Source organism: Altererythrobacter aquiaggeris, from assembly GCF_037154015.1.
Lineage (GTDB): Bacteria > Pseudomonadota > Alphaproteobacteria > Sphingomonadales > Sphingomonadaceae > Aestuarierythrobacter > Aestuarierythrobacter aquiaggeris.
On record NZ_JBANRL010000001.1, the window covers coordinates 1,026,110 to 1,140,108 of the forward strand.

The 113,999-nt window shown below is 57.6% G+C and carries 111 protein-coding genes, 1 tRNA gene and 1 riboswitch (2 of these 113 running past the window's edge); of the genes, 66 read left to right on the forward strand and 46 right to left on the reverse strand.

The features are described 5' to 3' along the window. The 40 genes from WFP06_RS04990 to WFP06_RS05185 form a co-directional block, all read left to right on the forward strand. Positions 1-706, forward strand: partial view of a DUF2868 domain-containing protein gene (locus WFP06_RS04990; RefSeq protein WP_336986135.1) — the final stretch only. The gene continues 788 nt to the left of window position 1, outside the view; only the last 706 of its 1,494 coding nucleotides appear in the window; its start codon lies off the left edge, out of view; it ends in the stop codon at positions 704-706. Next, positions 706-2,226, forward strand: coding sequence for a GTPase domain-containing protein (locus WFP06_RS04995; RefSeq protein WP_336986136.1), 1,521 nt, complete (start codon positions 706-708; stop codon positions 2,224-2,226). The genes WFP06_RS04990 and WFP06_RS04995 overlap by 1 nt, the downstream gene beginning before the upstream one ends. 46 nt (positions 2,227-2,272) lie before the next feature. Beyond that, positions 2,273-3,064: a LysR family transcriptional regulator gene (locus WFP06_RS05000; protein WP_336986137.1), complete on the forward strand. Its 792-nt coding sequence runs from the start codon at positions 2,273-2,275 to the stop codon at positions 3,062-3,064. Positions 3,065-3,066: 2 nt separating this feature from the next. Then, a complete protein-coding gene (locus tag WFP06_RS05005) occupies positions 3,067-3,588 on the forward strand; it encodes a GNAT family N-acetyltransferase (protein WP_336986138.1) in 522 nt (173 codons plus the stop codon). Between the two features lie 247 nt (positions 3,589-3,835). Next, positions 3,836-6,370, forward strand: coding sequence for a TonB-dependent receptor plug domain-containing protein (locus tag WFP06_RS05010; protein WP_336986139.1), 2,535 nt, complete (start codon positions 3,836-3,838; stop codon positions 6,368-6,370). Positions 6,371-6,852: 482 nt separating this feature from the next. Beyond that, positions 6,853-7,224: a 30S ribosomal protein S12 gene (gene rpsL / locus WFP06_RS05015; RefSeq protein ID WP_336987632.1), complete on the forward strand. Its 372-nt coding sequence runs from the start codon at positions 6,853-6,855 to the stop codon at positions 7,222-7,224. 73 nt (positions 7,225-7,297) lie between these two features. Continuing rightward, a complete protein-coding gene (gene rpsG / locus WFP06_RS05020; protein WP_336986140.1) occupies positions 7,298-7,768 on the forward strand; it encodes a 30S ribosomal protein S7 in 471 nt (156 codons plus the stop codon). A gap of 69 nt (positions 7,769-7,837) precedes the next feature. Next, positions 7,838-9,931 (forward strand): elongation factor G, encoded by a 2,094-nt coding sequence (fusA, locus tag WFP06_RS05025; RefSeq protein ID WP_336986141.1) that lies wholly within the window; start codon positions 7,838-7,840, stop codon positions 9,929-9,931. A 93-nt stretch (positions 9,932-10,024) separates the two neighbouring features. Beyond that, on the forward strand, positions 10,025-11,215 hold the full coding sequence (gene tuf, locus WFP06_RS05030) for an elongation factor Tu (protein ID WP_336986142.1): 1,191 nt from the start codon (positions 10,025-10,027) through the stop codon (positions 11,213-11,215). Between the two features lie 167 nt (positions 11,216-11,382). Further along, complete coding sequence (gene rpsJ / locus WFP06_RS05035) at positions 11,383-11,694, forward strand: 30S ribosomal protein S10 (protein WP_086436159.1); 312 nt, start codon at positions 11,383-11,385, stop codon at positions 11,692-11,694. 182 nt (positions 11,695-11,876) lie between these two features. Beyond that, positions 11,877-12,755, forward strand: coding sequence for a 50S ribosomal protein L3 (gene rplC, locus WFP06_RS05040; RefSeq protein WP_336987633.1), 879 nt, complete (start codon positions 11,877-11,879; stop codon positions 12,753-12,755). A 2-nt stretch (positions 12,756-12,757) separates the two neighbouring features. Beyond that, a complete protein-coding gene (gene rplD / locus WFP06_RS05045) occupies positions 12,758-13,375 on the forward strand; it encodes a 50S ribosomal protein L4 (protein ID WP_336986143.1) in 618 nt (205 codons plus the stop codon). Then, positions 13,368-13,676 carry a 50S ribosomal protein L23 gene (locus tag WFP06_RS05050; protein ID WP_114520278.1) on the forward strand — a complete coding sequence of 103 codons (309 nt, stop codon included), beginning with the start codon at positions 13,368-13,370 and terminating at the stop codon, positions 13,674-13,676. Before rplD ends, WFP06_RS05050 begins: the two co-directional genes overlap by 8 nt. Positions 13,677-13,699: 23 nt before the next feature. Next, positions 13,700-14,536 carry a 50S ribosomal protein L2 gene (rplB, locus tag WFP06_RS05055; RefSeq protein WP_336986144.1) on the forward strand — a complete coding sequence of 279 codons (837 nt, stop codon included), beginning with the start codon at positions 13,700-13,702 and terminating at the stop codon, positions 14,534-14,536. Positions 14,537-14,541: 5 nt separating this feature from the next. Then, positions 14,542-14,817: a 30S ribosomal protein S19 gene (rpsS, locus tag WFP06_RS05060; protein ID WP_114520276.1), complete on the forward strand. Its 276-nt coding sequence runs from the start codon at positions 14,542-14,544 to the stop codon at positions 14,815-14,817. Beyond that, positions 14,817-15,200 carry a 50S ribosomal protein L22 gene (gene rplV / locus WFP06_RS05065; protein WP_336986145.1) on the forward strand — a complete coding sequence of 128 codons (384 nt, stop codon included), beginning with the start codon at positions 14,817-14,819 and terminating at the stop codon, positions 15,198-15,200. Before rpsS ends, rplV begins: the two co-directional genes overlap by 1 nt. Before the next feature lie 3 nt (positions 15,201-15,203). Further along, positions 15,204-15,899, forward strand: coding sequence for a 30S ribosomal protein S3 (gene rpsC, locus WFP06_RS05070; protein WP_336986146.1), 696 nt, complete (start codon positions 15,204-15,206; stop codon positions 15,897-15,899). Between the two features lie 21 nt (positions 15,900-15,920). Continuing rightward, the gene (gene rplP / locus WFP06_RS05075) at positions 15,921-16,352 is read left to right on the forward strand and encodes a 50S ribosomal protein L16 (protein ID WP_336986147.1); all 432 of its coding nucleotides are present in this window, start codon (positions 15,921-15,923) and stop codon (positions 16,350-16,352) included. A gap of 2 nt (positions 16,353-16,354) precedes the next feature. Next, entirely contained in the window at positions 16,355-16,564 is a 210-nt protein-coding gene (gene rpmC / locus WFP06_RS05080) for a 50S ribosomal protein L29 (protein ID WP_336987634.1), read from the forward strand. Between the two features lie 10 nt (positions 16,565-16,574). Continuing rightward, positions 16,575-16,874: a 30S ribosomal protein S17 gene (rpsQ, locus tag WFP06_RS05085; RefSeq protein WP_336986148.1), complete on the forward strand. Its 300-nt coding sequence runs from the start codon at positions 16,575-16,577 to the stop codon at positions 16,872-16,874. A gap of 67 nt (positions 16,875-16,941) precedes the next feature. After that, positions 16,942-17,310: a 50S ribosomal protein L14 gene (gene rplN, locus WFP06_RS05090; RefSeq protein WP_114520271.1), complete on the forward strand. Its 369-nt coding sequence runs from the start codon at positions 16,942-16,944 to the stop codon at positions 17,308-17,310. Further along, complete coding sequence (rplX, locus tag WFP06_RS05095) at positions 17,310-17,630, forward strand: 50S ribosomal protein L24 (protein ID WP_336986149.1); 321 nt, start codon at positions 17,310-17,312, stop codon at positions 17,628-17,630. Before rplN ends, rplX begins: the two co-directional genes overlap by 1 nt. After that, on the forward strand, positions 17,623-18,210 hold the full coding sequence (rplE, locus tag WFP06_RS05100) for a 50S ribosomal protein L5 (RefSeq protein ID WP_336986150.1): 588 nt from the start codon (positions 17,623-17,625) through the stop codon (positions 18,208-18,210). The genes rplX and rplE overlap by 8 nt, the downstream gene beginning before the upstream one ends. A 26-nt stretch (positions 18,211-18,236) precedes the next feature. Further along, entirely contained in the window at positions 18,237-18,542 is a 306-nt protein-coding gene (gene rpsN / locus WFP06_RS05105; RefSeq protein WP_336986151.1) for a 30S ribosomal protein S14, read from the forward strand. Between the two features lie 10 nt (positions 18,543-18,552). Further along, on the forward strand, positions 18,553-18,948 hold the full coding sequence (gene rpsH / locus WFP06_RS05110; protein WP_336986152.1) for a 30S ribosomal protein S8: 396 nt from the start codon (positions 18,553-18,555) through the stop codon (positions 18,946-18,948). Continuing rightward, the gene (gene rplF / locus WFP06_RS05115; RefSeq protein ID WP_336986153.1) at positions 18,948-19,481 is read left to right on the forward strand and encodes a 50S ribosomal protein L6; all 534 of its coding nucleotides are present in this window, start codon (positions 18,948-18,950) and stop codon (positions 19,479-19,481) included. The genes rpsH and rplF overlap by 1 nt, the downstream gene beginning before the upstream one ends. Before the next feature lies 1 nt (position 19,482). Then, on the forward strand, positions 19,483-19,827 hold the full coding sequence (gene rplR / locus WFP06_RS05120) for a 50S ribosomal protein L18 (RefSeq protein WP_336986154.1): 345 nt from the start codon (positions 19,483-19,485) through the stop codon (positions 19,825-19,827). Next, positions 19,827-20,693, forward strand: coding sequence for a 30S ribosomal protein S5 (rpsE, locus tag WFP06_RS05125; protein ID WP_336987635.1), 867 nt, complete (start codon positions 19,827-19,829; stop codon positions 20,691-20,693). The genes rplR and rpsE overlap by 1 nt, the downstream gene beginning before the upstream one ends. A gap of 5 nt (positions 20,694-20,698) precedes the next feature. After that, complete coding sequence (rpmD, locus tag WFP06_RS05130; RefSeq protein ID WP_336986155.1) at positions 20,699-20,884, forward strand: 50S ribosomal protein L30; 186 nt, start codon at positions 20,699-20,701, stop codon at positions 20,882-20,884. A gap of 121 nt (positions 20,885-21,005) precedes the next feature. Continuing rightward, positions 21,006-21,542: a 50S ribosomal protein L15 gene (rplO, locus tag WFP06_RS05135; RefSeq protein ID WP_336986156.1), complete on the forward strand. Its 537-nt coding sequence runs from the start codon at positions 21,006-21,008 to the stop codon at positions 21,540-21,542. 191 nt (positions 21,543-21,733) lie between these two features. Then, positions 21,734-23,098 carry a preprotein translocase subunit SecY gene (gene secY / locus WFP06_RS05140; protein ID WP_336986157.1) on the forward strand — a complete coding sequence of 455 codons (1,365 nt, stop codon included), beginning with the start codon at positions 21,734-21,736 and terminating at the stop codon, positions 23,096-23,098. A 27-nt stretch (positions 23,099-23,125) separates the two neighbouring features. Continuing rightward, complete coding sequence (locus WFP06_RS05145) at positions 23,126-23,770, forward strand: adenylate kinase (RefSeq protein ID WP_336986158.1); 645 nt, start codon at positions 23,126-23,128, stop codon at positions 23,768-23,770. Between the two features lie 66 nt (positions 23,771-23,836). After that, a complete protein-coding gene (locus WFP06_RS05150) occupies positions 23,837-24,520 on the forward strand; it encodes an SRPBCC family protein (protein WP_336986159.1) in 684 nt (227 codons plus the stop codon). Between the two features lie 304 nt (positions 24,521-24,824). Further along, positions 24,825-25,193, forward strand: a complete 369-nt coding sequence (gene rpsM / locus WFP06_RS05155; RefSeq protein ID WP_336986160.1) for a 30S ribosomal protein S13 — start codon at positions 24,825-24,827, stop codon at positions 25,191-25,193. A 51-nt stretch (positions 25,194-25,244) separates the two neighbouring features. Then, positions 25,245-25,634 carry a 30S ribosomal protein S11 gene (rpsK, locus tag WFP06_RS05160; RefSeq protein WP_336986161.1) on the forward strand — a complete coding sequence of 130 codons (390 nt, stop codon included), beginning with the start codon at positions 25,245-25,247 and terminating at the stop codon, positions 25,632-25,634. A gap of 95 nt (positions 25,635-25,729) precedes the next feature. After that, on the forward strand, positions 25,730-26,785 hold the full coding sequence (locus WFP06_RS05165; protein ID WP_336986162.1) for a DNA-directed RNA polymerase subunit alpha: 1,056 nt from the start codon (positions 25,730-25,732) through the stop codon (positions 26,783-26,785). Positions 26,786-26,873: 88 nt separating this feature from the next. Beyond that, the gene (gene rplQ, locus WFP06_RS05170) at positions 26,874-27,299 is read left to right on the forward strand and encodes a 50S ribosomal protein L17 (protein WP_336986163.1); all 426 of its coding nucleotides are present in this window, start codon (positions 26,874-26,876) and stop codon (positions 27,297-27,299) included. Positions 27,300-27,380: 81 nt separating this feature from the next. Further along, positions 27,381-29,531 (forward strand): prolyl oligopeptidase family serine peptidase, encoded by a 2,151-nt coding sequence (locus WFP06_RS05175; RefSeq protein ID WP_336986164.1) that lies wholly within the window; start codon positions 27,381-27,383, stop codon positions 29,529-29,531. Positions 29,532-29,667: 136 nt separating this feature from the next. Then, a complete protein-coding gene (locus WFP06_RS05180; RefSeq protein WP_336986165.1) occupies positions 29,668-30,234 on the forward strand; it encodes a hypothetical protein in 567 nt (188 codons plus the stop codon). Between the two features lie 111 nt (positions 30,235-30,345). Further along, positions 30,346-31,125: a hypothetical protein gene (locus WFP06_RS05185; protein ID WP_336986166.1), complete on the forward strand. Its 780-nt coding sequence runs from the start codon at positions 30,346-30,348 to the stop codon at positions 31,123-31,125. A 3-nt stretch (positions 31,126-31,128) separates the two neighbouring features. Here WFP06_RS05185 and WFP06_RS05190 read toward each other — a convergent pair whose 3' ends face one another. From WFP06_RS05190 to WFP06_RS05235, 10 genes are all read right to left on the reverse strand, one after another. Beyond that, on the reverse strand, positions 31,129-31,794 hold the full coding sequence (locus WFP06_RS05190) for a trimeric intracellular cation channel family protein (RefSeq protein ID WP_336986167.1): 666 nt from the start codon (positions 31,792-31,794) through the stop codon (positions 31,129-31,131). A gap of 3 nt (positions 31,795-31,797) precedes the next feature. Further along, positions 31,798-33,201, reverse strand: coding sequence for a dihydrolipoyl dehydrogenase (gene lpdA, locus WFP06_RS05195; protein WP_336986168.1), 1,404 nt, complete (start codon positions 33,199-33,201; stop codon positions 31,798-31,800). 10 nt (positions 33,202-33,211) lie between these two features. Continuing rightward, entirely contained in the window at positions 33,212-34,486 is a 1,275-nt protein-coding gene (gene odhB / locus WFP06_RS05200) for a 2-oxoglutarate dehydrogenase complex dihydrolipoyllysine-residue succinyltransferase (protein WP_336986169.1), read from the reverse strand. Between the two features lie 20 nt (positions 34,487-34,506). Next, complete coding sequence (locus WFP06_RS05205) at positions 34,507-37,341, reverse strand: 2-oxoglutarate dehydrogenase E1 component (RefSeq protein WP_336986170.1); 2,835 nt, start codon at positions 37,339-37,341, stop codon at positions 34,507-34,509. Between the two features lie 66 nt (positions 37,342-37,407). Next, positions 37,408-38,298, reverse strand: coding sequence for a succinate--CoA ligase subunit alpha (gene sucD / locus WFP06_RS05210; protein ID WP_336986171.1), 891 nt, complete (start codon positions 38,296-38,298; stop codon positions 37,408-37,410). Between the two features lie 18 nt (positions 38,299-38,316). Continuing rightward, entirely contained in the window at positions 38,317-38,784 is a 468-nt protein-coding gene (locus tag WFP06_RS05215; protein ID WP_336986172.1) for a hypothetical protein, read from the reverse strand. 4 nt (positions 38,785-38,788) lie between these two features. Continuing rightward, on the reverse strand, positions 38,789-39,766 hold the full coding sequence (gene mdh, locus WFP06_RS05220; protein WP_336986173.1) for a malate dehydrogenase: 978 nt from the start codon (positions 39,764-39,766) through the stop codon (positions 38,789-38,791). A gap of 255 nt (positions 39,767-40,021) precedes the next feature. Continuing rightward, positions 40,022-41,947, reverse strand: a complete 1,926-nt coding sequence (locus WFP06_RS05225; RefSeq protein WP_336986174.1) for a putative bifunctional diguanylate cyclase/phosphodiesterase — start codon at positions 41,945-41,947, stop codon at positions 40,022-40,024. 172 nt (positions 41,948-42,119) lie between these two features. Further along, the gene (locus tag WFP06_RS05230; protein WP_336986175.1) at positions 42,120-42,449 is read right to left on the reverse strand and encodes a hypothetical protein; all 330 of its coding nucleotides are present in this window, start codon (positions 42,447-42,449) and stop codon (positions 42,120-42,122) included. 129 nt (positions 42,450-42,578) lie between these two features. Beyond that, the gene (locus tag WFP06_RS05235; protein WP_336986176.1) at positions 42,579-43,775 is read right to left on the reverse strand and encodes a cell wall hydrolase; all 1,197 of its coding nucleotides are present in this window, start codon (positions 43,773-43,775) and stop codon (positions 42,579-42,581) included. A 96-nt stretch (positions 43,776-43,871) separates the two neighbouring features. Continuing rightward, a riboswitch (cobalamin riboswitch) is annotated at positions 43,872-44,088 on the forward strand. Positions 44,089-44,294: 206 nt separating this feature from the next. Here WFP06_RS05235 and WFP06_RS05240 point away from each other — a divergent pair. The 4 genes from WFP06_RS05240 to WFP06_RS05255 are packed head-to-tail and all read left to right on the forward strand — an operon-like array spanning position 44,295 to position 48,629. Further along, positions 44,295-46,115 (forward strand): TonB-dependent receptor plug domain-containing protein, encoded by a 1,821-nt coding sequence (locus tag WFP06_RS05240; RefSeq protein WP_336986177.1) that lies wholly within the window; start codon positions 44,295-44,297, stop codon positions 46,113-46,115. Next, on the forward strand, positions 46,112-46,942 hold the full coding sequence (locus WFP06_RS05245) for an ABC transporter substrate-binding protein (protein WP_336986178.1): 831 nt from the start codon (positions 46,112-46,114) through the stop codon (positions 46,940-46,942). Before WFP06_RS05240 ends, WFP06_RS05245 begins: the two co-directional genes overlap by 4 nt. After that, entirely contained in the window at positions 46,942-47,892 is a 951-nt protein-coding gene (locus WFP06_RS05250; RefSeq protein WP_336986179.1) for a FecCD family ABC transporter permease, read from the forward strand. Before WFP06_RS05245 ends, WFP06_RS05250 begins: the two co-directional genes overlap by 1 nt. After that, positions 47,889-48,629: an ABC transporter ATP-binding protein gene (locus WFP06_RS05255; RefSeq protein ID WP_336987636.1), complete on the forward strand. Its 741-nt coding sequence runs from the start codon at positions 47,889-47,891 to the stop codon at positions 48,627-48,629. Before WFP06_RS05250 ends, WFP06_RS05255 begins: the two co-directional genes overlap by 4 nt. Positions 48,630-48,684: 55 nt before the next feature. Here WFP06_RS05255 and WFP06_RS05260 read toward each other — a convergent pair whose 3' ends face one another. After that, entirely contained in the window at positions 48,685-50,838 is a 2,154-nt protein-coding gene (locus WFP06_RS05260) for a M3 family metallopeptidase (protein WP_336986180.1), read from the reverse strand. 113 nt (positions 50,839-50,951) lie between these two features. Beyond that, complete coding sequence (locus WFP06_RS05265; RefSeq protein WP_336986181.1) at positions 50,952-51,635, reverse strand: lysozyme; 684 nt, start codon at positions 51,633-51,635, stop codon at positions 50,952-50,954. Positions 51,636-51,904: 269 nt separating this feature from the next. Here WFP06_RS05265 and nhaA point away from each other — a divergent pair, with 269 nt between their 5' ends. Then, the gene (gene nhaA, locus WFP06_RS05270; RefSeq protein ID WP_336986182.1) at positions 51,905-53,095 is read left to right on the forward strand and encodes a Na+/H+ antiporter NhaA; all 1,191 of its coding nucleotides are present in this window, start codon (positions 51,905-51,907) and stop codon (positions 53,093-53,095) included. Positions 53,096-53,112: 17 nt separating this feature from the next. On the opposite strand, the gene WFP06_RS05275 is transcribed toward nhaA, so the two are convergent. Continuing rightward, positions 53,113-54,063, reverse strand: coding sequence for an META domain-containing protein (locus WFP06_RS05275; RefSeq protein ID WP_336986183.1), 951 nt, complete (start codon positions 54,061-54,063; stop codon positions 53,113-53,115). 151 nt (positions 54,064-54,214) lie between these two features. On the opposite strand from WFP06_RS05275, the gene uvrA reads away from it, so the two are divergent. Further along, positions 54,215-57,142, forward strand: coding sequence for an excinuclease ABC subunit UvrA (gene uvrA, locus WFP06_RS05280; RefSeq protein WP_336986184.1), 2,928 nt, complete (start codon positions 54,215-54,217; stop codon positions 57,140-57,142). 24 nt (positions 57,143-57,166) lie between these two features. On the opposite strand, the gene WFP06_RS05285 is transcribed toward uvrA, so the two are convergent. The 4 genes from WFP06_RS05285 to WFP06_RS05300 are packed head-to-tail and all read right to left on the reverse strand — an operon-like array spanning position 57,167 to position 60,494. After that, the gene (locus tag WFP06_RS05285) at positions 57,167-58,252 is read right to left on the reverse strand and encodes a uracil-DNA glycosylase family protein (protein ID WP_336986185.1); all 1,086 of its coding nucleotides are present in this window, start codon (positions 58,250-58,252) and stop codon (positions 57,167-57,169) included. Then, positions 58,230-58,970, reverse strand: coding sequence for a thymidylate synthase family protein (locus WFP06_RS05290; protein ID WP_336986186.1), 741 nt, complete (start codon positions 58,968-58,970; stop codon positions 58,230-58,232). The genes WFP06_RS05285 and WFP06_RS05290 overlap by 23 nt, the downstream gene beginning before the upstream one ends. Further along, complete coding sequence (locus WFP06_RS05295; protein WP_336987637.1) at positions 58,967-59,653, reverse strand: hypothetical protein; 687 nt, start codon at positions 59,651-59,653, stop codon at positions 58,967-58,969. Before WFP06_RS05295 ends, WFP06_RS05290 begins: the two co-directional genes overlap by 4 nt. Continuing rightward, positions 59,607-60,494: an IS1 family transposase gene (locus WFP06_RS05300; RefSeq protein WP_336986187.1), complete on the reverse strand. Its 888-nt coding sequence runs from the start codon at positions 60,492-60,494 to the stop codon at positions 59,607-59,609. The genes WFP06_RS05295 and WFP06_RS05300 overlap by 47 nt, the downstream gene beginning before the upstream one ends. 108 nt (positions 60,495-60,602) lie before the next feature. On the opposite strand from WFP06_RS05300, the gene WFP06_RS05305 reads away from it, so the two are divergent. Genes WFP06_RS05305 through WFP06_RS05315 form a run of 3 tightly spaced genes read left to right on the forward strand, consistent with a single transcriptional unit; the run spans position 60,603 to position 62,553 of the window. Continuing rightward, on the forward strand, positions 60,603-60,902 hold the full coding sequence (locus WFP06_RS05305; RefSeq protein ID WP_336986188.1) for a type II toxin-antitoxin system RelE/ParE family toxin: 300 nt from the start codon (positions 60,603-60,605) through the stop codon (positions 60,900-60,902). After that, positions 60,899-62,050: a HigA family addiction module antitoxin gene (locus tag WFP06_RS05310; RefSeq protein WP_336986189.1), complete on the forward strand. Its 1,152-nt coding sequence runs from the start codon at positions 60,899-60,901 to the stop codon at positions 62,048-62,050. Before WFP06_RS05305 ends, WFP06_RS05310 begins: the two co-directional genes overlap by 4 nt. Positions 62,051-62,061: 11 nt before the next feature. After that, on the forward strand, positions 62,062-62,553 hold the full coding sequence (locus WFP06_RS05315; RefSeq protein WP_336986190.1) for a hypothetical protein: 492 nt from the start codon (positions 62,062-62,064) through the stop codon (positions 62,551-62,553). Here WFP06_RS05315 and WFP06_RS05320 read toward each other — a convergent pair. Together WFP06_RS05320 and WFP06_RS05325 are read right to left on the reverse strand one after the other, a co-directional pair. Then, positions 62,550-62,777: a hypothetical protein gene (locus WFP06_RS05320; protein ID WP_336986191.1), complete on the reverse strand. Its 228-nt coding sequence runs from the start codon at positions 62,775-62,777 to the stop codon at positions 62,550-62,552. The genes WFP06_RS05315 and WFP06_RS05320 overlap by 4 nt on opposite strands. A 57-nt stretch (positions 62,778-62,834) precedes the next feature. Continuing rightward, a complete protein-coding gene (locus tag WFP06_RS05325; protein ID WP_336986192.1) occupies positions 62,835-63,062 on the reverse strand; it encodes a MazG nucleotide pyrophosphohydrolase domain-containing protein in 228 nt (75 codons plus the stop codon). 543 nt (positions 63,063-63,605) lie between these two features. Between WFP06_RS05325 and WFP06_RS05330 the strand changes: the two genes are divergently transcribed. After that, on the forward strand, positions 63,606-63,923 hold the full coding sequence (locus WFP06_RS05330) for a hypothetical protein (protein ID WP_336986193.1): 318 nt from the start codon (positions 63,606-63,608) through the stop codon (positions 63,921-63,923). A gap of 510 nt (positions 63,924-64,433) precedes the next feature. Here the strand turns inward: WFP06_RS05330 and WFP06_RS05335 are convergent. Both WFP06_RS05335 and WFP06_RS05340 read right to left on the reverse strand, forming a co-directional pair. Then, positions 64,434-65,000 carry a septal ring lytic transglycosylase RlpA family protein gene (locus WFP06_RS05335; RefSeq protein WP_336986194.1) on the reverse strand — a complete coding sequence of 189 codons (567 nt, stop codon included), beginning with the start codon at positions 64,998-65,000 and terminating at the stop codon, positions 64,434-64,436. Between the two features lie 989 nt (positions 65,001-65,989). After that, positions 65,990-67,213 carry an argininosuccinate synthase gene (locus tag WFP06_RS05340; RefSeq protein ID WP_336986195.1) on the reverse strand — a complete coding sequence of 408 codons (1,224 nt, stop codon included), beginning with the start codon at positions 67,211-67,213 and terminating at the stop codon, positions 65,990-65,992. 127 nt (positions 67,214-67,340) lie between these two features. Here WFP06_RS05340 and WFP06_RS05345 point away from each other — a divergent pair, with 127 nt between their 5' ends. Further along, positions 67,341-67,778: a DUF1801 domain-containing protein gene (locus WFP06_RS05345; protein ID WP_336986196.1), complete on the forward strand. Its 438-nt coding sequence runs from the start codon at positions 67,341-67,343 to the stop codon at positions 67,776-67,778. Positions 67,779-67,781: 3 nt separating this feature from the next. On the opposite strand, the gene WFP06_RS05350 is transcribed toward WFP06_RS05345, so the two are convergent. From WFP06_RS05350 to WFP06_RS05385, 8 genes are all read right to left on the reverse strand, one after another. Next, positions 67,782-68,522, reverse strand: coding sequence for a molybdopterin-binding protein (locus WFP06_RS05350; protein ID WP_336986197.1), 741 nt, complete (start codon positions 68,520-68,522; stop codon positions 67,782-67,784). Further along, positions 68,519-69,235, reverse strand: a complete 717-nt coding sequence (locus tag WFP06_RS05355; protein ID WP_336986198.1) for a cytochrome b/b6 domain-containing protein — start codon at positions 69,233-69,235, stop codon at positions 68,519-68,521. The genes WFP06_RS05350 and WFP06_RS05355 overlap by 4 nt, the downstream gene beginning before the upstream one ends. Further along, on the reverse strand, positions 69,232-69,996 hold the full coding sequence (locus WFP06_RS05360; protein WP_336986199.1) for an SDR family oxidoreductase: 765 nt from the start codon (positions 69,994-69,996) through the stop codon (positions 69,232-69,234). Before WFP06_RS05360 ends, WFP06_RS05355 begins: the two co-directional genes overlap by 4 nt. A 109-nt stretch (positions 69,997-70,105) precedes the next feature. Continuing rightward, positions 70,106-70,753 (reverse strand): class I SAM-dependent methyltransferase, encoded by a 648-nt coding sequence (locus WFP06_RS05365; RefSeq protein ID WP_336986200.1) that lies wholly within the window; start codon positions 70,751-70,753, stop codon positions 70,106-70,108. Then, on the reverse strand, positions 70,750-72,006 hold the full coding sequence (gene rlmN, locus WFP06_RS05370) for a dual-specificity RNA methyltransferase RlmN (RefSeq protein WP_336986201.1): 1,257 nt from the start codon (positions 72,004-72,006) through the stop codon (positions 70,750-70,752). The genes WFP06_RS05365 and rlmN overlap by 4 nt, the downstream gene beginning before the upstream one ends. 36 nt (positions 72,007-72,042) lie before the next feature. After that, positions 72,043-72,519: an invasion associated locus B family protein gene (locus WFP06_RS05375; RefSeq protein WP_336986202.1), complete on the reverse strand. Its 477-nt coding sequence runs from the start codon at positions 72,517-72,519 to the stop codon at positions 72,043-72,045. A gap of 35 nt (positions 72,520-72,554) precedes the next feature. After that, positions 72,555-73,058 (reverse strand): GreA/GreB family elongation factor, encoded by a 504-nt coding sequence (locus WFP06_RS05380; protein WP_336987638.1) that lies wholly within the window; start codon positions 73,056-73,058, stop codon positions 72,555-72,557. Between the two features lie 7 nt (positions 73,059-73,065). Next, the gene (locus WFP06_RS05385; RefSeq protein ID WP_336987639.1) at positions 73,066-75,030 is read right to left on the reverse strand and encodes a lytic transglycosylase domain-containing protein; all 1,965 of its coding nucleotides are present in this window, start codon (positions 75,028-75,030) and stop codon (positions 73,066-73,068) included. A 101-nt stretch (positions 75,031-75,131) separates the two neighbouring features. On the opposite strand from WFP06_RS05385, the gene dapA reads away from it, so the two are divergent. Further along, positions 75,132-76,022: a 4-hydroxy-tetrahydrodipicolinate synthase gene (gene dapA, locus WFP06_RS05390; protein ID WP_336986203.1), complete on the forward strand. Its 891-nt coding sequence runs from the start codon at positions 75,132-75,134 to the stop codon at positions 76,020-76,022. A 99-nt stretch (positions 76,023-76,121) separates the two neighbouring features. Here dapA and WFP06_RS05395 read toward each other — a convergent pair whose 3' ends face one another. Further along, complete coding sequence (locus WFP06_RS05395) at positions 76,122-77,921, reverse strand: alpha/beta hydrolase family protein (protein ID WP_336986204.1); 1,800 nt, start codon at positions 77,919-77,921, stop codon at positions 76,122-76,124. A gap of 337 nt (positions 77,922-78,258) precedes the next feature. On the opposite strand from WFP06_RS05395, the gene smpB reads away from it, so the two are divergent. The 8 genes from smpB to alaS all read left to right on the forward strand — a co-directional run bounded on the left by smpB (position 78,259) and on the right by alaS (position 89,997). Then, positions 78,259-78,741 (forward strand): SsrA-binding protein SmpB, encoded by a 483-nt coding sequence (smpB, locus tag WFP06_RS05400; RefSeq protein ID WP_336986205.1) that lies wholly within the window; start codon positions 78,259-78,261, stop codon positions 78,739-78,741. 59 nt (positions 78,742-78,800) lie between these two features. Then, positions 78,801-79,319 (forward strand): DUF2062 domain-containing protein, encoded by a 519-nt coding sequence (locus tag WFP06_RS05405; RefSeq protein ID WP_336987640.1) that lies wholly within the window; start codon positions 78,801-78,803, stop codon positions 79,317-79,319. Between the two features lie 2 nt (positions 79,320-79,321). Next, a complete protein-coding gene (locus WFP06_RS05410) occupies positions 79,322-81,778 on the forward strand; it encodes a hybrid sensor histidine kinase/response regulator (protein ID WP_336987641.1) in 2,457 nt (818 codons plus the stop codon). Positions 81,779-81,840: 62 nt separating this feature from the next. Further along, on the forward strand, positions 81,841-83,376 hold the full coding sequence (locus WFP06_RS05415; RefSeq protein ID WP_336986206.1) for a DUF4139 domain-containing protein: 1,536 nt from the start codon (positions 81,841-81,843) through the stop codon (positions 83,374-83,376). Positions 83,377-83,385: 9 nt separating this feature from the next. Further along, the gene (locus tag WFP06_RS05420; RefSeq protein ID WP_336986207.1) at positions 83,386-85,002 is read left to right on the forward strand and encodes a DUF4139 domain-containing protein; all 1,617 of its coding nucleotides are present in this window, start codon (positions 83,386-83,388) and stop codon (positions 85,000-85,002) included. Positions 85,003-85,159: 157 nt separating this feature from the next. Next, a complete protein-coding gene (gene recA, locus WFP06_RS05425; protein ID WP_336986208.1) occupies positions 85,160-86,227 on the forward strand; it encodes a recombinase RecA in 1,068 nt (355 codons plus the stop codon). A gap of 226 nt (positions 86,228-86,453) precedes the next feature. After that, complete coding sequence (locus tag WFP06_RS05430) at positions 86,454-87,275, forward strand: class I SAM-dependent methyltransferase (RefSeq protein ID WP_336986209.1); 822 nt, start codon at positions 86,454-86,456, stop codon at positions 87,273-87,275. 64 nt (positions 87,276-87,339) lie between these two features. Continuing rightward, positions 87,340-89,997 (forward strand): alanine--tRNA ligase, encoded by a 2,658-nt coding sequence (alaS, locus tag WFP06_RS05435; protein ID WP_336986210.1) that lies wholly within the window; start codon positions 87,340-87,342, stop codon positions 89,995-89,997. Here alaS and WFP06_RS05440 read toward each other — a convergent pair. The 5 genes from WFP06_RS05440 to cpdR all read right to left on the reverse strand — a co-directional run bounded on the left by WFP06_RS05440 (position 89,994) and on the right by cpdR (position 95,757). Beyond that, positions 89,994-91,757 (reverse strand): cation:proton antiporter domain-containing protein, encoded by a 1,764-nt coding sequence (locus WFP06_RS05440; RefSeq protein WP_336986211.1) that lies wholly within the window; start codon positions 91,755-91,757, stop codon positions 89,994-89,996. The genes alaS and WFP06_RS05440 overlap by 4 nt on opposite strands. 49 nt (positions 91,758-91,806) lie before the next feature. Further along, positions 91,807-93,444 carry a carbon-nitrogen hydrolase family protein gene (locus WFP06_RS05445; RefSeq protein ID WP_336986212.1) on the reverse strand — a complete coding sequence of 546 codons (1,638 nt, stop codon included), beginning with the start codon at positions 93,442-93,444 and terminating at the stop codon, positions 91,807-91,809. A 117-nt stretch (positions 93,445-93,561) separates the two neighbouring features. Then, the gene (locus WFP06_RS05450) at positions 93,562-94,782 is read right to left on the reverse strand and encodes an NADP-dependent isocitrate dehydrogenase (RefSeq protein ID WP_336986213.1); all 1,221 of its coding nucleotides are present in this window, start codon (positions 94,780-94,782) and stop codon (positions 93,562-93,564) included. A 418-nt stretch (positions 94,783-95,200) separates the two neighbouring features. Beyond that, a tRNA-Val gene (locus tag WFP06_RS05455) sits at positions 95,201-95,275 on the reverse strand. Positions 95,276-95,364: 89 nt separating this feature from the next. Next, a complete protein-coding gene (gene cpdR / locus WFP06_RS05460) occupies positions 95,365-95,757 on the reverse strand; it encodes a cell cycle two-component system response regulator CpdR (RefSeq protein WP_336986214.1) in 393 nt (130 codons plus the stop codon). A 95-nt stretch (positions 95,758-95,852) separates the two neighbouring features. Here cpdR and WFP06_RS05465 point away from each other — a divergent pair, with 95 nt between their 5' ends. Continuing rightward, the gene (locus WFP06_RS05465) at positions 95,853-96,800 is read left to right on the forward strand and encodes an N-formylglutamate amidohydrolase (RefSeq protein WP_336986215.1); all 948 of its coding nucleotides are present in this window, start codon (positions 95,853-95,855) and stop codon (positions 96,798-96,800) included. A 199-nt stretch (positions 96,801-96,999) separates the two neighbouring features. On the opposite strand, the gene WFP06_RS05470 is transcribed toward WFP06_RS05465, so the two are convergent. Both WFP06_RS05470 and WFP06_RS05475 read right to left on the reverse strand, forming a co-directional pair. Next, positions 97,000-97,776, reverse strand: coding sequence for a SapC family protein (locus WFP06_RS05470; protein WP_336986216.1), 777 nt, complete (start codon positions 97,774-97,776; stop codon positions 97,000-97,002). Positions 97,777-97,846: 70 nt separating this feature from the next. Further along, positions 97,847-99,295 carry an FAD-binding oxidoreductase gene (locus WFP06_RS05475; RefSeq protein ID WP_336986217.1) on the reverse strand — a complete coding sequence of 483 codons (1,449 nt, stop codon included), beginning with the start codon at positions 99,293-99,295 and terminating at the stop codon, positions 97,847-97,849. 210 nt (positions 99,296-99,505) lie between these two features. Here WFP06_RS05475 and WFP06_RS05480 point away from each other — a divergent pair, with 210 nt between their 5' ends. Both WFP06_RS05480 and WFP06_RS05485 read left to right on the forward strand, forming a co-directional pair. Further along, positions 99,506-100,072, forward strand: a complete 567-nt coding sequence (locus WFP06_RS05480; protein WP_336986218.1) for a hypothetical protein — start codon at positions 99,506-99,508, stop codon at positions 100,070-100,072. 130 nt (positions 100,073-100,202) lie between these two features. Continuing rightward, on the forward strand, positions 100,203-101,714 hold the full coding sequence (locus WFP06_RS05485) for a DEAD/DEAH box helicase (RefSeq protein ID WP_336986219.1): 1,512 nt from the start codon (positions 100,203-100,205) through the stop codon (positions 101,712-101,714). A gap of 23 nt (positions 101,715-101,737) precedes the next feature. Here the strand turns inward: WFP06_RS05485 and WFP06_RS05490 are convergent, their stop codons facing one another. Next, positions 101,738-104,056, reverse strand: coding sequence for an ATP-dependent helicase (locus tag WFP06_RS05490; protein WP_419716215.1), 2,319 nt, complete (start codon positions 104,054-104,056; stop codon positions 101,738-101,740). Between the two features lie 132 nt (positions 104,057-104,188). On the opposite strand from WFP06_RS05490, the gene WFP06_RS05495 reads away from it, so the two are divergent. Further along, positions 104,189-104,458, forward strand: coding sequence for a hypothetical protein (locus tag WFP06_RS05495; protein ID WP_336986220.1), 270 nt, complete (start codon positions 104,189-104,191; stop codon positions 104,456-104,458). Between the two features lie 54 nt (positions 104,459-104,512). After that, positions 104,513-104,944 (forward strand): GFA family protein, encoded by a 432-nt coding sequence (locus tag WFP06_RS05500; RefSeq protein ID WP_336986221.1) that lies wholly within the window; start codon positions 104,513-104,515, stop codon positions 104,942-104,944. A gap of 1 nt (position 104,945) precedes the next feature. Here the strand turns inward: WFP06_RS05500 and rsmD are convergent, their stop codons facing one another. From rsmD to WFP06_RS05515, 3 genes are read right to left on the reverse strand one after another with little or no spacing between them, the layout of a single operon-like run. Then, positions 104,946-105,488 carry a 16S rRNA (guanine(966)-N(2))-methyltransferase RsmD gene (gene rsmD, locus WFP06_RS05505; RefSeq protein WP_336986222.1) on the reverse strand — a complete coding sequence of 181 codons (543 nt, stop codon included), beginning with the start codon at positions 105,486-105,488 and terminating at the stop codon, positions 104,946-104,948. Beyond that, on the reverse strand, positions 105,485-106,282 hold the full coding sequence (locus tag WFP06_RS05510; protein WP_336986223.1) for a pseudouridine synthase: 798 nt from the start codon (positions 106,280-106,282) through the stop codon (positions 105,485-105,487). Before WFP06_RS05510 ends, rsmD begins: the two co-directional genes overlap by 4 nt. A gap of 32 nt (positions 106,283-106,314) precedes the next feature. Then, positions 106,315-107,424, reverse strand: a complete 1,110-nt coding sequence (locus tag WFP06_RS05515; RefSeq protein ID WP_336986224.1) for an aromatic ring-hydroxylating oxygenase subunit alpha — start codon at positions 107,422-107,424, stop codon at positions 106,315-106,317. A gap of 121 nt (positions 107,425-107,545) precedes the next feature. Between WFP06_RS05515 and WFP06_RS05520 the strand changes: the two genes are divergently transcribed. Next, complete coding sequence (locus WFP06_RS05520) at positions 107,546-109,264, forward strand: AmpG family muropeptide MFS transporter (protein WP_336986225.1); 1,719 nt, start codon at positions 107,546-107,548, stop codon at positions 109,262-109,264. Here the strand turns inward: WFP06_RS05520 and WFP06_RS05525 are convergent. From WFP06_RS05525 to WFP06_RS05545, 5 genes are all read right to left on the reverse strand, one after another. Further along, complete coding sequence (locus WFP06_RS05525) at positions 109,261-110,553, reverse strand: bifunctional folylpolyglutamate synthase/dihydrofolate synthase (protein ID WP_336986226.1); 1,293 nt, start codon at positions 110,551-110,553, stop codon at positions 109,261-109,263. The two genes, WFP06_RS05520 and WFP06_RS05525, sit on opposite strands and share 4 nt — an antisense overlap. 90 nt (positions 110,554-110,643) lie before the next feature. Then, entirely contained in the window at positions 110,644-111,492 is an 849-nt protein-coding gene (accD, locus tag WFP06_RS05530; protein WP_336986227.1) for an acetyl-CoA carboxylase, carboxyltransferase subunit beta, read from the reverse strand. Further along, positions 111,489-112,274, reverse strand: a complete 786-nt coding sequence (gene trpA, locus WFP06_RS05535) for a tryptophan synthase subunit alpha (protein WP_336986228.1) — start codon at positions 112,272-112,274, stop codon at positions 111,489-111,491. Before trpA ends, accD begins: the two co-directional genes overlap by 4 nt. A 259-nt stretch (positions 112,275-112,533) precedes the next feature. Continuing rightward, positions 112,534-113,766 (reverse strand): tryptophan synthase subunit beta, encoded by a 1,233-nt coding sequence (gene trpB / locus WFP06_RS05540; protein ID WP_336986229.1) that lies wholly within the window; start codon positions 113,764-113,766, stop codon positions 112,534-112,536. 8 nt (positions 113,767-113,774) lie between these two features. Continuing rightward, positions 113,775-113,999: the 3' portion of a phosphoribosylanthranilate isomerase gene (locus WFP06_RS05545; RefSeq protein WP_336986230.1), read on the reverse strand. The gene runs 411 nt beyond the window's last position; only the last 225 of its 636 coding nucleotides appear in the window; its start codon lies beyond the right edge, outside the window; the stop codon is at positions 113,775-113,777.

Sequence of the window (113,999 nt, forward strand, 5' to 3'; positions counted from 1 at the left end):
CTGGACGGGGGCGCCGGGCGAGGGCGCAAATGCCGGCCCGTGGATTATCCTCTACACCGCCATCGCGCTCATTTTCATCATTGTGCCGCGCCTGCTGCTTGCGGCATTCTCGGCGGCGCGAACGGGCGTTGCAGCACGCCGTATCGCAATTCCGGGGCGCGATGATTTTTACGTCCGCAAACTGATGCGCGCATTTGGCGGGGCAGCGGGCGGTGTGCGCGTGACAGCCTATGCCTATCATCCGGCGGAAGATGCCCGCCAAAAGCTGGCGGCGATTTGTACGGAGGCACTTGGCGACACTGTTCGCCTGCAGTTTGACCCGCCGGTCGATTACGGCGCGGAAGAAAGCTGGCTCGCCGATGCCGCCGCGCGCGAACAGGATGATCACCACATCATTCTGTTCACCCTGTCTGCCACACCGGAAAACGAAAATCATGGCGAGTTCGTGAAGGGGATCAGGCAATTGGCAGGCAGCGGTCAAAGTGTGACCGCAATAGTGGACGAGAGTGCGTTCCGCGCGCATTTTGCCGGTCAAACGGGGCTGGAAGATCGCATCAAAAGTCGCACCGCCGCGTGGCAGGAAGTTATCCGCAACGCCGGTGCCGCGCCGCTGCTGATAGATCTGGCGACCGCCGATCCGGCGGCGGAGCGTGAGCGGATCGAGGCGGCCATGGTGCAAAACAGCTCGCTTGCGGGGCAAGGCTGATGGACGATACCCCGCTTCAAACCGGCACAAGTACGGGCACGGGCACGGGTAGCGGCACAGGTAGCGGCACCACAATCAACCTGAGCCTCGTCTCGCACACCAATGCCGGCAAAACCACGCTGGCACGCACGCTGCTGGGCCGCGATATCGGCGAGGTCCGTGATGCCGCGCATGTTACCGATATCGCCAGTGGCCACGTGCTGGTGCAATCGGGCGATGATACGTTGATGCTGTGGGACACGCCCGGCTTTGGCGATACCGCGCGCTTGCTGTCCCGCCTGCGGATGACCGGCAATCCGATCGGCTGGATGTTGACGCAGGTGTGGGACCGTTGGCGCGAACGGCCACTCTGGTCCAGCCAGCAGGCCGTCAAAAACGCCCGCGAGCAGGCCGATGTCATCTTGTATCTGGTCAATGCAGCGGAAGACCCCGCCGCTGCGCCCTATGTCGCGCTGGAAATGGAAGTGCTGGCCTGGATTGGCAAGCCCGTCCTCCTGCTGCTCAACCAGATGGGGCCGCCCAAGGAAAATGTCGCCGCAGACCTGCGCCGCTGGGAAAGTCATGTCGGCGAATATGCGGAAGTGGCGGGCGCGTTGCCGCTTGACGCTTTTGCCCGTTGCTGGGTCCAGGAAGGCGCGTTGCTGGCGCGGGTCGCGCCTTTGCTTGCGCCGGAAAAACAGCCGGCAATGGCCGGTCTGGCCGCGCGCTGGATGGAACTGAACCGGGCGCGCTTCGAAGCATCGATGGAAGCGTTGGCCAAACCATTGGCGCAGGCGCTGGCCGACCGCGAACCCGTGCCGACCGGCGATTGGGTCGATCAACTCGGTGCAACGCTGAAGGCCGGAAAGGGTGGCAACCGCGAAGCGCGCAAGGCGATGGAGGCGTTATCGCATCGGCTTGCCGAAGGAACCGGCACCTCGACCAGCGAACTTATCCGCCTCCACGGCCTGGACGGCAGGGCTACGCGCAAAGTGCTCGAACGCCTGGGCGACGATTACAAGCAAAGCGAAAAGGCTTCGGAAGGATTTTCCGCAGTTCTGGGCGGCTTGATGTCAGGCGCGGTCACCGGACTCGCTGCAGACGTCATGGCCGGCGGCCTGACGCTGGGCGGCGGGCTGATTGTGGGCGGAATTCTCGGCGCGCTCGGCGCAGGCGGAATCGCGCACGGTATCAATTTGGCCAAGGGCGAGGAGGGATCAAGCGTCCGCTGGTCAGAAAAGTTTTTCAAAAGCCTGTATGGTGCAGCCCTGCTGCGCTATCTCGCAGTCGCGCATTTCGGGCGGGGACGCGGTGAATGGGAAGAGGGTGAGCATCCGCAATTCTGGCTCGAATTTGTCGATAGCGAGGTCGAACGACAAGGCAGCGCGCTGGCCAGCCTTTACGCCAAAGGCAAGCGCACCGAACCAGGCGAACTTGAAAGCGATCTGGTTACACTATTGAAACAGAGTGGCGAGCGTCTGCTGCAGCGGCTTTATCCCGGTGCCCTGACCGGGGTTGTAACAGCTTCGACATCAGACTGATCTCTTTGTTGCACCGCAGTTCTGCTCAGCCTAAACGCCTGCGCCTATGAAGCGCACCCATCTGCCCCTGAACGCCCTGCGTGTATTCGATGCTGCTGCCCGGCACCTCAGTTTTACGCGCGCGGCTGACGAACTGGCAGTGACGCCCGCTGCCGTAGGTCAGCAAATCCGCGCATTGGAAGATCACCTCGGGACCGTGCTGTTTCGCCGTACACCGCAAGGGCTGGAACTGACTGACGAGGGTATCGCCGGACTGGATCCGCTGCGCGAGGGGTTTCTGCGGTTTGAAGAAAGCGTGCAGAACATGCAGTCGGGTCAGGCATCCGACCGATACACAATCGCTGCGCCGCGCGAATTCTATGCCCAGTGGCTGGCCTCGCGGCTGGCGAAGTTTCAGGCGCAAAATCCGGAGGCGCGGTTCCAGCTGGTAGCTGACGATAACGCCGATTTCACCGAAGCAAACCTGGACTGCGCGTTCCGCATGGTCGATGGTCCGGGCGATCTCGAGGGGGTGGAGGTGGCCAAGGCCTGCCGGGTAACAGTGGCTGCGCCGGGCGCTCCCGAAGTGTGGATCGGATGGCCACAGGGCGAGCCGCCAGACGGCGAAAACACGGTGCTTCAAGTAGCCAACGCAGGACAGGCTCTGTCGTCTGCAATGGCAGGAATGGGCCGTGCGATATTGCCGGCTCCGCTGGTCGAGGAGGCGATCGCGGCCAGCCGTCTTGAACGGATCGCCGGACCGGAAGAATGCCGTTTGGCGTATTGGCTTGTCGCTCCGCGCCCGCAATGGCGCCAAACCAAGATCAGGGCACTGGCGGCGTTTCTTTCGGACAATTGACCATGGATACACCTGTTCTGCAGACCGAACGCCACTATTTACGCCCCATCGAAATTGGCGATGTCGAAGCATTCTGGCCAACCTTCAACAATGCAGACGCGATGCGCTGGTGGAGCCGCGCGCCATTTACCGACAAGCAGGAGCTTGCCGATTGGTTGCTGGACACGGATTGGGCGGGGCGAACGTGGGTTGCCATCCCCGCATCGGGCGGACCCGCAGTTTGCAGGGTGGTCGCTACGCTGCACGAAGAAGGCGTGAGCGAAATCGGGTATCTTACCGTTCTCGGCGCGCAGGGGCAGGGGATAGCACGCGAATGCGTCGCCGCGCTTGTTTCGCAGCTATTCACTGCCGAGAACAACCGCCGTGTCTGGGCTGACGTGGATCCCGAGAATGCCGCTTCCAACGCCTTGCTCGAGCGGCTCGGTTTTACGCACGAAGGTACGCTGCGCGCGGCGTGGAAAACGCATATCGGGATACGAGACAGCTATATCTGGGGTCTGCTGGCCACTGACTGGCGCAACTAACCCGGCTTCGTAGCCTGTCTGGTAGGACCGGATTTGTTATCCCACGCATTATGTGGCAGTTTGGTGACGGTTTCACGAGAGGAACCTAATACTTCGCAACGCAAACCCCTCTGGCCGGGGCGTAAGCTTTGGTTTCCGTAAGGGAAAAGCAGGGTCACCCTTAAAGTCGCCAGATTTGATTGCTTCCCCCGAAGTTTGGGCTGAAAAGGTCATGGGCAATATAAAAATAATAAACGGGAGGGAAAATATGAAATTTAAAACCAGAAATGTTGTTTTGCTGGGCGTGTCGGCAACTGCGCTGATGGTAATGCCGGGCGCGGCTTTTGCCCAGGCAACAGGTCAGACCGATGATGCCGCTGCGGATGCGTCCGATCAAATCGTGGTTATCGGTAGCCGCGGCAAGCCTCGCACAATTACGGATTCTCCCGTTGCTATCGATTCGGTTGGTGCCGATGCAATCGCTGCCACAGGCGCGACCGAAACCGGCCGTATCCTCCAGGAACTGGTCCCCTCCTTCAATTTCTCGAGCTCGTCGGTTTCTGACGGCACGGATTCGCTGCTTCCGGCGACATTGCGCGGTCTTGGTCCCGATCAGACACTGGTACTGGTCAATGGCAAGCGGCGTCACAAATCGGCGCTTGTGCATGTCAACACCTCGGTCGGACGCGGCACCGCCGGTACCGACATCAACGCCATTCCCGCCAGCGCACTGAAGCAGGTCGATGTGCTGCGCGATGGTGCAGCCGCGCTCTACGGCTCGGATGCAATTGCCGGCGTGATCAATTTCGAGCTGCGCGATGATCCCGAGGCCGGCCATGTGACTGCCTCGGTCGGCCAGAATTACGAAAGCGACGGGCTGACGTATCAAGCGGGCGTGAACAAGGGTTTCGCGCTTGGTGATGGTTTCATCAATCTGACATATGAATATACTAATCGCGAAAATTCCAACCGCGCCGGTCTTTCGGCACAGTGCCAATATTTGTGCACGACCGTAGGCGGGCAGATACGTGCTGCCCCATCCACCCAAGCGCGCGAGATTGCGTTCGACCGGCAGAACTTCCGCATCGGCGACAGCGATTCCGAAGGGCATAGCATTTTCGTTAACGCCGGCGTTCCGTTGGGCGATACGGCAGAAGGCTATGCTTTTGGCGGCTGGAGCACACGGCGCAACGAATCCGCAGGGTTCTACCGCCGGGCCAATCAGGGCGCCAACACACTGCTGGCACTTTACCCCGATGGATTCCTGCCGCTTATCCGCCCCAAGATCGAAGATTTCTCTGCGGCGGCTGGCGTAAAGTTCGATGTGAGCGAGAATTTCAACATCGATACCAGCGTGAATTACGGCAACAACAGCTATAATTTCCAGATCGCCAACACCAACAATGCCTCGCTTGGACCCAATTCCGGGACGGTGTTTGACGCCGGTACGCTGGAGCTGTCCGAATGGAGCGGTAACATCGACGCGGTCTATCTGATGGGCAATTACAGCGCCGCGTTCGGCGTTGGCTACCGCAGCGAAACTTACGAACTGATCGCGGGTGAACCCGATTCCTACATAAATGGCGGCTTCATTAACACCGACACGTTCAACACGCCGCCGCTGTTCGGCCCTACGGCTGGCGCAGCGGGCTCGCAGGTGTTTCCAGGGTTCAGCCCTGACAATGCGGTGGACGAAAGCCGCGACAGTTACTCGGCCTATCTCGAACTCACCGCAGATCTGGGCGAACGGGTTAATCTGCAGGGAGCGCTGCGGTACGAAAATTACGATGGTTTCGGCAGTTCGCTGACGGGTAAAGTGGCTGGTCTGTTTACCTTGACCGAGGGCGCAAAGGTGCGCGGTTCGTTCACCACAGGTTTCCGTGCGCCTTCGATGCAACAGCTTTACTTCAACGCCACCAGCACCCAGTTTGTGACTGTCGGCGGTGCTACAGTGTCGCAGGAGCGCGGCACATTCCGCAACGACAGCGCGCTGGCCCGGGGTCTCGGGATTCCTGAACTGGAAGAAGAAACCTCGGTCAGCTACGGCGGCGGCGTGGTTCTCGAACCGGCAAGCGGCCTCGTGATAACGGCCGATTATTACCACATCGAAATTGACGACCGGATCATGATTTCCGGTGCGATCAATCCGGTGACGCCAGGTATTCTGGCAGCATTCAATGCAGCCGGAGCAACGCAGGGCCAGTTCTTTATCAACGGTGTCGATACCACGACAGACGGGGTCGATGTCGTGGCGTCTTACAGGCTGCCGGGAGATATTGCCGGCGGTGTTTTGAAACTGACGTCGTCGTTCAACTACAATGATACGAAGGTAACCGAACTCCCGGCACCCGGCCTGCTTGCCGGGCTTGATCTGGTGACGGCTCAGGACGTTTCGATTATCGAGGAATGGCAGCCCAAAACGCGCTTCAATCTGGGTGCGAACTGGAATAGCGACAATTGGGGGTTCAACCTGCAGCTGAGCCAATATGGCGAATACACCGTTTGCGAAGGCGGCTGCACCGGGGTGGATACCGATACCCAGACCTTCGGTTCCAAATGGCTCACAGATATCCAGGTCGACTACACCTTCGATATGGGTCTGAAGCTGGCGATTGGCGCAAACAATCTGTTCGATGTCTATCCGGACATCAACAACATCGGACAGGCACGCGGCGGGACGCTGTATGACAGCACCGGCAATCTGATTGTGGATAGCCCTGGCGTGTTCCAGTACTCACGCCGCTCGGCGCCATTCGGATTTAATGGTGGACATTATTACCTGCGTGCAAGTTTCGACTTCTAGACAAATGTGAGCATAATTTTTGGAGGCCGGTTTGATGCGAAGTCAGACCGGCCTTCATTTGTAAAGTTATCTCGGGTCGCTATAATATGCCTTCGTAACCTCGACCCGCGCTTGACCTGTCGCCCAACCCTCGCTAGAGGGCCGCTCATCCGATGCACGCTTTTTCCACCGAGCTAGCGATGCAGAGGGCAGATAGAGCTGAACATTGGCACTATGTCGTGGGGGGCCTTGGTCGTAGGACCGGGGTCTTTTTCTATTGAGCGGTTCGCGGTTTTCCGCTGTTTCGCTTCTCGCGGCAAGTGTCAGAGTAACCCGGTGCTTTTGGCCCAGGTGGAGTGTTTTTCAGTTCGCGCACGAAGGCCGTTATTACGGCGCTTCTATTTCGCCGGGTTTCTGGTTTGCCGGAAATGCCGATGCGGGGCGCGGGTTCGACAACACATCACCTGAACCATGTGCGCCACAAATCAGGTGAAGAACACTTCATGCCGACAATTAACCAGCTGGTCCGCAAGGGCCGTGTTCCGCAGAAGGCCAAATCCAAGGTCCCTGCGATGGAAGCCAACCCGCAGAAGCGCGGCGTTTGCACACGTGTATATACAACGACCCCGAAGAAGCCGAACTCGGCCTTGCGCAAGGTTGCGAAGATCCGTCTGACCAATCAGCGCGAAGTCATCAGCTATATTCCGGGCGAGGGCCATAATCTGCAGGAACACAGCGTTGTGCTGATCCGCGGCGGCCGTGTTCGCGACCTTCCAGGTGTGCGCTATCACGTTCTGCGCGGCGTTCTCGATACCCAGGGTGTCAAGGACCGCAAGCAGTCCCGTTCGAAGTACGGCGCCAAGCGTCCGAAGTAAGCCTGTTAGGCCCAAGATTTTGGCCGCGCGCGGACATTCCCGCTGCGCCGCCTGACCAAAAGGAATTCATCCGATGTCACGTCGTCGTCGTCCCGAAAAGCGGATCATCCTGCCCGATCCCAAATTTGGTGATCAGATCCTGTCGAAGTTCATGAATAACCTCATGCTCGACGGTAAAAAATCCACTGCCGAAGGCATTGTTTATGGCGCACTCGACACCGTCGAGACCAAAGCCAAGACCGATCCGGTGCAGTTATTCCACGAAGCGCTGAACAATGTTAAGCCGCAAGTGGAAGTCCGCAGCCGCCGTGTTGGTGGTGCCACGTATCAGGTTCCGGTAGAAGTTCGTCCTGAACGCGCCCAGGCACTTGCCATTCGCTGGCTTATCAGTGCAGCGCGTGGCCGCGCCGAAACCACCATGAGCGCACGCCTTTCCGGCGAGCTGATGGATGCGGCGAACAACCGCGGCAATGCGGTCAAGAAGCGTGAAGACGCGCACCGGATGGCAGATGCCAACCGGGCGTTCTCGCACTACCGCTGGTAAGAGTTTAAACATCCGGGGAAGGGATGGCTGGTCGGCCTCCCTGATCCGCAAGCCCACTAGGAATTATCCATGGCCCGCGAATATCCGCTGGAACGCTATCGTAACATCGGCATCATGGCTCACATCGATGCTGGTAAAACGACGACTACCGAACGCATTCTTTATTACACCGGTAAATCCTACAAAATCGGCGAAGTGCATGATGGCGCTGCGACGATGGATTGGATGGAACAGGAGCAGGAGCGCGGCATCACGATCACGTCTGCTGCGACCACCACGTTCTGGCAGAACGAAGATGGCAAGGGTGAAAAGCACCGCATCAACATCATCGACACGCCCGGCCACGTGGATTTCACCATCGAAGTCGAACGTTCGCTTCGCGTACTCGATGGCGCGGTAGCCGTATTTGACGGTGTTGCCGGTGTAGAGCCGCAGTCCGAGACTGTCTGGCGTCAGGCCGACAAATACAAAGTCCCGCGCATGTGCTTCATCAACAAGCTCGATCGTACCGGTGCAGACTTTTATTACTGTGTACAGTCGATCATCGATCGCCTCGGCGCGAACCCGCTTGTGCTGTATCTCCCGATTGGCGCTGAAGGCGGGCTTCGCGGTGTCGTCGATCTGGTGAACAATCGCGGTATAGTCTGGGAAAATGACGGTCTCGGTGCCGAATTCGAATATATCGCCGTTCCTGACGATATGGCCGACAAGGCTGAAGAATATCGCGCCAAGCTGATCGAAACAGTTGTCGAGCTTGACGATGATGTGATGGAAAAGTTTTTCGACGGCGAAATGCCTGATGCGGCAACGCTCAAGAAGCTCATCCGCAAGGGCACGATGGACCAGGTTTTCGTCCCGGTTCTGTGTGGTTCGGCGTTCAAGAACAAGGGTGTTCAGCCTCTGCTTGATGCGGTTGTCGACTATATGCCTTCGCCGCTCGACGTACCCGCAATCAAGGGCGTTTTGCCAGACAGCGACAAGGAAGAAACGCGCCCGTCCAGTGACGAAGCACCGTTCTCCGCGCTTGCATTCAAGATCATGAACGATCCGTTCGTCGGCTCGCTCACCTTCACGCGCATTTATTCCGGCCATCTCGAAAAGGGTATGGTGCTCAACTCCGTGAAGGAGAAGAAGGAAAAGATCGGCCGCATGTTGCTGATGCATTCCAACAACCGCGAAGATATTGATGAGGCATTTGCCGGTGACATCGTCGCGATTGCGGGCATGAAGGACACCACTACCGGCGATACGCTGTGTGCTCTGTCGCATCCGATCATTCTCGAGCGGATGGAATTCCCCGAGCCGGTTATCGAACTGTCCGTGGAGCCAAAGACCAAGGCCGACCAGGAAAAGATGGGCGTCGCGCTCAATCGCCTTGCCGCTGAAGATCCTTCATTCCGCGTTTCGACCGATCACGAATCCGGCCAGACGATCATCAAGGGAATGGGCGAGCTTCACCTCGACATTCTGGTTGACCGTATGAAGCGCGAATTCAAGGTTGAAGCCAACGTCGGTGCGCCTCAGGTCGCGTATCGCGAATCGCTCGGCCGTGAAATCGAAGTGGATTACACCCACAAGAAACAGTCGGGTGGTTCGGGCCAGTTTGCCCGCGCCAAGGCGACTTTCATTCCGGGTGAACGTGGTCAGGGCATCGTATTCGAAGACAGCATCAAGGGCGGTAATATTCCACGCGAATATATCCCGTCGCTCGAGAAGGGTCTGCGCGAACAGGCTGAAAGCGGTTATTTGATCGGGTTCCCGATTATCGATTTCACCATCAAGGTAACTGACGGCGCCTATCACGACGTCGATTCCTCGACGGTGGCGTTTGAAATCTGCGGCCGCGGTGCAATGCGTGAAGCAGCGGAACGTGGCGGCATCAAGCTGCTCGAACCGGTGATGAAGGTTGAAGTCATCACTCCCGAGGATTACCTTGGGGATGTAATCGGCGATCTCAATTCGCGTCGGGGTCAGATCCAGGGTACAGATTCGCGCGGCAACGCCCAAGCGGTCGAAGCAATGGTTCCGCTGGCGAATATGTTCGGCTACGTGAATGAGCTCCGCTCGTTCAGCCAGGGCCGGGCAAACTACTCGATGCAGTTCTCTCATTACGAGGAAGTGCCGGCGAGTGTCGCACTTGAGGTCAAGGAGAAGCTTGCTTAACTGCAAGCTACAGTCTAGGGGCGGCGCCTGTTTCAGCGGGTGCCGTTTTCTCCCGCAGTTTTTATATATTCAAGACACTAGAGGTTAGAGAAAATGGCGAAGGCAAAATTTGAGCGGAACAAGCCGCACTGCAACATCGGCACCATCGGTCACGTTGACCACGGCAAAACCACGCTGACAGCAGCTATCACGAAAGTGATGGCTGAAGTTAACGGCGGCGCGGCGGTCGATTTCGCAAACATCGACAAGGCACCTGAAGAGCGCGAGCGTGGCATCACGATCTCGACGGCTCACGTCGAATATGAGTCGGCAGCCCGTCACTACGCCCACGTCGATTGCCCGGGACACGCCGATTATGTGAAAAACATGATTACCGGTGCTGCCCAGATGGATGGCGCGATCCTGGTGGTGAACGCCGCTGACGGACCGATGCCGCAAACCCGTGAGCACATCCTGCTCGCGAAACAGGTCGGCGTGCCTTCGATGGTCGTTTACATGAACAAGGTCGATCAGGTTGACGACGACGAAATTCTAGAACTGGTTGAAATGGAAGTTCGCGAACTTCTTTCGTCCTATGATTTCCCCGGTGACGACATCCCGATCATCAAGGGCTCGGCTCTGGCCGCGCTTGAAGGCCGTGATGATGAAATCGGCAAGAACTCGATCATCGAACTGATGAACGCCGTCGATGAGCACATCCCGCAGCCGGATCGCCCGGTTGACAAGCCGTTCCTCATGCCGATCGAAGACGTGTTCTCGATTTCCGGCCGTGGTACGGTGGTTACGGGCCGCGTCGAAACCGGCATCGTCAATGTTGGCGACGAAGTCGAAATCGTGGGCATCAGGGATACCGGCAAGACGACTGTCACAGGCGTCGAAATGTTCCGCAAGCTGCTTGATCGCGGTGAAGCCGGTGACAACATCGGTGCACTGGTTCGCGGTGTAGGCCGTGAAGATGTCGAGCGCGGCCAGGTTTTGGCCAAGCCGGGTTCGGTTAATCCGCACACCGACTTCAGCGCAGAAGTCTATGTCCTGTCCAAGGACGAAGGCGGCCGTCACACGCCATTCTTCGCGAACTACCGTCCACAGTTCTACTTCCGTACAACTGACGTAACCGGTGAAGTAATCCTCCCCGAGGGTACCGAGATGGTTATGCCAGGCGACAACGTGACGATCAACGTGAAGCTGATCGCACCAATCGCAATGGACGAAGGTCTTCGTTTCGCAATCCGTGAAGGCGGCCGCACGGTCGGTTCAGGGGTTGTCAGCAAGATTACGAAGTAATATAGGCTTCGAACCGGGTGGGTCCCTTAAGGGATTCGCCCGGTCTGGAATTTAGGGGGCCGCCCCTTCCTGCATCTTCGGAAGAAGGGCAGCGAGGCGGGGCGGTCCTTGTTTTATGGAAATTTCCCTTTGGGATGTTTCCTGGCTCTTTCGCATCGGTATAGGTAATGGAAGCTCAGAATATCCGCATTCGCCTCAAGGCGTTCGATCACCGCGTTCTCGACCAGGCAACTGGCGAAATCGCAGAAACCGCACGTCGCACAGGCGCGCTTATTCGCGGCCCCATTCCCATGCCGACGCGTATCGAGAAATTTACCGTGAACCGCGGTCCGCACATCGACAAGAAGTCGCGGGAACAGTTCGAGGTACGTACTTTCAAACGGCTGCTCGATATCGTTCAGCCTAACGCCCAGACAGTTGATGCTTTGATGAAGCTCGACCTGGCTGCCGGCGTAAATGTTGAGATCAAGCTGGCTTGATCTCCGCTGTCTGACGCAGATCAGGCCGCAGACTACGAGATACCGCCGGGTTCACCCGGGCTGCGTCTCCCGTCTCGCTCTTCGTCTGAAGAGCACCTAGCCCGGACGGGGCGACGTATGACAATTTGGGCTGGCAAGCACCTGGAAATGGTTCCGGGTGCCTCTGTTTAGGAGTTCTGGTCATGCGCACTGGCGTGATCGCTAAAAAAGTCGGAATGACCCGCCTGTTCCAGGAGGATGGCCGCCACGTGCCGGTTACAGTCCTCGCTCTGGAAGAGTGTCAGGTTGTTTCCCATCGTACTCAAGAGCGTGACGGATACGTCGCGCTCCAGGTCGGTTCCGGCGAAGCGAAACAAAAAAATGTAAACAAGCCTCAACGCGAACATTTCGCGAAGGCTGAAGTTGGTCTCAAGCGCAAGGTCGCCGAGTTCCGTCTGGATAGCGAAGATGCTTTGCTGCCCGTCGGTGCGCGGATCAGTGCTGATCACTTTATCGCCGGCCAGAAAGTTGACATCACCGGCTATACGCAGGGTAAAGGCTTTGCCGGCGCCATGAAGCGTTGGGGCTTCGGTGGTCTTCGGGCGACGCATGGTGTTTCGATCTCTCACCGTTCGCACGGTTCGACGGGTAACCGTCAGGATCCGGGCCGCGTTTTCAAGAACAAGAAGATGGCGGGCCACATGGGTGATCGCCAGCGCACGCAGCAAAACCTCGAAGTCGTCCGCACGGATGCCGATCGCGGTCTGATCTTTGTCAAAGGCTCCGTGCCCGGCACAAAGAACAGCTGGATGCTGATCCGTGATGCTGTCAAAATCGTTCACAAGGATCTTCCGTTTCCCGGCGTAATGCGCCGCAACCAGGACGAGTTTGCTTCCGAGGAAGCGACGCCTGGTCTGGTCGAAAGTGCCGCCGAGCATGAAGTAGGGCTGGAAGTTCCTGCAGCGCAGCAAGCCGAGCTCCTCAAAGAGCAGTCAGCTGGCGTTGAAGCCGACAATGGCTCTGAATCCAACAATGATGCATCCGATGCCAAGCCGGCTGACGATGCGAACAAGGAGGGCTGATCATGAAGGTCAAGCTCCAAACGCTGGAAGGCAAGGCCGGTAAGGGCGATGTCGAGCTGGACGAGGCCGTATTCGGTCTTGAGCCGCGCGCCGACATCCTGCACCGTGTCGTAGTCTGGCAGCTGGAAAATCGCCGCGGAACCGCACGTGCCGCTCGTGAGCGGTCGGACGTCAACCGCACCGGCAAGAAATACGGCAAGCAAAAAGGTGGCGGTGTTGCCCGTCACGGTGACCGCAAGGCACCGATCTTTATCGGTGGTGGTAAAGCGCACGGCCCGCGCCGTCGTGACTTCAATCAGTCGCTGAACAAGAAGATCCGCGCGCTAGGCTTGAAAATGGCGCTTTCATCGAAGGCGAAGGACGGCCTCGTGGTCGTTGACAATCTGGATATGAAGGCCGGTAAGACCAAGGCGTTGGCTGAAAGCTTCGGCTTCACGGGCAAGGTTCTGGTTATCGACGGTGACAGCGTTAACGAAACGTTCGCCCGGGCATCCGCAAACCTGATCGGGATCAACGTGATGCCGGCCCAGGGTGCGAATGTTTATGATATCCTGAAGCACGATACGCTGATCCTGACCAAGGCTGCGATCGAAAAGCTGGAGGCGCGTTTCAATGGCTAAAAAGCAAGAAGTCGACGCCCGTCACTATGACGTGATCCTTGCGCCGCACATCACCGAGAAAGCTACGCTGCTCTCCGAGCATAATGCAGTGGTTTTCAAGGTTGGTGGTGACGCGACCAAGCCGCAGATCAAGGAAGCCGTCGAGGCGATCTTTGATGTGAAGGTGACCGGTGTGAACACCATTGTCCAGAAGGGCAAAACGAAGCGCTGGAAGGGCCGTCCCTACAAGCGCACCGATCTGAAAAAGGCGATCGTGACGCTGGCCGAAGGCCAGTCAATCGACGTCACCAGCGGTATCTGAGGCCAGGGGATTAGGAACGCATAATGGCACTCAAAAGCTATAAACCAACGAGCCCGGCGCGCCGCGGCCTCGTCCTTGTCGATAAGTCCGGCCTCTGGAAGGGCAAGCCGGTAAAGTCGCTGGTCGAGGGTAAACGCAAGACGGGCGGCCGCAACAACAAAGGTCACGTGACTTCACGCGGCATTGGTGGCGGTCACAAACAAAAATATCGTTTTATCGACTTCAAACGACGGAAATTCGACGTTGAAGCCACTGTTGAGCGGATCGAATATGATCCTAACCGCACGGCCTTCATCGCTCTGTTGAAGTATGACGATGGCGAGATTGCCTATATCATTTGCCCGCAGCGTGTCGCTGTCGGTGACAAAGTGATTGCCGGCAAGAAAACCGATACCAAGCCTGGCAATGCCATGCTTCTTAGCGAAATGCCGGTTGGCACCATTTGCCACAATGTTGAAATGAAGCCGGGCAAGGGTGGTCAGATTGCGCGATCGGCGGGCACTTATGTGCAGCTGGTCGGCCGTGACCGCGGGATGGTGATCGTTCGTCTGAATTCGGGTGAACAACGCTATATTCGCGGTGATTGCATGGGCACGGTTGGCGCGGTTTCCAACCCCGACAATTCGAACCAGACACTCGCCAAGGCTGGACGCAATCGCTGGCGCGGCAAGAAACCGCTTACCCGCGGTGTCGCAAAGAACCCTGTCGATCACCCGCATGGTGGTGGCGAAGGCCGTACTTCGGGTGGTCGTCATCCGGTTACGCCTTGGGGCAAGCCTACAAAGGGTGCTCGTACCCGCAAAAACAAGCAGACGGACAAGATGATTATCCGTTCGCGTCACGCCAAGAAGAAGAGGTAACGGACATGGCACGTTCCGTATGGAAAGGTCCGTTTGTCGAACTGAGCCTGCTCAAGAAAGCAGAAGAAGCCCAGGACGCAAGCAACAGCAAGCCGATCAAAACCTGGTCGCGGCGCTCGACTGTACTTCCGCAATTCGTCGGCCTGACGTTCAGCGTCTATAATGGTCACAAGTTCATCCCGGTCTCGGTTAACGAAGACATGGTCGGTCACAAGCTCGGTGAATTCGCGCCAACGCGCACATTCCCCGGTCACGCGTCCGACAAGAAGGGCAAGCGATAATGGGCAAGGCTAAATCCCCCCGCCGTGTTGGCGAGAATGAAGCCCTGGCTGTCGGCACGCTCATCCGCGGGTCGGCCCAGAAGCTTAATCTGGTTGCGGAGTTGATCCGCGGCAAGAAGGTCGAAGATGCGCTGAACATTCTCGCGTTCTCGAAGAAATCGATGGCGCGCGATGCCACCAAGGTTCTTGCAAGTGCGATTGCCAATGCCGAGAACAATCATGATCTCGATGTTGATGCTCTGATCGTTCACGAAGCGAGCGTCGGCAAATCGATCACCATGAAGCGTTTCCACACACGCGGACGCGGTAAATCAACGCGTATACTGAAGCCGTTCAGCCGGCTGCGTATTGTTGTGCGCGAACACGAAGGCGAGGAGGCGTAAGTCATGGGTCATAAAAGTAATCCGATCGGCCTGCGCCTGCAGATCAACCGCACCTGGGACAGCCGCTGGTACGCTGAAGGGCGGAACTATGCGCAGCTGCTCAAGGAAGACATCGAAATCCGCAAGCACATCATTGATTCGCTGCCGCAGGCCGCGATTTCAAAGGTTGTGATCGAACGTCCGGCCAAGCTGTGCCGCGTGTCGATCTACGCTGCGCGGCCCGGTGTTATCATCGGCAAGAAGGGCGCGGATATCGAAAAGCTGCGCTCCAAACTTGCTGAAATGACGGACAGCGACGTCAAGCTGAACATTGTTGAAATCCGCAAGCCGGAAATTGACGCCAAGCTCGTTGCTCAAGGTATCGCGGATCAGCTGATACGCCGGATCGCCTTCCGCCGCGCGATGAAGCGCGCCATGCAGTCCGCCATGCGGCTGGGTGCCGAAGGCATCAAGATCCAGTGCGGCGGCCGCCTTGGCGGCGCTGAAATCGCCCGCGTTGAACGCTACCACGAGGGCCGCGTGCCGCTTCATACGTTGCGCGCCAATGTGGACTACGCCGAAGCCGAAGCTCTGACTGCCTATGGCATCATCGGCATCAAGGTCTGGGTCTTCAAGGGAGAAATCCTGGCGAATGATCCAACTGCACAAGACAGGCTGATGATGGAAGCACAGACTTCCGGCGTCCGTCCTGCTCGCTGATAGAATTCGAGAGTAAGCACCATGCTGCAACCGAAAAAAACAAAATACCGGAAGGCTTTCAAAGGCCGGATCAAGGGTAACGCCCGTGGCGGTACGGATTTGAACTTCGGTTCTTATGGCCTCAAGGCCATGGAGCCCGAGCGTATCACATCGCGTCAGATCGAAGCGGCTCGCCGTGCGATCACGCGTCACATCAAGCGTCAGGGACGTTTGTGGATCCGTATTTTCCCCGATGTGCCGGTTTCCAAGAAACCAGCGGAAGTCCGTCAGGGTAAAGGTAAGGGTTCGGTCGAATATTGGGCAGCCAGGGTCAAGCCAGGGCGGATCATTTTCGAACTGGATGGCGTCCCCGGTCCACTCGCAGCGGTCGCATTCGAGCGTGCTGCGATGAAACTTCCGATCAAAACCAAGGTCGTTGCCCGTCTGGGTGACACCACGCATCTGGAGGGTTGATGATGGCCAAGATCGAAGACCTGCGGACCAAGTCCGATGACGAACTGACAGTCGAACTGTCCGAACTGAAGCGCGAGCAATTCAACCTTCGTTTTCAGTCGGCTACCAACCAGTTGGAACGCCCCGCGCGAATCCAGGAAGTTCGCCGCGACATCGCCCGCATCAAAACGCTAAAGAACGAGCGGGCGGCTAGCGCCACCGCCAAGGCTTGAGGACAAACCGATGCCTAAACGTATCCTGGTCGGAACTGTAACCTCCGACAAGATGAACAAGTCCGTGACCGTGAAGGTCGAACGCAAGGTGAAGCACCCGCTTTATGGGAAGATCATCCGGCGTTCGAAGAATTATCACGCTCATGACGAAGAAAACGCTCACAAAGTGGGTGACACCGTCCGGATCGAGGAGACCAAACCGATCTCCAAGACCAAAACCTGGAGGGTGCTCGACACCCTGCAGGCGGGCAAAGGTGTTGCAGTCGATGCCGATATCGAAGTCGAAGCGGCCGCCGGCAGCAACACGTAAGTTTTTGGAACTGCCAGACTGGTTTCGGCCATCGTTCTGGCAAGCCGTGTAAGAAGGAACTGAATCCATGATTCAGATGCAGTCTAACCTCGAAGTCGCTGACAATAGCGGCGCGAAGCGCGTCCAGTGCATCAAGGTACTGGGCGGGTCAAAGCGCCGTTTTGCAAGCGTTGGCGACGTGATCGTTGTTTCCATCAAGGAAGCAGCCCCGCGCGCCAAGGTAAAGAAGGGCGATGTTCACCGCGCTGTGATCGTCCGGACCCGCAAGGATGTCCGCCGCACCGACGGCAGCGTCATCCGTTTCGACAGCAATGCCGCTGTCCTCGTCAACAAGAGCGAAGAGCCGATCGGCACACGTATCTTTGGCCCGGTCGTTCGCGAACTTCGCGGCCGCGGGTTCATGAAGATTATCTCGCTCGCACCGGAGGTGTTGTGATGGGCGCTGCTCGTATCAAGAAGGGCGACAGCGTTGTCGTGCTTTCGGGCAAAGACAAGGGCCGTACCGGCACTGTCTCCAAGGTCTCGCCAAAAGACGGCAAGGTCGTGGTCGAAGGCATCAATATCGCTGCGCGTCACCGCAAACCAACCCAGGCAAATCCGCAAGGCGGCATCGACCGGTTCGAAGCCCCGATGCATATTTGCAAGGTTGCTGTTGCCGATCCCAAGGACGGCAAACCCACCCGCGTCCGCTTTGAAGAGCATGACGGCAAGAAGGTCCGCGTGGCCGTGAAGTCGGGGGAAAAGATCGATGGCTGATAAGTATGTAGCCCGTATGCGGAAACGCTATGACGACGAGATCGTCAAAGCGATGACCGAAAAGTTCGGATATAAAAACCGGATGGAAGTCCCCTCGATTTCCAAGGTCGTGCTCAACATGGGCGTCGGCGAAGCCAGCCAGGACAAGAAAAAGGTCCAGACTGCTGCCGAAGAAATGGAACTGATTGCCGGTCAGAAGCCGGTTATCACCAAGGCGAAGAAGTCGATCGCACAGTTCAAGCTGCGCGAAGGCATGCCGATCGGTGCGAAGGTTACCCTTCGCCGCGAGCGGATGTATGAATTCCTCGACCGTCTCATCACAATCGCAATGCCCCGCATTCGAGATTTCCGCGGTGTAAACCCGAAGAGCTTCGACGGACGCGGCAATTACGCGATGGGTCTGAAGGAACAGATCGTGTTCCCCGAGATCAGCTATGACCGGATCGACCAGGTTCGCGGCATGGATGTTATTGTAACCACAACGGCGAAAACTGACGATGAAGCGCGCGAATTGCTGCGCCTGTTCGGTTTCCCGTTCCCCGCAGAAGTGCAGGGCGAAGAAGAAAAGGCGGCGGCGTAAGCCGTGCGTAGAGGAGCTTAAGTCCAATGGCGAAACTGAGTTCGATCAATAAAAACGAGAAGCGCAAGCTGCTCGTGAAAAAGTATGCTGCAAAGTATGCCAGGCTGAAGGAAACGGCGAACGACAAGTCGCTCGACGAGGGCGAACGTTTGATTGCCCGCCTGCAGATGGCTGAATTGCCGCGTAATGCAAATCCCACCCGTGTACGCAACCGCTGCACCACCACCGGCCGCCCGCGCGGCTATTATCGCAAGTTCGGCCTCAACCGGATCGAATTGCGTAATCTCGCCAACAAGGGGCTTATCCCCGGCGTGACGAAGTCGAGCTGGTAAGGATCAGAATATGTCATTGACCGATCCCGTAGGTGATATGCTCACCCGCATCCGCAACGGCCAGCGAGCCAAGAAGGATTCCGTCCTCTCGCCCGCGTCGAAGCTGCGTGCCAACGTGCTGGAAGTACTCCAGCGCGAAGGTTACATCCGCGGCTATGCCGAGGACGATACAGGTGCCCACAAGGCGCTCAAGATCGAACTCAAATATTTCGAGGGTGAGCCTGCTATTAAGCACGTCGCCCGCGTGTCCAAGCCGGGCCGCCGCGTATATTCGGGTAGCCGCGAGCTGCCTGTCATTCGCAACGGCCTTGGCATCACCATCGTCTCGACACCCAAGGGTGTGCTTTCGGACGCCGAAGCGCGCTCCGAAAACGTCGGCGGCGAAGTGCTTGCGGAGGTATACTGATGAGCCGCATCGGTAAAAAAGCCGTTGCCATTCCCTCTGGCGTAACCGCCAATATCGAGAATGGCACACTCAGCGTGAAGGGCCCCAAGGGTACGCTCACGATGGGTTTGGCAGAAGACATTGATTACAAGGTTGAAGGCGACGAGATCGTCGTCAAGCCGGCTAACGATACCAAGCGTGCGAAATCCTTTTGGGGTATGCACCGCACACTGGTTTCGAACCTGGTCGAAGGCGTAACCGACGGGTTTACCAAGGTGCTCGAAATTTCGGGTGTTGGTTATCGTGCATCGACGCAGGGCAAGAAGCTCAAGCTTCAGCTCGGCTTCAGCCACGATGTCGACCTTGATGTGCCGGAAGGCATCGAAGTAAAGACGCCGGATCAGACCACCATTGAAATCAGCGGATCCGACAAACAGGCCGTTGGCCAGTTTGCCGCCGAAGTCCGTCGCTGGAGAAAGCCTGAGCCTTACAAGGGCAAGGGTATCAAGTACCGCGGCGAATACGTCTTCCGCAAGGAAGGGAAGAAGAAGTAAGATGGCAAAGCTTTCTCTATTCGAACGGCGTCGTCGCCGCGTCCGCTCGGCACTGCGTGCCCGTGGTGGTGACCGTCCTCGCCTTTCGGTGCATCGCACCGGCCGGCATATCTATGCCCAGATCATCAATGACGGCGAAGGCCGCACCATTGCTGCTGCTTCCACGCTTGGCGTGAAAAACTCGGGCGCTAATGTTGATGCCGCTGTAAAGGTTGGCAAGGATATCGCCGCCGCCGCCAAAAAGGCCGGCGTCACGACTGTCGTGTTCGATCGCGGCGGTTTCCTTTTCCACGGCCGCGTCAAGGCGCTGGCCGATGCCGCCCGCGAAGGCGGGCTGGAGTTCTGATCATGGCTGATAAAACAACAACCGAAGACACCGCTCCCGAAGCGAAAGCTGAAGAGACCAAAGTAGAAGCCAAGGCTGAACAGCCTAAGGCCGATGCCGCACCGGTGGTCGATAATGCCGGTTCAACCCCGACACCTGTCACGACAACAACCGAAGCTGCGACCAACCAGTCTGCCGCTGCGGGTGATCCGTCTCAGCCGCGCTCCGGCCGCGGTGGGCGCGGTGGTGGTGGCCGCGATAACAATCGTGGTGGCGGCGGTGCCGGCGGCGGCGGTGGCCGCGGCCGTGGTGGCCGCGACAACAATCGCCGTGGTGGCCGCGAAGAAGAAGATGACGGCACAATCGAAAAGCTGGTGCACATCAACCGCGTGTCGAAAACTGTCAAGGGCGGTAAGCGTTTCGGTTTTGCGGCACTGGTTGTGGTTGGCGATGGCACTGGCCGCGTCGGCTTCGGAAAGGGCAAGGCACGTGAAGTGCCCGAAGCTATCAACAAGGCTACTGCTGCTGCCAAGAAGAAGATGATCCGCGTCCCGCTCAAGGAAGGTCGCACGCTCCATCATGATGCCAAAGGGCGTTTTGGTGCTGGCAAGGTCACCGTCCGTTCGGCACCAGCTGGTACCGGCATCATTGCCGGCGGCCCGATGCGTGCCGTTTTCGAAAGCCTGGGCGTTGCTGATGTTGTGACCAAATCGGTCGGCACATCGAACCCCTACAACATGATCCGCGCAACCTTCGATGCGCTGGTGAACCAGACTTCGCCGAAGTCTGTCGCACAGCGCCGCGGTAAAAAGGTTGCCGACCTGCTGGGTCGCGGTGGATCCAGCGAAGCGGAAGCTGATGCTGAAGCCGCAGCGGTTACGGAGTAAGATCAATGGCTGACAAGAAAACCATCAAGCTCAAGCAGATCGGTTCACCGATCCGCCGCCCGGCAGCCCAGCGCAAGATGTTGATCGGCCTCGGCCTCAACAAAATGCACAAGGTTGTCGAATTGACCGACACCGCCGAGGTGCGTGGCGCCATCGCCAAGCTGCCCCATATGGTACAGGTCGTCGACTGACTGTAAATCATTGACTTAGGGCGGCCCGGGCTTGTACCGGGCCGTTCCTGTTTTCGGCCCAATCCCGGGTCATTTAGCGCGAACCCTTCGGGGCCTAGTAAGCGAAAGCGAGTGCAAGACCATGAAACTTAATGAAATCCGTGACAATCCAGGTGCCCGCAAGACGCGGACCCGCGTCGGCCGTGGTATCGGATCGGGCAAGGGCAAGACCGCAGGCCGCGGCCAGAAGGGCCAGAAGAGCCGTTCAGGCGTTGCCGTAAAAGGTTTCGAAGGCGGCCAGATGCCGCTCCACATGCGGATCCCGAAGCGCGGCTTCAACAATCCGTTCGGCAAGGATTATGCCGAAGTAAACCTGGGCATGATCCAGAAATTCATCGACGAAAAGAAGCTCGACGGAACGAAAATCGTCGATCACGAAGCACTCAAGGCTGCCGGCCTTGCGCGCGGCGGCAAAGACGGTGTCCGTTTGCTCGGAAAGGGCGAATTGAAGGACAAGGTTAAATTCTCTGTCGCCGGTGCGTCCAAGGGCGCCAAGGCTGCGGTCGAAAAGGCGGGTGGTTCGGTAGAAGTTCTCAAGCCGACCAATCTGGAAGCCAAAGCAGCCAAAGAAGAAGCGAAAAAGACCCGGTTGCTCAAAAAGGCCGATCGCAAAAAGTAAGCCATGATGTCCCGGGCGTTTCGGGGCTGCTGATCAGGCTGTTTGCCTGATGAAAGCGGCCCCGTCCCGTCCCGGACACCTGTTTTTATGGGCGCGGGGTTCGACATTCGGTATAACGCACCTTATGTGACCAGCGAACGCCGGCAATTGCCGGTTCCCATTCGTCTCCAAGGTTAAGGCTCAGACACAAAATGGCATCACGCGCCGACAATATCGCGAGCAACATGAGCCTCGCCAATTTCTCGAAGGCAACCGAACTGCGCAAGCGGATCATGTTCACCATCGGTGCGCTGATTGTTTTCCGCTTTCTGAGCTTCATTCCGCTGCCGGGGGTCAATCCCAAAGCACTCGCCAGCCTGGCCGATCTTGGCCGCGGCGGTATTCTGGATCTCTTCAACACATTTTCGGGCGGCAGCCTTGAGCGGATGAGCCTCATCGCGCTCGGCGTTATGCCCTATATTACTGCTTCGATTGTGGTGCAGATGGCTTCGGCGCTTCACCCCACGCTGGCGGCAATCAAGAAAGAAGGCGCATCGGGGCGCCAGAAGCTTAATCAGTACACCCGGTACGGGACGGTATTTCTTTGCGCGATTCAGGGTTGGTTCCTGGCATCGGGGCTGGAAAGTTTCGCGGCGCAAAGCGGGCTGCAAGCTGTTGTTGATCCGGGATATGCTTTCCGCATTGGCGCGGTAATCAGTCTTGTCGGCGGCACGATGTTCCTGTTGTGGCTGGGCGAACAGATTACATCGCGCGGCATCGGTAACGGCGTATCGCTGATCATCATGGCGGGGATTGTCGCGCAGTTCCCGACCTTTACAGCCAACCTGTTCGAAGGTGGCCGTACAGGCTCGATCTCCCCCGGTATCATCATCGGTCTTGTGTTGATGGTCATCGTGCTGATCGTGTTGATCTGCTTTATGGAACGCGCGCAGCGACGGCTGCTTATCCAATATCCCAAGCGGGCTACGCAGCGCGGACAAATGCAGGCTGACCGCTCGCATCTGCCGCTCAAGCTGAACACAGCCGGTGTTATTCCGCCGATTTTTGCCAGCTCACTGTTGCTGCTGCCGCTTACGATTACCCAGTTTGCCGGAAATTCGGTGAGCACCGAAAGTACCGCCGGCAGCATCATTGTGACGCTCAACCAATATCTGGCGCACGGGCAGCCGCTTTATATGTTGCTTTATGCAATCGGGATCATCTTCTTCTGCTTTTTCTACACCGCGGTTGTCTTCAACCCCGAGGAAACAGCTGACAATCTCAAGAAGAATGGCGGCTTTATCCCGGGTATCCGTCCGGGGAAGAATACGGCAGCCTATTTGGATTATGTGTTGACCCGTATCACCGTGGTCGGCGCAATTTACCTGACGCTGGTCTGCGTTCTGCCCGAGTACATGATTGCCCAGACAGGCGTACCGTTGTTTCTCGGCGGTACGAGCCTGCTGATTGTGGTCAATGTGACTGTGGATACCATCAGTCAGGTGCAGTCACATTTGCTGGCGCATCAGTATGGTGACCTTATCAAGAAGGCTAAACTCAAAGGCCGTATGCGCTAGGCGCGGTTCATCGGGGGTTCTGGGTACGTGAATATCATTCTGCTTGGTCCGCCCGGCGCGGGTAAAGGCACACAGTCGCAACGCCTGGTCGAACATTACGGCATGCGGCAGCTTTCCACAGGTGATATGCTTCGGGCATCAGTGAAGGCCGGGACGCCTATCGGGCTCAAAGCCAAGGCTATTATGGAGCGCGGCGAGTTTGTCTCCGACGAAATAGTCTCTGCATTGATCGACGCGGAACTGGGCGCCATGGGCGACGGTGTCGGCGCCATTTTTGATGGCTATCCGCGCACCGGAGCGCAAGCGGAAGCACTCGATGAAATTTTGGCCAGACACGGCCGCAAGCTCGATCATGTAATTGAACTCGATGTCGATGAAGATGCGCTGGTGGCGCGGATCACGGGTCGCTTCACCTGCGCGAATTGCGGCAAGGGCTATCACGACACCTTCGAAATCCCGCGCCAGCAGGGCGTCTGCGACAAATGCGGATCGCGCGAATTCAAACGCCGGCCCGATGATAACGAAGCGACCGTTCGCAAGCGGATGGGTGAATATCGCGACAAGACCGCGCCGATTCTCGAGCCTTACGATGCCCGCGGCATTGTGACCCGCGTCGATGGCATGGCCCCGATCGACGATGTTACCGCAGCTATCGACGCAATATTGCGCTAACGTCTTTACCCTCGCATTGAAGCAGTCACGGCGCTATGCTGCTGTAACCTTGAGGGAGGGACCACTTTGAAACGTCTGTTTGTTTCCGCAGCGCTTTGCATTGCTGCTCTATCCGTTCATCCGGCCGCTGCTGAAGTCGTCGAAAGTAATGAACGCGGCTTTGTTACGCGGGATACGGCGACGACCACAGCCACTCCGTTCGAGACGTGGCTGCAGCTGATTGCGCCCAACAAATGGTGGAGCGACAGCCACTCATGGTCGGCAGATGCGGGCAATATGTATCTGAGCGCGCAGGGCGGTGGCTGTTTTTGCGAACTGCTTCCGCCGCCAAAGGACGCGCCAGAGGGCGTTCGGCGCGGCAGCGTCGAGCATATGCGTGTCCTGCAGGCTGACCCGCCCAGAGTTCTGCGGATGGCGGGCGGTTTGGGCCCATTGCAAAACGAACCGATGGCAGGAGTTCTGACAATCACACTGAAGCCTGTCGGCACAGGTACGCGGGTGCTGTTCGAATATGTCGTAAGCGGGTTTTCGCGTTATGAAACAGACGTTATCTCCAAAGCTGTCGACGGTGTGATGAGCGAACAATTGCAGCGGCTTGTCGCATCCCTGGGCGTCGCCAATGACGCCGGTTCGTCTGATGACGCAGACAAACCAGCCCCCGGTGACGGACAACCAAGCGGCAAAGCTTCGACAAAAGAGAAATCTTCGCCGCTTGACTCTGAAGATTTTCTCGTAAAATCGAGCGAATGAAAGCCATCATCAGATAATATCGACGGCGTTTTAACCACCAGGTTTGTAACCTGTAAAAAAGCCCGGCAAACACGGTGCGCAGTCTTTGCCTGGTGGATCGTGCGGCGCCTTGCGCTTGCCGGTTGACGCGGGCAGCGAATCGTCATATGCGCACGCTTCATTCGACAGTTTCGGGTAAGTCCGGCAGGCGGCAGCCATATTGCACGCCATCCGGGCTTTTTGCCGTTCTGGCCCCGCAAACAGCCGGTCGAATGGTAAAGCTATGAGATAGAGGCATTTTGCCTTTGTGGAGCAGGAGATTTAAGTGGCTCGTATTGCCGGGGTAAATATCCCCACCAACAAGCGCGTGATCATTGCGCTTACCTATATTCACGGAATTGGTCCCACGACAGCGAAGAAAATTGCCGACAAACTCGGCATTGACCATTCTCGCCGCGTTCAGGATCTGACCGATGCCGAAGTGCTTCAAATCCGCGAAACCATTGATGCCGACCATCAGGTGGAAGGCGATCTTCGCCGTGACACCGCGATGAATATCAAGCGTTTGATGGATCTGGCCTGCTATCGCGGTCTGCGTCACCGTAAGGGTCTGCCCGTTCGCGGTCAGCGCACGCACACCAACGCTCGCACCCGCAAGGGTAAGGCCAAGCCGATCGCGGGCAAGAAGAAATAAGCAGCGCCTTTCGGGCAGCAGCATATTTCTCAATCAGGTTAGGAACATACAATGGCACGCGAACCAGGGCGCATTAAAAAGCGCGAACGCAAGAATATCAGCAGCGGCGTAGCACACGTCAATGCCAGCTTTAACAACACCATGATCACTATCACCGATGCCCAGGGCAATGCCATCAGCTGGTCCAGCGCCGGTACGATGGGTTTCAAGGGCAGCCGTAAGTCCACACCGTACGCTGCGCAGGTCGCAGCCGACGATGCGGGCAAGAAGGCAGCCGAGCACGGCGTTCGTACGCTTGAAGTCGAAGTGAAGGGCCCGGGTTCGGGACGCGAAAGCGCTTTGCGGGCTCTGGCGGCGGTGGGTTTTACCATCACGTCGATCCGCGATGTTACGCCAATACCGCACAATGGTGTGCGTCCGTCCAAGCGTCGCCGCGTCTAAACGCACCTGCTCGGCGGCCATATGGTTGCCGAATTTTACAGGTCTGCAATCGCGCGAACGCAGGCCAGACAGCATCGAACTCCTAGGGGAACCCTATGTCCGTCAATATGAAAAACTGGCAGGAACTGAAGAAGCCCAACCAGCTTGAAATCAAGGAAGGCAGCGACAAGAAGCGCAAGGCCACCTTTATCGCTGAACCATTGGAGCGGGGCTTTGGCCTGACGCTCGGCAACGCTTTGCGCCGCACCCTGCTTTCCAGTCTGCAGGGCGCAGCAATCACGTCGATCAAGATCGAAAATGTCCTTCACGAATTCTCGTCGCTTGCCGGCGTGCGCGAAGATGTGACCGATATCGTTCTGCAGGTGAAGCAGATCGCGCTCAAAATGGAAGGCGAGGGGCCAAAGCGTCTCCAGCTTTCGGCGACCGGCCCCGGCGAAGTCAAAGCCGGTGACATTGCCGTTTCGGGCGACATCGAAGTCCTCAACAAAGACCTCGTGATTTGTCACCTCGACGAAGAAGCAACGCTGAATATGGAACTGACTGCGGACACGGGCAAAGGTTACTCTCCTGCCGTCCAGAACCGTCCGGCGGATGCGCCGATCGGACTTATTCCGATCGACAGCCTTTATTCTCCGGTTCGCCAGGTCAGCTATAAAGTCGATAAGGCCCGTGTTGGTCAGGAACTGGACTTTGACAAATTGAGCCTGACGATCGAAACCGATGGCACCGTGACGCCCGAAGATGCGGTGGCTTATGCCGCCCGCATTCTGCAGGATCAGTTGACGCTGTTCGTCCACTTCGAAGAAGGCATTCCGCAGCCTTCCAGCCAGATGATCGGCATGGCCGCTCAGCCGCAGGAAGACGATGCCAACCAGCTCAACCGTTATCTTCTCAAGAAGGTTGACGAGCTTGAGCTTTCGGTCCGTTCCGCCAATTGCCTCAAGAACGACAACATCATCTACATCGGCGATCTGGTCCAGAAGACCGAAGCCGAGATGCTGCGCACGCCAAACTTCGGCCGCAAGTCGCTCAACGAGATCAAGGAAGTGCTTTCCAGCATGGGTCTGCGCCTCGGCATGGATATCCCCGGTTGGCCGCCCGAAAATATCGAGGAAATGGCCAAGAAGCTTGAACAAGAGCTGCTGGGTTAATGTAAACAGGGTTCAGGCGGCGCACCCTGAGCGCCGCCAGCTACGGGTTACCTGATACGGGCCCATAACGAACACGAAGGAAATATTTATGCGTCATGGTATTCGTCAGCGTAAGCTGAGCCGCAAATCGGGCCACCGTACTGCGCTTTTCCGCAACATGGCTGCCGCACTGATCAAACACGAACAGATCAGGACGACAGTCCCCAAGGCCAAGGAATTGCGCCCATACGTCGAAAAGCTGATCACGCTGGCAAAGCGCGGCGGTCTTTCCAATCGCCGTCTGGCCGGTTCGCGTCTGATGGACGAAACCCAGCTGAAGAAACTGTTCGATACTCTTGCCGATCGCTATTCCGACCGCGAAGGCGGTTACACGCGGATTATCAAGGCCGGCCTGCGCGGTAGTGACCGTGCTCCGCTGGCGATTATCGAACTGGTTGATCGTGATGTCGATGCCAAGGGCAAAGACAGCGGACCGGCCATGAACGCCGATGAGGAAGACTTCGCAGAAGCCTAAGCCGCTCATTCATAACAGATATTGCAAAGGCGGTTGCGACGGTTAAAGTCGCAGCCGCCTTTTCTTTTTGCGGAGCATTCCATGCGCTATCTCGCTGCCGTTTCTTCCCTCGTTTCCACACTTGCGATTATCGCAGCAACACCGGTGAACGCCCAAACTGTGACTTATCCCGACACCCGCGCAGAGCCGCTGACCGAAACTATTTTTGGTGAAGTGATCGCAGATCCGTATCGGTGGCTTGAAAACGATGTCCGCAATGATGTGGAGGTGGCTGCATGGGTTGATGCCCAGAACACAGTGACCGATGGCTACCTCGCGACATTGGACACAAATGCATGGTTCAAACAGAAAATCGGCAGCCTGCTGGATTACGAACGGTTCGGTACGCCGACCAAGGCTGGAAGCCGGTATTTTTACAGCCGCAATTCTGGTCTGCAGAACCAGTCGCAACTGTTTGTCCAGGATTCGCTCGAAGGCGAACGGCGGCTGTTAATCGATCCCAACGCATGGGCCACAGATGGCGCAACCGCCCTGGCAGACTGGAAACCGTCGCCAGACGGCAGCAAGCTGGCTTACAGCGTGCAGGACGGCGGAACCGACTGGCGCATCATTCGCGTAATGGATGTCGCCACCGGCGAAACGATGGACGAAGAGATACGCTGGGCCAAATTTACGGGCATTTCGTGGATGGGCGAAGAAGGGTTCTTTTACTCCCGCTTCCCCGAACCCGAGGAAGGCCAGGACTTTCAGGCGCTCAATTACAATCAGGCGGTCTATTTCCACCGGCTTGGCACTGATCAGTCCGATGATCAGCTGGTTTATTCGACCCCTGACGAGCCAAAGCTCGCGCACGGCATCAACGTGTCGCATGACGGGCGCTGGGGGTTCATCACATCGTCGGTTGGCACCGATGCCAAATATGAAACGCACATAATCGATCTGGCAAAGCAGGGGGCACTTGGCTGGTCCCCGCGTCCGCTTGTGACGGGCTTCTTGAACGAGTGGAACCCGATCGAATCGATTGGCGACATAGTGTATTTCCAGACCAATCAAGGTGCACCGAAATACAGGATCGTCTCGATCGACATGTCGGCAGCGCAGCCCCAATGGACGGTAGTGGTACCTGAAGGCGATCAGCCGATCAGCGGCGCATCGATCGTGGGCGACAAGCTGGTGGTCACTTATCTCAAGGATGCGACAACCCGCGCCGCGGTGTATGATCTTGACGGCACCATGCGGCCTGATGTCGCGCTGGGCGAACTTGGCACCGCCAGCGGGTTCGGCGGCGAGCCGGGCGATGCTGAGACATTCTACAGCTTTACCAGTTTTAACCGTCCTGCATCGATATACCGGCTGGATATGAACACGGGTGAACGCACTTCTTTTGCCGAGCCGCAACTCACCTTCAATCCCGACGAGTATGTTACCGAACAGAAATTCTACAAATCCAGGGACGGCACAAGCGTGCCGATGTTCATTGTGCGCCGCAAGGATGTTGCGGCCAGCGGCCAGCCTTCGCCCACAATCCTTTATGGATATGGCGGGTTCGACATTTCGCTGACGCCGGCCTTTTCAGCCACCCGCATGGCATGGATGGAAGCCGGCGGAACATATGCCATTGCCAATATTCGCGGCGGCGGTGAATACGGCAAGGAATGGCATGATGGCGGACGTCTGGCGAACAAGCAGAATGTGTTCGATGATTTCATCGCAGCGGGCGAATATCTCAAAGCCGAAGGCTATACGCCCGCCAATGGCCTTGCGATCCAGGGCGGGTCAAACGGCGGCTTGCTGGTCGGCGCGGTCAGTAACCAGCGCCCCGATCTGATCGATGCCGGCCATGCGGCTGTCGGCGTGATGGATATGCTCCGTTTCGATCGGTGGACCGCCGGGCGGTACTGGGTCGATGATTACGGATACCCCGACAAAGAAGCCGATTTCAAGGTTCTGCGGGCGTATTCACCCTACCACAATGTCCGCAGCGGAGTGGATTATCCCGCACTGCTGGTAACGACTGCAGATACGGATGACCGTGTGGTGCCCGGTCACAGCTTCAAATATACCGCCGCGCTGCAAGCGGCCGATCTGGGCGAGAAACCGCATCTCATCCGTGTTGAAACGCGCGCCGGGCACGGCGCCGGTAAGCCGACCGACAAGACAATCGAAGAAGGTGCCGATGTGCTCAGTTTCCTTGCCGAATGGACAGGTTTGAAAGTCCCGCCATCCGAATAAACCACAACGTTCAGGAAAGCCACTACTTTCCTGAACGTTTGCTGTCGGGCCAATTCAGGCTGCGCGCAGGGCCACTGGTTCATAACGACACTCGTAAGGCGGAACACGTCGTCCCGCCCAATCGAGGACCAGAACCATGACAAATTTAAATAAAGCCCTGGTCGGCACAATGGCTGCGGGCGCAATGGCATTTTCGGCTGCACCAGCTGTAGCGCGCGATAATGATCGCATCGATGCGGGTGAGGTTATTGCCGGCGCTTTGATTATTGGCGGGATTGCCGCAGTGCTTGGATCATCGAACCGTGATGACCGGTATTATGACCGGCGCGGATACGGTGATCGGGATTACCGTGATCGGGATTATCGCGGACGCGACTATCGCCGGGGCGTTGGCCAGCGCGCTGCCGTCAAGCGGTGTGTCAACCGCGCTGAACGCCAAGCGCTTCGCTATGGCGCCCGCAGGGCAGATGTGACCGATATTCGTGAAGTAGAACGCACCCGCTACGGCTGGAAGATCGATGGCAGGATTGCTGTACAATCTCGCAATTACCGTGACAGAAACTACCGCGCCAGCGGCTGGGACAACGACTATCGCGGTTATGACCGCCGCCGTCATTCCGGTTATGATAGTGGCAGGTTTACGTGCCGGGTTGATTATGACGGCCGTGTACAACGCGTTGATTTTAAAAAGCTCCGGTTCTGATTTGCCGGATATTGACGAAGGGCGGTTCAGGCTTACGCAAGCCTGGGCCTCCTAACTTTGCATCCATAGGGCAGGCACCGCGCCGTCCGTCTATCAAGGGAAGGGGCACCCATGGCGCTCTTCAATTCGAAACTTGCTGCCGCCGCTGCTATGTTGGCCGCCGCCTCGACTGGTATGGTTCCGGCTGCTGCCGCCGACATCCAGGTTCCGCGCACCAGTAGTGCTGCGCCGGTTGATGCCGGCTGGACCAGCGGCGATGAAGTGTACGATCACAGGCGCTACCGTCGCCACCATCACAATCGCGGCGTCGGAGCCGGTGATCTGATTGTGGGTGCGATCATATTGGGCACCATCGCTGCGGCATCCGGTTCTAGGCAGCGCGAAAGGGACGAGCGCTATCGTGACCGTGACTACCGTAGCGGCGACTATCGTAATCGTGACAGCCGTAATACCGATTACCGCTATCGCACCAACGACCGGGATCGCCGGTCCGACAGCGGCGGGCTCGATCGTGCAGCGCAAATGTGCGTTCGTGAAATCGAACGCGATGGCCGCGTGGAAAACGTGGATAGCGTAAACCGGACCGGCGAAGGATGGACCGTGACAGGCACGCTCTACGACGGTGAGAATTTCCGGTGCACGATCGATAATGACGGCCGCATTTCCGATATCGATGTCGGCGGTCGAGACTTCGAGAGTTCCGCCGCCCCTTCACGCGGCAGCCAGTGGGAAGATGACCGCTATGCCCGCGCATGGTCGCAGGCCGGATCGCAGCCTGCGGACAGATCAGCCGAAATGGCATCCCAGCCGGCCTATCCGGGCGGCCCGGTTGACGATAACGGCGATGACAATAACGGCGGCGATGATGGCCGCTACGTGATGGCCGACTGATTGCTAGCCTGATTTAGGGAGCCTGCCTGATCCGTAGGACGGCAGGCTCCATTTCCAGTGGATCGCTGCCCCGCGCATGGCGAAGCCGGCCAGGGCAGCAAATATCCACACCGCCCAGCGCGGTATGTCGAACATCATGCCCACTGCACAAAGCGTAGCGGCAAAAGCTGCAGCGGTAACATAAAGCTCCGGCCGCATGAGGATTGACGGCCTGCCCGCCAACACATCACGGATAATCCCGCCTACACAGCCTGTAATTACGCCCATCAGGATCGCGGCGACCGGCGGGACCCCGTAAGCCAGAGCTTTGGCTGTGCCGAGTACCGCATAGGCCGCAAGGCCCGCAGCATCCGCCCATTCCAGCAGGGTTCCCTCCCACCAGCGGACAGGGGTCAGCCAGGCAATCAACGCCATTACCAGACATGCCGGGGCGACCCATGGATCCTGAACCCAGAAAACCGGCGCACCGATGAGCAGGTCGCGCACCGATCCCCCGCCGACGCCCGTAACGAGTGCAAAGAACACCATGGTCACGAATGTCTGTTTCAGTCGCGCGGCAATCAGCGCCCCGGACAGGGCAAACACCGCAACCCCCAGAATATCGAGCAGGTCGAGCAGCGGAGTGAGAACTATCTCCGTAACGTCTCCCGAAATTGTGGCGGGATCCATTGCTTAAATGTGGATCGGTTTGCCAGTGACGGCCATGGCCGCTTCTTTCGTGGCCTCGGCATGGGTGGGGTGTGCGTGGCAAGTGTAGGCAATGTCTTCCGACGTTGCGCCGAATTCCATCGCAATCGCGACTTCTGCAACCATCGTACCGGCCACGCTGGCAACCATCCACGCGCCCAGAACCCGGTCGGTTTCGGCATCGGCGATTATCTTGACGAAGCCTTCCGGCTCGCGATTTGTCTTGGCCCGGCTATTTGCCATCATCGGGAATTTGCCGACCTTGATTTCGCCCTGTTCGCGGGCCTCTTCTTCGGTCAGGCCGACGCCGGCGAATTCGGGCATTGTGTAAACGACGCTCGGGATAATTGCGTGGTTCACGATGCCGACCTGGCCTGCAATGTTATCGGCCACAGCAATGCCTTCATCTTCGGCCTTGTGCGCAAGCATCGGGCCCGGGACAACGTCCCCGATGGCCCAGACACCCCCGACCTTGGTGCGGAAATCGTGACCGATTTCAATCTGGCCGCGCTTGTTCAGTTCAAGCCCGATGGCATCCAGGCCCAGATTGTCGGTGTTGGGACGCCGTCCGATCGACACAAGCACACAATCGGCCTCGATTGTTTCAGCGTCGCCTCCTCCGGACGGTTCGACCGTCACGGTAACCTTTTTGCCCTTGATTGCCGCGCCCGTGACCTTGGTTTTGAGCTTCAGTTCCATTCCCTGTTTCTTGAAAACCTTGGCGGCTTCCTTGCGGACATCATCGTCCATGCCGGGCAGCAGCTGGTCGAGAAATTCCACCACCACCACTTGCGAACCGAGGCGATTCCAAACCGAGCCCAGTTCCAGCCCGATCACCCCGCCGCCGATAACCACGAGCTTGGCGGGAACTTTCGGCAGCGATAGTGCGCCCGTGGAATCCACGATCAGATGTTTGTCATTATCGACATCGACGCCCGGCAGCGGCATAACGCCGGAGCCGGTGGCAATCACGACGTCTTTGGCAGTCACTGATTTGCCATCGACATCGACCGTGTTTGCGCCGGTAAATTTGCCGTGGCCTTTCAGCCAATCGACCTTGTTTTTCTTAAACAGGAATTCGATTCCGCCTGTCAACTCGCCGACCGCCTTGGTTTTTTCGGCCATCATGACATCCAGATCCAATTCGACCTTCGAAGTCTTGATGCCCCATTTGGCCATGTGCTCATTGGCTTCGTCGAACAGTTCCGAACCGTGCAGCAGTGCCTTGGACGGTATGCATCCGACATTGAGGCATGTGCCCCCCAATGTCCCGCGGCTTTCCACGCAGGCGGTTTTCAGGCCAAGCTGCGCCGCGCGGATTGCAGCGACGTAACCGCCGGGGCCCGAACCGATAATCAGAATGTCATAATCGAAAGTGTGGTCAGCCATATTGTCTTCCTCAGAGGTCGATCAGCATCCGCGTGGGATCTTCGATCGCTTCCTTGATAATCTTGAGTGCGGTTACCGCTTCACGGCCATCGATCAGGCGGTGATCATAGCTTAGTGCGATATACATCATCGGCCGGATCACGATCTCGCCATCGACGACAACCGCCCGGTCTTCGATCCGGTGAAGGCCCAGAACCGCGCTTTGCGGCGGATTGATAATCGGCGTGGACATGAGCGAGCCGAACACACCGCCGTTTGAAATGGTAAAAGTGCCGCCGGTCATGTCATCCATGGTAAGCGATCCGTCGCGGGCACGCGCGCCGAAATCGGCAATGTCTTTCTCGATCCGGGCAAAGCCTTTTTTGTCAACATCGCGCACCACCGGAACAACCAGACCGCCCGGCGCACTGACTGCGACGGAAATATCCACATAGTCGTGATAGACGATTTCATCACCGTCGATCTGGGCGTTTACGCTGGGAACGTCCTTGAGCGCCAGATGCGCCGCCTTGGCGAAAAAGCCCATGAAGCCGAGCTTGATATCGTGTTTTTTCGCAAACAGATCCTTGTACTTCTCCCGTGCCTCGATCACCGCGGTCATATCGACATCGTTGAAAGTGGTCAGCAGCGCGGCTTCTTCCTGTGCGCCCTTGAGCCGTTTGGCGATGGTCTTGCGAAGGCGGGTCATCCGCACGCGTTCTTCATTGCGGCCAGCGGTATCGGACGTAGCCACAGAGGCAGCCGGTGCAGGTGCGGGCGCGCTGACTGCGGCACTTTGCGACCCGTCCTTTTTGGCTTTGGCAGCGGCAATCACGTCTTCCTTGGTCAGGCGTCCATCCTTGCCGGTGCCCTTGACTGTGGAGGGATCGATGCCGTGTTCCAGAACAGCGCGGCGGACGGCGGGTGAAAGCGTCTTGGACGCATCGGGGCCATCGTCTGGCGCAGAAGGAGCTGGAGCCGGAGCCGGAGCCGGTGATGGGGCAGGTGATGGGGCGGATGATCCCTCAGCCGATTTTGCGGCCGTTGCAGAGGCAGCAGCCGCACCGCCACCTTCGCTGATCGTGGTGAGAATTGCGCCGACTTCTACGGTATCGCCAACTTCGACAGCGTATTCGCCCATCACACCGGCAATCGGCGAGGGAACCTCGATCGCGACCTTATCGGTTTCCAAACTCGCAATCGGTTCGTCGATTGCGACGGCATCGCCGGGCTTTTTCAGCCATTCGCCAATTGTGGCCTCGGTGACCGATTCGCCCAGTGAGGGGACTTTTACTTCGCTTGCCATATCTTTGCGTTCCTAGCCGCTCAGGATTTCGTTCTGGATTTATTCGCTTCAGCGCGCTTCGCTGCGCCGCCATCAGCCAGATCCAGCGCGATCGAGATCAGTGATTCTTGTTGCATCTGGTGCCGGTTGGCCAGCCCGGTTGCGGGCGATGCTGCCGGTTCGCGCCCGGCGTAGCGCGGCCGCATCGCGTCATGTCCGGCCCTTGCCAGCGCGTCTTCGATCTGGCTTTCGACAAAGAACCAGGCGCCGTTGTTTTTCGGTTCTTCCTGACACCAGTAAACCTCTTTCAAATTGGTCATACGCTCGAGGCGCTTTGTCAGCGGTTCGCCGGGGAAGGGGTAAAGCTGCTCGATCCGGACGATCGAGACATCATCAATGTCTTCCTCGTCCCGTTTCTGGATCAGATCATAGGCAACCTTGCCCGAACACAGGACCAGACGGCGGACTTTATCGTCTGCTATTTCGGCGGTGTCGCTCACAATCCGGCGGAAATGGCTATCGCCCGTAAATTCACCCACCTCCGATTTTGCAAGCGGGTGTCGCAGCAGGCTTTTAGGGGTCATTATGATCATTGGCTTGCGGAAGGGGCGCAGCATCTGGCGGCGCAAGACATGGAAGTAATTGGCCGGGACGGTAATATTGCAGACCTGGATATTGTCATTCGCACATAGCTGCAGGAACCGTTCGAGACGTGCGGAACTGTGTTCCGGCCCCTGACCTTCAAATCCGTGTGGCAACAGCATGACAAGCCCGTTGGCCCGCAGCCATTTTGCTTCGCCCGAAGCGATATACTGATCGATGATAATTTGCGCGCCGTTCGAGAAATCACCGAACTGAGCCTCCCACATCACCAGCGTTTTGGGATCGGACAGAGCGAAGCCATATTCAAAGCCAAGCACCCCGTATTCGGACAAGGTGCTGTCATAAACCTCGAACTTGCCGTGCGGCAAAGTGGCAAGCGGGATGTATTTGCGTTCATCCGTCTGGTCGATCCACATTGCGTGCCGCTGGCTGAAAGTACCGCGGCCCGAATCCTGCCCCGAAAGCCTGACGCCGAATCCTTCGGTAACCAGACTGCCGAAAGCCAGCGCCTCTGCGGTTGCCCAGTCGAAACCTTCGCCGCTTTCGAACATTCCGGCCTTGGCCTTGAGCACGCGGCCAAGCGTCTTGTGGATGGTCAGGTCATCGGGAACGACGGTCAGTGTCCGGCCAAGACTATCGAACAGTTTGCGTTCGATAGCGGTGTCGATGTTTCGCCTTGCGGTTTCGGCATCGGCAGGTTTGTGCAGCCCGCTCCAGCGCCCGCCGAACCAGTCGGCACTGCTGGGCTCGTAATCTTTTGAAGCGGTAAATTCTTCTTCCAGAAGGTCGGTAAAATCCTTCTGCATGGTTTCCGCGTCACCTTTGGCGATCACGCCCTGTTCCATCAGTTTGCCCGAATAGATGACGCTGACCTTGGGATGGTTGCGAATGCGGTCATACATCAGCGGCTGGGTGAAGCTGGGTTCATCACCTTCGTTGTGGCCAAAGCGGCGATAGCACCACATGTCGATAACCACGTCGCGGCCAAAGGTCTGGCGGTATTCGACGGCCAGCTTGCAAGCGAAAGTCACGGCCTCGGGATCATCGCCATTGACGTGCAAAATCGGCGCCTGGATGCCCTTTGCAACGTCGGATGGGTAGGGCGAGGAGCGGGCAAATTTCGGACTGGTTGTGAAACCGATCTGGTTGTTGATGATGAAGTGGATACAGCCGCCGGTGCTGTATCCACGCACGCCCGAAAGGCCGAAACATTCCCACACCACGCCTTGGCCCGCAAAGGCTGCATCGCCGTGGATCAGGACCGGCAAAACCTGCTCGTGCTTGCTCAAATCGTCGCGGATTGCCTGCTGTGCGCGCGCTTTGCCCAGAACCACCGGATCGACTGTTTCCAGATGGCTGGGGTTGGGGACCAGGCTCATGTGAACCTTGATACCGTCAAACTCGCGGTCGGTGCTGGTGCCCAGATGATATTTCACATCGCCCGACCCGCCCACTTCATCGGGCGTGGAACTGCCGCCGGAAAATTCATGGAAGATCACGCGGTATGGCTTGGCCATCACATTGGCGAGCACATTGAGGCGGCCGCGATGCGCCATGCCGTAGATTATCTCGCGCACACCGGTCTGGCTGCCATATTTGATCACGGCTTCGAGCGCGGGGATCATGCTCTCGCCGCCATCTAGGCCGAACCGCTTGGTCCCAACATATTTCCGTCCGAGAAAATTTTCATACTGTTCGCCGCGGATCACCGCTTGCAGGATGGCCTGCTTGCCTTCGGGCGTGAACTGGATGACATCCTCGGGACCCTCGAACTTGTCCTGGAGGAAGCGGCGTTCTTCCGTATCGGAAATATGCATATATTCGAGGCCAACCTTGCCGCAATAATTCCGCAGCAACGCCTCGTGCAATTCGCCCACGGTCACCCATTCAAAGCCGAGCGCACCGCCGACGTAAACCTCGCGGTCTTCCTGCCCGGCAAAACCATGCCATTCCAGCGAGAGGTCTTCGGGTGTTGCGCGGTGGCTCAGACCAAGCGGATCGAGATCGGCCGCCAGATGCCCGCGGACACGATAAAGACGGATCAGCAGCATCGCGCGGATCGAGTCCGCGGCTGCCTGTTCCAGCGCGGCCTGATCCATGACCTTGCCAGACTTCTGCGCAGACGCCGTTACCGCCAGCTGCATGGCCGACGGGTCAAGACCCTGCGTCAGATCATCTTCGTTGGGTCCGCCGACGAGCGGCCAACGCGGGTTTGCCCATGATGGGCCGGGCTGCGGATCGGCAGGCTCGAAATCCTGGATTTGGTCGCCCATTCGGGTCACCTCAATTGGTCCGTGGGGAAGGGCGCCGCCCGCTTTGGGCAGCGACATTTCCGATTATCAGACGAGTTCTTTCAACAAAGCGTCGAGCGTCGTGCCAAGTTCGCTGGGCGAGGGGGAGACGCGGATACCTGCAGCCTCCATCGCCGCGATCTTGTCGTCTGCTCCGCCCTGGCCGCCCGAAACGATAGCGCCCGCGTGGCCCATCCGGCGTCCCGGAGGGGCCGTTTTTCCGGCGATAAAGCCGACCATGGGTTTCTTGCGGCCCTTCTTGGCTTCGTCCGCGATAAACTGTGCGGCTTCTTCTTCGGCGCTGCCGCCAATCTCGCCAATCATGATCATCGACCTGGTTTCATCATCGGCTAGAAACAGTTCCAGCACGTCGATAAAATTGGTGCCGTTCACCGGATCGCCGCCAATGCCGACAGCCGTGGTCTGGCCAAGGCCCACCATCGTGGTCTGGTGCACAGCTTCGTAAGTGAGTGTGCCCGAGCGGCTGACAACGCCGACGCTGCCCTTCTTGAAGATTGAGCCGGGCATGATCCCGATCTTGCACTCATTCGGCGTAAGCACACCGGGACAGTTCGGGCCGATGAGGCGCGACTTGCTGCCGGCCAGCGCACGCTTGACGCGGACCATGTCGAGCACCGGAATACCTTCGGTAATCGCAACGATCAGTTCCATCTCGGCGTCGATTGCCTCAAGGATCGCATCCGCTGCGAACGGCGGCGGGACATAGATGCATGAAGCGGTCGCGCCCGTCTCGGCCTTGGCCTCGGCGACTGTGTTATAATTGGGAAGGCCGATATGCGTTGTGCCGCCTTTGCCCGGCGTAACCCCGCCAACCATCTGCGTCCCGTAATCGAGCGCCTGCTGGGTGTGGAAAGTTCCGGTTTCACCCGTCATCCCTTGCGTGATGACCTTGGTGTCTTTGTTTACGAGGATGCTCATTGATGGTCCCTTAAAAGTTTATCGCAAGCGCAATTTTTCGTGCTTGTCTTCAAATGCGAGGGAGATGGCGTTCGCATTGGTTATACCGGAACTTACCGCACAACGGTCAAAACCCCCGCGGGTGTCCGATAGCATAACGTCCGCTCCGCGCGCTTCGGTCTGCCCTCTGGCGGCGGCGCGGTTCAGACATGCTCCAACCAGCTTGCGCTGTTCTTTGTCCAATTTGTCGTCGGAGCTTGCCACAAGAAACCGGCGAACGACCGTGTATGACAGTTCGTGCCGCCAATCAGTACACAGCTTCAACTTCTCGATCTGACCGGCGGCAACAGATTTTTCAGTGCGACAGGCCGACGATGAAGTTACGCGCGTTGCCGGGTCAACCATTTGGACTATCTCAATGCGGTCAATTTCCCGTGCGGAAGCGGGCGTGGCGGCCAGCACTGCACAAGCACAGCCGACAGCAGCTGATTTTAACAAACTTTTCATGCCATTACCCTCTAAGCGAGCCATCCAGACCCTTGCACGCTTCGAGCAGTTCCTTGACCGCATCGACGCTGACTGTGAGGTTGGCGCGTTCTTCGTCCGAAAGTTCGATCTCGATTACATCTTCGGTACCGCCTGCGCCGATAACTGTGGGCACGCCGACATATAACCCATCGAGGCCATATTTCCCCTCGACGTAAGACGCGCTGGGCAAGATGCGCTTGCTATCGCCCAGATAGGCTTCGGCCATTGCGATCGCGCTGGTAGCCGGAGCATAATAGGCTGAGCCATTGCCCAGAAGCTGGACAATCTCGCCGCCACCCGCGCGGGTGCGCTGGACGATTTCGTCGAGGCGGCTTTCGGCAATGCCCTTGATCTTGGCCATGTCCTTCACCGGAATGCCGTTGATCGTTGAATAGCTAAGTACGGGGACCATCGTATCGCCGTGCCCGCCGAGCACAAATGCGTTCACGTCCTTTACGGAAACATCGAATTCCCATGCCAGGAAGGTGGCGAAACGCGCCGAGTCCAGCACGCCCGCCATGCCGACAACCTTGTTATGCGGCAGGCCGGAAAATTCGCGCAGCGCCCAGACCATCGCGTCCAGCGGATTGGTGATGCAGATTACAAAGGCGTCAGGCGCGTTGTTCTTGATACCTTCGCCGACCGCCTTCATCACTTTCAGATTGATGCCCAGCAGATCGTCGCGGCTCATTCCCGGCTTGCGCGGGACACCAGCGGTAACGATTACCACGTCCGCGCCGGCGATGTCGGCGTAATCATTGGTGCCGGTAATCCTGGCATCGAACCCTTCGATCGGGCCGCACTGCGACAGATCAAGCGCCTTGCCCTGCGGCATACCTTCGGCAATATCGAACAGGACGATGTCGCCCATTTCCTTCTTCGCGGCGAGGTGAGCCAGAGTGCCGCCAATCATGCCGGAGCCGATCAGGGCGATTTTATTGCGTCCACGCTTGTGAGCCATAGTGCGAGGGAGTCCTTCAGTCAGGCGGGAGCGCATGGATCGCAAATGATGCGAAGCCCTCACGTCCCGCGACAGAGCCCGCACCGGAATGAACCCGGATGGGTTAGGCCGCTGACAGGCTGATTGCAACCGCGAACCGGGCCAATGGGCCAACTATCTTTGCAAACAGTTCGCAATAGCATTTAACATTGGGGAATGCCGATTGTCGGGGGCGGGGCGGCGGGCGTGTGAGCGCGCGGCCCGCACGCGCGCCTTTCATTGTCCGTTCGCCAGCAGCTTCCGGCTTTCTTCGTCGCGTTCCTGCGAAAGCAATATGGCCGCCAGATAGTCGGGGACAGCGCGGCTGAAATAAAACCCCTGGCCCAGCGTACAACCGGCCTCGCGTACGGCGCGTACCTGTTCCAGCGTTTCCAGACCTTCGGCGACAATCTCCATTTCTAGCGTCGAGCCCATTTCAGCGACCGCGCGGATAATGGCGTTGCTTTTCTTGCCCACGTTCTCGCCCGATACGAAGCTGCGATCGACCTTGATCTTCTTGAAGGGATATTTGTTGATATAGGCGAGCGAGGAATAACCCGTACCGAAATCGTCCATCGCAAACCGCACACCCAGAGCGGACAATTCCTCGATGAAGGCTGCGGTGGCGTGATTATCATCCACGAACAGGCTTTCGGTCACTTCCAGTTCCAGCCGGGCGGGATCCAGTTTTGCTTCCTTCAGCGCGCTGAGAATGCCCATGGCGGCGCCCGGCGCCTTGATTTGTAGCGGCGACAGATTGACCGCAACGGTCACATCTTCAGGCCACTGGGCACAGGCCTTTGCGGCTTGCGCCGTGATCCAGTTACCCAAGGTGATGATTGCACCGGTTTCTTCGGCGACGGGAATGAATTCATCCGGCAGCAGCTCGCCTTTTTCCGGATGGAACCAGCGCACAAGTGCTTCGAATGTCTTGATCCGGCCGGTTTCCAGATCGACGATCGGCTGGAAGAAAATCGATAGTTCATCGCGCTGCAGGGCGAGACGCAATTCATGTTCGATCTCGCGGCGACGAACCAGATCGCGGGTCATGGACCGGTCGAAGAAAACCATCTGGTTCCGGCCGTTCACCTTGGCATGATACAGCGCAAGGTCGGCGCTTTGCATTAGCATATCCGCATCGTCGCCGTCTTCGGGCAGCAACGCTATGCCGATGGAGCAACCGATTTCCAGACGTTCACCGTCGATCATCACTGTCCGGTTTATGTCTTCCAGCAGTTTCCGGCCAACCGCTTCGGCGTGACGGCGGTCGGCAATTTCACAAAACACGACAAACTCGTCGCCGCCGAACCGCGCGACAGTGGCACCGGCGGGTGCTTCTGCCCTGATGCGTCTGGCGATTTCGGCCAGCACGCGGTCGCCAACGGGATGACCGAGAAGATCGTTCACTTCCTTGAAACGGTCGAGGTCGAGCCAGAACATCGCAATATCGCTGCCGGGTGTCAGCCGCATCAGATGTTCGACCAGTTCGTGGTTCAGGCCGGCCCGGTTCGCCAGCCCGGTGACCACGTCGGTCCGTGCCAGAATTTGCATCTTGTCGGCCAGTTCGGCGCTGGTCTGCGCCGCCCCGATGGAATCGCGCAGCGTCTTGAACAGCATCATGGTGATCTGCATCATCGCAAGTGTCATCAGGAACATATTGAACGCCATGAACAGGAATGGCGGGGTGCCAACCGCCACCGCTCCGATCATCACCGGTGCGATCGAGAACATCAACTGGCCCAATGCAATTGCAGGCCGGCCAGCGTTGCGCGCGCAGGTTCCCATCCCGAAGCCCAGTGCATTTGCGACCATCAGGACTTCTATCGATGCGGGCAATCGCAGGTATAGCGACAGACCGGCAATCAGCCCCAGCACAAGCGCATAGCTGAAGGCGCCAAATTCGTAGATGACTTCTTGCCTGCGGGCGTTACGTCCGCGCGTATCTCTGCGGCCGATGTACACCGCACTGCCAACGCGCCAGATACCGATGACGCACAGGATGACAGCTGCCGATGTAAGATAGGGGTTATCGCCGTACCAGGCCGCCAATGCACTCGACAAAACGCCGTTTACCGCCCCGATCGTGAGACTTGCGGGTTTGGTGTACAGCGTTTTGACGAGCAGTGCGCGCACCCGAAAATCGAGCGTGTCGCGGCTTCGCATCTTCTGCCTTATCTTTTTCAGCAAATAAATGCGCCGCCTCCCCGAACTTTCGAAGGTTCTCAATAATAGAAAGACGTCACCGGACAGTTAACGCAAAACTTACCAAACCTTGATGCGGATTTACGGGTTTTTACCCGATATACGGATTGATATTCACGATTTCCGCCAGTGATTAATCTGCCGCTTTTTGTGCTTCGCCCAGCTTGGCGACTTCGCTGGCCATTCGCCGGTCGATAGTTCGGCAAATTTCCAGCCACCAATCGTACTGCTTGCGGTCTCCGGCGAAAAATGCGCTTTGGGCACTGGCGCGCGCGGTCGATGCTGCATTCAGGCCATGGTTTGCGAAATGGCGCAGGGCAGCCTCGAGCGCCACATCCCCCGGGCGTTTTCCCGACTTATGATCGCGGTCATCATTGGCAGGGCAGCCAAGCTCCGGCCGTGTCAGGATGCGGGCTACCGGCGAGGCGGAAGCTGTGCGGGCGGGGGCAAACATTACAGTCATGGGTGTGTTCCGGGCGTCTGATCGTAGGGGAAGCCAGCCTGTAACTGCAAAGGCGCTAAGCCATCGTGTGCTGGTATGGTTTAGCGAACGTAAAGGTTACATTGTGGCCGCATTTGCAGGACCGAAAACCTATTTGGGTTGCGCGATCCATTTGCCCGCATTGGCATATTCGGGCCGCACTCCGCCCGCAGCGGGCAATTTGTCGGCTTTGAAAATGGCATCGCCGCCGCGCGCTTCTATCGTTTGTGAATAGGTCGGTTTGGGTGCGGTGTATTGGACCTGTGAGGCCGGGGCAGCAGCCTGCCTGCGGCCATCCTCGTAGGCCTGGGCCAGCGTAAGCGGATCGGCGGCGCTGCTGCCATAATCGGCAACCGCTGGCTGGGCGGGTGCGGCAAGCGGCTCACGCCCGTTATAGGCCGCGCGAAACGCAGAAGCTGTCCCCGCCGCGCCCTTCCAGCGGTAGAAACGATGAAATCCGATTGTTCCGACAGTTTGCAGGCTGGATGCCCAATAGGGGTTTACAGCCAGGGTGTGGTAATGCGTCGCGTAGCCTACAGGTGCGTAAACCCTGCCTGCCAAGGCATCGCTGGCAACGCGGCGGGCGCGCTCCCAGAAGATACCCCCTGGTTGCCGGGCCATGGACCCATCGCAGGTGAAGGAGAACTGGCATCCGGTGCGCCGTTCCGAGCCCTGAAATACGACCCCGCACACACTGCCGGGATAGGACGGATGCGCAACGCGGTTCAGCACAACTTGTGCGACCGCGCGCTGGCCGACATCAGCCTCGCTGCGTGCCTCGTAATAAATCGCCATCGACATACATTGCAGCGCGCGCGATTTATCGATGCCCGATCCTGCGCTGAGGAAAGCTCTGGCGGCTGGTCCGGCATAGGCAGATACAGGCGGCGTAATATCGAAACCGGTGCCATACATATCGTCGGTTGCCGCCAAACCCGGATCAGCCGATCGGGCAGGTGCGGTAACGCCGTCATCATCGAGATAGTAAAATGCCGATCCGGGGAAACTGTGCCCTGCCTTCTCAAACGGCATCAATCGCACAGCATTGTCGAGCGGAGCACGGTTATCCAGCCCCTGCCATTCGCCTGGCGCAGCCATTGCCGGCACTGCAAATGCGGCGACAAGTGCCGCCAATCTGCGGCCGCGATGTTTGCCCGCCTGGCGGCGGCCAAATCCGCTGGCCACACGCGGCAGCCGAGCGCGAAAATCGCGTGGGCGCTGGTCGTCGGACAAGGGATTATAAGGGTGCAAGTCAAACTTTCTTTGCGGATCAGGAATACGCCAGCGGCGTGTAAGGCGGCGCGCCATGATGCGCATCCGCGATATAGGCGGCGTACCGTTGCGGGACATCGGTTTGTCTAGGGATTAACTGTTAAGCTTGCGCCGCATGGAAATGGCTAATATCGGCTTACCGGTGTCATAGGTTGTCCGCATAATACGGACCTAAGAGGGAAGCGGGTGATGGAGGGTTACCCTCCGCAATCCCGCGCTGCCCCCGCAACTGTGACCGGGGAGCGCCGTCTCCATCATGCCACTGGGCTGCGCAAACGCGCGGTCTGGGAAGGCGGATACGGCGCATCGATCCGGGAGCCAGGAGACCTGCCGATGATGCGTCGTTCAGCCGCCGGGCGGGGTGTATCGGAGGCAATGAGAAGAGTGTTTCGCTGTTGGCGTGCGCTCCTCCCGTTATGAATGGCATCATGTCGTTCGCCGGGAGTTTTTATGTATAGATACCTGTTACTTGTTGGTAGTTGTTTAGGTTCAGTATCGCCTGTTCTTGCGCAGCAGGTTGAGCCACAAACCGTGATTCTGGAGATTCCGGAAGGAGTGGCATCTGGGGAATTTGCCAAAAAAGAAGCCATTACGGTCACCGCTGACGGACTGGCACAAAACGTAGCAAACACTGGCCAGTCCATATCGATCATCGGCGCCGATGAGTTGGAAGCCGTTCAAGGCGCGGACATCACCCGGATCCTTCGCCGCGCACCGGGTGTCACAGTATCGCGTAATGGCGGGGTGGGCGGCTTTACCGGCATCAGGGTACGCGGTGCGGAGGCTGAACAGCTTCTGGTGATTATCGACGGCGTGCGTGTTGCGGACCAGGCATCCCCCGGCGGCGGGTTCGATTTTGGAAACCTGCTGCCCGGCACAATTGGCAACATCGAATTGTTACGCGGATCCAACAGCACGATCTGGGGCAGTCAGGCCATCGGCGGCGTGCTGGCGGTCACTTCGCGCCAACCGGACGGCGTATTCGAGACTACCGAATACGGATCGCGCGACACGTTTTATGCTGCGCGGGCAATCGGTATAGACAGGCGCAGGCTCCGCGCATCGATCAGTGGAAGCTATTACAAAACGGACGGCTTCTCGTCCGCTGCGAACGGCACTGAAGACGACGGTTTCAAGCATTGGCAAATAGGTAGCCAGTTGGCCTATGATCTGGCCGACACGCTGACGGTGGATATCGGCGGGCGCATTGCCGACGGAACACTCGAGATCGACGGATTCTCAAATTTGCCGCCCTTTGGGTTGATCGACACCGATGAATTCCAGGAAACCGATGAGGCATCGGGCCGCATCGGAGTAACCTATCGGAACGCTGATCTGACTCTGCGCGCAAATTACTCCGCCGCGAAGATTGAACGCGCCAACTTCAATCCTGCGTTCGGAGACGAACCGGGTTTTGCCAGTGTCGGCCAATCCGAACGGGCAGAATTGCGCGGCCGTTATGTTCTTGGCGAAGCGGTTTCAGTCGATTTCGGCGGCGAGAAGGAGTGGTCGAGTTATTCCACCAATTTCGACAGCCGCCGCACAGCCGACATCGCCGGAGCTTACGGGCAATTGGGCTTTTCCAAGGGGAATTTGACTATCAATGCCGGCGCGCGCATCGATGATCACAGTGATTTTGGCAGTGCGGCAAGTTTTGGCGCCGATGCCAGTTACAGGCTGGCCGAAAACCTGCGCCTGCGCGGCAGCTTTGGCGAAGGGTTCAAAGCACCAACGCTGTTCCAGCTATTCAGCGATTTTGGTAACCCGATTTTGCAGCCGGAGCGCAGCCGGAGTTATGACATCGGCATCCAGAAGGGTGACCGCAATTCCGACATCCATCTGGCGCTCACCGCGTTTCGCCGGGACACGCGCGACCAGATCGATTTCGTATCCTGCCGCGGCATTATCAACGATATTTGCGTGGACCGCCCGTTCGGGACTTATGACAATGTCGGGCGCGCGCGGGCCGAAGGGTTCGAGGCGGAACTGGGCGCGGCCATTACCGCGCACCTTCGGGGCAGCGCAGCCTATTCCTATGTGAAGGCGCGCAACCGGTCGGCCGGTGCATTGGGCGAAGGCAACGATCTGGCGCGCCGGCCAAACCATGCGCTCAGTGCCTCGCTCGATTGGCGTGGACCTTCCGGTGCGGCGATCGGCGCGGATCTGCGGATGGTTGGCGACAGTTTCGATGATGCCGGCAACTTCAATCGGCTGGACGGTTACGCTTTGGCAGATCTTCGCGCCAGCGTTCCGGTCGGCAAACGGTTCGAACTGTACGGCCGGATCGAGAATGTGACCGGCACCCGCTATCAGACCGCGGCGGGTTACGGCATGTCCGGACGCGGTGCCTTTATCGGACTTCGGGCGCAGTTTTGATCCGCTATGCGCCTTTGGCCGTGCCGGCGGCGATGATGACGGCGATGTTGACGGCGGGCTGCGCCGGTGAAGAGGCTGGCGGACCCAGTCCGGCGGGCCCGACGATCGTTTCGCTCAATCCGTGTACCGATGCAATTCTGGCCGAAGTGGCTGATCCGGCACAATTGCTGGCCATTTCGCATTACAGCCACGATCCGCGAGCGACTTCGATGAACCTGCCGGAAGCAAGGCGTTTCGCAATTACCGGCGGCACTGCCGAGGAAGTGCTTGCGCTGAATCCCGATCTGGTTGTCGCCAGCACATATATGCCTGTTGCTACGCGGGCCGCTCTGGAACGGCTGGGTATTCGCGTGGAGTTGGTCGGCGCGGCGGATACGGTCGATGCCAGCTATGCACAAATCCGGCAGATCGCCGCCGCCGTCCGCCAGCCGCAGCGCGGCGAGGCATTGATCAGGCGTATCGACACCGCTTTGGCCGATACTGCAACCAGCCGTGATCCGCTACAGGCGGTGGTGTGGCAACAAGGCGGAATTGTCCCGGGCGAAGGTGCACTGGTTTCCGAATTGCTGCGCCGCACCGGCTATGCCAGTCACAGCGCGGCCAAGGGGCTGGGGCAAGCGGACTATTTGCCTCTGGAGGCAATGCTGGCCGATCCGCCCGAGGTAATCTTGAGCGCCGGAGATGGACGCGCCCAGTCGCATCCCGCGCTCGCCGGACTGGCTTTAACGCACCGTGCCGGTTTCGCGCCCTCGCTGATTTATTGCGGCGGACCGACCATCGCGGTGGCCGCGCGGCGGCTTGCAGAAATTCGTAAGGGGCTTCGGTGATGCGGCCAATCCCCTTGCTGCTGGTACTGATCGCGGCAGCGTTTCCGCTATCGCTGCTGGCTGGCCGTGTGTGGATCGACTTTGCCACCACGCCCAATGCCGCGATAATCCTTGCGGAATTGCGCTTGCCGCGCAGCATTCTGGCGCTGGTGATCGGTGCCGGGCTAGGCGCGGCCGGTGCGGCTATGCAGGGTTATCTGCGCAATCCGCTGGCTGATCCCGGGCTGTTCGGTATCGCCCCCGGTGCTGCATTGGGGGCGGTGGCAAGCCTGTGGTTCGGATATGCAGCGAGCGCGTATCTCTTGCCAGTTTTCGCGCTGGCAGGTGCGGGCGGGGCGATGGCCTTGCTGGCGCTGATTGCCGGGCGCACGGGCGGCATCGCGCTGTTTACGCTGGCGGGAATGATGATCGCCAGCCTCGCAGGGGCGCTGATGAGCCTTGCCATCAGCCTGGCGCCCAACGCTTTTGCGATGAGCGAGATCGTTACCTGGCTGATGGGCGCGCTGACCGACCGGAGCTGGGCCGATGTCGGGCTGGCCGCGCCATTGACGCTGGCGGGCATTGTTTGCCTGATGGCTGCGCGCAAAGGGCTCGATGCGCTGATTTTGGGTGACGCGGCGGCGCGTTCGCTGGGTACCAATCCGCGCGTCTTGCAGGCGTGGTTGATTGCCGGCGTCGGCCTGACAGTGGGCAGCGGCGTGGCAGTGGCGGGGATTGTGGGATTTGTCGGCCTGATCGTCCCGCATCTTGTGCGTCCGTTCACCGACAATCGGCCGTCGTCGCTGATCATTCCCAGCAGCCTGGCAGGTGCGCTGCTGGTGCTGGTGGCTGATGTGGTTTGCCGGATATTGCCGCTGGTAACGGAATTGCGCCTGGGCATCGCGCTAAGTCTGATTGGTGCGCCATTCTTTCTGTGGTTGTTGCTGCGGATGCGAAGATGCCTGGCATGATCCTGGGTGCGAAAAATGTAACTGTACGTCTGGGCGGCAATCCTGTGCTGCGCGGCGTGTCGGCCAAACTGGCGGCAGGCACGGTAACCGCAATTTGCGGACCCAACGGAGCAGGCAAATCGACTTTGCTTTCGGCGCTCGCGGGCCTGATCGAGCTAGCAAGCGGAGAAGTGACGATTGCGGATAAACCCGTTGCCGCAATTCATCCCCGCCAACGCGCGCGCACAATCGGCTATCTGCCGCAATCCGGTGAAGTGGCGTGGGATGTGGCGGTCCGCAACCTGGTTGCCTTGGGACGAATGCCGCACGGCGATGCCAATGCTGCGCCGGTTGAGCGGGCACTCGGCGCGCTCGCCTTGATGGACCTTGCCGACCGGCCGATGTCGCGCCTGTCGGGCGGCGAAAAAGCGCGTGCGCTGCTTGCCCGGGTGCTTGCGGGCGAGCCTGCGTGGATCCTTGCGGACGAGCCTCTGGCAGCGCTCGATCTGGGGCATCAGCTGGCGATCCTCAAACATTTGCGCACAGCCGCAAAGGGCGGTGCCGGTGTCGTGCTGGTGCTGCATGATCTTGCGCTGGCGATGAACCATGCGGACCGTGTGTTGGTGCTGGATAACGGCGCGCTGGTGGCAGACGGTGAACCCGCCGCTGCCCTATCAGCAGACGTCATCGCGCGCGTCTGGGGTGTCAAGGCGCAATGGCTCGGCGTAACAGGTGCAAAGGCGCTCGTCGCGCAATAAAACCCCCTCTCCTCGACATCGGGGAGAGGGCGTCAAATTCGCCAAGTGACAATTGCTATCTGGACTTCAATCCGCGCGCCACAAGCATCGGTTCTATCGAGGGATTGCGGCCTGTGAAATCGCGGTACATGACCCCGTAATCCTTTGAATGGCCCTGGCCCAGGAACGTGCTGCGAATGCGGTCACCCATTGCCCGTGTCATGCCGCCATTGGCTGCGACATAGGCATAAGCATCGTGGCTGAGCATTTCGGTCCAGATGTAGGAATAATATCCGGCCGAATAACCCGGCGTCCAGATATGCCGGAAATAGGGTGATTTGTACCGCGGCGGAACTAGTTCGGGGTTAAGTCCGGTCGAAGCCAGCGCCGTCTTTTCGAAAGCAAGCACATCGGCGGGGAGCTGCGCTGGTGTGAGCGCGTGCCATTTCATGTCGAGCAACGCTGCCGACAGGGTCTCTCCCAAAGCGTACCCCTGGTTGAATTTGCCCGCGCGGTCCATTTTCTCGATCAGCGCAGCCGGGATCGTCTCGCCGGTTTCGTGATGTTTGGCATAGCGTGCCAGAACTTCAGGCAATGACGCAAACGGTTCGTGGAACTGCGAAGGAAATTCGACGAAATCGCGCGCCGTATTGGTGCCCGAAAGCGAAACATATTTCTGGTCCGCAAACATACCGTGCAACGCATGGCCAAATTCGTGGAACATCGTCTCGACATTATCGAAGCTGACCAGTGCGGGCTGGCCTTCGGCTGGCTTGGGGATGTTGAGCGTATTGTAAATCACCGGTTTGTTACCGGTCAGATGCGACTGTTCGACAAAGTTGCCCATCCACGCGCCGCCCTGCTTGTTGTCGCGGGCAAACGGATCGAAGTAGAACAGCGCCAGCTCGGACCCGTCCTTGTCAAACACCGTGTAAGTGGTGACATCGGGATGATATACCGGAATGTCGGTACGCTGTTTGAAAGTCAGACCGTATAGCTGGTTCGCCATGTAAAATACGCCGTCTTCCAACGTGCGCGTCACTTCGAAATATGGTTTGATCTCGCTTTCATCGAGATCGTATTTTTCCTTGCGAACCTTTTCCGCATAATACGACCAGTCCCACGGTTCGACGGTGTAATTGCCGCCGTCGGCCTTGATAGCCGCGTTGAGCATCGCCGCCTCGCGCAGCTGCGTTGCCGAGAGGGCAGGGACCATCTGTTCCATCAGGCCGAGCGCGGTCGCGGGGGTTTTCGCCATCCGGTCGTACATCGTATAGGTCGCCCAATCCGGCGCCCCCAGAAGATTGGCCTTGCGGGCACGCAAACCGGCGATTTTGAGAACGGTGTCAGTTGTATCATTCATACCACCCGACGATGTCCTGCCGATGCTGGCATCATACAATTTTTTACGGGTTGCCCGGTTGCTCAATTTGGCCAGCAGAGGTTGCTGCGTGGTGTTCTGGATAGTCAGCAGATATTTGCCGGCCATGCCGCGGTCGGCAGCAGCGGTGGCGGCGGCGGCAATTTCCGCATCAGTCAAACCGGCCAGTTCAGCCTTGCTACCGATTGCGATCGCTGCATCTTTGGATGCTTCGGTCAGCTTTTGCGAGAAATCGGTTTCCAGGCTCGACAATTCGCTATTGATGGCGCGCAGTTGCTGTTTTTCTGAATCCGACAACAGCGCGCCCGCGTGCACGAAATTGGCATAATAGGTTTCGAGCAGCATCGCATCTTCGCCCGTCATGGCCATGGCTGCGCGATTGTCGTAAAGCGCCTTGATCCGCTTGAAGAGCTTGTCATTCAGATAGATCGCGTCGCGATTTGCGGCGAGCAGCGGGGCAATCTCGCTTTCGGTGGCATCCAGCAAATCATTGGTATTTGCCCCCTGCTTTTGCGAAAACGGGGCGAGCGCGCGGCTGAGCATCGCGCCACTAAGCTCCATCGCGACCAAAGTGTTCGTCAGTGTGGGCGCCGCAGGATTATTCGCAATCGCGGCAATTTCAGCCTGCTGGATAACCATCGCCTGCTTGATTGCGGGCGCATAATCCTCGTCGCGGATTTTGGTGAAATCGGGTGCCTTGAAAGGCAACGTGCTTTCGCTGGCGAAATAGCCGGTGCCTTGCGGGATCGCGGCGATCGCTTCTGCGGCGATCCTGTCGGTGGTTTGGGTCATGGTCGTGCATCCGGTCAGCGCAAACAAGGCCGCGCCGGTTAAAAGACGGGTTTTCATTAAAATTCCTCTCCAGAACGAATGACGCCAATGCCCGTATTTCGGCATTGCCGTCAATAAGATGGCTGTCCCTGTAGTCCGCCCGATTTGAACGTCAGGTGAAATCGCCGGGCCTAAGCTCTTTGCGCTCTAGTCGCTGGACCGATCGCTCCGCTATTGCGTGTGTCGGAATAGTCCGCATCCAGAAAAATGGCAGCACGCCGCTTGCTGCGGTGAATTAGTCCGTCGAAGCCAAATCCGCCCGCATTATGATAGCCAAGTTCGTCTGCGATAGCGCGGTAGTCTGCCAGCGCAACAGCAGCATTCAGCCTGGGGCTCTCGCTGGCCGCCAGTTTGCCTTCGCCGACATTGAAAGCAAGATCGACCAGGGCATCGAATTCATGCTGGTACAGCACCAGATCACCAACAAGCCGGCGAACGGAAGCCTCCGCTATGGCCAGATCCCGTTCCAACAATACCATTATCTGGTCCCGACTGACATTTTGGCCAACGGATAAATTGTCATCGCGTGTCACCTGATGGCCGGCGCCCACCGTCGGGCGGCCTGCCGCATCAAGGTAAACGTCGGCGCGCACACCTTCTTCTTCAATCAGCGCCATTTTCATTTTGTCGCTCGCAGACAAAGCTGTAGCTGACTTGCGTACCGCTTCCGCCTCGCTGGTAAGTGACGGGCCGTCCAGAAACGCGGACGGCAAGTCAGTAGCGGCGGTCAGGCTGACCGCACCGGCAGACATCAGCAGCGCGGCACGCTTGCGCTTTAACCCGGCGCGCTGCCGGGATAGCAATGTGCGCATCATGTCTTTCGCACGGTCCCGCTTGCGTGACCTGTTTGTTCGGTTGAATATCGGGATGCGAGTTCTAAAAATTTCCTTTTTCACACAGTGTATTAACGGTTGAAGCGAAGATCCTATCCACGCTTCGGCGCGTGTGATGCACAGGTCAGGACAGCTGCCCGAAATCCCGGCTTGCCGATCCGCTCCGGTAAACTTTCCGTCCGGTTTGTTTCAATCGGAGCAATATTCGGGCAGTGGGGTGCAAACTGTTTGTATTCTGGATTGGAAAACAATTGACCGAAACAATTCGCACGTCGCTGCGCGATTTCATCAAGGGCGAAACATCGGGCGGCTTTATGCTGATCGGTGCTGCCATCCTGGCAATGCTGCTGGTCAATTTCGGCGGCGAAGCGATTTACCGCGCGCTTTGGGGCCTGCCGGTTGTCCTGACCGCTGGCGGTTTCGGCATCGACAAGCCCTTGCTGCTGTGGGTGAACGATGGCTTGATGGCGGTGTTTTTCTTCCTGATAGGTCTGGAAGTAAAACGCGAAGTGCTCGATGGTCAATTATCGAGCTGGTCGCAGGCGTCACTTCCGATCTTTGCAGCAATTGGCGGCATGGCCGTGCCAGCCGCGGTTTTTCTGATGGTCAATTCCGGCGTAACGGAAAATATGCGCGGCTGGGCCATCCCGGCGGCGACCGACATCGCTTTTGCTTTGGGTATTCTGGCGCTGCTGGGAAAGCGGGCACCGACCGAACTTAAAGTCCTGCTTCTGGCCGTAGCAATTATCGACGATATCGGCGCAATTGCGATCATTGCGGTGTTTTATACCGAGAACCTGTCGCTCACCGCACTTGGCGGCGCGGCCGTGATATTGGCGGCGCTATTTGCGGTAAACCGGGCAGGCGTAACCCGCGTTGCGGTCTATATTCTGCTTGGCATTGTAATGTGGGTATTTGTGCTGAAATCGGGTGTACATGCAACATTGGCCGGTGTCGCCACCGCCATGTTCGTTCCGCTGAAAAGCGCCGATAGCGAAGCGGGCGCGGCTTCACCGCTCGAAACGCTTGAACACGCTCTGCACCCCTATGCGGCGTTCCTGATCCTGCCGGTGTTTGCATTCGCCAATGCCGGGGTTTCGCTTGCAGGTTTTGGTCCATCGGCGCTGGCCGAACCTCTGCCGCTCGGCATTGCGGCCGGTCTGTTCGTCGGCAAACAGGTCGGTGTGTTCGGTGCAATTATGCTGGCCGTGGCTATCGGGGCTGCAAAACGGCCTGACGGTGTATCGTGGATGCAGCTTTACGGGCTGGCTTGTCTGACGGGTATCGGTTTCACCATGAGCCTGTTTATCGGAACGCTGGCTTTCCCTGATTTCGACCAGCTGGAGCAGGTTAAAATCGGCGTGCTCGCAGGCTCGCTGGGTTCTGGTTTGCTGGGTTACTTGCTGATCAGGTTCGCTCCCGTCAGATCCAACGCCGGATAGCCCGTTAAATGCCAAAGCTACCCAGCAGGTAACGGCGGCGGAGAAGGAGGAGGTGGCGGCGGAGGCGGTGCATTCGGGGCAGGCGAAGCGGGGTTCGGGTGCAGCATACTTTCCTCGCTGACCAGAAACAGTGCCTCATCATCGGTAAACATCACGATCTTGTCTTCTTGCACACGCACAAACCCTGGGTCGCTGCGCATAATCCGCGTGATGATATTTCCCGCTGCGCCCAGCTGGAGATTATCGAGCGGACAATCGCCGGCTGGTTCCCCGTTTTTGAGAAATCTGTGCCGGCCAGTGTGTCGCCCGCGCACTTCTGCCCGGCTGCATTCGGACCAGTTCATGCGGTTTGCTGAAATCGTCATAACGCCCGCAGCCTCGCCAATGCTGGAACCCGACATTCCCCATCCGCTATATTGTTCGGCATATTGCGGCACCCAGCGTCCGGCGACCTCGCTCAAACCGGCGCCGCGTTCCGCCAGATAGCGTCCCGGATCGAGCAGAATGAGATCGGTGCTGCCATCGGTAATGCGCAGTTTGCCTTGACCAAGCCGGGAAACCTTCAGGTTTGCCGAGAAGAAATTGAAAAGGCGTCCATCACGGTCCTGAATTTCCGCCGGACATCCCATCAGCGTCTGCATCCGGTTTCCGCCGCCGGTGTCCTTTAGAATGCCATTATCTATCTTCGCCGCATTGCCCGAACGATTGCAGCCAATTGCGTATGACAAGTGATCATCATCGATAAATACGAACGACGCCCTCCATGCGCCGGAAGTGCGCCAGCCGGGTTCGAAATTTTCAAAGCTCGCAATGTACCAAAAGCCTGCAATGTCGGCGAGCGACGCGACCGGGACTGCACGTTCATCGGCGGATAGTTGCGCGACAGGCTCGGAACCCTGATCAGAAACCGATGCCGGACTGCACGCAGCCGCCAGAAATGCGATTGTGACCGGACAAGTTTTCAGCATTCAAAACACCCCGTCAACAAACCGTCACCGCTTTCTTTCATGACTATAAAGGCTTGTACATTGCTTTTGCCCGAACGGATTGCCACATCACCCGTGCGCGGCAGGTCCTGCCCCATTGACACACGCGAACATTACCGGAACAGATTGACGCATGAGCCTTACGCAAATCAAAGTCCGTGGTGCCCGCGAACATAATCTCAAGGGGGTGGATATCGATCTGCCCAGAGATAGTCTGATCGTCATCACCGGCCTGTCCGGGTCGGGTAAATCCTCACTGGCATTCGACACGATCTATGCCGAAGGGCAGCGGCGCTATGTCGAAAGCCTGAGCGCCTATGCACGCCAGTTCCTCGAGATGATGCAAAAGCCCGATGTCGAGCATATTGACGGGCTCTCTCCGGCTATTTCAATCGAGCAGAAAACAACGTCGAAAAACCCGCGCTCGACTGTTGCGACCGTAACCGAAATTTATGATTACATGCGCCTGTTATGGGCGCGCGTCGGGGTTCCCTACAGCCCGGCAACCGGCCTTCCGATCGAGGCGCAGACGGTTTCCAACATGGTTGATCGGGTGATGGAATTGCCCGAAGGCACGCGGCTGTATCTGCTCGCGCCCGCCGTGCGCGGCCGCAAGGGTGAATACCGCAGGGAACTGCTCGAATGGCAAAAATCGGGCTTTACCCGCGTGCGCATCGATGGGGAGATTTACCCGATCGAAGAAGCGCCGAAGCTCGACAAGAAATTGAAACATGACATCGAAGTCGTGGTTGATCGGTTGGCGGTGAAGCGCACCGATGGCGACAAGGAAGGCATCGAGGGACGGCTGGCGGAAAGTTTCGAACAAGCGCTGAAGCTGGCCGACGGGCTGGCTTATGTCGATCTGGCGGAAGGCACCGTGCCGGGCCGCGAGGCTGACGATCCGGCCGGCGGTGCGGCAGACAAAAAGATGAAGGGGACGGGTATTCCCGCCAACCGGATTGTCTTTTCCGAAAAGTTTGCCTGCCCGGTGTCGGGCTTCACGATCGAGGAAATCGAGCCGCGGTTGTTTTCGTTCAACTCGCCGCAGGGCGCGTGCCCGACGTGTGACGGGATTGGCGAGAAATTGCTGTTCGATCCGCAATTGGTTGTCCCTAACGAAGCGCTCAGCCTGAAGAAGGGCGCGGTCGTGCCGTGGGCCAAGTCAAACCCGCCATCGCCCTATTATATGCAGGTGCTGTCCAGCCTTGCCCGCGAGTTCGGCTTCGATCTTGAAACGCCGTGGAATGAGCTTTCCGCAGACCACCAGTTTATTATCCTCCACGGAACGAAGGGCAGGGCGGTGCCGCTGACTTTCCGCGACGGGCGCAAGAGCTATACGGTCAGGAAAGCGTTCGAAGGTGTCGTGGGCAATCTCAATCGCCGGATGATGCAGACCGAAAGCACCTGGATGCGTGACGAGCTTGGCAAGTTCCAGACCGCGCAGGCGTGCGAGACGTGCGAAGGCGCACGGCTCAATCCCAAGGCGCTGGCGGTAAAAATCGCGGGCACCGATATCTCGCGGCCCACGCGGATGTCGGTGTCCGATGCTTATGCCTGGTTCGGTGCGCTGAATGACCAGCTCAATGAACAGCAGCAGCAGATTGCCAAGGCGATCCTGAAAGAGATTAACGAGCGGCTGGGCTTCCTCGATAATGTCGGGCTGGACTACCTCAATCTCGACCGGAAATCGGGCACGCTCAGCGGCGGCGAAAGCCAGCGCATCCGGCTTGCCAGCCAGATCGGCAGCGGGCTTTCGGGCGTGTTGTATGTGCTCGACGAACCAAGCATCGGCTTGCACCAGCGCGACAATGACCGGCTGCTCGAAACGCTGAAGCGGTTGCGCGATCTGGGTAACACCGTGATCGTTGTGGAGCATGACGAGGATGCCATCCGGCAGGCGGACCACGTGGTTGATCTTGGCCCCGGCGCGGGTGTGCACGGCGGCGAAATTGTCGCGCAGGGTACGCTGAAGCAAGTGCTGAAGGCGAAAAACTCGCTCACCGCGGACTATCTGACCGGCCGCCGCGCAATCGCCATCCCTCCACAGCGCCGCAAGGGCAATGGCCACAAGCTGACGGTGCACGGCGCACGGGCGAACAACCTTGCCAATGTCACCGCGTCCATCCCGCTGGGCACCTTTACCTGCGTCACCGGGGTCAGCGGATCGGGCAAGTCCAGCTTTACCATCGACACGCTGTACGCCGCCGCCGCCCGCACGCTGAACGGCGCGCGCGTGATCGCCGGGCCGCACGACAAGGTGACGGGCCTGGAATATTGCGACAAGATCATCGAGATCGACCAGTCCCCCATCGGCCGCACCCCGCGCTCCAACCCCGCCACCTACACCGGCGCCTTCACCAATATCCGCGACTGGTTCGCGGGCCTGCCCGAAAGCGCGGCACGCGGGTACAAACCGGGCCGCTTCAGTTTCAACGTCAAGGGCGGCCGCTGCGAGGTGTGCAAGGGCGACGGGCTGATCAAGATCGAAATGCACTTCCTGCCCGATGTGTATGTCACCTGTCAGGAATGCGGCGGCAAACGCTACAACCGCGAAACGCTGGAGGTGAAGTTCAAGGGCCTTTCCATCGCAGACGTGCTGGACATGACGATCGAGGACGCGGAAGGCTTCTTCAAGGCCGTCCCCTCCATCCGCGACAAGATGCATATGCTGAACGAGGTGGGGCTGGGCTACGTCAAGGTGGGCCAGCAGGCGACCACGCTGTCAGGCGGAGAGGCGCAGCGCGTGAAGCTGGCGAAAGAGTTGAGCAAACGCAGCACCGGACAAACCCTCTATATCCTCGATGAACCGACCACCGGCCTGCATTTCGAAGACGTGCGCAAACTGCTGGAAGTGCTGCACCGTCTGGTGGATCAGGGGAATAGCGTTGTGGTGATCGAGCACAATCTCGACGTGATCAAAACCGCCGACTGGGTGCTGGACCTCGGCCCGGGCGGCGGCGTTCGCGGCGGTGAGATCGTGGCCGAAGGCACGCCGGAGAAGGTCGCCTCGGTGGCGGCGAGTTATACTGGCGGGTATTTGAAGGCTATGTTGGCGAATTGAGGGGTGAGCTGTCACTTCGATAAATTAAAGTAGCGCTCGGTTTAAACCTCGTAAACCTTGCTTTTCCGCACGAAGTGCTGCCTTCATAGGACGCGTCAAATAGGCACGTGTCTTAAGCTGAGCATCGCTCAATTTTTCTAACGGCTCGAGCCATTGGTCTATTTTTCTTTTAGTTTCTTGCTCGATAGAAATAGGCTGGTCGAAAAGACCGAGATTTTGCCAGTTCACGAAGGGCTTCCCCTGAACAAATTTTAGGTCGGCATAGTCGAAATCGCGGTACCATTTCGTTCCTAGTTCTACGCAATATGGGCCGTCTTTCTGTCGAATGTAAAAGAAATCAGTTATTGGGTGGTCGTCTTCAATTTGGGATCGGTAGTCTAATAAGTACAAGATTTTGTGAAGCCTGAAGAGGCTGGCTGATCCAAGCTTAGACAGTAAATACTCCACGACTTCCCAACCTGATCGGTCCTTCGGTGCTGACTGGCCCCGTATTTTCTTCGCTTGGTTATATCGTTTAAATTGCTCACTCAGAAAATAGTAATCTGCAGTCTGGGTAGGAAAATTTCGGTGAATCATTGCCCTCGCTCCAGGATGATAGAGAGGGACTAAAGTTCTTCCAAACCAATTGTTCATTGTCCGAACCGACGTAGATATTTGAAGATTATGTTCTGAAATATAGTTGAGTGCTTGAAGCGCCTTCGCTCCTAGAGTGACAATTATTTCCGGATTTATTGTCTGAATTTGCCTCTCCAATAATTCCGCACAATTCTTCAGGTTTTTCACACTTGGCGGGCGATTATTGCCGTGTTCGTCGGTTGGGTTGCAGAGCACTGCATTTGTCACGAAAATATCTCGACGACTGAAGCCCGCAAGACGTAAGAGTCGATCGAAGTTTTCGCCAGCTGCGTCGCCATGAAAAGGAATTGCCGTTCGCTCTGCTCCGAGCCTCCCGGGCGCTTCACCAACAAACATAATGCGGGCCGATGGGTTTCCGTTCGCATCAGTTAGGACACGGTTGCATCCCGCCATCTCGCTGCACTGCGAACAAACTTGTGCGTCGGCAACAAGATTTGCGAACTGATCCTGATTAAATTTTTCCAATAAAGTCATTAGTATTTGATTTCGTACCTACAAATGGATTGAATGAAACGACATCTGCCCCTTTGAAAGTGCGGCCTGTTCGCTCGGCTATGAAGTTTCCAAGTTCGGCTAAGCCCAAAAAATTCCCGAGCGCTTTGTTTGAAAAATCGTGGGATCGATAAACGGCACCTAACGATAATTCATGGACACCGAACGACCTTATCTGAACATACTGAAGACAAGGACTTCCTCGTGTTCGAAATGTATCGCTTGGCAAATCCGTGTGTAGATAAAGTGCAGCTTCACTGTTCATCTGCCAAGCGTTCAACTTCGTAATAGCTTCCAGAAGACGGTTTGCCTTTATCGTTCGTTTTTGCCCAAAGCGATCATACCACGATCCAGACAACCTTTCGAAATAGGTGTGTCGCCAACCGCTATAACGAATGCCACGCCTACGTCCCCTTCCGAACACAACTTGTCCGGCATTAAGCGCATCGAACGCGGAGCCTTTGGCTTGTCTTACAATTCTCGGACATAACACTGATGCAACACTTGATGGAGCTTCGAATCCTGCACTTTTGGCCGCGATATTTAGTGCACCGACCTCTTCCGCGCCGCCTACCCAAGCATTGCCAAAACTGGTGACGATAACATAGGGCTTTGTTGGTTCATCCACCAGCCTAGAGGTTGCCAGTTTCCACGCTTCTAACAGATCGGCGTGATAGAAACTTGAAGAGAGTTGCGTCATCGCTGATCAAACCTCATCGTCCCCTTCTCTAGATCGCACGCAATGCGTCCGCCTCCATGTTCATCGAGTTTATCAAACAGCTGAAATCCAAGAGCAATTGCATCACGCCAAGCAGTAATGTCGCGTACCGAGACCTCGAGACCTTTAGTCATAACCTTAACAGCTGAGAGCACAGAAAATGGAATATTTCGTCGGTCACTGAAGGCTGATACTCCTTCAGCCGTTCGGGAATTTTGATTGAAAATGAAAACAGAGATACCTTCTTCGAGAAAAATGGATCGGGCACCATCCTCGACCCGATCTAGCTCAGGGTCATATCGTCTTTTTAGACCCAGCTGTTTTCTCGCCACTGGCGACCACCCCAGCTTCGTCATGTATGCAAAGTGAAAAACATCGTGAAAGCGATAGCCGTCTTCATCGTGTGCGTTATCATCGAGCGGATCACCAAACGGCTTGCCATTAACCCGAATTTGCATTTTTTGCCCTTCCGGATCGAAAGTGAGACTGAATTTTTCCGGGAAACGCTGCTTTTTCGGCGCGTTCCGATCTAAACGCGATTTGGAGCCGTTGAATAGGAATTTCGACTTATTAAGGTTCGTTTCTGCGACGTCTGAGAGAGCGATATCGGGTAGTGGGTCAGTTTGAAATTGCCTTCTTATAAGGACCGCGTTTTTTCGGTGCAGCTTCCACTTCTGCCTTTTCGATCAGCATGACAATATCGGCAATATCCCAAAGGCGGTCAGTGACGCCCGCTGCCATTGCTGGCGAGACTTTCAGCGTTTTGTGGATACGGACGAAATTGTAATACATCATGTGAAGCGCAACGGCGTGGGCGTGATTGTCAATTTTCTTGCTGAAACCATTTGTCAGACGTGTGAAGCGGCGCATGTGCATCCGCATAGTCAGATTGGCGCGCTCGACGTAGGACGTGCTGACTAGGTTCTTGTCGGGACGTCCTTCGATGCTGCGCTTCTTGATGCCGGTGCAATCGGCGGGGCTGTAACGGCCTTTGAAGCTGTCAGGCGCATTGCCATAAATCTTGATTAGCTGGGCATAGTCCACATCGGAGCCGAAAGCGCCCTCCACAGCTTCCAGATACGATTTGTGACCGTCGCTGGTCAACTGGACGCGGTTAGCAAGGCGGCTGCGCAGATCGTCCATAAACCACATGGCATATTCGGCATCGCGGCCACCGACCAGATACGAAACGATCAACTTGCTATCTGCATCAATTGCGGTCCAAGTCCAAGTGTCGCCAGAATGGGCGGGGGCAGCCTTGGCGGCCTTTACGTTCTTTTGCTTAGCGTAAGTAAATGACCAGATTTCATCGACTTCAACGCGGGTTGTTTGAAGATCGCGAACATTTTCTTCGTGATAGGCCGCACACGCCTTGCCAGCGTCAATCAGCAACTTCGAAACGGTGTTCTTGCTGACACCAGTAATTCGCACGATAGAGCGGATGCTGCTTCCCTCGCAAAGCATGTGAAGGATGGTGGAGCGGGTTTTGGCATCAAGCTTGTTCATGCTGATTTTATAACTGACTCATCCAATCGAGTCAAGCATAACAGTCAGTTTAATAGAAAGTATGAAACAGCTATTGCAAGCGCGATTCCGCAGGGCTATAAGGGCGTAATGGAAATTGAGTTTGCTGACCCAGGCCTCGAACTAATTGAAACCAACGAGGCTGGCGCAACCCGGTTGCCAGTGGCGGTTATCAAATCGACTCGGCGCAAGCTGACCGTTTTGAGGTCCGCTCCCGATGATCGAACTATGAGGAATTGGAAAAGCTTGCACCACGAAAAGTTGAAAGGCGACCGGGAGGGGCAACGGTCGATCTGTATCAACAAACAATATCGGATGGTCTTTACGCTTGATAGCGAGACAGAACCCCAGATCATCACGGTGTTAGCGATTGAGGATTATCACCCATGAAGGACAATGTGCGGATCATAGATCACCCTGGCACCTTCGTGTTGGAGGAAATGGAGGCTCGCGAATGGTCGCAGCAAGACCTTGCCTATATTCTTGGCATGTCAGCATCGCAGCTTAACCCTATCCTAAAGGGTAAGCATGGCATTTCATCTGATATGGCGGTGGCACTTGGCGAAGCTTTTGACGTGCCAGCGCAGTTTTTCGCAAATTTGCAAAAGCAGTATGAATTACAACACGCAAAGAGTCCAAACCCCGGTGTGAGAACACGGGCAAATTGGCTGGCTAAATTCCCCGTTAGAGAAATGATGAATCGTGGTTGGATTGAAAAATCAGAAGCCGACCTTCTCGACCTACAGATGATGCGCTTTTTTGACAAAAACCGTATTGAAGACATTCCCGGTTTCGGAGGCGAGATGATGGCTTACGCCGCCAAGAAATCCGATCAAGAAGAGTTAACAGGCAACCAAATGGTTTGGCTCCATAGGGTGAGACAGATTGCTGAGGCCGCTGAGGCACCAACATATGATCGGGCTAAGCTGGATGAAGCATTACCGAAGATACGCGCTCATATGTTTGATGCAGATGATTTTGGTGAAATTCCCGCACTGCTGTTTGAGTGCGGTGTGCGCGTCGTGTTCGTGGAACCGCTTCGAGGCTCTAAGATTGACGGTGTTTGCACTTGGCTAGGTGACGAGCCAGTCATTGGCCTTAGCTTGCGGCTTAATAGACCTGACAACCTATGCTTCGTCTTGAGGCATGAAATTGAACATGTTTTACAAGAAGATGGCAAGAACGAAGTTTATTCTCATGTCGATGTTTTTGAGCCAGATAGAGATATTGCAGATCTTCCCGATGAAGAAAAACGTGCTGACGATGCTGCTGCGGAATTTTTGGTTCCCCAAGACAAGCTTGCGTCTTTTATGCGGCGCAAAGGCAAGTGGATTTCAGAAGATGATGTAATTGCATTTTCAGCACGGCATCAAATTCATCCTGCAATCGTCATTGGCCAAATTCAGAAGCACAGGCATCGCAAGGGCGATAAGAGTGCTTATGCGTTTCTGCGCCGCTATATGACTAAAATAGAAGAGCATTTCATGAATTGGCCGCTTCGCGATGGTTGGGGCAAAGTCGCAGAAGTCGGATTGTAGGAGTGGTGAAAATGGCAAATATTGGCGAACAGATCACACGGGCGTGGGATGAGTGGGAAGTTACCACTGGTGACGATGCCAACGATCCTGACGATTTTATCGATTGGGCGGTGAAAAACGGCAAGATGGTTCCACGTCTCGAGGATGTCAGAAAGATATTTAGGCGGCAAGTTTCAACTGCGCTCCGCCAAGTGCACCGCACAAACGACGCAGGCACAACCTACCGCGCCAAGCAATGTGTGACCATCGCCGAGGAAGGTAAGCAGCGGACCTTATGGTTCGACGTTGACAACAACGGCACCCCTAGGCTGCGTGAGAGAGCGGTTAAGCAGCGTCGTGAAGCAATCGCCAATGATGTATATCGGGCAATGTCGGACGTGGAGCATATGAACTATGCATATCCTTTGGACGAAACCATTCAATTCGAGATGGATTTCACTGAGGATTACGAAGAGCGTAAGGCGTTAGAGCGTTATGAAAAAAACCAGAAAGACGCTGGTTAATCCTTCTTTTTCCAACGTGCTTGCGCTGCAATGCTTGCGATCTCTGATCTCTCGGTTGGTGTCAGAGCCTTAGCACGGGCATTACCGCCCTTCCTCCCGCCTTTTGCCGCACGCTCTTGCGAGGCGGTCATTTTTTCGTCTGACTCTTCACCAGACGCAATATCAACCATCAGCTTTGCAAGCTGGTTTGCATCGCGTGGGCGCTTGGGCTTTTTGTCTGCCATTCACCCCATATAGCGAGCCTTGCGGGAAATTGCAGGGCTAGATTTCAAACTGACCCACTACCCGATATCGAAGTGACTTGCGATTTCCGATAGGTACCAAAGTAAGTCTCCGAGTTCAGTTTTGATCTCGTCTTTGACAACTGTTGCGGCGGAATTCTCTCGCTTCAGTTTCTTGATTGAAGAAGCCACGCTTCCGGCCTCGCCGAACAGGCCAAGCGTGAAAAGCTCAATATCGCTAGAGCGCGAAGTCTCGTGGGCTTTCGCTTGGTAATGATCGATATCCATAAAGTTATCCTTTAATCGAACACCTTAAGCACTTGGTGCTATTATACAATTCGCAATGCAACGTATCCACAGCGCTTTAATTCTTCCCTACACCCCCCAATCCATGCCTCGCTACGCGGTTCTCTTCAGCCAGCAGCGAGTCCGTCCATGTCTCTCACCGAACCCCGCCACCACCAACAGATCCCCGTCCTCCACAAAAGCGAGGGCGGGGCTGATCCGGCGGTAGGCCGTCCGCCGCTCCTCACGCCCACAAAACAGGCCGCGTTCTGCGAGCGGCTTTCGCAGCATGGCAATGTGCAGCCCCTCGTATAGACCCCTGTGCCGGGCGCTCGGCATATCGACGCAGACGGCAAACCCGCGCGCGGCGCTCCAGCGCTTCCATGCGGGCGTGCCGGGACGGAAGAAAGAAAAGTGCAGCCCTTCGACAAGCTCAGGACGAACGGGGAGGGCGTTTGCACTCTCTCCAACCCCCCAATAACCTCCCCGTAACCCGCGCCCGCTAAACCAGCCCCCACCACAACCAAGGTAAGGGAGCCAAACCCCATGCGTATCACTCTCATCACCGCCGCTACCGCCGCCGCCGCCGCCGCCGCCGCCGCCGCCACCGCTGCGCTCGCGCTGGGCGGGTGCGGGCCGCAGACGCCGGAGGGTGTTCGTGCGGCCAGTGTTGCCAAGTGTGAGCGGCAATTCGGGCGGATGACGACCGATCCCGCTCTCGGCAACGCGCTGTGTTATTGCATGGCGGACCGGCTGACGGAAGAGGAGCTGGAGATCACCGATATGCTGGGCGATGGCCGCGCGCAGGTGGAGGAGATCACCCGCAGCTGCGCTCGCCAGACCGGCGTGCCGCTGCCTCAATAGCGCTGTCCTACAGGCGCTGTCCTGTATAACTAAACCGGTTTTCCTGCCCGCAACGCACAGGTGAACCATGTACGATCCCGAAACTCCCCTCCCGCTCGGCTCCACCCGCGACAGAGGCCAATCGGCCGACCGCAACCCCGCACAATCATGGCTCGCCCATGTCGAAGCCGATCGCATCGCCGCCGACCCCGGCACGACCCGCGCCGGACCCGTCATCACCACACGCTGTCCTACAGCACCCGCTCCGGCGTAAATCATCCGGTGCGGCTTGCTGAATGGCGCAAGCATTTTTCTACGGGTGCAAACGGATGTCGGAAATTAAATTACGCGGCGGGCGCGCAAAGTTCCAAAAATTTTTCAGGAGGGGCAAGTGTAACTCTGAACCCCCGCCAGCCGCAGAATTCCGCCGTTTTTGGCACCGGACACATTTGGCCAAAGTGTAACTAGTGTAACCCTGTAAGTGGCAAAATACGAAAAATTCGGGGCAGGGAGCCTGCGCCGGACAGCCGCTCAGCTGGTGACCAGCGCCAGTTCGACAGTGCCGTGGCCGCGCTGGACCAAGCCGATTTCCTCGGCAGCCGCGCGTGACAGATCGATGGTGCGGCCATGAGCGTAAGGCCCGCGGTCATTGATCCGCACATTCACGCGCTTGCCGTTACGCGGGTTGGTCACTTCGACAATGGTGCCGAACGGCAGTGTCTTGTGCGCCGCGGTCAGCTGGCGCGGATTGAAGCGTTCGCCACTGGCGGTTTTGCGGCCTGCAAAACGCTGGCCATAATAGCTGGCGACGCCCGAACCGATGCGGTTGCGCGCTGCGGGTTCGGGGGCCGCTTCTACAGGCGGCTCGATCTCGGTAATATCAACCGCGTGCGGCGCGGGTTCAGGTGCGGGAGGGATATCTTCGAACCGCTCGAAACTGTCTTCGAATGCGGGCGTTGCGTCCGCCGGTTGCGCTTCCTGTGCAAACAGCGCGGAATTGGTCGGGATGCCGAAAACAAGCGCGAACGCCAGCGCGGTGGTACCCAGCGATGCCGCGAACGGCGCGTGCCGCGCTTTGGGGGATTTGTGACTGTGCATGATGACGCTGCTTATACAGCAAGAACTCGCCATGAACTGTGGAGGGATGTCGAACGAACCCGAATTTACAACAAGTCAACGTGCTAAAAATGGTTAATAGCGCCGAATTGTCCTGAGTTAGGCCGCGCCGATGCGCGCCGCTTTGCTTTGTAATACACCAGTGGATGCGACCGATTCGCTCATGACACCAGCGTTTGTCTATCAAGTGCACCCGTGTTTCAGGCGCTTTGGTTTGGGAGTGATTGCAGTGATGGCGGAGCAATCGGACAGCAGGGACCAATGCGGGACCAGTAGGACGCCGGCATGTGGCCAGTATGAGGCCGGTATGCGGCCAGTATCAGGGCATGCGGAAAGGGCAGGAAGGAAATGGGGACGTGGCAAAAAAGAAATGGGGCCAGCATTGCTGCCGACCCCACTCTTACCGTCGCGTGGCCATCCGAAGATGGACTTGGCAACCGGCGTGTCGTCTTCTGCCCGAAGGCTTCCGACTATGTCGCACGGCGCTCGCGCCGGCATCCGGTACTTCCGTCTGCTCCGTTCCGATCCGAAAATCTTCGCATTGCGTTCAAAAGTTCCGAGACCGATCCGCCATTTGTTCGATCCTTCAAACAGTCATGCCTGGCTTGCACCACGCAATTCCTAGGGGTCGAACCGGTAGGTCCGATCATCCGATTGTGCACTTTCGCAGTTTCAACAGTTTGCCGGTTTTTCCTGTCAGCAGACCGAAATCCGCGACATTCTTCCTTGCATTCCTCGGCTGCGTAGTATTTCACTACCGCGTCGATACGGTTCCAAAATCTCTTGTTTGATCAGGCTGTTACACCGTTTCTCCGAAGAGCCAATCCCCGTTTCGATGATTTGAAGATGCACCCCGAATCGCATTTCGACAAGGCTTGCAACCCCGACTTATCCACTTTCCCCCGATTTCGCTGTGGACACGAGTGGATAAGTCAACAGCTTGGCGAATTTAGCCCACGATGGAGTAAAATTCAGCGCCGGTCGCGGTTGCCGAGCAGTTTCAGTCGCAGCGCGTTCAGCTTGATAAAGCCTTCGGCATCGTGCTGATCATAGGCGCCCGCATCATCTTCAAAGGTGACGTGCCTTTCGGAATAGAGGCTATCGGGTGATTTGCGGCCGACGACATCGCAATTGCCTTTGTACAATTTAAGCCGGACAGTGCCGCCAACCTTCGCCTGCGAGAGATCGATCGCCGCCTGCAACATTTCGCGCTCGGGAGAAAACCAGAAGCCGTTGTAAATAATTTCGGCATAGCGCGGCATCAGTTCGTCCTTCAGATGCGCTGCTCCGCGGTCGAGGGTGATTTGTTCAATCCCGCGATGCGCGCGGGCATAAATCTCGCCCCCTGGGGTTTCGTACATTCCGCGGCTTTTCATACCGACAAACCGGTTTTCCACCAGATCGAGCCGGCCAATCCCGTGTTTGCGCCCCAGTTCGTTTAGCGCCGCGAGCAGCTCAGCCGGCGACATGGTTTGCCCATTGAGTGCCATCCCATCGCCAGCTGCAAAGTCGATGGTGATATATTCGGGAGTGTCCGGGGCGGTTTCGGGATTGTTTGTCCGCGAATAAACGTAGTCCGGGGTTTCTTCCCACGGATCCTCCAATACCTTCCCCTCGGAAGAGGTGTGCAGCAGGTTGGCGTCGGTTGAAAACGGACTTTCGCCGCGCTTGTCCCTTGGGACCGGAATCTGGTGTTTTTCAGCCCATGCGATCAACGCGGTGCGGCTCGTCAGATCCCATTCCCTCCAGGGTGCGACAACCTTGATAGAAGGATCAAGCGCATAAGCGCTCAGTTCGAAGCGAACCTGGTCATTCCCCTTGCCCGTGGCACCGTGGGCAATCGCATCAGCGCCGGTTTCATGGGCGATTTCAACCAGACGTTTGGAAATCAGCGGACGCGCGATCGATGTGCCTAGAAGATAGTCGCCTTCATACCGGGCATTTGCGCGCATCATCGGAAAAACATAGTCCCGTACAAACTCTTCGCGCAGGTCTTCGATATAAATACTCGTGTCGGGAATGCCCATCATGCGGGCTTTGTCCCGCGCAGGGCCCAATTCTTCGCCTTGTCCGAGGTCGGCAGTAAACGTCACAACTTCACAGCCGCGTTCCACCTCAAGCCATTTAAGGATCACACTGGTATCCAGACCTCCCGAGTAAGCGAGGACGACTTTCTTGATTTCATTGCCGGGCATGTGAAGTTCTCTCCGCTTTTTAATCGCGCGCGGCGGTTATCAGCCGAAAGCATCTATCGCAAACGTTTCACTCCGAACCGGTCGCCCGGATTTGGCAGATCGACCAGGGTGCGCTATTCTGGCTGGCATGAGCGACGCAAAAACAGTTCCGACAAAAGCATCGGTGACAGATTTCATCGCGGCCATAGATCACGAGCGAAAACGTGAAGAGGCGCGTGTCATAGATAGCTTGTTTCGTAAAGTGACGGGCATGATACCTGAAATGTGGGGGCCGTCCATCATCGGATACGGAAGTTACCGCACAACTTACGAGAGTGGCCGCGAGGTCCATTGGCTTCGTACTGGGTTCAGCCCTCGCAAAGCAAAGCATTCGTTCTATTTCATGGGTGGATACTGCGATGAAGCCGCTGGCAAGCGGCGCGCGGCATTGCTTGAAAAACTGGGCAAATATTCAATCGGCAAAAGCTGTGTTTATGTAAACAAGCTTGGCGATATCGATTTGGCTGTGCTTGAACAAATTATCGCGGACGACTGGGCCGAAATGAACCGGCTTTATCCTGAATAACTGCTAGATCCCTGCATACCATTGATATCCGGCACGGTCTTCCCAATAGCCGCCGTTACCTCCTGCAATACTGCCGAGCGAACTCACGGCTTCGATCGCCGTCAGATATTTGGGATGTTTGTAGCCAAGCTGGCGTTCGATACGCATCCGCAAGGGCGCGCCGTTGCGGATTGGTAGCGGCGCTCCATTTAAACTGTGTGCGATGATGGTCTGTGGGTGGAACGCGTCGATCATGTCGATGCTTTCGTAATAGTCGCCGCCGGCCAATGTATCGGCGCAGCGGAAAACAACATATCTTGCCTGATCCTGTATCCCTGCCGCCCTTAGCACATCACCAAGCACCGGGCCGGTCCATTGACCGATCGCGCTCCAGCCTTCCACACAGTCGTGGCGGGTAATCTGCGTACGTTGCTCCAGCGCGCGGATGTCCTTCAGCGACAGTGAAAGCGGGGCTGCGACCAAACCTCGAACTTCGAGCCGCCAGTCTTCAAAATTGGTGCCAACGTGCGCCCGGTATTCCGGAGTATCCGGATCCTGCGTACCGTTGCCGCGAAAAAACGGCGAGATCGCGCCAGGATCAAATTCGCGTGCGAGGGCAGTTCGTCCGCCGAACAGTCGCTGGGCCCATTTATTCCAGCCCTCGGTACTTTTCAGCAGCGTCGTCACCGGCTCCGTCTGGCCGATTTTCGTGCAGGCAGTGACCAGGAAGGCCGCTGCACCCATCAGAATGCCTCGCCGGTTCATGACCCTTCTCCCGCTCCGGTTTGTATGGAGGGATCTGACAAAGCATCGCCCGCTGTTTTTCCGCCCAAGATCATATCGCGCAACTGCCCGACCGGGCCTGCCAGCAAAACCATAACGATGTGCAGGATGAAAAATGCGAATAGGCCGAAGGCGACTATAAAGTGGATTGATCTCGCACTTTGTCTTCCGCCAAATACATCCACAAGGATGGGCCAGTTTGCATCCATGGCGGGCGACATTGCCAACCCGGTGAATATCATCAGCGGCAAGCCGATAAAGATAACCAGCCCGTAACTGAGCCGCTGCAAAAAGTTATACTTGCCATCACCATGATCGAAATTCAGCTTCAGGTGTGCGCCGATGTCCTGTTTGATCGATGCCCATTTCCAGTCATTTCGCCGAGTGGTCAGATCGCGTTTGGCATGACCATTGAGCAGCGCGGCAATCATGAACAACAAAAGCCCGAATGCGAATGGCCATGCGAACAGCAAATGCCAATCACGAGCCACTGCCAGGCTGTAATAATCCGGTATCGTCATCCAGCCCGGAAACCGCACTACCTGAGTCCACGCATCGGCGCGGTCAAACCCGGAATGTCCCCAGTAAAGATAGCGGTGCGCGTTGGAGATATTCAGCCCTGACATGAACAGGACAATCAGGCTTATCGTGTTTACCCAATGCCAAAGGCGGGTCGAGAGCACGTGCTTTGTCATGGGTTTGTGCCTCCTCGTTCGAGATAGATCACGTCGCGCGGCTGGGCAAGCAGATGCTGTCCCGAATCGACGAACAGGGTCTCGCCGCTGGCCAGATGACCGTCGGTGAGAAAAAGAGCCGCGTCGGCAACCTCGCTTGCCCATGTGCGGCGGACAAGCAGGTTGCGGATGTGCGACCGGGCGGCTTCTTCCTCGGTCTGGTCATGGCTGGCCAGAATGGCACCAGGCGCAAGACCGTAAATGCGGTCTGCTGGACAATCCGACGCAATCGCCTGCATCGGGACCGTGGCGGCCATTGCGTGTTTGCTCATCGTATAGCTGAAGAAATCAGGGTTTGGATTGGCGAGCTTCTGGTCAAGTATCTGGATTACCCGGCGGCCATTTGCCGAGCGTGCATGACTAAAATATGTCTGCGCTATCAGCGCCGGACTGAGTGCATTGACCTGCATCGCCATCCGGTTCGCTGCCGGATCGATGCAAATGCCGGAATCGTAACTGAATACAGACGCGGAGTTCACCAGGGCCCGCCAGTCGGCAGTGCGCTGCGCCAGGTTTCGGATCATGGTTACCGCAGCAAGGTCGTCTGCCAGATCGCACTGGACGGTTTCGCTGGAGGGGAGGGAGGCCGCCAATCTCGCAGCCTCATCACCGGAGGTATTGTAATGCAGGATCACATGCCAGCCATGTTCAGCAAAATTTTCCGCCATGGCCGCCCCGAGCCGTTTCGCGCCGCCGGTTATGAGTACGGTGGGCAGGGTCATGCAAAAGCGGCCAGCCAGCGTAAATTTTTCAGCTGCGTGCCTGTAATGCGCTGGCTGCCCCACAGCACACCAGGCAGTTCAGCATTACGTGCGCGTGTGGCAAGACACATCATGACTGGCTTTGAAGCACATCAGGCGCGTTGGGGAAAGGGCCGGACAAACTGCGTTGGCAGGTAAGCGCCAACCAGTCACGCATGGTGCCATCGCACCCACCACCGCGATAGTGTTGCTGGTTGAGCAAGCTGAAGCCTGCCGAGCGGTATGTTTCGCCCAGCCATTCGGGATCCGGAAGATTGTTCAATCGCCCTAGAAGATCGCGCCCCTCACCTTCGCCCAGCTTGTAGTTTGCAAAATGCAGCCCACCGGGCCTCAGCGCGCGCCAAATTGCTGCAAGCACTGAAGGAAGTTTGCTGCGCGGGACATGGAGCAAGCAAGCGTGGGCCCAGACCGCGTCATATTCCGCATCCGCTGTAAGCTGGTCAAACCTCATGAGCCGTACGGATTGACCTGTGGCAGCCTGCGCCTGCTTGACCATTGCCGGCGTGCCATCGGTTGCGTCCACTGCGAAACCCTTCGAGGCCATGAATGATGTATCACGACCGCCTCCGCAGCCGAGTTCCAGAATGCGTGCCCCCGGTCTCAAACTATCGAGAAACATGCGCAAGTGCCGGCTTTCGGTTTGCCAATGCCCAGCGTAGGATCGAGCCTCGCGTTCGTAGAAAGCGATTGTGGCTGTGTCGAATTTGTCTTCGCTCAATCGGCCACCGCAGCTTCGGCTGCTTCGCGGTCTGCCTGCGCCCGGCTTTTTTTCAAGGCGGAAGTCTTCAATTGCCCGCAGGCCGCGTCAATATCCCGGCCGCGAGGGGTTCTGATCGGGGCGCTGATGCCGGCATCGAATACAATTGCCGAAAAACTCTTGATCCTGTCGGGGGCAGAACATTCGTAGATCGAGCCGGGCCAAGGATTGAATGGGATCAGATTGACCTTGGCCGGCAGATCGTATTGCTTGATCAGCCTCACCAGTTCGCGCGCATCATCATCGCTGTCGTTCTTGTCCTTCAGCATGACATATTCAAACGTTATCCGGCGCGAGTTGGATGCGCTGGGATAAGCGGCGCACGCACTCAAGAGTTCGTCGATACCATATTTACGGTTGATCGGCACGATTTCGTCGCGGACAGTCTTGTTGGTTGCATGTAGCGAAACGGCCAGATTAACGCCGATCTCGTCTCCGCACCGTTCCATCAGGGGAACGACACCGCTGGTCGAAAGCGTAATCCGCCGCTTGGACAGGGCCAGACCTTCACCGTCCATTACCAGCTTGAGCGCATCGCGCACATTTTCGAAATTATACAACGGTTCGCCCATGCCCATCATGACAATGTTGGTCAGCAGGCGGCCATCGGCAGTATATCCCGTCTCTCCGTGATCATCAGCGCCGTCTTCGTCGGGCATGTCCATCCGGCCTTTGGGCCATTCACCCAAGGCATCGCGGGCCAGCATCACCTGACCAACGATTTCCCCGGGTGTCAGGTTGCGCACCAGTCGCATGGTGCCGGTGTGGCAGAACGTGCAATTAAGCGTGCAGCCGACCTGGCTGGAAACGCACAGAGTGCCGCGCATGTCATCGGGAATGAACACCATTTCGAATTCGTGTCCGTCAGCCGTTTTCAGCAGCCATTTGCGCGTACCGTCTTCCGAAACCTGTGCTTCGACAACTTCAGGACGGCCAAGCACGAAACGTTCGCGTAGCCAAGGTCGCATGGCCTTTCCAAGATCGGTCATATGCTCGAAATCGGTAACACCGCGGTGATACAACCAGTGGTAAACCTGCTTGGCGCGCAGCTTGGCCTGCTTGGGGTCGAGGCCTGACCCGACAAAAATTGCAGCAATGTCCTCGCGCGGCACGCCGATCAGGTCGATGCGTCCATCCGCGCGGGGAGTGATCTCTCGCGGAACGGTCACCGGGTCGACCTGACCAGGGATCTGCATAAGTTTTGTGTCTGCCATCGGAGCGCGCCGTATAGTGCGGCAAAGGCGGTTTGACTAGCGCCTGATGCGCGCACATCCCACGCTGGCAGCGTCAATCGCTGTTGCAGCACCCTTCAGGCTGAACGCATTCGCGAAGCGACGTCCGTTGCTGTCCGTCGCGCGGACATTCATCCGGCTGGCAGAACGCATTGCAGCGACGATGGCCGCATCCATTTTTTTGTCACGTCCCCACACATTCGCGCCGCCGCCTGTCATGACAAAGGTTTTTTCCCCAATAATCAAGGATATCGGTCTGGCAGAGTCAATCTCTCGCGACAGGCGAAAATGGACCTGACCGCGAACGTTTCGTCCGGGCCAGTTGCCGATTGAAGCAAAGGGTTTGAATTTGCCCAATGATGCGTCCGACTTGCTGCGCGCGATGGCATAGCAGCGGGAGGGTGCCGGATCGCGAAAGGTTGCCCAATCATCAAACACGCCCAAACTGTCTTTCGCCAGCACCGGTGCCGGTATCAGGGCAGCGACTATGGCCACAGGGAAGGCAGCATGGAGTGTTATTGCAAGAATTTTCACGCTGTTTGCTCGTTTGATTGGCCGGGATAGGAAATCTGCACAATCTCCCATTCCTTCGCCCCTCCGGGCAATCGGACAACGCGCAGATCGCCCAGACTTGCCCCGCGCAAAGCACGGGCAATAGGGGCCCCCCATCCGATCAGGTTCTGCCCCGCGTCCTGTTCGTCATCACCAACCAGCGTGATTACGCGTTCGGCTTCATTTTCGTCCGCCAAAGTGACCGTGGCACCGAACCACACCTTGCCACGTTCTGGCTGGTCTTGCGGATTGATAACCCGAGCGGCCTTCATCCTGCGCGACAAGTGGGCCAATTCACGGTCAATCTCTCGCATTCGTTTGCGACCATAAATGTAATCACCGTTTTCGCTCCGATCACCATTGCCGGCAGCCCAGCTGACAATGGCGACAATCTGGGGCCGCTCCGTACCTAGCAAGTGGTCATAGCGGGCCTTCAACACAGCCAGACCCCTTGCAGTGATCGGGTTTCCATCGATTTTGATCACTATCTCAACGCGACAGAAACTGGCTGACGCGGCGGGGTTGACCAAAAGCGGCCTTGTCAGGGTTCATTGATTCATAGACGACGGCATTTTCGATCACGCGGTGCACATAGTTCTTGGTTTCATAGATCGGTATAGCCTCGATCCAATCGACGTATGAAATGCTGCCGTTCCGCGGATCGCCATTGCTGCGTAGCCATTTGTTCACGTTACCAGGGCCAGCGTTATAGGCCGCGGCGGCAAGCGGATATGCGCCGCCAAAATAATCCATCATGCGAGCAAAATAGGCATCTCCTAGCCGGATATTATAGCTGGGGCTTTCGATCAGGTTGGCCGACATGTAACTCATACCTAATTTGCCAGCCTGCTCTCTGGCGGTTCCCGGCATCAGTTGCATAAGCCCGCGAGCGCCGGCGTGACTGATCGCGTTCTGCGCAAACTGGCTTTCCTGCCGGGCAATGGCATGAACCATCGTCCAATTGCTACCGGGAGGCGTCTGCAACGTCGGAAAAGCAAGGGGAGTGAAACCGGAATGACCGTCAACTTCGGCCGCTTCGCCGTTGATCACAGCCAAATCGCGGCGGCCCAGGGTCCGGGCAAGCTGGTCCACCAGCACATGCTCGCCAGGCGTGTCCGCCTGGTCGGCAATTTCGCGGTAGAACCAGATGCCCGTGCGCCACGGCGCGTTACGAGCCACGTCGCTTACCGCCGCAGTGATTGGTGCGCCGTTGATCTTCGCACGCTCTTCCGGCGTAGGCTGCGCCGTTGTTACGGTACGCATATCCGGTAATGCGCGGCCCAGTTTCTCGTGCGCAAGCATTCCATAGAACCGCTGCGGATATTGGGCTGCCAATTCAAAATAGCGGTTTGCACCAGCCGTATCGCGCGCTTTCTCCGCTGCAAGTCCGGCCCAGTAGAAGCCTTTGGACCGGGTTTGCGGGGTCTTCGCCGAAGCGCCGTATCGATAGAACAGCGGTGCGGCTCCTGCCGGATCGCCGACAGTGTTCATGGCCTTCGTGCCGCCAAGCCACATCAACGACGTGTAATCGTCGCGGATCCTGTAACTCATCGTACTGATGTCGGCATTTGGGGCGAACAGATCGTCGACCGAGGCCGCAATACGCTGCGCCTGACGGGCGCCTGCGGATTTAGCAACAAGCAACATCTCGCCAAGCAGTGCCTCTGGATCATGCGGCAGCCCGGAAAATGCCGGCCGGCTTTCTAGCAGGCTGACTGCGCGGTACATCTGATTCGATGTGCGCCAATCGCGGACCCGGTTATAAACATACCCCGGATCCCGGATTGCATCGGTTGGCAATACACCAGGTTCGCCGCCCGAAATCAGCGCCAAACGCGCAGCGAAAAGCTCGCGCCTGGACGGCGAGACTAGGCTCATCTGCCTCCGCGCGGCTTCAATATCGCGTTGCCATAACAGCGCGTCCATCCGCCTGTCATGATCGTCTGCGGTAAGTCTGCCTGAAAACAGGCCAACTATGTAAGCCTCGGACGGACCGCTCATCGATCCACCGCGCCATGCCTCTCGCGCCTCTTCCAACGCTTCGCTGCGATTGAGGGAATTTAGCGCGAGTGCGTAGCGGGCTCTCGCGGAATTACCCAGGGGTGGATGCTTGTCGAAATAGGCGACCAGGCTTTGCGGTGTGACCGGTTCGTTATCGAGTGCTTTTTCAGCATACCCGCGCAGCCGTTCTTCGCGCGGAAATCCCGGGTAGGCCATAACAAATCCGGCGTAATCGTCGAACCGCAGATTACTGTTGTTGGTAAGGGTTTCCCAGCGGCTGATCGCCTGCGACATTCTCCCCGGTTGACGGGCGACAAGACCGGCGCGTGCCTGATCCCATTCACTCGCACCGGCAACGCTGCGTTCCTGGGCTGAAAGGACAGTGGGGGCAGCGAAGGCTGACGCCAAAACGAAGGCTAATGCCAAGAGGGGTTTTTCGACCATGCTGGACATATTGGTCAACTGCTCCTTATCAGGTGCTGAATGAAATCGGTTTGGAGCAACTTGTGTTCCGGTTTAGACCGCCATTTGCGTTACTTCGAGGTATAAAGTCCATGTTTTCCGGTTCGATACCCGCCCTTGCGACTCCTTTTCACGACGGACGGTTGGATGAAGGCGCATTTCGTAAACTGATCGACTGGCAGATCGAGAACGGTAGCAGCGGACTGGTCGCCTGCGGGACAACCGGTGAAGCGTCGACCCTCAGCAATGCCGAACATCACCGGGTAATCGAAATTTGCGTGGAGCAGACCGCAGGTCGGGTTCCGGTAATTGCCGGCTGCGGAAGTAACGACACGCAGAATGCCTTGCTTCATATGAAATTTGCCCAGAAAACCGGTTGTGCCGCCGGATTATGCGTCGCGCCTTATTACAACCGCCCAAGTCAGGAGGGGTTGATTGCGCACTTCAGCTATCTGGCAGAACACAGCGATCTACCGATCGTGCTTTATAACGTGCCCGGCAGGACTGTGACAGATATTCTGCCTGAAACCGTCTGCGAACTGGCCGAAAAATTCCCTCGGACAATCGTCGCGATAAAAGATGCGAGCGGCGACCTGTCGCGGGTTACCGACCACCGGATGGGTATTGGCCGCGACTTTTGCCAACTGTCAGGTGATGACGAACTTTCGCTGCCGGCAAACGCTGCGGGCGCGCGTGGCTGTATTTCCGTGACTGCAAATGTCGCACCGGCTTTGTGTTCGGAATTTCAGCAGGCTTGTGTCGAAAACGATTTTGCCAGGGCCCGGCAACTGAACGACCGGCTATATCCCTTGCATTACGCAATGTTTGAAGATGCCAGTCCTGCTCCGGTCAAATACGCGCTGAGCAAAGTACATGACTGGTTTACCGACGAGGTCCGCCTCCCGTTGACGAAATGTAATGATAAGGCGCGCAGGGCTGTCGATGATGCGCTGGTGCATGCCGGATTGCTCGAAGCTGTTTGATCCTGCCCCGATGACTTGGCTTGGTCGTCTTCACTGAAAACGAGGGCGGCTGGATCCAAAAGGAATTCGCCGCCCATCTCGTGTTCTGGTTGCGCCTCCTCAATCGGGCGGATTGTGCTTTTCGACGAAACTCACGAGTTCAGAAAGCATCCGCTGGCGGGTCTCGCTAGTAGAGAGCCAATGATCCTCGCCTTCCAGTTCCACGAATTCAACCGGTTTGTTGGCGCTGCGCAATGCATCGTACATATCTTTGCCCTGCTCGTACAAGACGACCGTATCATCCCGCCCATGAATAATCATGACAGGCGCATCGGCACGTTCGGCCTGATGTCGCGGCGAGATTGACCGGTGCAGGTCTTCCGGCCCGAACTCTTCGATCAAGGTAATGCGGGCAAAAAGGTTTCTCCCTCGCTGATTTTTTTCAGTCGAATAAAGTTTGGGGATATCGGCAACGCCGTTGACCGACACCGCACAGCGATAAATTCCGTTTTGCAAAGTCACACCGGCCAAAGCGACATAACCTCCGTAACTGGCGCCGACTACGCAAGCGCGCTTGGGATCAATGATGCCTTTTGCAGCCAAGGCTTTCAGCCCGTCCGAAACATCAGTTTGCATGAGTTTTCCCCACTGGCCAAAGCCAGCCTCCTGGAATGCCCGATCTTTGTTCGTGGAGCCGCGAAAGTTGGGCTGAAAGACAGCGTAACCACGTGACGCAATTCCTTGTGCCCACCAATCGAACGTTTCAGTGCTTTCGCCGGCAGGCCCACCATGCGGCAACATAACGAGTGGTAGATTTTTGGCTTCACGGCCTGGCGGCAGGGTTAAAATTCCGTCCAGCTCCAGACCATCTCCCGCGCTATATTCGAAGCGAGAAATCGGTCCAACCTGCTCCGGTTTGATTTTGGGTCGCTCGGATCCGATCGGGCTTGCCTGCAATGTGGCCATATCCACAAGATACCAGGTGCCGCTGTCCCGATTGCCCTTGGTGACCACCAGGACCTTGCTGAAATCTGGCGTCCACTCGCTTAAATAAACATCTCTGCCTGCGAATGCCTGAGCGATTTTATCAATGACTGTTTGTTTTGCGGGATCGAAGAAAGTTGGCATTACACGATCTTCATCCAACCTGTAACCAATCAATCGAGCGCTGAACTGGTCGGTGTAAAGCGAGCCAATATCTTGGTCAGGGCGCCATCTTACAGGTGACGACGACCCATCCAGCGGGACTTCGAACCACTGCATTTCATTGGCCTCGTCCGCTTCGGAATAAAGAATCGTCGTTCCGTCTTGTCCCAACGTTCCAAGACCAATCCTTCCACGATCCTGGACACCGGAAGCGATTACCTTGTTGTCAGCATTTTTGATCGACCACTCGCCCGTCGTTTGAATCCACTCTCTCAAGGCGGCGACGTTCCCCGAGCTGTCGAGCAACCAATCGCGAGACATCCGGTAATCACCGGACTGGTTCGCCACCTTTTTTAATTTGTTTGTCTGAAGATCGACGGCATAAAGTGCCGGTGCCGAGTTACCAACGAAGTAGGAACCGCCCTGATTGCGGGTCATTTCCAGCCCGCCGTAAAAACCGACCCAGCGCCCGTCGATCAACCGTTTGCCGTAGTTTCCCTGAACCGAATTCAGCATCTTTTTTTCGTTGCTGAAGATGGTCTGGACTTCGCCGCCGGCTGCTGCGGGAACAATCATGACGTTGGAAAATTCAGCCTTGTCGCCGATGAACCGTTTACCAAGCTCCTGCGTATCGCTGCGGGTGAGCAAAATAGCGTCGTCGCCAACCCAATCCAGCCCGCGAACCTTGATGTCGCCGACCTCCATCGAGTTTTTGGCCTTCATATTTTCATCCAGTACGATCAGTAGCCGTTTGCCCTTTACGCTTGCGATCAAAGCAAGATCACCTTCGGGCGACAGGTCCGCCTGCTCGAACTCCGGCAATTCTCCATATGCACCGAGGGGAGGCGCGGTTTGCGCAAAGGCAGTTGAAGCGAACAAGGCAGAGGCTATGGCGGCCAACGATCTAATAACCGTTCTGGTCGATGAACACATAAGAAGTCCCCTGTTGTTTCCGTGACTTATGCAGGCCGCATTTGATCGGTGCAAGTTTGAAAACAAAGCTGTTCGGGGGTTTTTTGATCGCTTGATCGGCAAAAACCCGATTTCCCCCTGAAACTTGGCAAGTTCGGGCCTTTCAAGCAGCGCGCAAACTCCCTAGATGGTCTGGGTAATGGCACGTCCCAAAACTCCAGCATTCGAAAAGATCAAAGTCGTGGCCGAGAACCGCCGGGCGAAGTTTGATTACTTTATCGAAGACAAGTACGAGGCTGGCGTTGTCCTGACCGGTACGGAAGTGAAAAGCCTGCGGTCGGGCCAGGGCTCGATTGCGGAGAGTTATGCCGAGGTTAAGGGCGGTGAGGTATGGTTGGTCAACGCCAACATTCCGGAATTCAGCCATGGCAATCGCAATAATCACACTCCGACCAGGCCGCGGAAATTGTTGCTAAGCGCGCGCGAAATCGGTAAATTTACCGGCGCTGTGGAGCGTAAGGGCATGACGCTGGTGCCGCTTTCGGTCTATTTCAATTCGCGCGGTCGGGCCAAGATCGAACTCGCATTGGCCAAGGGCAAGCAGGCGCACGACAAGCGTCAGACGACCAAGGACCGCGACTGGAAACGAGACAAGGCGCGCTTGCTGCGCGAGGGTAGCTGACACCGATGACGCGCAGGCTTAAAAAATGGATCAGGGCAAATATGCCGACGCGGCAGGAGATGGCGGACAACCGCTTTCTTGCGCCGATCGCGCACCGTTTCCTAAGCCCGGAATTATGGCGCTTTACTCGCCGGTCTGTGCCTCGCGGGGTGGCCTTGGGCCTATTCTGTGCGTTCATAGTCCCACTGGGACAGATATTTATCGCAGCATTCATGGCATTACCCGCTCGGGCCAACGTCCCATTGGCCGCGTTAGTGACTTTCGTGACCAACCCGCTCACCTTTCCGTTCTGGGCAGTCGTCGCTAACCAGGTCGGCTCGTTCGTGCTAAACCTCGATGCGGCTGTTGGCGGTATGGCCGCAGAACAATTAGCCCACGACAAAGGGCCTTTGGCAGTGTTTTTCGAATTGGCCGGAGTAACCGCGTTCGGGTTTATTGTGCTCGCAATTGTAACTTCGGCGGTGGGCTATCTCGTTTCGGGCTTTGCCTGGAGGATATGGATCAGTCGCAAGCGCCGCCGCCAGATTGTCAGGCTGGAAAAACGCCTGAATGAAAGGCTGGAGGCCAACCGGCCGTGAAGATGGCCGTTAAGCAGGTTTTGCTTCGACAACCGGTAATCCTGACCAGTCTAACAATTGCGTGTCTCGCAAGTGTGTTGCTGGTCTGGCTGGTAACGGGGGAGGGTGCCGCTGCTGCGGCATACCTTGGCGGCCTGCTGGTACTGGGGTTTTTTGCCTGGTTCATTTCGAAGCAGAATGCCGCCCCCCAGCATGACGAATTTGCCGTGCCCGACTGGTCTGTCACCGTTGCGGCAATCGGCAATTCCGCAGGCGGTGTCGCGATCACCGACCGCGCCAACAGGCTGGTTTGCGCAAATGAAACATATTCCGGGTGGTTTGGATCGGACAGCGGTCCGCCCAATTTGCCATTTGACCATTCATCGCGCGAGAGCCTGGCAAAGGCGGCACGGGAAGCATGGCGCGATGGTGGGGGTGTGGCGCAGCCGCTCGAGGGCAAAGAGGGCCAGATTTGGTTTGCCCGGGCAGAGCGGGCCGGGCGCGGCGAGGACTATCTGGTTTGGCATTTCGCCGTCCAGTCTGAAGAAGATCCGCTTGGACAGTTGGCGCAGCGCATCGCTGGCCCGTTGGGGCAGATGTTTTCGCGGGCCGGTGTCGAAGCGGCAATTGTCGGGCCGGATGGTGCGATCAAAGTCGCCAGTTCCGGCTTTGCGCACCGTGCTTCCGGCGATGTCGCAGCGACAATGGCGGGACAGGATTTTGCAACCCTGCTCCGCGCGGATGAAAGAGAGCGGATATTTTTTGCGCGAGAGGGCCGGCGGGGTACGGCCCAGACGTTAATTCACGTACCGTTGGGCGATGTCGGGCATGAAGCACCGACCGGGCCTGACGAGGCGCCGTCCCTGATGTTGCTGGTCGAGGCCGGTGTAGGGATTGGCGGCGGTTTTGGCGGAGACGGACAGGCTGGCGCGGCTCAGCTCGAAGCTTTGCTTGCCGCACTGCCTTTAGGTCTGGCAATGACCGACCGCGATGGCCGCCTGTTGTTTGGTAACGATGCCTTCCTGCGAGCTGCTGATTTGCCGCATGGTGGGCTTCCGCGATATCCGACCGACCTGGTGGTGAAAGAAGACAAGGCAGCCATTTCAGATGCGGTCCGCCGCTTTGGCCGCGGTCCGGCGAGTACCGGAAACACTGCGGTCAGGCTGCAGGCTAATCCTGACGAGCCGGTGACACTGGGCCTTGCAGGTGTACGCGGGCTGGGCGAAGCGGCGGTGCTACTGAGCCTGACGGATTCGACCGAGGAAACGCGGCTGAAACGACAAATAGCGCAGGCCACCAAAATGCAGGCGGTTGGCCAGCTTGCAGGCGGCGTCGCGCATGATTTCAACAATGTCCTGACCGCAATCATCGGTTATTGTGACCTGATGCTGCTGCGTCACACGCCGGGTGACAGCGACTATGACGATATTCAGCAAATCAGGGCGAATTCAAACCGGGCCGCGTCGCTGACGCGTCAATTGCTGGCGTTTAGCCGGCAGCAAACCCTTCGGCCTGTGGTCATACAATTGCCCGATGTGATTTCGGAAGTCAGTCAGCTGCTTAAACGTTTGCTGGGCCAGACAATCGATTTCGAGGTCCGTCACGACCGTAATCTCAGCCCGGTGCGGGCCGACCCGCAACAACTGGAGCAAGTCATTGTAAATCTGGCAGTCAATGCGCGCGATGCCATACAGGCAAATGTGCGCGGCCCCAGCGCTGGCAAAGGCAAGCTGGCTTTTACCACGCGCCGCGTTTCCGCGGCTGATATACGCAAGCTGGGCAGCGAGATTATTCCGCCTGCGGAATATACCGTTCTGACCGTGCAGGATACGGGCGGCGGTATCCCGACCGACAAAATCGGCAAGATATTCGAACCGTTCTTCACAACCAAGGAACAGGGCAAGGGCACGGGCCTTGGTCTGTCCACGGTCTATGGTATCATCAAGCAGTCGGGAGGCTTTGTCTTTGCTGACAACACTGTCGCCGACAATGGTCAGGTGCAGGGCGCGCGCTTCACGATCTACCTGCCTGCCCACAGCGGGCGCATCCATGCAGACGAGTTGCCCGAGAAGCCGGTTGCAGAAACCGCGACCGCGTGGAGCGGCGGAGCCAGCATCCTGCTGGTCGAAGACGAGGACATGGTTCGTGCAGTCGCAGAACGGGCGCTGACACGGCAAGGCTATACGGTCACCACCGCAGCCGACGGTGAATTGGGGCTTGCCGAGATAGCAAACGGGGGCGCGTTCGATCTGATAATCAGCGATGTGGTGATGCCCGGAATGGACGGTCCGGCAATGATGCGTCACATTCGCAAGGTAAACCCGGATGTGCCGGTAATTTTCATGTCCGGTTATGCGGAAGAACAGTTACGTAAAGATATCGACACAACCAATATGCACTTCATGGCGAAGCCTTTCAGTGTCGATCAGATCGGGCGGAAGGTGGCCGGCGTGCTAGGTGCATCGAAGAGCGCTCCCTGATCGTTCATACAAGATAAATCACCGCTGGCGAGATTGCAGAAAATTAACAGAGGGGATTTTCGATGGATTTACTGAGGCGGCACGCGGGCGCTCTGCCAGCATTCGTCCTGCTGGCGATCTCGGCACCGGTTGTCGCCCAAACTTCCGCCCCGTCGTCTCTGACTGATCCCGATGCGACAGCGCAAGGCGACGTTTCGGTAACGATTTACAATAATGGTCAGGCGCTGGTGCAAGATATCCGCCAGCTGGATATCCAACGCGGACGCAGCCGGATAGAATTCCCGGATGTTTCTGCAAGGATCCGCCCCGAGACTGTTAGCTTTGCTGCCAATGGCGCAGGGATTATCGAACAGAACTTCGACTTTGATCTTTTAACGCCGGGCAAGTTGATGGAAAAAGCCATCGGCCAAACCATCACGCTTATCCGGACCAATCCGGCAACCGGCATAGAAACGCGAGAGCGCGCCACTGTTCTTTCGACCGCCGGCGGCGTGGTTGTGAAGATTGGCGACCGCATCGAAGTGCTGCGCGATGACGGCTTGCCGGTTCGCGCCGTGTTCGACCGCGTGCCGCCCAATTTGCGTGCGCGGCCGACCTTGTCCGTAACAGTGCAAAGCCAAAACGCTGGCGTCAGGCCAGCCTCCATCCGTTATCTCACGCCAAATCTGGGTTGGTCCGCCGACTACGTCTCGCTGTATGACGAGGGGGCGGGGACGATCAATATGCAGGGATGGGTCACTTTGACCAACAATACAGGCACAACCTTCCACAATGCCGATACGTTGCTGGTCGCCGGCAGCCCGAATGGAGGCGGTGGCCCCGGCGGCAATATGCGCGGTAATGTGCGCAGCAATGTGCGCGGCATGGTAAACCCGGGGCCAGAGACTGCTGACCGTGAGCAGTTGGGTGACTTCTATCTTTATCCGATCGATGCGCGCACCACGATTGCAAACAACCAGACGAAGCAAGTCAGTTTTCTGGATGTGCAGGGCGTTCCCGCGCAAAAGGTTTATTCACGGACTGTTGACTGGCTATCCAGCGAAGACCGACCGGTGAATGTGTCCAGCGAGATTGCATTCAAATCGTCTCGCGATGCTGGTTTAGGCGACGCGTTACCGTCCGGTACGGTACGATTCTATCAGCGTGACCGCGAGGGGACGCCGCAATTCATCGGCGAAAATACTATTGGACATACCCCGATGGGAAGCGAATTGTCCCTTCGAACCGGCGATGCATTCGATATTTTTGTGCAAGCGGAAGTGGAGGAGCGCAGCCAGATCACTTCATCCGAATGGGAGCGCACCGCCCGATACCGTGTTATCAAGGAGGGTGTCGAAGTTGACCGGATCGAGGCCGAGCGTCCAGTCAGCTTCTTTCGCACTACGATGCGCTACACGCTGACTAATGCCAAAAGCACTCCCGTCGACGTCCAGCTTTATCAAAGCGGGCTTGATCGTGGCTGGTGGAGCCGCGACTTCCGCATAGTAAGCGAGGATGTGTTGGGCGAGCAAATCAACGCCGACCGCCGAAAATATACTGTTGCAGTTCCGGCCAATGGCAAGCGCGTGGTGCGGGTTACTTACGAAACACGTTACTAGGCTTCCGCGATGTTGCTGCGTGCGGCCATTCTTGTCACGGTCTTGCTCACCGGTTACGAAGCCGGCGCGCGCGAGGCCGTGCTCGCTTCGGAACCGGTTGCATTGTCGATAACCGTTTACCGCGATCCTGATCGCGGTGCCGATAGCGCAATGAATGTCAGCTGGCCAAAAGGTTTCGCCATGATCAGCGAGACCCGGACCGTTACCTTGCCAGCGGGCGAATCGGCGGTGAGGTTTGAAGGTGTCGCTGAAGGGATGGTCGCCGTCAGCGCGATCGTAACCGGCCTTCCGCAAGGAACCATCGAGAAAAACCGAAACGCAGATTTGCTGTCGCCCGGCGCGCTGGTCGATGGCACACTGGGTAACCGCATCACGGTGACAAGGACCAACCCCGCAACGGGAGCACCAACCTCAGAAAGCGCAATCGTACGCACCCGCGCGGATGGCGGCCTGGTGCTGGAGACGCAGGCAGGTTTTGAAGCGGTTCGCTGTTCCGGGCTGCCTGAAAAGATGACTTTCCACAACGTCCCGGCGGGACTTTCTGCCGAGCCGGTATTCTCGATCAATACGCGTGATGATGCGGGCGGCACATATCAGGTGGTGCTGACTTATTTGGCCTGGGGATTCGACTGGCAGGCGCACTATGTCGCGACGTTGGCAGAAGGGAGCCGGAGTGATGATGTTCGTTTCAACCTGATGTCGTGGCTGACTATCCTCAACGACAATGGCCAGAGTTTCGAGGATGCGGAACTGCTCGCGGTTGCCGGTGCGCTGAGTATCGAGAGCGACTTTCGAGAGCTTGCCGGAGCCCCGGCCCCGTCACCGCTCCGTCTGGTGTGTTATCCGCTGGGAAGTACGGCTGCGGGTACTCCGGTTCCCTATTACCGCACTGATGCTTATGGCTCGCCTGCTCCGCCGCCACCCCCGCCGCCGCCTGCCGCGGTCAGCATGATGGATGCTCAGGAAATTGTTCTGACTGCATCGAGCAGAAAGAGCGGCTTAGCCGTGGTCGCAGCAGAGGAAGATCTTGGCGATCTCAAGCTATACCGCATTCCGGTGCCGGTATCTGTCGCGGCGAAAGGGCTCAAACAGGTCGCATTTCTCGACGAAGATGATGTGAAGGCCAAATACCTTTATACTGCGGGCTGCGACGTCTGGACCAATGACGGGGAGGGCGCCAACCCGCTTGGCATGCTGCTGGCGACGGTAAATGACAAGGAACACGGTCTGGGTGTCGCCATGCCGATGGGCGGAATTACGATCTTCGAACCCGGTCGCTACGGCGATCTACTGGTTGGTGAGGAGCAGCTGCGGGACTATGCGTCCGGACAAGATGTCGAGATCGGCATCGGGCAAAGCACTCAGGTGTTCTCTTCCTGCAACCGGGTAGGCGGGGCAGATCCTGACAACCAAAGCCGAAAATGGTCCAGAATGGCCGGTACTTTTACAAACGCCAATCCAGGTCCGGTTACGGTACGGTTATATCTGGGATCAAGCGACGGCTGGCAAGTGAAGGGCGTGCGTGGTTATCGGCTGAAGGACGGGCAGCATATTTCCGAATTTACGGTTCCCGCAAACTCGACGCGTGAGATTAAGTGGCTGACACGCTCTACGAGAACGGACTAACAGTTTGTAAATGGCAGAAAACTAGGGTTTCCTATAAAATGTAGGAAATTTCTTGTTCCCCCCTTGTTCTATGAGAACAAACACGATACATACTGTTCCACACAATCACACGGGGGCAAGCAAATGCGCGCTCTGGTCAATGGATGGAGACAGTGTCATGGCAGCAAGTCTGAAGCTCGTAGAAGGTAAGGAAAAAAACGTGGACCGTCAGAAGGCTCTCGACGCAGCACTTGCACAGATCGACCGTGCATTCGGTAAAGGTTCGGCCATGAAACTGGGCAGCCGGGAGGCATTGGAGATTGAATCCATTTCCACCGGTTCGCTGGGCTTGGACATTGCACTTGGAATTGGCGGCCTGCCCAAGGGACGTGTGGTGGAAATTTATGGTCCGGAAAGTTCGGGCAAGACCACTCTGGCGCTGCATACAATTGCCGAGGCGCAAAAAGCGGGCGGAACCGCAGCTTTCGTTGATGCTGAACACGCGCTCGACCCGATCTATGCGAAGGCGCTGGGTGTCGATATTGACGAATTGATCGTTTCGCAGCCCGATACTGGCGAGCAAGCGCTCGAGATCGTCGATACGCTGGTGCGTTCCAATGCCATCGATATTCTTGTTATCGATTCGGTTGCAGCACTTGTGCCACGTGCTGAAATCGAAGGCGAGATGGGTGATAGCCATGTAGGTTTGCAGGCCCGGCTCATGTCACAGTCCTTGCGCAAGCTGACCGGTTCGATCTCCCGTTCCAAAACCATGGTCATTTTCATCAATCAATTGCGGATGAAAATCGGTGTGATGTACGGTAATCCTGAAACTACGACCGGAGGCAATGCGCTCAAATTCTATGCTTCTGTCCGCCTCGATATTCGCCGTATCGGCGCGATCAAGGACCGTGACGAAGTTGTCGGCAATGCCACCCGCGTGAAAGTGGTCAAAAACAAGGTAGCGCCGCCGTTCAAGCAGGTCGAATTCGATATAATGTACGGTGAAGGCGTATCGAAGCGCGGCGAAATACTGGATCTGGGCGTCAAAGCCGGGCTGGTCGAAAAGTCGGGCAGCTGGTTTAGCTATGACAGTATCCGTATCGGCCAGGGCCGTGAAAATTCGAAAACCTATCTCAAGGAAAATCCGGAAGTTTGCGACAAGTTGGAAGCTGCTATTCGCAGCCGCACCGACAAGGTCGCCGAGGAACTGCTCGAAGGGCCAAGCGCGAAGCCCGAAGACTGATCCTTATGCGCATGCGGAGTAGATCCGCAGCGGGAAATGTGAAGCCGGCGCCGCGATCTTTTTTAAGATCCCAAGCGCCGGCTTTTCTTCTTTCCCAGCAGTAAAATAATACTGCCAAAAGCTAACCAAGCAATCGGGCGTTAACTTTACAGTGGCAGAAAATTGAATGCATTGCTGGACAAGACAATAGATGTCCCGCAATTTTCGTGAATACTCGGAGTTTGAAATGACGGATAGCAAGGATTGGCAGGGCCAGGTTGGTGAAACCTGGTCACGCGAATGGCGCCGGACAGACCGAAGTTTCAGTGGATTGACCGATCAACTTTTGCGCAGGGCCACGCAAAGCACTATCCGGCATGCTCTGGATGTTGGCTGCGGGGCAGGTGAACTGACATTGGCTCTGGCGCGCAGCAACCCTGACGCAAAGGTTCGCGGTATCGACATCAGCGAAGATCTTATTGAAATAGCCCGTGGACGGTCGGCAAATGCAAACGTTCATTTCGCTGTTATGGATGCGACCGAATGGAATGGCATAAGCTGGCGGCCGGATTTGATAATGTCGCGCCACGGAGTGATGTTTTTCAAGGATCCGGTTCAATCATTTTACCATTTACGCATGTCTGCTTCGGAGAATGCACGGTTGGTGTTTTCATGCTTTCAGCGTCTTGCGGCCAACCCCTGGGTGACCGAGATTGCGCGCCTGCTACCCGAAGGAGCAATCCAGTCCCCGGAACCCGGATATCGCCCCGGTCCTTTTGCATTTGCAAATCGTGACTTCGTTTCCGAAACGCTCCGCAGTGCGGGCTGGCAAAATGTCGAGTTTGAGCCGGTCGAATTCGCCTATATTGCCGGAGCCGGTGAAGATCCCGTCGATGATGCAGTCAATTACCTTCTGCGTATCGGTCCGGGCGCGGCCGCCGCGCGTGAGTTGGGCGACGCGGCGCGTGAAGTGTTCAAGGAAAAGTTACGCCGCTTCCTCGCTTCACGCGCGCGGGATGGTCTGGTCGCTCTGGGCGCATCGGCCTGGATCGTGACGGCACATAATTAGGTGCATGATGACGGCGGGGGATATTCGCCTTGTCGGGGCCACTCGCAGGTCTTAACTGCCGAATATGCAATCCACGAACGAAATACGCCGCTCATTTCTTGATTACTTCGCTGCCAATGGCCACGCGGAGGAGCCGAGTGCACCGCTAGTTCCCTATAACGATCCGACACTGATGTTCGTAAATGCGGGCATGGTGCCGTTCAAAAATGTGTTCACGGGGCTCGAAAAGCCGCCTGCACCGCGCGCGACCAGCTCGCAGAAATGCGTTCGGGCCGGCGGTAAGCACAATGATCTCGACAATGTTGGTTACACGGCGCGCCATCACACTTTCTTTGAAATGCTCGGCAATTTTTCGTTCGGAGACTATTTCAAGGCTGAAGCAATTGAACACGCCTGGACCTTGCTGACCAAAGAATGGGGGCTCGATCCCGAACGCCTGACAGCGACCGTCTATCACACGGATGACGAAGCGCATGCGCTGTGGGGCAGCATCGCCGGTTTGCCTGCCCATCGGATAATTCGCATACCGACAGCAGACAATTTTTGGTCGATGGGCGATACCGGACCCTGCGGTCCTTGCAGTGAGATCTTTTACGATCACGGTGACCATGTGGCCGGTGGTCCGCCAGGTTCTGCAGACGAGGACGGCGACCGGTTCGTCGAAATCTGGAATCTGGTTTTCATGCAATTCGACCAGAGTTCGGACGGCAAAAGAAAGCCTCTCCCCAAACCTTCCATCGATACAGGAATGGGTCTGGAACGCGTTGCTGCCGTTATGCAAGGTGTTCATAACAATTATGACACCGACACTTTCAAGACGTTGATAAGCGCATCGGAATCTCTCACCGGAAACAAGGCACAAGGGGCAACTCTCGCAAGCCACCGCGTCATCGCCGATCATCTGCGTTCGACCAGCTTTCTGCTGGCTGACGGCGTTCTGCCATCAAACGAGGGCAGGGGCTATGTGCTGCGCCGTATTATGCGGCGCGCCATGCGCCACGCACATCTTCTGGGATCGAGCGATCCTTTGATGCACCGGTTGGTGCCTTCGCTGGTCGAGGAGATGGGTCAGGCTTTCCCCGAACTGGTGCGCGGCCAGGAGCTGATCGAGGATGTGCTTGAAAGGGAAGAAGCCAAGTTTCGTCAGACCTTGGATAAAGGCTTGAAACTGCTCGAACAGGAAACCGAGAGTTTGAGCGATGGGGATGTATTGCCCGGGCAAACCGCGTTCAAGCTGTATGATACGTTTGGATTTCCGTACGACTTGACCGAAGACGCGTTGCGCGCAGAGGGTATAAGCGTCGATCGAACCGGCTTCGATGCAGCGATGGCCGAACAGAGAAGCGCTGCCCGCGCTGCGTGGAAAGGTTCCGGGCAGGCTGCCGACGGTGAATTGTGGTTCGACATTGCCGAGCGAGAGGGTGCCACCGAATTCACAGGTTACGTATCGACCGAAGGCGAAGGGCGGGTGGTCGCCCTCATCATCGACGGTAATGAGGTGGAGCGGGCAGATGCCGGAAGCGAATTGATCCTGCTTACCAACCAGACCCCGTTTTATGGCGAAAGCGGCGGCCAGACCGGCGATTCCGGTATCATAACCGGCGATAAACGGCTTGAGCTGGTGATCAGCGATACCAGCAAACCTTTGGGGCGGCTGCACGCGCACCACGGGACGATAAAATCTGGCAGTGTTGCAGTTGGCGAAACCTTGCATCTGAAAGTCGATGCCCAGCGCCGCGATGCGATAAGGGCCAACCATTCCGCCACCCATTTGTTGCACGCTGCGCTTAGAAACACGCTTGGCGGTCACGTGACCCAAAAGGGATCGCTGGTCGCTGCGGAACGATTGAGGTTCGATTTCTCGCATCCCAAGCCGCTAAGCCCTTCGGAAATTGCGCGCGTCGAGGCAGATGTGAATGCAGAGATACGCGGTAATGAAGCCGTGAACACTCGATTGATGAGCCCGGACGATGCTGTCGAGGCAGGCGCGCTTGCCTTGTTCGGCGAAAAGTACGGTGACGAAGTCCGTGTGTTGTCCATGGGACGCCAAAGCGGCGAGGGAAGAAATTATTCCGTAGAGTTATGCGGCGGAACTCACGTCAGCGCGATGGGCGATATCGGCCTGTTCCGCATAATTTCCGAGAGCGCCGTATCGTCGGGTGTCCGCCGGATCGAGGCGTTGACCGGCGAGGCAGCGCGGCTTTGGCTTACCGGGCGGGAAGATGCGCTCAAGAACATAGCCAGCGCGCTCAAGGCAGCGCCAGACGAGGTTGAGGAACGCGTCGCTACACTCATTGACGAGCGAAAACGCATGGAAAAGCAGCTTGCGGAGGCGCAAAAGGCAATTGCTCTGGGCGGCGGTGCGGCAGGCGGCGCGGATGAAGTGGCTGATGAAAAAATTGGCGGTGTCTCCTTTGCCGGTCAGGTTGTCGAAGGCTTGAATCCCAAGGAGCTCCGCCCGTTTCTGGATGAAGCGAAACAGCGGATGGGCTCGGGCATTGCAGCAATTGCCGCGATCAACGATGGCCGCGCTGCGTTCGCCGTTGCGGTAACCAGTGACTTGACCGACCGGTTTGACGCTGTGGATTTGGTCAAAGCCGGGGTGGAGGCATTGGGCGGTAAAGGCGGCGGGGGCCGACCTGACATGGCGCAGGGCGGCGGACCTGACGGAGCGAAGGCCCAGAGCGCATTGGATGCCGTTAGGGCAATAATCGCAGTCTAGGCGCTATCGGCAGCGGCGCTGCGCAATTTGGGTTTGTATTCGAGGTCGCCGCTTTTCTGTATCTGCAGCCGATACTCGTCGCGTTTTTCGTGGATCGACGCGATAACCGGGCCGACCGCGACACCCATGTCGACCAGCACTGCTTCCGACAATTGCAACGAGCTTTCCAATGTTTCAGGAACAGCATGGCTTGCACCGACGCGGTAAAGTTCACCTGCTGCCTGCGGATCACGCGCACGGACAATGATCGGTAAGTCAGGATGCGCCTGTCGTAACTTGCGCGTCATGCGCTGCGCCAGAACAGGCTCGTCCATTGTCAGAATGACAGCCGGGGCGTTGTCGATACCAAGTTTGTCGAGAACATCGTTTCGTGACGCATTACCATAAGTAGCGCGGTACCCGTCACGTTTTGCCCGTTCGATCAGGTCAGCATCAAAGTCGATCGCGACATATGGTTTGTCGTGCACCTGCATCATGTCGGCAATCAGGCGCCCAACCCTGCCAAAACCGATTATTATCGCGCGCGGTTCACCGGCATGGGCATCGGGCAATTCGGGGATCGGTTCGATTTTGCGCGCGATCACGCGGCCCAAACGCGCCAGCAGCGGAGTGATCGTCAGACCAATCGCCGTTACGATTTGCCAGAACTGTGCCGTACCGGGCTGGATGAGCAGGGCGGAACTGGCCGCCGCCAGAACGATCAGCGTGGTTTCGGAAGGACTGGCCATCAGTATGCCGGTTTCAGTTGCTGTACCCCTGCGGGCACCCATGGCGCGCAACAACAGCCCGGTGACCACCGCCTTCAATGTCAGCACGCCCACAACGGCGAAGACGATTTCCCACAGATTTGACCAGATTGTAGTGACGTCGATGCTCATCCCGACTGTAATCAGGAATACGCCGAGAGCGAGGCCCTTGAACGGAGCGGTAATACCCTCAACCTCGCCGTGATATTCGGTTTCTGCGATGAGCAGGCCCGCAATCAACGCACCGACGATCGGTGACAGGCCAACCGCCGCGGTCGCCAGACTGGCTCCGATGACGACCAGCAGGCTGGCGGCAAGAAAAAGTTCGGGGCTCTTGGTTCTGGCGGCCTGCGCAAACAGATAGGGTAGGGCAAAGCGTCCGACGACAAGCAGCAATGCGACCATCAGCACACCCTGCCACAAGGCATCCCATACGCCGGCCCAGCCCGCAGTTTCCGCAAACGGTGCCATCGCGCCAAGCAGGAAGATGATCGGAACGATCGCGATATCTTCGAAAAGCAGCATCGAAAGCGCGGCACGGCCTACGGGGGATTGCGTGCCGGTAATGTGAAGAACCAGCGCCGTTGATGAAAGCGCCAGAGCCAGCCCAAGGCCGAGCGCGCCAGTCCAATACTGGCCCAACATCGATAAAACTATCATCAGCAGTGTTGCGCTAATCAGGAGTTCCAGCGCGCCAAGACCAAAGACCATCCTTCTCAGCTTCCACAATCTGTTGAAGCTGAGTTCAAGGCCGATGGTGAAAAGCAGCAGGATTATTCCGAATTCTGCAAAAGGCTCCAGACCCTCGGGATCAGAGATAGTGATGTTTGCCAGCCAGGGGTATTCGTAAACCCAGCTACCCAGGCCGTATGGCCCGACTAGCAAGCCAACTAGAATGAATCCTATAACCGGGGTGATCCGCAGGCGCGCAAAAACGGGAATAACAATCCCGGCGGACCCGAGAATTACCAGCGCATCGGACAATGCCGGGGAGAATGAGAGTTCGCCTGCCATTGGGGTACTCTATGGCAGCGACACGCGCGATGTCACGTGAATGCTGCCGCTATCCACCGCCCGCTGTATGCGGGCCGGTAGGGGCAGCGAGTTTGGCGTCCAGATCCTCGCCGATGCGAGGATGTTCGGTGATACTTCCAACGCGCTTGTCCCACTCGATCCGGTAAAGATCGAACCGGCGATCTGCGAGGTTCTGGACGGTACCTTCGGCCCGTGCCCAGCTAAGGTCAGCCAGATTTACATCGCTGATTGTCAGCGTTTCCACATTCTCGCTGGCTTCCGCGGCGATTCCGTCGCGTGCGAACGGAAAGTCGCAGGGAGTCAGAATGCAGCTTTGCGCGTATTGGATATCCATATTGCCGACATTGGGCAGATTGCCCACGTTGCCGCTCATCACTACGAAGCACTGGTTTTCGATAGCCCGTGCCTGCGCGCAATAGCGTACACGCATGTAGCCTTGGCGGCTATCGGTACAGAACGGCACAAAGATGATCCGGGCGCCTTCGTCAACCAGACGGCGGGCCAGTTCGGGAAATTCACTATCGTAGCAAATCAGAACCCCGATCGGACCGCAATCCGTGGGTATGGCATCGATGGAATCGCCGCCCTTGATGTTCCACCAATAGGCTTCGTTGGGTGTCGGGTGGATTTTCTCTTGCGAATGGATCGACCCGTCACGCAGGCAGACGTAAGCGATGTTATGGATATCGCCATCGTCCATCCTGGTCGGGTGCGAGCCGCCGATGATATTGATATTGTACTTCAGCGCCATTTCGCTCAACGTTTCGCGAATGCGCGGGGTGTATTTGGAAAGCGTGTCGATCGCCTCCATGGGTGTGAGTTTCTTGTCTTCGAAACTGAGCAACATCAGCGTAAACAGTTCCGGAAAAACTATGAAGTCTGCCTCGTAATCAGCCGCAACATCGACGAAATATTCGATCTGCCCCATGAACTCGTCGAAATCCTTTACCGACCTTGCCTGCAATTGACAGGTCGCAATGCGGACGCTTTCCACGCCGCGCGGAATCCGGTGCTTTTTGGGCTCATTATGGTCGACATACGGGTTGCGCCAGACCATGTGGACCGCATAGGCTTTGGATTTCTTGTCCTCGGGCAGATAGTCTGCCAAGATTCCCAAAGGCTCGAAACCGTTGGCCAATTGAAACCGCAGGACAGGGTCGTGGATCTTGTTGTCCTTGACCTGTTCCAGATAATCTTCCGGACCTTCGACCTTGCGCCATGAACGCGAAAGATTGGGCATTCGACCGCCAAAAACAATGCCCGACAGGTCGAGTTCTTCGGCCAGAGCGCGGCGTTCCTCATACAGTCGCCGGCCTATGCGGGTACCGCGCATCTTGGGATCGACGCACATTTCATAACCGTATAGCCACTCGCCGGTAGCCAAATGCCGCGAGCCGAAGCCGTTACCGGTTATTTCGTCCCAAGTGTGCGGTTTCAGCGCGGTATTCCCGCTCAGCCGCATGGAAGCGCAATAGCCGACCAGTTTGCCATCCATCTTGGCGACAAAACATCCTTGCGGAAAATTGTTTATCTGCCCTCGTATCTCGCCGTGCGTATAGGCAGGCAGATCCGCATAGGCGCGGCGCACAAGATCGGCAATCGAGCGCACATCGGCCAGCTTTGCCTGCCGGACTTCGAGACGAGCCTTGGGTTTTGCTTCTGGCATTGGATAATTACTCGGCGTGACTACTGGATGCCCGGTCGGCCAATCGCATTTCTGCCGCGTACAGAACTGGTTGGTCTGAAGGCTGGTTAACAACCGGAGCCCGGCGAGCCCAACGCATCAGGCCCAGCTCTTCATTTCCGTTTCAAGGCCGGTCACGATGGCTTCAAAGAACTGCTCGGTCGTCAGCCAATTTTGCTGGGGGCCGATGAGCAGCGCAAGATCCTTGGTCATGTGACCCTTTTCGACAGTCTGGATACAAACACGCTCCAGCGTTTCGGCAAATTTGATGACATCGGGTGTTTCGTCATATTTACCCCGGTACATCAATCCGCGCGTCCATGCGAAGATCGACGCGATCGGATTGGTACTGGTGGCCTTGCCCTGTTCATGCTGGCGGTAATGGCGGGTAACGGTTCCGTGCGCTGCTTCGGCTTCGACTGTGTCGCCGGACGGCGTCATGAGGACGGAAGTCATCAAGCCAAGCGAACCGAACCCTTGCGCGACCGTGTCAGACTGAACATCGCCGTCGTAATTCTTGCAAGCCCATACGAATTTGCCATTCCACTTCAGCGCGGAAGCCACCATGTCGTCAATCAAACGATGCTCGTACGAGATCTTTGCTTCGGCAAATTTTTCCTTGAATTCGTTCTCGAAAATTTCCTCGAACAGATCCTTGAACCGGCCGTCATAGGCTTTCATGATCGTATTCTTGGTTGACAGATACACAGGCCATTTTCTGTCCAGTCCGTAATTCATCGAAGCGCGCGCAAAGTCGCGGATGGAATCGTCCAGGTTATACATTGCCATCGCCACGCCGCTGGACTGGAATTCATAGACATCAAGATCGATGTTCGTGCCGTCTTCGCCTTCGAAGACGAGACGCAGCTTACCCGGGCCGGGGATCAAAGTGTCGGTGGCGCGATACTGGTCACCAAATGCATGGCGTCCGATCACAATCGGATGGGTCCATCCCGGCACAAGCCGCGGGACATTGTCAATTACGATGGGCTCACGGAAAACCACACCGCCCAGAATGTTGCGGATTGTGCCGTTTGGCGAACGCCACATCTTTTTCAGGCCGAACTCTTCGACTCGTTGCTCGTCGGGAGTAATGGTAGCGCATTTTACGCCTACACCGTGCTCCTTGATCGCATTTGCGGCATCGACTGTGATCTGGTCGTCGGTCTCGTCACGCTTCTGGATCGACAGATCGTAGTATTTCAGATCGACATCAAGGTATGGCAGGATCAGCCGCTCACGAATCCACTGCCAGATGATGCGTGTCATTTCATCGCCGTCGAGTTCGACAACGGGGTTTTTCACCTTGATCTTGGCCATGTTCGTCCTGTTTAGCTGAATGATTTGGTGAGGCTTTAGCAGAGGGGATGTGCTGCGCAAGGTGGGGGCAATCGTTTAGCTTGTCCCACGCCCCTCCAGCCTACCGTGCGAGTGTTTCAAGCTGAACATTTTCGCAAAGATAGTCCGGTGAGTCCGCCCTGCGCTTTGCCGGTCGCTGTCAGGCCGATTCCGGAGCTCTAGGAAACGGCCGGAACTTGGCCATGCCAGTCAAAGCGCGGCCGCGCGCCCTCGCCGATGTATAGCCTTTCGGGGGCTTTGGCGCAGCCGTCTATCCGTGGGAGTATACCGACACCAACCGCGAGCGGGCCGAACCCATTTTTCCCGGGATGACCGATGATGCAGAAAAGGCGCCGCAAGCGCGACGCCGTCCAGCTTACCGCGCACCGGAAAGTGCGAATGGTGGGCGTAGAGAGAGTTGAACTCCCGGCCCCTGCGATGTCAACACAGTGCTCTACCACTGAGCTATACGCCCACACATTTGGCAAAACCGTCACGAATGGACGGCAGGCGCGCCATGTAGACGCGGCGTTTTCAGGTTGCAAGAGACTTTAGCGACGTCTGTTACAGACTGGCGGCTGCTTCGCCTGCGAACACCCGTTCAACTTCAAGCACAAGGTCTTTGAGATGAAATGGTTTCGACAGAACCTTTGCGGCCGGCGCCTCGCGGCTTGCCTTGAGTGTGACGGCAGCAAATCCGGTAATAAACATGACTTTCGTACGGGGACTAATCTCTGCACATCGCTGTGCCAGTTCGATGCCGTCCATTTCGGGCATCACGATGTCGGACAAAAGCAGATCGAAATGCTGTCCCTGGAGCAGTGGCACCGCCTCCGTCCCCCGGTCAACAGCGACAACTTCATAACCCGCATTATCCAACGCCCGCGATAGATAGGTGCGCATTGCGCCATCGTCTTCTGCAAGAAGAATGCGGAGTCGGTTTGTCTGATCATTCATGAGGCGGCCATAGACCCGATTGGGTTAAAAATCTCGATAGGTCGCGGCGATGACCGGTTTTGACACAGCTTCGCGATCGGGCTTAATCCCGCTCAATGATTGATCCGTCCCCCGCCAACCGTGATTCGCGCACGAAATCTGGCGGTACGGTGCCCGGTCCGGGTGGCCTGCGCGCATTCCATTTTTCTGCTCCCGGGCCTTCAGCAATTCCGGTTCTCATCGCCGCACCGCACGGAGGGCGTGCATACTCCGCCGCGATTCTTGCCGACATGCGGGACCCGGCGCACTCGTGTCTCAAGCTGGAAGACAGGTTTATCGATGTCCTTGCGCAGCAGGTAGCCCGAATGACAGGGGCGTCCTTCCTGATTGCGGACGCGCCACGCGCCCTGATCGACCTGAACAGGTCGGAAAATGATGTCGACTGGGGGATGATAGAGGGCGCACCGGGCGACGGGCGCATGCAAGACATCGGCAGACGCGCGTTGAGCGGTTTGGGTCTGATACCCCGCCGGTTGCCGGATATAGGCGATATCTGGCGCACGCCGACCAATTACAGCGATCTTGATGCCAGAATTGAAGGCATCCACCGGCCGTACCACGCGCAATTATCCCAGATGCTTGGCGAGATTCGCAGAAGGTGGGGGGCCGCATTGCTGCTGGACCTGCACTCCATGCCGCCGCTTTCCGCCGCGCGTTATGGTAGTGCACGGCCTGAATTTGTGGTCGGTGACCGGTTTGGAGCATCATGCGCACAAACGCTGTCGGCGGCTGCTCTTGGCCATCTTGGTGAAAATAGCCGGATTGCCGGACATAACCGCCCCTATGCCGGCGGTTATGTCCTTGATCAGCATGCCCGGCCCAAGGACAATATTCACGCCCTGCAGATTGAAGTTTGCCGCGCGGCCTATCTGACCGCCGCCGGCGATCAATTGAATGGTGATGCCGGGGCAATCACCGAACTGCTTGCCGGACTTGTGCGCAGATTGGCAGGTGAAACGGCGGTATTGACCAATAAAGCCGGCCAGCAAGAGGCTGCCGAATAGCGCAGAAAAAACCACCTCGTACATCAGAGTACGAGGTGGCCAAGGTTCAGGGAGGGGCTCATCTGCGAACAGATGCACCCGTCTGAATGAGCAATGAGGGGAGGCTGCATCCAGACCTTTCCGAGATAGGAACGGCCGGAGCCTTTACAAGCCCCGGCCGTACTGTGCGGCAGAACCGCGAGCCGATTAGTTCAAGCCCTTATGAAGCGTCGGTAATTTTCGGCGCACTGCCTTGATCGACCTGGCGCGCAAAAATGTCACGCATCAGGTTCATCGAGAACAGATGCGCGTAAATAAGCGTAATCAAACCGTTTTGATTCCAGGTCCGCAACACGTCACCGCGCACTTCACGAAGTTTTTCCTGATTTACCATCTGGAAGCCGCGGTAAACGTATGGTTTGTCGTCTTCGGGCTTCGTAGAAATCGCGACTTCGCCTTCCATCAGGAGATCGTGCTTCTGGAGCTCTTCTACAAATGCCCTCGTGCGCTGTCCGGCTTCTTCGAATTGCTGACAGAACTTCAGCAGATCGTTTGTTCGCGGGGTCGGTTTTTGTTCTTCGTCAAACAACAACACACCTTCGTCAAACTCGCCAATTACGTCACTCGTCGGATCGAAACAGAGCGACATTTCCTCGCTGTCTTTCTGAAGTTTGGCGAGCAGAAACGGGTAGCGGCGGACATAGGCAGGTATGTAAACCGGATCGGAAACTTTTCCATCAGCATCGATATACGTATTCACGCCTTCGTTCAGCCCCATCAAGGCGAGCGGAGTGGGTGCGTCGCCGCTGGCAAATACAATCGGAAAGTTGCGCTGTGCCTGAATGAATTCGTCAGTCGTGAGCGGGATTGCGTGCTGGCCTACCAGCCAAGGTGCTGTCTCGCTGGTCCGTGCCTTCCATGTGGAGTGGTCGCGGCTGTTGAGCGGCATCAAATCATTGTACATCAAAGGCAAGTTAGACGGAGGCGCGCTGGCCATGGAAATTCTCCGGAAGCTGATAATCTAGGGTGCGTACAGCGGGCATACCGGCACGCGCGAAGCGCGCGCTTTAGGCGCAGTTTGTCGATGGCGCAAGCGGTACAAGTTTGCCTGGATTCAGCAAATCCGACGGATCCAGAGCACGCTTAACAGACCGCATCAAAGCCAGTGCCACCGGGTCCCCCAGCCGGCCCAGTTCGTCGCGTTTCATCTGGCCGATTCCATGTTCTGCGCTAATCGAACCGCCTGCGGCAGTGACCCTGTCATGGACGAACGCGCTTATCAGCTTACCTTCACGCTCCTCCCAGATACCGGGCCGCGCACCGGGCGGGGCAAGCACATGAAAGTGGACATTTCCATCCCCAAGATGTCCAAATGCAGCAACGGCGGTTCCGGGAAACCTTTGTTCGACACATGGCGCGGTATCGGCAATGAAATCGGCCATTCGTTCGGGCGGTACGGATATGTCATGCTGCATGGCCGGCCCGATTGCCCGTTCGGATGCTGAAATGGAATCGCGCAAGTGCCACATATGTTCAGCCTGCGCTTCGTTCGCCGCTAAAGCAGCATCGCTAAGCAATTGCTTTTCCAGTGCAGTTTCCATAAATCGGTCTGTAACTGCGGCCAACTTGCCGGCATTGCTTTTATCTGCCGCAATTTCTATCAGTGCGTACCACGGATGGGCGTTTTCGAGCGGCGAGCGCGCCCCCGGCAAATGATCAAGGACAGCGATCAGGCAGTGTTCCGGAATCACTTCAAATCCTTCGAGAAGATTGCCGGCAACTTCCTCGCAATGAAGCAGCAACTCGCGGGCTTTGTGGATGCTTTCGACACCGGCCCAGATAACCCTCCGGTCAGCTAGTGCCGGAATTAGCCGGAGCGTCGCACCCGTCACAATGCCAAGCGTTCCCTCTGATCCGATAAACATTTGCTTGAGGTCGAATCCGCGATTGTCTTTCTTGAGCGGCGTCAAAGCGCCAAAAATGGCACCATCGGCCATGACTGCTTCAAGGCCAAGAACCTGCCCCCTCATGGTCCCATGCCTCAGGACCTGGGTTCCGCCGGCGTTGGTGGATATCAAACCGCCAACCGTGGCAGAACCTTTCCCGCCGAGCGTCAAGGGGAAGCGGAGCCCTTCCGCCTCTGCAACGTCATGCAAATTTTGCAGGATAAGGCCTGCGTCGCAGGTTATCTGACGGTTTGACACGTCAAAACCGCGAACAAAATGCATCCTGCGCAGCGACAGGACAATCGCAGTGCCGCTGTCATCAGGCGTTGCTCCGCCGCTCATTCCGGTGTTTCCGCCTTGCGGCACAACGGCAATCCGATGCGCCGCACACAGCTTGACAAGGGCCGAAACTTCGGCGGTCGTTCGGGGTGAACATAATGCCAGCGCCGCGCCTGAATATCGCCCGCGCCAGTCGTTCAGCCACGGCTGCATGGTGTGGGGATCGCGGGTAAATCCCTTATCGCCCAGAAGTCCTGCCGCGGCGGACAAAAACCCGTTTTTCTCGCTCATAGGTGTCATTTGGCACAGGACCGGGCTGCTCTGCCAGCATTAGTGTGAGCGTGTCTATAGACTGTCCATAGACACGCTCCGATGTGTCGATTGACCGGACAGATCTGTCCAAGGGTTAAGCGAACATTCAATTGTTGGAGTTATGAGAAATTTATAGATCGAATTTTCGGCTTGGCCGCCGGCAGATAATTGGAGCAGGCTGCAGACCAGATGAATTATGTCGTAGCTATGCTTGCGCCGCTAGCGTTGCTTATACCTTGGCACCCGGCTGGTCACACCGATGGCCCGGATGGCGGGTCTGATCGGGCGCTGTCTATGGATCAGGCCGCCACCGGCACCGCCGCGGCCCCGGCGTGGCGTATATTTGCGGAAGTTCTGCGCGCGCCCGGGCAATCACAGGTTCGTATAGAGCGCCGTGTCACAATCCGGATCAGCCCGCGGGTTGCCGACAGGCGTAACAGCTTGCTCGCAGAAACGGCAATCCGCGATCTTGGCCCCGCTTATGAAGCGCGCAAAACGGGCGATTGTCTCGATCTCGACCGCATCGGCGCGGTTCAGGTGGACCGTGAAAACCGTCTGCTCCTGTTCATGCGCGACAAGCAGATCATTCGCGCCAACCTGAACAAGAAATGCAATGCGCGCGATTTTTATTCGGGATTTTATGTCGATCGTGAGGCGGACGGCAAATTATGCATTTCCCGTGACCGGTTGAAATCCCGCGTCGGCACCAGTTGCGAGGTGCGCAAGTTTCGCACCCTGGTTCCGGCTGGCACTTAGCCTTTTCAAGCCCGATTCTTGACTTTCAAGCTATTGTAGCCGAAGGGCGCGGCGGAATAACGCACGTTCCGTAAATACGGGCGAATGCGTCAATCGGGCCGATGGCCCCCATACCGGACAATATGATTACATGAACTTTGCCGATCTCGGCCTTTCCGACGAATTGCTGCAGGCAGTAGATGCCGCAGGCTATACAGAGCCGACGCCTATTCAGGCACAGGCTATTCCCCCGATGCTGATGATGAAAGACATCCTCGGCATTGCCCAGACGGGTACGGGCAAAACCGCCAGTTTCGTGCTGCCGATGATCGACGTGCTCAGCCACGGCCGGCGCCGCGCACGGATGCCTCGCTCGCTTATTCTGGAGCCCACGCGCGAACTCGCTGCGCAGGTTGCCGAAAATTTCGAGAAATACGGTATCAACCACGATCTCAAGATGGCGCTGCTTATCGGCGGTGTTCAAATGGGCGAACAGGTCAAGGCGCTGGACGAGGGTGTCGATGTTCTCATCGCCACGCCGGGCCGGTTGATGGATCTGTTCGAGCGCGGCAAGATTTTGCTGACCGGCTGCGAATTGCTGGTGATCGATGAGGCAGACCGGATGCTGGATATGGGCTTTATCCCCGATATCGAATTCATCTGCGACAAACTTCCCACCACCCGCCAGACGATGCTGTTTTCGGCCACGATGCCGCCCGCGATCGAGCGGCTGGCGGAAAAGTTCCTCGATAATCCCAAGCGGATCGAGGTGTCGCGTGCAGCGTCAACCAGCGAGAATATCCAGCAAAACAAGGTTATGGTAGCGCCGCGTAAAAAGCAGGACGTGCTGCGTTCGCTATTGCGCGAGGATGACATGACCACTGCGATTGTTTTCTCCAACCGCAAGACCACCGTGCGCGATCTGGCCAAGTCGCTCAACCGTGATGGCTTCAAGGCGGGCGAGATTCACGGCGATATCGACCAGAACACCCGCAATGCCGAATTGCAGCGCTTCAAAGACGGGGTAATCAACATTCTTGTTGCTTCCGATGTTGCCGCGCGCGGATTGGACATCAAGGGCGTGAGCCACGTGATCAATTACGACACGCCGTGGCATCCCGACGATTATGTGCACCGCATCGGCCGGACAGGTCGGGCGGGTGCCAAGGGCAAGGCGTTCACATTTGTTACCCCGGCAGACGCCGAAGCAATTGAGAATGTCGAAAAACTGACCGGCATGGTCATCCCGGTATATTCGATGGACAGCGGAACGCGCTCCGAAACCACTGCCAGGCCGCCGCGAGCCGACAAACCTGCGGCAGCCGCGAAGGGCAAGTCCGGATCGGGACGCTCGAAGCCGGAACGGGCACCCAGGGATGACAGCGGGAAGGCGGAAAGTGTCGCCCTGCCGCAAAGCCGGGAACCCAGGAAAAGCCGTGAACCCAGACAGGCGCGCGAGCCCAGAAAGTCTCGTGAACCAAGGCAGGACGGTGACACATCCGGGGCGCCGCAGCAGGCCGAACGCAAGCAGGCCGAACGCAAGCAGGCCAAGCCGGCTAAATCAGCGAAGCCCGAAAAGCCGGCGCAAGCCAAACCGGCTTCGAAGAATGATGACGAATGGAACGGTCCGGTGCCCGGTTTTCTGGATGTTTCCGCCAGCTGACTTTCATCCGGGCCGGCTCGCTCTCAGGCCGCATTTTCGACGAAGCTGTCGATCACGCGTTTTACGCCGGTTGCCTCGAAATTTATCTCCAGCTTGTTGCCTTCCTGGCTGATTACCGTGCCGTAACCGAATTTGTCGTGGAACACGCGCGCACCCAGCACAATGTCGCTGCGCGGTTTTGCAGCGAAGCTGGCAGCGCTGCGGCCGGTTTCTGCAATTCGCTTTGGTTTGGTGTCGTACCCTGTCGATAATGCGCGCTGCCAGCCGGGCCCGCGCTGCTTGCCGCGGTCGGGCGCAGCTTTTGACACATGAGCGAACGGGTCATCACTCTCGGACCAATTTGCCCGCCAAAGCGACGCACCGCCGGACATGGTGGTTTCCTTTTCAACATGATCGTCCGGCAATTCGTCGATAAAACGCGAGGGTATCGAACTGGTCCATTGGCCGTAAATGCGCCGGTTGGCGGCGTACAGGATCGTGCAATGCCGTTTTGCCCGTGTGATCGCCACATAAGCAAGCCGCCGCTCTTCCTCCAGACTGGCCAGACCGCCTTCATCAAGCGAGCGTTGGCTGGGGAACACACCTTCTTCCCAGCCAACCAGAAATATGTTGTCAAACTCCAGCCCCTTGGCGGCGTGAATGGTCATGATGGTGATTTTTTCATCTTCCGCCGATCCCTCGTTGTCCATCACCAGAGCGACATGTTCAAGAAAGTCGCCCAAAGTTTCGTATTCTTCCATGGCGCGGGCAAGCTCTGAAAGGTTTTCGATCCGGCCGGCAGCTTCGGGACTGCGTTCTTTTTCGAGCATCTCGGTATAGCCGCTTTCGTCCATGACCGTTCGCAGCAGATTTGCCGGTGTTACCGCCTGCGCCATTTCGCCCCATTGCAGAAACTGGCGCATAAGATTGCCGATCGTACTGCTTGCCCGTTTCGGCAATTCGTCACTATCAGCCAGATCGAGCGATGCCGCAGCCAGCGGCATATTTGTCGCCCGCGCATGGCGGTGCATCGACTCCAGCGTTTTTGCCCCCAATCCGCGCTTGGGCTGGTTATAAATCCGCTCGAACGCCAGATCGTCGGCGGGCTGTGCGATAACGCGCAAATAGGCGAGCGCATCGCGGATTTCGGCGCGCTCGTAAAAGCGGAAACCGCCAACGATGCGGTAATTGAGGCCGACCTGAATGAAACGGTCTTCGAATTCGCGGGTCTGGTATTGGGCGCGGACCAGAATTGCGATTTCATTCAGCGACGCACCTTCGCGTTCCAGCCGTTCGATTTCTTCGGCAACGCGGCGCGCTTCCTCGGGGCCGTCCCAGACGCCGATGACGCGGACCTTGTCGCCGCCGCTGACCCGGGTCCACAGCGTCTTGCCCAGCCGTTGGCTGTTGGCGTTGATCAGGCCCGAAGCTGCAGCAAGGATGTCGGGCGTGGAACGGTAATTCTGTTCCAGCTTTACGACTTTCGCTCCGGGAAAATCACGGTCGAAGCGCAGGATATTGGCAACTTCCGCGCCGCGCCAGGAATAGATCGACTGATCGTCATCACCCACCACACAGATATTCTTGCGAGATTGCGCGAGCAGGCGGAGCCACAGATACTGGACCTGATTGGTGTCCTGGTATTCATCGACCAGAATATATTTGAAGCGTTTCTGGTATTGTCCCAGCACGTCATCATGCTGGCGGAATATATTGAGCATGTGGAGCAGAAGGTCGCCGAAATCGCAGGCGTTGAGCGCCTTGAGGCGGTCCTGATAGATCTGGTACATCTGTTTGCCGCGGCCGTCCGCATATGCTTCGTTTTCCGCTGCATCGAGATCGCCGGGGTTGAGCCCGCGGTTCTTCCAGCGGTCGATCAGACCGGCCAGCTGACGCGGCGGCCACCGTTTTTCGTCCAGATCATTGTCGCGGATCAGCTGTTTCAGCAGTCGTAGCTGATCGTCAGTGTCGATAATCGTGTAATTGCTTTTCAGGCCGACCAGTTCTGCATGGCGGCGCAGCATCTTGGCGCCGATCGAATGGAACGTGCCAAGCCAGGGCATACCCTCGACAGCTTCACCAATATGTTTGCCGACCCGTTCACGCATTTCGCGCGCGGCCTTGTTCGTAAATGTCACGCACAGAATTTCGCTGGGCCATGCCAGCCGCATGGCAATCAGATGTGCCATCCGAGAAGTCAGCGCCGCGGTCTTGCCCGTACCGGCACCCGCCAGCATCAAAACCGGCCCTTCGGTGGTCAGCACTGCTTCGCGCTGCGGATCGTTGAGCATCGCGGCATAGGGCGGGGCAGTATCGCGGCCGGGCAGTCCGGTCGGGACGGGCAGGGTGTTTTTGTCAGTCATGGGCTGAGTGAACAGTTAGGGAACGAATATGCCCGCGGCAAGGGTTTGTGCCACTGGCACGGCCCCGCGCGGAACCCGGCACCCGCTGCAGCGTTCAATCAGCAATGCGTTCGCTTTATCCGGAGACTTAAGATGAGAAAATTCCTAATCGCGCTGGCCGCTTCAGGTTTGGCTGTCGCCGCCGTTTCGCCCGCATTGGCCGATGATCACATGGAACCAAAGGCCGAGGTGACGCAGCGTAACGCAAAAGGGCAAGCCACCATGATCCGGATCGGCGATCAGGAATATGCCGTGTGCACAAAAGACAAATCCGATGGCTGCATCAACCCGCGCTCCGCAGGATTGAACTGGGGTAACCGCGAACTGGATTACTGGCCCGGCAAACCTGCCAGCCAGAAGTAGGCCGGTCAAAACGCGGTATCGCCATTTGCAAACAGGCGCTGCCGCGTGGCAACTATGTCCGATAATTCATTTGCGGGGACACGAATCATGATGACCGGCGGGTGCCATTGCGGCGCGATTCGTTATGAAATCATGGGCGAGGTGTTAAACCACGCTTTGTGCCATTGCCGCGATTGCCGCCGCAGCGCTGGTGCGCCGATGGTGGGCTGGGCCATGATGACACTGGACCAGCTTGCGATTGGCGGCGACGCGGCCGTATTTGCTTCATCCGAACATGCCCGGCGACATTTCTGCATCCAATGCGGGACGGGTCTGTTTTATACCAATGACGAAATGCTGCCGGGTCTGGTGGATGTACAAACCGGCACGCTCGACGAGCCGGAAAATCTGCCTGCTCAAATACAGGTCCAAACGGCAGAGCGGTTACCGTGGATGGAAACCGCGCACGAACTTGCCGCGTTCGAGCGTTATCCCCCGCAGGAATAATTCACTCGGGTCGCAGCAATGTGATCTTGGCTTTGCCAACTTTGCGTTCGGTTTCGGCACCAAGGCCGCTCACTGCGACATCTTCATTAAACGCGGTTTCCACCGCGATCAGCGTTTGCGGCCCGATCCAGCCCAGCCTGATCAGGCGGTCAAGCGCCACGATGCCCGCGCCGGTGTGGTAGGGCGGGTCCAGCAAAATCAGGTCATGCGGCACTTTGGTCGGCCCCAATGACATAACAGATCCCGACTGGACGATAGCCCTGCGATCTGCGCCCAATACCGCAACATTGGTTTTCAACGCTTTTAGCGCTTCGCCATCATTTTCCACAAACAGGCATGAACCTGCGCCGCGTGACAGCGCCTCCAGGCCCAGCGCCCCCGATCCTGCAAACAGATCCGCGACCGTCATATCATTAAAACTGCCCACCCGGCTGGCGAGCATATTGAACAGCGTTTCGCGCGTTCTGTCAGCGGTCGGGCGCGTGGCCACGCCTTTGGGAGCGATCAATTTGCGTCCGCGCCAGTCACCCGCAATTACTCTCATTTGCGCAGGTTCTTCTTGACCAGCTCCTTGCGCATCCGCTCGACTTCGACCTGCGCCACTTCGACCGCCGCACCGCGCGCCAGATTGCCCAGTTTGAACGGCCCGTATTCAAGCCGCATCAGGCGGGACACTTCCAGCCCAAAATGCTCCAGAACGCGGCGAACCTCGCGGTTTTTACCTTCGGTCAGGGTCATTTCGACCCACTGGTTCGCGCCCGCACCGCGTTCAAGATTGGCATCGATCTGGCCGTAGCGGACACCATCGATTGTGATCCCGTGAATCAGTTCTTCCAGCTGCGCCTGCGTAATTCCGCCGAATGTGCGGGCACGATATCTGCGCGGCATCCCGGTGGACGGCAATTCCATGGCGCGCTTGAGCTCGCCGTCATTGGTCATCAGCAGCAAACCTTCGGTGTTCAGATCGAGCCGCCCCACAGGCATCAGCCGCGGGGTGCCTTTGGGCAGTGCGTTGGTCAGCGCGTTGTAAATCGTGGCCCGGCCCGAAAAATCACGCTCCGCAGTCAGCAGTCCGGCGGGTTTGTGAAAAATGAACAGCCGCGTGGCATCCGGACGGCCAACCGGCTTGTCGTCAACGGTAACCCCGTTCAGATTGGGCAGAATCGTTGCAGCCGTCTCGAGCACCTTGCCATCAATCGAAACCCTGCCGGCATCGATCATCCGTTCGACCTCGCGGCGGCTGGCGACACCCGCGCGGGCGAGCAATTTGGCAATACGTTCGCCTTCGGGGCGGGCATCTGCGGAACCTGACGGCGCGAGAGGATCATATTTGGGCATGGCGGGCGCTTAGCGCCAATGACAGGCGCGCGCTAGTTAACTCCGCGCAATGCTTCCTGCACGGTTTCATGGAACCTGTGGATACCTGTCTCCAGCGTGCCGAGAGTGATTTCACTGACCGCTCCGCTTGCCAGACCCTGCTGGCCAAGTTCGGCGGCGCGAAAATCTTCGGCCGCAAATACGCCGGTATCCAGCAATTCCCAGCTCCGCTGCCAGTGATCCTGCGCCTTTTGCGTGGTCGGTGCCTCGGGGATGAGCATGAAATCCTCTACCACGGTATGATCATGCGCGCTTGGCATCAGCGTCATCACATTGATGTAATCCGGGCTGGCGATGATTATCGTGCCCGGCAGCAGTTGATAGGCAAAGGTGATGACCGACCGTAGCTGGCGCATATCGGCGAAATCGATGTCGTTCAATTCTTCGGCGCGGCCCACGGCCGAACGGGCGTGCGGGCCGATCATGTCGCCTGCGGTGATCCCGTCCTTGAACATTTTGCCGATGGTTGCGGCATGGAGCCGCTGCACATGATAGCTTTCGAGAAACGCATCCATGATGAGCTTCCAGTTACCCGCAACGTGATGGGTTCTGCGAGCAAACAGATGATGGTCGGCCAACGCGAACGCATCGAGATCCTTGCCGAGCATTTCGGCTTCGCCAAAGTCAGCCGCCGGGGACGGCGAAAACCAGATCAGACCGCCAGATTCCAGACAGGGCAGTTCCGCCAGGCCATAGCCGGACTTGTCGAGCCCGGGGAATGTTTCGGGGCGGGGCAGCGCGAGCAGCTTGCCATCCAGCTTGTATGTCCAGGCATGGTACGGGCAAACGAGGCGCTTGGCGCAGACCACTTCGTTTCCTTCGACGAGCCGGGTTCCGCGGTGGCTGCAAACATTGTGGAACACGCGCGCAGTTCCGGCATCATCGCGCGTTATCAGAAGCGGGCGGCCTGTCGCGTCATGTGCGGCCGCCATTCCGGCATCGGGCAATAAAGCCGACGGGCATAGCACTTGCGGCAGTCGATCAAACAGCCCGGCCTTTTCGCGCTGCCAATGTGCCGGATCGATATAGACGGCGGCGGGCACACGCGCAATTTCGCCATCGCCGCGCACTGTTTCTATGGCGATTGCCTCCGCGAGCGCCATTTGGCCCGCAGTCGGGGATAAGCGCCTTGCCGCAGTTCCAGCTTCGTTCATCCGCTCTTCCCATTAACCAGCTTGCCGCTAGTTTGGCACAAATCCAATTCACGGGGAAGGACGCCGCCCGATGGCCACCACCGCTGCCGCCGAAGACACTGTCAAAAAACCGGGTTGGCGCAAACTTGCTACGTCGCTGAACAATCCCAAGACAGGATATATGCTGCTGTTCGGTTTTGCGGCCGGTTTACCCTATGCACTGCTGCTGGGCACCCTGTACGCGTGGCTGTCTGACGCCGAGGTAGATCTTGAAACCATGGGTGTGTTTTCGCTGATCGGGCTCGCCTATGCGTTCAAATTCCTTTGGTCACCGTTGCTTGACCGGGTCGATCTGCCGCTGCTGAGGCGACTGGGAAAACGCAAGCAGTGGATTGTGACTGCGCAGGTCTTGCTCGGGGTAATTCTGGTCGTCCTGTCAACGCTCGACCCGGTTGGTGCACTCGGCTGGTTTTCCCTGCTTGCGGGTATCGGCGCGTTTGCCAGTGCCACGCAGGATGTGGTGATCGACGCGTGGCGGGTGGATGTGGCGGACGAAGTGGCGACAATCGATATTCTCTCGACAGTCTATCAAATGGGTTACCGGATAGCCGCGCTGGTTGGCGGGGCGTTGGCCCTGTTCATGGCGGAGCGGATGGGCTGGCCCGCAGTGTATATGACCATGGGCGGCATTCTGCTCGTGGTCGGTCTGCTTGGCCTGTTTGCGCCCGATGCCCAGCAAACTGCCGCAACCGTCGAAGCCGATGCCGATAGCCTCGCCGAACTGCGCGATGCCGGCCAGATCGAGCCCAGGGTTCGCGCCTATGCGCTGGGCGCGGTTGCCCTGCTGTGGGGCTGGGCACTGATCACGGTATTGGTTTTCATGGTGCGATCGCTGGGTAGCGATCCCGAATCGCGCCCCGATTCGGTGGCGTTTGTCAGCACGCAGGGGCCGCTGGTGGTGATCGCAACCGTGGTCATCCCGTCGATTATCGCCGCATGGTTGGAAAGCAGGCGCAAAAAAGGGCTGCATGTGCTGAGCGAGGCTGCGCCGGTTGCAACCGGTTTCGAGCGTCTGATCGATCACGGGTACCGTGCGCTGGTGCTCCCGCTGACGGAGCTGGTGGGGCGTTTGGGCTGGGCCATGATCATCGTGATTGCACTGGTGCTGACTTACCGGATTACCGACGCCATCTGGGGCAGCTTTGCCTACCCGTTTTACCTGGGCGAGCTGCAATATTCCAAGGACGAGGTTGCGATAGCATCCAAATTCTTTGGCGTTGGCGCATTGATTCTGGGTCTGGCGGCGGGCGGCGCCTTGCTGACGCTGATCGGGCGCATGGTCACCTTGACGTTTGGCGCGGTAATCGCGGCTGCAACCAATCTTCTTTACGCCGATCTGGCGCGCGGCGGGGCGGTAATGCAGGCAGTAAGCGATGCGACCGGTTTTTCGTGGCTCGTCACGCAAATGGGCGGCGATCCGCGGCTTGCGAAACTGATGATGGCAATCGGCGCCGAAAATCTGGCAGTGGGGATCGCAGGGGCTGCGTTTGTGGCGTATCTTTCTTCAATCGTGGCGAAGGGTTACAGCGCGGTCCAATATGCGCTGCTCAGTTCGCTGACGCTGCTGGTCGGCACATTGGGGCGCGGCGCATTGGGTAAAATCATCGAAGATCGCGGCTATTTCGACGTGTTTCTGCTGACCACTGGGATCGGCGGGATTGCGGTGGTTCTGTGTCTCATCGAATGGGCGCGAGTGCGGCGGCTCGGTGCAGCATCGGGGATGGATATCACGGCGCTCAAGAATGCCTAATCGGGTAATTCACCCGTTAATTTGAGCACGTTGCCCGCGAGGTAGAGCGAGCCCGCAATAAGCACCGGCAAGCCATCGTCCGGTAGCGCTGCGATGGCGCGGGCGACATCGGCCGCTGAGCGCGCTCGTGGCCCGAAATTCCGGACCGGATGGAAGTCCTGCCCATCGATCGGCACGACCGTCAGGCTGGCGATACTGTCGCCAAGCGGCGCGATCAGGGCGGCGGGATCCTTGCTGGCTATCATACCGAGTATCAGATGGATGCGCCGGCCGTGGAAATGCGCGGCAATTGCTTCGCCAGCGTTCCGGTTATGCCCGCCGTCGAGCCAAACCTGCCGGGTTCCCGTGACAGCGCCGGGTGCCAGCCTTTGCATCCGTGCGGGCCAGTTTGCGCGGCGTGCGCCTTTTCTCATTGCTGGCAGGGAAACCTTCACGGCACTTTGATGGCGGATCATCGCAGTGGCGAGGGCGCAATTCGCGCGCTGGTGATCACCGGGCAGCGCGGGTGCAGGCAGCGTGAAGGTGCCGTCTTTGTCGCGGTAAGCAATGCCGCCGCCGTCCGCGACGTCATAATTCCACCAGCGGCCTTCATCGCGCAATTGTGCACCGGCGGATGCGGCCACGTCGGCAATCGCACCATGCTGCGCCTCGTCATAAGCCATCGTCACCAGCGGGGTACCGCGCTTTGCTATTCCGGCTTTTTCGAAGGCAATGCGCGCCATGGGGTCTTTTGGGACGCCCTCTTCAGGCGCCAGAAGGAATCGTTCGTGATCGATGCCCAGCGCCGCAATCCCGCATACCGCCGGGGTGCCAATGACATTGGTCGCATCGAAGCGCCCACCCAGCCCGACCTCGATCACGCAAGCATCGGCGGGTGTGCGCGAAAACGCCAGAAAACTGGCTGCGATGGTGGCTTCGAAGAAACTGGGGTGCAGATCTGCGCCTGCGTCCAGCACTTCGGCAAGTATTGTGGCCAAAACGCTGTCATCGATCAGGTTTCCGGCAACTCGGATACGTTCGTTATAGCGCACGAGATGCGGGCTTGTGGCGGCGTGCACTAACAGGCCTTCAGCCTCGAGCATAGCTTTCAAGAGCGCACAGGTAGAGCCTTTACCGTTGGTTCCGGCAACATGGAACACAGGCGGCAGGCTGTTATGCGGGTTGCCCAGACGGGCGAGCAGGGCACGGATTGTTTCAAGTCCCAGCCGTCCATCGGGCAGAGACAACGCACCCAGCCGGTCAAGCTGCAATTGCACGGCCGGATCGTCGGAAATGGCAAAATCTTTCATGGACACGTCGTTCCGGCAAATCCCGGCATCGCTCTCATATAGTCCTGCCGCTGAAGCAAGCGATTCCAGCCCTTGCCGCAGAGTCGAGAACTACGCAGCTTGCGCAGGAACGAGATAATCGAGCAGCGTAGCCAGGGTAGAGCGCAGATTATCTCGCGGTACGACCATATCGACCATCCCGTGTTTGTGGAGATACTCAGCCCGCTGGAACCCCTCGGGCAATTTTTCGCGGATGGTGTCCTGGATCACGCGCTGTCCGGCAAATCCGATAAGTGCATTGGGTTCGGCTATCTGGATATCGCCCAGCATCGCGTAACTTGCCGTAACGCCGCCCGTGGTCGGATCGGTCAGCACGACGATATAGGGCAGTCCCGCGCGTTTCAGGCGGCGCGTCATCACCGTAGCCTTGGGCATCTGCATCAGGCTGAGAATACCCTCCTGCATTCGCGCACCGCCAGCAGCGGTTACCACGATATAGCCGCAATGCCGCGCGAGCGCGCGTTCGGCACCCGCGCAAAAAGCATTACCGACCGCCATGCCCATCGACCCGCCCATAAAGTGGAAATCCTGCACCCCGACGACCGCATCGCGGGTTTCGATCGATCCGGATCCGACGCTAAAGGCATCGCTGTGCGGATTTTTTGCGCGCGCCTGTTTCAGCCGGTCGGTATATTTCTTGCTGTCGCGAAACTTCAGCGGATCTTCGATAACGTCTGGCATGGGCATCAACTCAAAGCCGGGATCAAGAATTTGCGCCAGCCGCTGGTCTGCGCCGAGGCGGCCATGATGGTCGCAGCGCGGGCACACGTTGAGGTTTTCGCTATATTCTTTTTCAAACACCATTTCGGCGCAGCCGGGGCATTTGACCCACAGATTATCCTTCGTTTCCCGCTTGGGGACGAAGGGCAGCGAATTTCGGACACGGGAAAACCAGTTCATGCGTCGGCCTTTCGCGCATTATGCACTGCATTGGCAAGCGCGCCGGCAAGTTCCTGCAGCGCGGCAGGGGCATTGTCACCATGCTCCTCCACCAGATCGATGAAGGCAGAGCCGACGACGACGCCGTCTGCCACCTTGGCGATTGCCGCCGCCTGATCGGGAGTGCGGACACCGAAACCCACCGCGATCGGCAAGTTGGTGGCGGCTTTCAGCTTGGCGACAGCGTGCTCGATACTGGCGGTGGCGGCTTGCTGCAGTCCGGTGATACCCGCGACCGATACGTAATAGACAAACCCGTCCGATCCCCGGAGGACGGTGGGCAGGCGCTTTGCATCGGTGGTCGGCGTGGCGAGGCGGATGGGGGCGATGCCCTTTGCGCGCAGCTGCGGTCCGAGCGCATCGTCTTCCTCGGGCGGAATATCGACGCAAATGACGCCATCGACGCCTGCTGCTTCGCACTGATCGGCAAACCAGTCCGGCCCGCGCCGCACCATCGGATTGGCATAACCCATCAGCACCAGCGGCACATCGGGATGCCGTGCGCGAAAGGCGGTTGCGATGGCAAAGATGCCAGCGGTGGTCGTGCCCTTGGCCAGCGAGCGGAGGTTGGCCTTCTGGATCGCGGGACCATCGGCCATCGGATCGGTAAAGGGCATCCCCAGCTCGATCACATCCGCCCCGCCTGCAACCAGCGCGTCAAGATTGGCCGCCGTGTCGCCATCACCGGCAGTGACGAAGCAGACGAGGGCGGGGGAAGCAAATGCGTTTGAGAGGCGGGTCATGACTCGCCCTCTGAGACCCAGCGAAAGACTTTTAGTATCAGAAATAATCCTAGCGGGATGCCAATGATAACAAGAAGGTAAAACACATAGTCCCCCGCCACCCAAAATCTCTCCGATTGTTGTTTGCAAAAGGCAATGGCAAAGGCGTTATCATCGTCGCAGATTTTGTCGTGACTTGACCCACTCCAGAGGGTCGCTCGGTATAGCCAAAACATTGTCCAAACCACCCAAGCAACGAATATGGCGCGCTGCGTCCGCTTCATATTTCCACCCCAAGCGCCTCGGCGACAGTGAAAATATCCTTATCGCCGCGTCCGCACAGGTTCATCAGAATAATCTGGTCTTCGGGCAGTTCCTTCGCCAGTTCTGCCGTTGCGGCGATGGCGTGGCTTGGTTCCAGCGCGGGGATGATGCCTTCGGTGCGGCACAGCAGCTGGAAACCGTCGAGCGCTTCCTTGTCGGTGACGCTGGTATATTCCACGCGGCCGATGTCTTTCAGCCAGGCGTGTTCGGGGCCGATGCCGGGATAGTCGAGGCCCGCGCTGATCGAGTGGCCTTCGGTAATCTGGCCGTCTTCGTCCTGCAGCAGATAGGTCCTGTTGCCGTGGAGCACACCGGGTGCGCCGCCGGTCAGGCTGGCGGCGTGTTGCTTGTCCAGCCCGTGGCCAGCCGCCTCTACGCCAAGCATTTTGACGTCGGCATCGTCGAGGAAGGGGTGGAACAGGCCGAGCGCGTTCGACCCGCCGCCGATGCAGGCGACCAGATGATCGGGCAGGCGCCCGGTTCGCTCAAGCATTTGCACACGCGCTTCCCTACCGATCACGCTTTGGAAATCGCGGACCAGTTCGGGATAGGGATGCGGCCCGGCGGCGGTGCCGATGATGTAGAATGTGTCATGGACATTGGCGACCCAGTCGCGCAGCCCCTCGTTCATGGCATCCTTCAGCGTCGCTGCGCCGCTGGTGACAGGAATGACCTCTGCGCCCAGCAGCTTCATGCGAAACACATTGGGTTGTTGGCGCGCAACGTCGGTCGCGCCCATATAGATTACGCAGGGCAGGCCAAACCGCGCGCAAACCGTAGCCGTCGCCACGCCGTGTTGGCCTGCGCCGGTTTCGGCAATAATCCGCGTTTTGCCCATGCGTATCGCGAGCAAAATTTGCCCGATGCAATTGTTGATTTTGTGCGCGCCGGTGTGGTTGAGCTCGTCGCGCTTGAACCAGATTTGCGCGCCGGAGCCCTTGTTGGCGCTACCGCGCAGCGCTTCGGTTAGCCGTTCTGCATAATAAAGCGGGGATGGGCGGCCCACATAATGTTCGAGCAGATCGTCGAACTCGGCCTTGAACGCCGGATCGGCCTGCGCCGCGCGATATTCCTTCTCCAGGTCGAGGACGAGCGGCATCAGTGTTTCTGCGACATAGCGGCCGCCGTAATCGCCGAAGTGACCGCGTTCGTCGGGCTGGGTTCGGAATGAATTCGGTTGGGTGTTCATAAGGGCTCCTATGCGCCGCGGGCCGCTTCGCAGAACGCCTTAATCCTGTCCACTTCCTTGATACCTGGGGCGCTTTCAAGACCGCTCGACGCATCGACCAGTTCAGCGCCTGTCTGGCGGATGGCATCGGCGACGTTCGCTGGATTCAGTCCGCCAGCGAGGCCCCACGGGATATTGGGCAAACCACCTTTTGAAAACAGCGACCAATCGACAGCCAGGCCATTTCCGCCGGG

Excerpts from the sequence above, each read along its gene's own strand:
- WFP06_RS05325 (WP_336986192.1), bottom strand. The coding sequence starts at position 63,062 with ATGGATATCGATCATTACCAAGCGAAAGCCCACGAGACTTCGCGCTCT.
- rpsH (WP_336986152.1), top strand. The coding sequence starts at position 18,553 with ATGTCATTGACCGATCCCGTAGGTGATATGCTCACCCGCATCCGCAAC.
- rplO (WP_336986156.1), top strand. The coding sequence starts at position 21,006 with ATGAAACTTAATGAAATCCGTGACAATCCAGGTGCCCGCAAGACGCGG.
- WFP06_RS05180 (WP_336986165.1), top strand. The coding sequence starts at position 29,668 with ATGACAAATTTAAATAAAGCCCTGGTCGGCACAATGGCTGCGGGCGCA.
- WFP06_RS05525 (WP_336986226.1), bottom strand. The coding sequence starts at position 110,553 with ATGAAAGATTTTGCCATTTCCGACGATCCGGCCGTGCAATTGCAGCTT.
- WFP06_RS05260 (WP_336986180.1), bottom strand. The coding sequence starts at position 50,838 with ATGAAAACCCGTCTTTTAACCGGCGCGGCCTTGTTTGCGCTGACCGGA.
- trpA (WP_336986228.1), bottom strand. The coding sequence starts at position 112,274 with ATGACCCGCCTCTCAAACGCATTTGCTTCCCCCGCCCTCGTCTGCTTC.
- WFP06_RS05520 (WP_336986225.1), top strand. The coding sequence starts at position 107,546 with ATGGCCACCACCGCTGCCGCCGAAGACACTGTCAAAAAACCGGGTTGG.
- rplE (WP_336986150.1), top strand. The coding sequence starts at position 17,623 with ATGGCTGATAAGTATGTAGCCCGTATGCGGAAACGCTATGACGACGAG.
- WFP06_RS05360 (WP_336986199.1), bottom strand. The coding sequence starts at position 69,996 with ATGACCCTGCCCACCGTACTCATAACCGGCGGCGCGAAACGGCTCGGG.
- WFP06_RS05290 (WP_336986186.1), bottom strand. The coding sequence starts at position 58,970 with ATGACGCAACTCTCTTCAAGTTTCTATCACGCCGATCTGTTAGAAGCG.
- mdh (WP_336986173.1), bottom strand. The coding sequence starts at position 39,766 with ATGGCTCACAAGCGTGGACGCAATAAAATCGCCCTGATCGGCTCCGGC.
- WFP06_RS05165 (WP_336986162.1), top strand. The coding sequence starts at position 25,730 with ATGTCCGTCAATATGAAAAACTGGCAGGAACTGAAGAAGCCCAACCAG.
- uvrA (WP_336986184.1), top strand. The coding sequence starts at position 54,215 with ATGAGCCTTACGCAAATCAAAGTCCGTGGTGCCCGCGAACATAATCTC.
- WFP06_RS05420 (WP_336986207.1), top strand. The coding sequence starts at position 83,386 with ATGTTGCTGCGTGCGGCCATTCTTGTCACGGTCTTGCTCACCGGTTAC.
- alaS (WP_336986210.1), top strand. The coding sequence starts at position 87,340 with ATGCAATCCACGAACGAAATACGCCGCTCATTTCTTGATTACTTCGCT.
- WFP06_RS05255 (WP_336987636.1), top strand. The coding sequence starts at position 47,889 with ATGATCCTGGGTGCGAAAAATGTAACTGTACGTCTGGGCGGCAATCCT.
- WFP06_RS05515 (WP_336986224.1), bottom strand. The coding sequence starts at position 107,424 with ATGGCGCTCGCGGAGGCAATCGCCATAGAAACAGTGCGCGGCGATGGC.
- WFP06_RS05000 (WP_336986137.1), top strand. The coding sequence starts at position 2,273 with ATGAAGCGCACCCATCTGCCCCTGAACGCCCTGCGTGTATTCGATGCT.
- rplR (WP_336986154.1), top strand. The coding sequence starts at position 19,483 with ATGGCAAAGCTTTCTCTATTCGAACGGCGTCGTCGCCGCGTCCGCTCG.
- rpsS (WP_114520276.1), top strand. The coding sequence starts at position 14,542 with ATGGCACGTTCCGTATGGAAAGGTCCGTTTGTCGAACTGAGCCTGCTC.
- WFP06_RS05345 (WP_336986196.1), top strand. The coding sequence starts at position 67,341 with ATGAGCGACGCAAAAACAGTTCCGACAAAAGCATCGGTGACAGATTTC.
- cpdR (WP_336986214.1), bottom strand. The coding sequence starts at position 95,757 with ATGAATGATCAGACAAACCGACTCCGCATTCTTCTTGCAGAAGACGAT.
- rpsG (WP_336986140.1), top strand. The coding sequence starts at position 7,298 with ATGTCACGTCGTCGTCGTCCCGAAAAGCGGATCATCCTGCCCGATCCC.
- rpsQ (WP_336986148.1), top strand. The coding sequence starts at position 16,575 with ATGCCTAAACGTATCCTGGTCGGAACTGTAACCTCCGACAAGATGAAC.
- WFP06_RS05225 (WP_336986174.1), bottom strand. The coding sequence starts at position 41,947 with ATGCGAAGCCGCGACACGCTCGATTTTCGGGTGCGCGCACTGCTCGTC.
- WFP06_RS05440 (WP_336986211.1), bottom strand. The coding sequence starts at position 91,757 with ATGGCAGGCGAACTCTCATTCTCCCCGGCATTGTCCGATGCGCTGGTA.
- WFP06_RS05490 (WP_419716215.1), bottom strand. The coding sequence starts at position 104,056 with ATGACTGACAAAAACACCCTGCCCGTCCCGACCGGACTGCCCGGCCGC.
- WFP06_RS05335 (WP_336986194.1), bottom strand. The coding sequence starts at position 65,000 with ATGCACAGTCACAAATCCCCCAAAGCGCGGCACGCGCCGTTCGCGGCA.
- WFP06_RS05010 (WP_336986139.1), top strand. The coding sequence starts at position 3,836 with ATGAAATTTAAAACCAGAAATGTTGTTTTGCTGGGCGTGTCGGCAACT.
- trpB (WP_336986229.1), bottom strand. The coding sequence starts at position 113,766 with ATGAACACCCAACCGAATTCATTCCGAACCCAGCCCGACGAACGCGGT.
- WFP06_RS05340 (WP_336986195.1), bottom strand. The coding sequence starts at position 67,213 with ATGCCCGGCAATGAAATCAAGAAAGTCGTCCTCGCTTACTCGGGAGGT.
- WFP06_RS05500 (WP_336986221.1), top strand. The coding sequence starts at position 104,513 with ATGTCCGATAATTCATTTGCGGGGACACGAATCATGATGACCGGCGGG.
- WFP06_RS05230 (WP_336986175.1), bottom strand. The coding sequence starts at position 42,449 with ATGACTGTAATGTTTGCCCCCGCCCGCACAGCTTCCGCCTCGCCGGTA.
- WFP06_RS05310 (WP_336986189.1), top strand. The coding sequence starts at position 60,899 with ATGAAGGACAATGTGCGGATCATAGATCACCCTGGCACCTTCGTGTTG.
- rplB (WP_336986144.1), top strand. The coding sequence starts at position 13,700 with ATGGCACTCAAAAGCTATAAACCAACGAGCCCGGCGCGCCGCGGCCTC.
- WFP06_RS05415 (WP_336986206.1), top strand. The coding sequence starts at position 81,841 with ATGGATTTACTGAGGCGGCACGCGGGCGCTCTGCCAGCATTCGTCCTG.
- WFP06_RS05445 (WP_336986212.1), bottom strand. The coding sequence starts at position 93,444 with ATGCCAGAAGCAAAACCCAAGGCTCGTCTCGAAGTCCGGCAGGCAAAG.
- WFP06_RS05305 (WP_336986188.1), top strand. The coding sequence starts at position 60,603 with ATGGAAATTGAGTTTGCTGACCCAGGCCTCGAACTAATTGAAACCAAC.
- rplX (WP_336986149.1), top strand. The coding sequence starts at position 17,310 with ATGGGCGCTGCTCGTATCAAGAAGGGCGACAGCGTTGTCGTGCTTTCG.
- WFP06_RS05275 (WP_336986183.1), bottom strand. The coding sequence starts at position 54,063 with ATGCTGAAAACTTGTCCGGTCACAATCGCATTTCTGGCGGCTGCGTGC.
- WFP06_RS05250 (WP_336986179.1), top strand. The coding sequence starts at position 46,942 with ATGCGGCCAATCCCCTTGCTGCTGGTACTGATCGCGGCAGCGTTTCCG.
- smpB (WP_336986205.1), top strand. The coding sequence starts at position 78,259 with ATGGCACGTCCCAAAACTCCAGCATTCGAAAAGATCAAAGTCGTGGCC.
- WFP06_RS05285 (WP_336986185.1), bottom strand. The coding sequence starts at position 58,252 with ATGACTTTATTGGAAAAATTTAATCAGGATCAGTTCGCAAATCTTGTT.
- WFP06_RS05510 (WP_336986223.1), bottom strand. The coding sequence starts at position 106,282 with ATGCCCAAATATGATCCTCTCGCGCCGTCAGGTTCCGCAGATGCCCGC.
- WFP06_RS05205 (WP_336986170.1), bottom strand. The coding sequence starts at position 37,341 with ATGGGCGACCAAATCCAGGATTTCGAGCCTGCCGATCCGCAGCCCGGC.
- odhB (WP_336986169.1), bottom strand. The coding sequence starts at position 34,486 with ATGGCAAGCGAAGTAAAAGTCCCCTCACTGGGCGAATCGGTCACCGAG.
- WFP06_RS05350 (WP_336986197.1), bottom strand. The coding sequence starts at position 68,522 with ATGAACCGGCGAGGCATTCTGATGGGTGCAGCGGCCTTCCTGGTCACT.
- WFP06_RS05385 (WP_336987639.1), bottom strand. The coding sequence starts at position 75,030 with ATGTCCAGCATGGTCGAAAAACCCCTCTTGGCATTAGCCTTCGTTTTG.
- WFP06_RS05470 (WP_336986216.1), bottom strand. The coding sequence starts at position 97,776 with ATGGCCAGCGCGCCTCCGTCTAACTTGCCTTTGATGTACAATGATTTG.
- rplP (WP_336986147.1), top strand. The coding sequence starts at position 15,921 with ATGCTGCAACCGAAAAAAACAAAATACCGGAAGGCTTTCAAAGGCCGG.
- WFP06_RS05465 (WP_336986215.1), top strand. The coding sequence starts at position 95,853 with ATGATTGATCCGTCCCCCGCCAACCGTGATTCGCGCACGAAATCTGGC.
- rplF (WP_336986153.1), top strand. The coding sequence starts at position 18,948 with ATGAGCCGCATCGGTAAAAAAGCCGTTGCCATTCCCTCTGGCGTAACC.
- WFP06_RS05320 (WP_336986191.1), bottom strand. The coding sequence starts at position 62,777 with ATGGCAGACAAAAAGCCCAAGCGCCCACGCGATGCAAACCAGCTTGCA.
- WFP06_RS05215 (WP_336986172.1), bottom strand. The coding sequence starts at position 38,784 with ATGAAAAGTTTGTTAAAATCAGCTGCTGTCGGCTGTGCTTGTGCAGTG.
- WFP06_RS05410 (WP_336987641.1), top strand. The coding sequence starts at position 79,322 with ATGGCCGTTAAGCAGGTTTTGCTTCGACAACCGGTAATCCTGACCAGT.
- rsmD (WP_336986222.1), bottom strand. The coding sequence starts at position 105,488 with ATGAGAGTAATTGCGGGTGACTGGCGCGGACGCAAATTGATCGCTCCC.
- WFP06_RS05175 (WP_336986164.1), top strand. The coding sequence starts at position 27,381 with ATGCGCTATCTCGCTGCCGTTTCTTCCCTCGTTTCCACACTTGCGATT.
- rpsJ (WP_086436159.1), top strand. The coding sequence starts at position 11,383 with ATGGAAGCTCAGAATATCCGCATTCGCCTCAAGGCGTTCGATCACCGC.
- WFP06_RS05450 (WP_336986213.1), bottom strand. The coding sequence starts at position 94,782 with ATGGCCAAGATCAAGGTGAAAAACCCCGTTGTCGAACTCGACGGCGAT.
- WFP06_RS05355 (WP_336986198.1), bottom strand. The coding sequence starts at position 69,235 with ATGACAAAGCACGTGCTCTCGACCCGCCTTTGGCATTGGGTAAACACG.
- WFP06_RS05185 (WP_336986166.1), top strand. The coding sequence starts at position 30,346 with ATGGCGCTCTTCAATTCGAAACTTGCTGCCGCCGCTGCTATGTTGGCC.
- sucD (WP_336986171.1), bottom strand. The coding sequence starts at position 38,298 with ATGAGCATCCTCGTAAACAAAGACACCAAGGTCATCACGCAAGGGATG.
- WFP06_RS05050 (WP_114520278.1), top strand. The coding sequence starts at position 13,368 with ATGGCTAAAAAGCAAGAAGTCGACGCCCGTCACTATGACGTGATCCTT.
- rpsL (WP_336987632.1), top strand. The coding sequence starts at position 6,853 with ATGCCGACAATTAACCAGCTGGTCCGCAAGGGCCGTGTTCCGCAGAAG.
- recA (WP_336986208.1), top strand. The coding sequence starts at position 85,160 with ATGGCAGCAAGTCTGAAGCTCGTAGAAGGTAAGGAAAAAAACGTGGAC.
- rpsC (WP_336986146.1), top strand. The coding sequence starts at position 15,204 with ATGGGTCATAAAAGTAATCCGATCGGCCTGCGCCTGCAGATCAACCGC.
- WFP06_RS04995 (WP_336986136.1), top strand. The coding sequence starts at position 706 with ATGGACGATACCCCGCTTCAAACCGGCACAAGTACGGGCACGGGCACG.
- secY (WP_336986157.1), top strand. The coding sequence starts at position 21,734 with ATGGCATCACGCGCCGACAATATCGCGAGCAACATGAGCCTCGCCAAT.
- WFP06_RS05190 (WP_336986167.1), bottom strand. The coding sequence starts at position 31,794 with ATGGATCCCGCCACAATTTCGGGAGACGTTACGGAGATAGTTCTCACT.
- rplQ (WP_336986163.1), top strand. The coding sequence starts at position 26,874 with ATGCGTCATGGTATTCGTCAGCGTAAGCTGAGCCGCAAATCGGGCCAC.
- WFP06_RS05430 (WP_336986209.1), top strand. The coding sequence starts at position 86,454 with ATGACGGATAGCAAGGATTGGCAGGGCCAGGTTGGTGAAACCTGGTCA.
- WFP06_RS05480 (WP_336986218.1), top strand. The coding sequence starts at position 99,506 with ATGAATTATGTCGTAGCTATGCTTGCGCCGCTAGCGTTGCTTATACCT.
- WFP06_RS05475 (WP_336986217.1), bottom strand. The coding sequence starts at position 99,295 with ATGAGCGAGAAAAACGGGTTTTTGTCCGCCGCGGCAGGACTTCTGGGC.
- WFP06_RS05005 (WP_336986138.1), top strand. The coding sequence starts at position 3,067 with ATGGATACACCTGTTCTGCAGACCGAACGCCACTATTTACGCCCCATC.
- WFP06_RS05300 (WP_336986187.1), bottom strand. The coding sequence starts at position 60,494 with ATGAACAAGCTTGATGCCAAAACCCGCTCCACCATCCTTCACATGCTT.
- accD (WP_336986227.1), bottom strand. The coding sequence starts at position 111,492 with ATGAACTGGTTTTCCCGTGTCCGAAATTCGCTGCCCTTCGTCCCCAAG.
- dapA (WP_336986203.1), top strand. The coding sequence starts at position 75,132 with ATGTTTTCCGGTTCGATACCCGCCCTTGCGACTCCTTTTCACGACGGA.
- rplC (WP_336987633.1), top strand. The coding sequence starts at position 11,877 with ATGCGCACTGGCGTGATCGCTAAAAAAGTCGGAATGACCCGCCTGTTC.
- WFP06_RS05235 (WP_336986176.1), bottom strand. The coding sequence starts at position 43,775 with ATGGCGCGCCGCCTTACACGCCGCTGGCGTATTCCTGATCCGCAAAGA.
- rpsN (WP_336986151.1), top strand. The coding sequence starts at position 18,237 with ATGGCGAAACTGAGTTCGATCAATAAAAACGAGAAGCGCAAGCTGCTC.
- tuf (WP_336986142.1), top strand. The coding sequence starts at position 10,025 with ATGGCGAAGGCAAAATTTGAGCGGAACAAGCCGCACTGCAACATCGGC.
- fusA (WP_336986141.1), top strand. The coding sequence starts at position 7,838 with ATGGCCCGCGAATATCCGCTGGAACGCTATCGTAACATCGGCATCATG.
- rlmN (WP_336986201.1), bottom strand. The coding sequence starts at position 72,006 with ATGGCAGACACAAAACTTATGCAGATCCCTGGTCAGGTCGACCCGGTG.
- WFP06_RS05495 (WP_336986220.1), top strand. The coding sequence starts at position 104,189 with ATGAGAAAATTCCTAATCGCGCTGGCCGCTTCAGGTTTGGCTGTCGCC.
- WFP06_RS05330 (WP_336986193.1), top strand. The coding sequence starts at position 63,606 with ATGCGTATCACTCTCATCACCGCCGCTACCGCCGCCGCCGCCGCCGCC.
- WFP06_RS05405 (WP_336987640.1), top strand. The coding sequence starts at position 78,801 with ATGGCGGACAACCGCTTTCTTGCGCCGATCGCGCACCGTTTCCTAAGC.
- rpsK (WP_336986161.1), top strand. The coding sequence starts at position 25,245 with ATGGCACGCGAACCAGGGCGCATTAAAAAGCGCGAACGCAAGAATATC.
- WFP06_RS05265 (WP_336986181.1), bottom strand. The coding sequence starts at position 51,635 with ATGATGCGCACATTGCTATCCCGGCAGCGCGCCGGGTTAAAGCGCAAG.
- rpmC (WP_336987634.1), top strand. The coding sequence starts at position 16,355 with ATGGCCAAGATCGAAGACCTGCGGACCAAGTCCGATGACGAACTGACA.
- rplD (WP_336986143.1), top strand. The coding sequence starts at position 12,758 with ATGAAGGTCAAGCTCCAAACGCTGGAAGGCAAGGCCGGTAAGGGCGAT.
- WFP06_RS05485 (WP_336986219.1), top strand. The coding sequence starts at position 100,203 with ATGAACTTTGCCGATCTCGGCCTTTCCGACGAATTGCTGCAGGCAGTA.
- rplV (WP_336986145.1), top strand. The coding sequence starts at position 14,817 with ATGGGCAAGGCTAAATCCCCCCGCCGTGTTGGCGAGAATGAAGCCCTG.
- rplN (WP_114520271.1), top strand. The coding sequence starts at position 16,942 with ATGATTCAGATGCAGTCTAACCTCGAAGTCGCTGACAATAGCGGCGCG.
- lpdA (WP_336986168.1), bottom strand. The coding sequence starts at position 33,201 with ATGGCTGACCACACTTTCGATTATGACATTCTGATTATCGGTTCGGGC.
- rpmD (WP_336986155.1), top strand. The coding sequence starts at position 20,699 with ATGGCTGACAAGAAAACCATCAAGCTCAAGCAGATCGGTTCACCGATC.
- WFP06_RS05315 (WP_336986190.1), top strand. The coding sequence starts at position 62,062 with ATGGCAAATATTGGCGAACAGATCACACGGGCGTGGGATGAGTGGGAA.